The organism is Janthinobacterium salmonicoloratum (assembly GCF_051380845.1).
Taxonomy (GTDB): Bacteria; Pseudomonadota; Gammaproteobacteria; order Burkholderiales; family Burkholderiaceae_D; genus Janthinobacterium; species Janthinobacterium lividum_F.
The window spans coordinates 283,687-399,029 of the sequence record NZ_JBNYXV010000002.1; the positions used below are offsets into that span (position 1 = coordinate 283,687).

Genomic DNA, 115,343 nt, shown 5'->3' on the forward strand with positions numbered 1-115,343 from the left:
ACGGCTTCCTGGCGGAACTCCATCCGCTCCTTGATCGTTTCCTGAATCATCAGTAAAGGCAGGCCGATCAGCAGCATCAGGCCGAACACGATCAACGCTTTGACTAACAGAGTTTTTTGCATGGCGCATCCTTGAAGTAAGGATGCCAGTGTAAAAAAGCTGTATGCGCTGACGATGCAGTCTGTGTGAAGCCGGCAAATAAAGTGTGCTACGCCAGCGGCAGGCACAGGCGCGCGCAGGCGCCGCCCTGCGGATGATTGAGCACCTCGACCGTGCCGCCATGCAGGGAAGCGACCTCGCGCACAAAGGGCAGGCCCAGGCCCGTGCTCTTGCCGGCGGTCGGGCGCGGCAAGGAATAAAAGCGCTCGAATACGCGTTCCAGCGCATACGCGGGGATGCCTGCACCCCGGTCGCGCACGGCAATTTCCACGTGCGCGCCCTGGCGATCCGCCGTCAGGTCGATGCAGCTGCCGGGCGGCGCAAAGCCGGCCGCATTATCGAGCAGATTGCCCAGCGCCTGACGCAGCAGCAGGGCGTCGCCCGCCACGTTCGCCTCGCCGGCCTGCACTTGCAGGCGCACGCCGCGCGCCGCCAGGGTGGCGGCCGCGTCCTGCGCCACTTGCGCCAGCAGCGGGCCCAGCGCGATGCGCTCGGGATTGTCCAGGCGCTGCTGCTTTTCCACGCGCACCAGGGCCAGCAGCTTGTCGATCAGTTGCCGCTGACGCGCATTCTGTTCCAGGATACTGGCGAGGAACTGGCGGCGCTCGGCCGGCGCCATGTCTTCCTGCAGCAGTTCGGCCGAGGCCTGGATGGCGGCGATCGGGCTTTTCAATTCATGCGCCAGGGTGTGCATCAGTTGCTCCACATATTCCTTGCCCTCCAGGCGCGTGCGCATCGCCTCCAAGGCCCGCCCCAGGGTCCCGATCTCGTTCCTGCCCAGCGCCGGCAGCGCCACCTTGCGCCCTGCTTCCACGTCGCCGATATAATGCATCAGCTTGCCCAACGCATGGTGCAACCACCAGGCAAATGCCAGGCCGATCAGCAACGACAGCAGTAACAGGATGGCGCCACGCTGCAATATCTTGCGCTGGCTGCGCTCGACAAAGGCTTGCACGCTGGCGTTCGGCTTGGCCACCGTCAGCACGCCGATCACCTCATTGCCGTCACGAATCGGCGCGGCCACATACATCACCGTCGACATCTCGTCGTCTGGCCGGCTGCGCGTGCTGCGCGCGCCATACTTGCCCTGCAAGGTGAGATACACGTCATTCCAGCGCGAATAGTCGCGCCCCACGTCGCGCCCGCTGGAATCGAACAGCACGATGCCGTGCCGGTCCGTGATGGTGATGCGGTAATCGAGCGTGCGCTTGCGCACGCCATTGATATTGATGTCCACGCCATGGCGCGCGTAATCCTGCATGCGCTCGACCACGGGCGACTGTGCCAGCGTGCCCGCCTTCACGTCGGGCGCCACCAGGCTGGCCAGCAGTTGCGAGGTATCGACCAGCGTGTCTTCCAGGGTCGAGCGCACACCGGGCTTGACCTGCTCCATGAAGACATTCAGCAAGAACCACGCGGCCAGGCCCACGATCAGGAAGTAGCCCAGCAGGATACGCAGGCCGATCTTCATGCGCCGGCCAGGCTGTAGCCGAGGCCACGGTGGGTATGGATGGGGTCGACTTGCGCATCGATGGCACGCAGCTTGGCGCGCAGCGATTTGACGTGCGCGTCGACGGTACGCTCGAGCGTGTCGGGCGCCCCGCTCCACACGCGCTCCATCAGCTGCGCGCGCGACAGCACATGACCGGGATGCTCGAGCAGGTTTTTCAGCAACAGATATTCATAGCGGGTCAGGTCCAGCGGCTGGCCGTGAAACAGCACTTTCGCCTCCAGCGCGCGCAATTCGAAGCGCGCCGGCGCGGTTGCAGCGACAGGCGCGGCTATCGTCATGCCAGTCTCGCGCGGCACCTGAACGGCACCTGCGCGGCGCAGGATGACGCGGATGCGCGCCACCAGTTCGCGCGGCGAAAACGGTTTGGTGACGTAATCATCGGCGCCGATTTCCAGGCCGACGATACGGTCTATCTCATCGCTGCGGGCCGTCAGGAAGATCACCGGCACCTCGGAAAACTGGCGCAGCCGGCGGCACACTTCCAGCCCGCTCATGTCGGGCAAGCCCACGTCGAGCACCACCAAAACGGGCATCTGCGCGGCTTCGCCGGGCGCTGGACGTAGCGCGGCCAGGGCTTGCTCGCCCAACATCACATGGCGCGGCGTAAAGCCGTCCGTGCGCAAAGCATAGGCGATGCTGTCGGCAATCGCCTGTTCATCTTCCACGATCAGGACAGTCTTGGACATGGCGGCGGCAGGCATTAGTGAACAGACCCGGAGTATCCCTGAAGCACGCAAGCGGCGTCAATCGCGCGCCTTGCGGTGCGCGGGCAAAAAGCCACCCACCCCAAAAAACTTATAGTATATTTATCGCAGCATGACTCCACTGATACACCGTGTCCTACACCCGTCCGAGGAGACTATGAAGAACCATACCATCAGCCTGCTATGCGCTGTCAGCCTGCTGGCCGCCTGCGCGGCGCCAGCGACGCTCACCACTTCCAACGCACAACACGACGCCTGCAACGCGGCCGAGCTCAAAGGCCAGTTTGGCGAAGCGGAACTGGCTTGCGTACAGGCGCTGCGCAGCGCCGAGCAGGCCGGGGCCAGCGCGGATATCCTCTCGCAGCGCCAGTACAACCTGGGCCGCATCAAGCGCTTGCAGGGCAAGAATGCCGAAGCGGAGCAGTTGTACCGGCAAGCCCTGACCACGGAAGAAGCGGCGCAGCCACGCAGCGATGCGCGCATCGGCCGCCGCATGGTGGAGCTGGCGTCGGCGCTGGCGGCGCAAGGCAAGTGGCAGGAAGGCACGGGATACCTGGAGAAAGTGCTGCCGCTGCTGCCGAAGCTGTCGCCCGCCTCGCGCACGTTTTCGGCGGAAGTGCTGCGCCAGTACGCCAGGCAGCTGCAAGGCGGTCCGCAGGCGGCAATCGGCAATCGCTTCGACGCGGTGGCGGCCAGCTTGTAACAAGAGACTCCCGTGGCCCGGCCTACGGCTGGGCGACGTGGATGCTGGCCTTGATGTGCTTGAGGTGGGCCACGATGGTGAACGTCATCACCACCAGCAGCGACCATGAACTCCATTTGCTGACATGCACGACCGACCAGGCGCCAAGCTGGTTCGGATAGCGCCACACGCCCCAGAAGGTGCTGATGTTTTCAGCCAGCCAGATAAAGAAGCCGACCAGCACGAAACCGAGCAGCAAGGGCATGCTGCGGTCGCGGTCGAGCGGACGGAACACCACGGTGGTGCGCGCGTACAAACCCAGCGCGCAGGCGGCCAGATACCAGCGATAGTCGCCGATGTAGTGATGGGTGAAGAAGTTGGCGTAGATCAGCAGCGCGATCAGCACCGCCATCCAGTACGGCGGATGGTGGCGAATCCGCATGTCGAGCAGGCGCCAGGTCTGGATGATGTAGCTGCCGACGGCCGCGTACATGAAGCCGGAAAACAGGGGAACGCCGAACACCTTGCTGTAGGCGAAATCGGGATAGCTCCACGACTGGATCGTCCCCGATACCTTGAACACCTCCAGCGCGAAGCCGACCGCATGAAACAGGCAAATGGCTTTCAACTCATCCCACGTTTCCAGTCCGCTCCACAGCATCGCGCCCTGGATCGCCAGCGCCGCCAGCAGCAGCACGTCATAGCGCGGCAGGCCGAACAGGCCGACGCGCGGCACCAGGAACACGGTAGCAAAAAACAACCCCACGAACAGGCAGGACCTCGCCTCCTTGATGCCGAAATACAGGAATTCGGTCAGGAAGCGCGGCCAGCCGCGCAAGCGCTGACGGGGAGTCGCATTTAACAGGTGGGTATCGAGGGTATTGAGCATGCAGCAACTTTATCGGCCGCCCGCGGCACTGTAAAGCGATTTTGCACGTGCACGCAGTTGTCGCCAGTGTTGGGCATGCGCCAATGGCAATGGGGCCGGGCGCACTCACGATCGTGAGCAGGCCCGGCCCCATCATCAGGCAGCGGGACACCCCGCCGGCCTGGAACAGCTGTCAACACCTGATGCTACGGTGTTGTCAGCTGCCCTTGAAACTCTTATTGCAGTTTGATTTCAACATCAACACCAGCTGGCAGGTCCAGCTTCATCAGCGCGTCAACGGTTTTGTCCGTTGGGTCAACGATGTCCATCAGGCGTTGGTGCGTACGGATCTCGAACTGATCGCGCGAAGTTTTGTTGACGTGCGGGGAACGCAGCACATCGAAACGTTGAATACGGGTAGGCAGTGGTACTGGGCCTTTGACGACAGCGCCGGTGCGCTTCGCGGTTTCAACGATTTCCAGAGCGGACTGGTCGATCAGTTTGTAATCGAAAGCCTTCAGGCGGATACGGATTTTTTGGTTTGGTGCCGACATGATATTTCCTTAAAAGAACGAACCGCGCGGTCTGCACGGCAATGAGGTCATACGGGAATTTCTGACGCAACAACCGTCAGGGTCGACATGATAGCACCAAAATGCTTGCCAACCCCGGCAGTTGAATAAAAAGAAGGGCGCCGGGCGACGACGCGTCTTCTTTTATGCAGGCTTAAGAATTAAGCCAGGATTTTTGCAACAACACCAGCGCCGACGGTACGGCCGCCTTCGCGGATAGCGAAGCGCAGACCTTCTTCCATCGCGATCGGGTTGATCAGCTTGACGGTGATCGACACGTTATCGCCTGGCATGACCATTTCTTTGTCTGCTGGCAACTCGATCGAACCGGTTACGTCCGTCGTACGGAAGTAGAACTGTGGACGATAGTTGTTGAAGAATGGCGTATGACGGCCGCCTTCATCTTTCGACAGAACATAGATCTCGCCGGTGAAGTGAGCATGCGGCTTGATCGAGCCTGGCTTCGCCAGAACTTGACCACGTTGCACGTCTTCACGCTTGGTGCCGCGCAGCAGCAGACCAACGTTGTCGCCTGCTTGACCTTGGTCCAGCAGTTTGCGGAACATTTCCACGCCGGTGCAAGTCGTTTTGACGGTATCGGTGATGCCGACGATTTCAATCTCTTCGCCGACTTTAACAATGCCGCGCTCGATACGACCGGTCACAACGGTACCGCGACCCGAGATCGAGAACACGTCTTCTACTGGCATCAGGAATGCACCATCAACAGCGCGCTCTGGCGTTGGGATGTAAGCATCCAGCGCATCGGCCAGACGCAGCACTGCGTCAACGCCCATTTCGCCTTCTTTGCCTTCCAGCGCCATACGTGCCGAACCTTTGATGATTGGCAGGTCGTCGCCTGGGAATTCGTACTTCGACAACAGCTCGCGCACTTCCATTTCAACCAGTTCCAGCAGCTCTGCGTCGTCGACCAGGTCGCACTTGTTCAGGAACACGATGATGTATGGAACGCCAACTTGGCGGGCCAGCAGGATGTGTTCGCGGGTCTGTGGCATTGGGCCGTCAGCTGCGGAGCACACCAGGATTGCGCCGTCCATCTGGGCAGCACCGGTAATCATGTTTTTGATGTAATCGGCGTGGCCTGGGCAGTCAACGTGCGCGTAGTGACGCGTTTCCGTTTCGTACTCGACGTGGGCGGTGTTAATCGTAATACCGCGCGCTTTTTCTTCTGGCGCTGCATCGATCTGGTCGTATGCTTTAGCTTCGCCGCCGAATTTCTTCGACAGAACCGTTGCGATTGCAGCGGTCAGCGTGGTTTTACCGTGGTCGACGTGGCCGATGGTGCCGACGTTGACGTGCGGCTTGGTCCGTTCGAATTTACCTTTTGCCATTTTATTCTTCCTTAGAACAATGATTTAAATGTAGGGACCGGCATTCTCGTGAAAGCCGGCCCGGAACTTCTATTACTTAGCTTTCGAGCTTACGATTGCTTCAGTCACATGCTTAGGTGCTTCAGCATAGTGCTTGAATTCCATCGTGTAAGTCGCACGACCTTGGGTCGACGAACGCAACGATGTGGCGTAACCGAACATTTCCGACAGAGGCACTTCGGCCTTGATGATCTTGCCGCCACCGCCAGCAATTTCATCCATACCTTGCACCATGCCGCGACGCGACGACAGATCGCCCATCACGGTACCGGCGTAATCTTCCGGCGTTTCCACTTCCACGGCCATCATCGGCTCCAGGATGACTGGCGATGCTTTGCGGCAGCCATCTTTGAATGCCATCGAAGCGGCCATGCGGAATGCATTTTCGTTCGAGTCAACATCATGGTACGAACCGAAGAACAGCGTGACTTTTACGTCAACGACTGGGTAACCAGCCATCACGCCCGAAGTCAGCGTGTCGCGCACACCTTTTTCAACTGCAGGGATGTATTCGCGAGGAACGGTACCGCCCTTGATCGCGTCAACGAATTCGAAGCCCTTGCCCGGTTCTTGCGGTTCGATCTTCAGAACCACGTGACCGTATTGACCACGACCACCCGATTGCTTGACGAATTTGCCTTCCGACTCTTCGCACACTTTACGGATCGTTTCGCGGTAAGCCACTTGTGGCTTGCCGACGGTCGCTTCAACGTTGAATTCACGCTTCATACGATCGACGATGATGTCCAGATGCAACTCGCCCATACCGGCGATGATGGTCTGGCCCGATTCTTCATCGGTACGCACGCGGAACGATGGATCTTCTGCTGCCAGACGGTTCAGCGCCAGGCCCATTTTTTCCTGGTCGGCCTTGGTTTTTGGCTCGACTGCCTGCGAAATCACCGGCTCAGGGAAGACCATGCGCTCCAGAACTACGCTGGCTTTTTCGTCGCAAAGCGTATCGCCAGTGGTGGTGTCTTTCAGACCCACGACAGCGGCGATGTCGCCAGCGCGCATTTCCTTGATTTCTTCGCGTTCGTTCGCTTGCATCTGCACGATACGGCCGATACGCTCTTTCTTCTGCTTCACGGAGTTCAACACCGAGTCGCCCGAATTCAGGGTACCCGAGTAGCAACGGATGAAGCACAGCTGACCCACGAACGGATCGGTTGCGATCTTGAACGCCAATGCCGAGAATTTCTCATTGTCGTCAGCGGCGCGTTCGACTGGCTGCTCGTCCTCGTCCAGACCTGGGACAGGTGGAATGTCGATTGGCGATGGCAGGTACTCGATGACCGCGTCCAGCATTGCTTGTACGCCCTTGTTTTTAAAGGCGGTACCGCACAACATTGGAACGATTTCGCTGGCGATGGTACGCTGACGCAGAGCAGCCTTGATCTCGGCTTCCGACAGGTCGCCTTCTTCCAGGTACTTGTTCATCAGTTCTTCGGACGCTTCAGCAGCGGCCTCAACCATGTTTTCGCGCCACTTGGCAGCTTCAGCCGCCAGGTTCGCTGGAATTTCGCCGTATTCGAACTTCATGCCTTGCGAAGCGTCGTCCCAGATAACCGCTTTCATCTTGACCAGATCGATAACACCGGTGAAGACGTCTTCAGCGCCGATAGGCATCTGAATAGGTACTGGGTTGGCTTTCAGACGCGAACGCATCTGATCGTAAACCTTGAAGAAGTTGGCGCCGGTACGGTCCATCTTGTTCACGAAGGCCAGACGTGGCACTTTGTACTTGTTAGCCTGACGCCATACCGTTTCCGATTGTGGCTGCACGCCGCCGACTGCACAGTAAACCATGCAGGCGCCATCCAACACGCGCATCGAACGTTCAACTTCAATGGTGAAGTCAACGTGGCCTGGGGTGTCGATGATGTTGATGTGGTGCGCTGGGAAGTTGTTTGCCATGCCTTTCCAGAAGCACGTAACAGCAGCCGAGGTAATCGTGATGCCGCGCTCTTGCTCCTGTGCCATCCAGTCGGTGGTGGCAGCGCCATCATGGACTTCGCCCAGCTTGTGGTTCACGCCGGTGTAGAACAGGACGCGCTCGGTCGTGGTCGTCTTACCTGCATCGATGTGAGCGGAGATACCGATATTACGATAGCGCTCAATGGGGGTCTTGCGGGCCATAATTAATCCTAAATGAATGGACAAAACCGAGCAGCATTTTTTTGCAAAAATGAGCCCGGCCTCGAACAACAGATGCTTGACAGCCGCCTTGCGGTAGCTGGCTTTATATTAGAAGCGGAAATGCGAGAACGCTTTGTTCGCTTCAGCCATACGATGGACTTCGTCGCGTTTTTTCATCGCGCCGCCGCGGCTTTCAGCCGCTTCCATCAGCTCACCGCCGAGGCGTTGTGGCATCGATTTTTCGCTGCGCTTGTTAGCAGCTTCACGCAACCAACGCATGGACAGAGCCATACGACGGACTGGGCGAACTTCGACCGGCACCTGGTAGTTTGCACCACCGACGCGACGGGATTTCACCTCAACCAGCGGCTTGGCGTTGTTGATTGCGGTAGCAAAAACTTCGAGCGGATCTTTGCCCGATTTTGCTGCGATGTGCTCGAAAGCACCGTAGATGATGTTTTCTGCAACCGATTTCTTACCGGACAGCATCAGCACGTTTACAAATTTAGCGACATCAGTGTTGCCGAATTTTGGATCTGGCAAAATTTCGCGCTTGGGTACTTCACGACGACGTGGCATATCAATTCCTTTCAATCTTCAGTTGAGCGCGCGTTCTTCGCACACTCGCGGACGACCATCATAGTCTTCCACTTACTCGACCAGATGCGGTCGACTACATTCACTTAGCTAGTTGCCACTGAGCGAAACTTGGGTTTGCTGCGTACAACTTATTACTTCTTGCCTGCTTTAGCGCGCTTGGTACCGTACTTCGAACGCGATTGCTTACGGTCTTTAACGCCTTGGGTATCCAGGGCACCGCGAACCATGTGGTAACGCACACCCGGCAAATCCTTAACGCGACCGCCGCGCAGCAGCACAACACTATGCTCTTGCAGGTTATGGCCTTCACCGCCAATGTACGAAATGACTTCGAAACCATTGGTCAGACGAACTTTAGCGACTTTACGCAGAGCCGAGTTAGGCTTCTTTGGAGTCGTGGTGTAAACACGTGTGCAGACGCCACGTTTTTGCGGGCTGTTTTCCAGCGCCGGCGATTTGCTCTTCACGGTCAAAGCGACGCGTGGATTGCGAATCAATTGATTGATGGTTGGCATCGTTATAAATCCAACAAAAAACTACGATTAATAACCCGGGCAATATGCCCGGCGACTAAAACCTCGTCCCGCTTTCATCTACTGCGCACCGGAGGCGCCCGCAGCCACTCGATAAGGAGCGGCCATGAAATGCCAAGCAATACGTAAACGATGAGCAGAATAAAATCGAGAACTCGCTAGTTTAGACCTTGTGTTACAGGGGGTCAATCAGTTTACCGCTTTTTGCTATAAAAAAAGGCAAAAAAGCGGCACTTTTGTGGCATTTTGACTAATCTTTGGCCGCGGCGCGCCGACGCCGGCAGCGTGCGGCGCTTGATGATTTGGCATTCTTTCCCTGCGGCCAAGTATCGGACGCGCGCATTCTTGTATGACCGCAAGCCAACAAAAGGATTGATAATAGCGGACATTTTTCGCTGCCCTCCTTTATGCGCTCCTTGCTTCGCCCCGCCAATCTGTTCCTGCTCCTGACGTACGCCTTGCTGACGGCCGTGCCCTTCGTCCCCGCGCTGCTGGGGCGTGCGCTCGAGCATCCCTGGCAGATGCTCACCTTCGAGCTGCTGGCCTGGCTGGCCGTCTGGAGCGTGTTCAAGCGCCCCGCATACTTCCACTGGCTGCTGGTGCCCGCCTTCCTGGCCCTGCCGACGGAAATCTACCTGTTCATCTTCTATGGCCAGGGCATTTCCACGCACCACCTGGGCATCATCTTCGAAACCAGCCCCAAGGAAGCGATGGAATTCCTCGGACAAAAAGTGTGGCTGATGGGCGCCGTCATGCTGGGCGTGATCGCCTGGTGCGCGCTCGGCTGGTTTGCGGCCACGCGCACGCGCGACCTCGACTGGCGCGGCAAGTCGCGCCCGGCCGCCTTCGTGCTGCTGATCCTGCTGGGCGGCTTCTGGTGGTATGGCCACGAATTCGGTTTCGACGCCAAGGTTCTGCATAGCGCTCCCGCATCGGCCAAGGCCAGCAGCAAGGCGGGCGCTTCCGGCTTCGGCGACGCCAGCTCTGCCGACGACGAAACAGCCGAAGAAGACGAGGAAAGCAGCAAGCCGGAGAACGCCAGCATCGCCGGCGCCGATGAAACGGGTCTGGGCTGGCCCAGCCTGCCCCACTGGGCTCGCCTGCCCTACGCCTTCGACACCGTCAGCAATTCCTGGCCCTTCGGCCTGGCCGCGCGCGGCTTCGATTTCTACAAGGAACGCAAGTACCTGGCCGAGCTGGGACAGAAAAGCAGCAGCTTCCGTTTCGGCGCGCACCAGCAACATCCCGATCCCCATCCGGAAGTGGTGGTCATGGTGATCGGCGAATCGTCGCGCTACGACCGCTGGAGCCTGAACGGCTACGAACGCGACACCAATCCCCTGCTGAAACAGGAAAGCAACCTGGTGCCGCTGGCCGACGTCATCACGGCCGTTTCCGCCACGCGCCTGTCCGTGCCCGTCATCATCTCGCGCAAGCCGGCCACGCAAAGCCTCAAGGATGGCTTCTCGGAAAAATCCTTCCTGACTGCCTACAAGGAAGCGGGCTTCAAGACTTACTGGCTATCGAACCAGATTTCGTTCGGCCAGTTCGATACGCCCGTGTCCGTGTTTGCCAAGGAGGCGGACGTGGTGCAATTCCTGAACCTGGGCGGCTTTACCAACAATTCGAACTTCGACCAGATCTTGTTCGACCCGTTCAGGAACGCGCTGGCCGACCCGGCGCCGAAAAAGCTCATCGTGCTGCACACCCTGGGCAGCCACTGGAACTACAGCCAGCGCTATCCCAAGCAATTCGACAAGTGGCAACCGTCGCTGTTCGGCGTCGACAAACCCGTCTACACGGACACGGCCATCAAGCCACAGCTGAACAACAGCTACGACAGTTCCATCCTGTACACGGACTGGTTCCTGTCGAACGTGATCGGCATGCTGAAGGACGATGGCCAGCGCACCGCCCTGCGCAGCTCGCTCGTCTACGTGGCCGATCACGGCCAGACCCTGTACGACGGCACCTGCCGCCTGGCCTTCCACGGCCACAACACGCAGTTCGAATTCCACGTGCCCGCCTTCGTCTGGTATTCGCCGCAATTCCAGCAACACTATCCGGACAAGGTGACGCAGCTGCAGCGCCATCAGAAGGCGCGCCTGTCGACGGAAAACATGTTCCACACCCTGCTCGACCTGGGCGACATCCGCTTTGCCGGCGAACAGCCCGAATGGAGCATCGCCAGCCCCCGCTTCAAGCAGCACAAGCGCTACGTCGACAGCTACGGCTGGACCAACTACGACAACGCCATCATCCGCGGCGATTGCCGCGAAGTGATCGACAAGAGCACGCCGGAAAAGCAGGAAAAGTAGCGCGCGGCCATCAGGCCCGTTCGAGCACGCCGCCGCAATCGGCCGGTTGCGCCATGTGCGTGCTGAGCCAGTCGAAGACGCGCCCGGCCTTGTCCGCGATACCGGCGTCAAAACCGCGCTGCGCCAGCAGGGCGATGCCATTCGTGGCCTGCAGCACGCCAGGCGCCAGCTGCAGCGCGCCGGCGTCATCGCGGCGCACGCACCACGGCGCCAGGCAGTCTTCCAGCAGCGGCCCTAGCACCAGGTTGTGCGACGAGACGATCACCAGGTGGCGCGCGGCCAGGGAATGCAGCACGGCGGCGGCGGCCGCCACCGACTCGAGGTGGTTCGTGCCGCGGAAAATCTCGTCGATCAGGAACAGCGCCGGCGCACCGCCCTCTGCCAGCGCCAGCAATTCGCGCGCGCGCCGCAATTCGGCGATATATAAACTTTCGCCGCCATCGAGCGAGTCTTCATTCTGCATGCTCGCATACACGGCCAGGCGCGGCACATCAGCGCTGTCCGCATGACAGAAGCCAAAGGCCCGCGCGCAGACCAGGTTCAAGCCTATGCAACGCAGCAAGGTGCTCTTGCCGATACCGTTCTGGCCGGAGATGAAGCCCCCCTTGCCTTGCACGCCGAACGACAGCGGCGCGGCGTTCTCCAGCAAGGGATGCAGCATGCCCTGCAAGGCCAGGGCGCGCGGCGCCGCGGTGCCCGCCCAGCAAAACACGGGGGCCGCACGCAGCTGCCGCACCAGCGCAAGGTCCGCTTCCAGCTGGGCTACCTGGGTAAAGCTGTCACGCAGAAAGGGCAGCTGCTGCGCCACCAGCTGGCGCGTGCGGAAGTAGCGCTTGACGTTTTTCAGCAGGAGCCAGTCGCCATACTCGACCAGCAGCGTATCGATGAAGGGCACGTAATGCAGCAGCGAGCGCTCGATGGCGCGCGTCAGCTTGGCCGTTTGCGCGCCGTCGGCCGCCAATGGCAAGGCTGCCGGCACGTCGAGCCGCGCCAGCGCGGCACGGGTTTTCAGCAGGTGGCGCAAGGTATCGAGCGTACGCTCCCATAGCTTGGCGCTTTCGTAAAAACGCACCTGCACGGTCATCAGCGCAACACAGGCGGCCAGCACGCCAAGTAGCGCCGGCCAGCCCACCAGCCAGCTGGCGGCAATGGCCAGCAACAAGGCCAGCGGCACTAGCCATAGCCAGACGCTCCACCAGGGCGCCGATGCCAGCGCCGCACCGAACAGGGTCTCGCTCACTTCCGTCTCGGCCTGACGCAAGGGCAAGCAAGCGCGCTGCAGGCTGGCCGCCTGGGCCGGATCGTCCAGCAATTGCTTAACGCGCGCAATGGAGGCAGGATCGGCCTGACCACCACTCAGGCGCCGGTGCAGCTCCTGCTGGCCGAAGATGCTGGTCTCGCGCGCCAGCTGCGCCGCATACTGGTCGAGCAGCAGCTCGTTCCAGGTCTGGCCATCGAGCGATGGCGCCTCGCCCGTCAACCGCTGCAGCATCGCCACGTCGCTGCGCGCGAAAGGATAATCGAGCGCCGGCGCAAAGGCGCGGGCAGGGAAAAGCTGCTGGAGGAATGGATGCATGGCGCCTGGGGAGGGGTCAAAAAAGGAGTCGCCACAGCAGATGCAGGCGATTGCCAATTTATCAAGTGCAAGCTGCGCGGACGGACATGCTGGACGGCGCGGACACGGCGGACAGCCGGACGCAAAAAATTTTTCCCATTCAAATCAACGACTTAATAACTGGCACGGATCGTGCATTGGAAAAGGCATCCTTCACGAGACCTGACCATGATCCGCGATACCTCCTCCCAAGACGCCGTACTGTCCGCCCCGCCGGGCCAGCGCCACAAGCAACGTGCCCTGCTGCTGCTTGGCGCCGTCGTCGTCATCGGCGCCGCCATCGCTGTCGTTGCCGGCTGGCGCAACAGCGAGCATTCCGTCAACAGCAGCCGCCTGCGCATCGCCGACGTCACGCGCGGCACCCTGATCCGCGACGCGGCCGTCACTGGCCGCGTGGTCGCCTCGATCAGCCCTACCCTGTATTCCACCACGGTGGCCACCGTCACGCTGAAAGCGAAGGCAGGAGACACGGTGAAAAAGGGCGACATCCTGGCCGTGCTGGAGTCGCCTGACCTGTCCGACGCCCTCAAGCGCGAACAATCGAGCGTGCAGCAGCTGGAGGCGGAAGTGGCGCGCCAGCAGATCCTGGCCAAGAAGCAGAAACTGCTGGCGCGCCGTGAAGCCGATACGGCCGAAATCGAGCGCCTTTCCGCACAGCGCACGCTCGAACGCTATGAAAGCGTGGCGCAGGTCGGCATCATCGCCAAGATCGATTACCAGAAGGCCAAGGATGCCTTGAATTCAGCCGATATCCGCAGCAAGCACGCTTCCCAGGCGGCAGGACTGGAAGGCGAAGACGTGACCCTGGCCCTGAAAACAAAAAGCAATGAACTCGAACGCCAGCGCCTGGTACGCGACAACGCCCAGCGCAGGGTCGATGAACTGACCGTGCGCGCGCCCGTCAACGGCTTCATCGGCACCCTGTCGGTGGCCAACCGCAGCGTGGTGCAAGCCAATACGGCGCTGATGACCCTGGTCGACCTGTCGCAGCTGGAAGTCGAGCTCGAGGTGCCTGAAACCTATGTGGCCGACATGGGCCTGGGCATGCGCGCCGAGATCGAAACGGGCGCCATCCGGGCGACCGGCAAGCTGTCGGCGCTGTCGCCCGAAGTGGTGAAGAACCAAGTGCTGGCGCGCGTGCGTTTCGACGGCGAGCAGCCGGCCGGCCTGCGCCAGAACCAGCGCGTGGCGGCGCGCCTGCTGATCGATGAAAAACCGAATGTGCTGATGCTGGCGCGCGGCTCCTTCGTCGAAGCCGAAGGCGGCCGTTTCGCCTACGTCGTGCGCGACGGCGTGGCCATCCGCACGCCGATCAAACTGGGCGCGACCAGCGTGTCGGCAGTGGAAATTCTCGACGGCTTGAAGCTGGGCGACAAGGTGGTGGTCGCCGGCACGGAAAACTTCGCGAACGCAGCACGCGTCTCGCTCAACTGAATTCAACTGAATCTCCTTCATCTCACTCTAGAAGAGGCCCCTCCATGCTGCGCATGCAAAACCTGAGCAAAGTCTATCGTACCCACATGATCGAAACGCACGCGCTGCGCGGCTTCGACATCCATGTGCAACAAGGTGAATTCGTCACCGTCACGGGGCCGTCCGGCTCGGGCAAGACGAGTTTTCTGAACATCGCCGGCCTGCTCGAGGAATTCACGGACGGTGAATACATACTCGACGGCGTCAACGTCAGGGGCATGGACGACAATGCCCGCTCGCGCCTGCGCAATGAAAAACTCGGCTTCATCTTTCAGGGTTTTAATCTGATCCCCGACCTGTCGCTGTTCGACAACGTCGACGTACCACTGCGCTACCGGGGCTTCAACCGCGCCGAACGCAAGGAACGCATCGAGGAAGCGCTGGCCAAGGTCGGCCTGGCGTCACGCATGAAACACTATCCGGCCGAATTGTCGGGCGGCCAGCAGCAGCGCGTAGCGATCGCGCGCGCGCTGGCCGGCTCGCCCAAGCTGCTGCTGGCCGATGAACCGACGGGCAACCTGGACACGCAGATGGCGCGCGGCGTGATGGAGCTGCTGGAGGAAATCAATGCGCAAGGCACCACCATCCTGATGGTCACGCACGATCCGGAACTGGCGCTGCGCAGCCAGCGCAATGTGCACATCATCGACGGCCAGGTGTCGGACCTGGTGCAGCACCGCGCCTCGCTGTCGGCCATGCCGCAGCACCCCGTGACCGCGTAAGGAGAGACCATGTTCCGCTACTATTTCACGCTGGGCCTGCGCAGCCTGCGCCGCAACCGCGCCCTGACCGCGCTGATGGTACTGACCCTGGCCGTCGGCGTGGCCGCCAGCGTGTCCACCGTCACCATCCTGCACGCCATGTCGGGCGATCCGCTGCCGCACAAGAGCGACCGCATGTTTGTGCCTGTGATCGACGTCGCTCCCTTGAAAGGCTACGTGCCGGGCGAAAAGCCCAGCTTCGGCCAGGCGCAGCTCAGTTATACCGACGCGAAGAATTTCCTGGCCAGTAAGATCGGCATCCGGCGCAGCATCGTGTACGGCGTGGCCGGCCCGGTGGAACCGGCGCGCAAGGATATCGGCGCCTTCCAGGCCCAGGGCCTGGCCCCCACGCGCGATTTCTTCGCCATATTCGAAGTGCCGTTTTTGTATGGCCAACCATGGAGTGAAGCCGACGATGCCAGCGGTGCCGACGTCATCGTCCTGAGCCGCGCCCTCGCCGAAAAACTGCTGGGCGCAGTCAATCCCGTAGGCCAGCGCGTGATGGTGCTGGGACGCCCCTACCTGGTCAGCGGCGTGCTGAACAAGTGGGACCCCGTGCCGCGCGTGCACCGCATCATCGGCAGCAAGGGCGCCTTTGGGACGGAGGATGAATTCTTCATTCCCTTTGCCAGCGCCATCCGCCACGAAACGACACATGATGGCGGCATGGCTTGCAGCGGCGTCGAACGCGGCCCCGGTTTCCAGGGCACCCTGACGTCGGACTGCACCTGGCTGCAATTCTGGTTCGAGATGGACAGTGCCGGAGAGCGGGGCGACCTGCAAGCCTATCTCGATAGCTATGCGGCCGAACAGCGCAAGCTGGGACGCATGCCACGCCAGGCACCCAACACGCTGTATAACGTCAGGCAATGGCTCGACTTCCTCAACGTGGTCGACAACGACAACAAGCTGGCGGCCTGGCTGGCCTTCGGCTTCCTGCTGCTATGCCTGGTCAACACCATCGGCCTGCTGCTGGCGAAATTCTCCGTGCGTGCCGCGGAAGTGGGCATCCGCCGCGCCTTGGGCGCTACGCGGCGCGACATCTTCCGCCAGTTCCTGATCGAGACAGGCGTCATTGGCCTGGCCGGCGGCGTGCTGGGCCTGCTGCTGGCGTATGCCGCCCTGGCCGTGGTAAGCGCGCAATCGCGGGAGCTGGGCACCGTGGCGCACATGGATGTTCCGATGCTGCTGCTGACGTTTGCCGTTTCCGTGCTGGCTGCCTTGCTGGCGGGGCTGCTACCCACCTGGCGCGCCTGTCAGGTCACGCCGGCCATGCAGCTCAAATCCCAATGACATCCACCCGTCCACAATGAGGTCCCGTATGGAAATCCGTCCCATCCTGTCGGCGCTGATGCGCAACAAGACCGGCGCTGTGCTCGTCGCCGTACAAGTCGCCATCAGCCTGGCCATCCTCGCCAATGCCTTGCACATCGTGAACTTGCGTCAGGCCATCGCCGCCCGTCCCACCGGCGTGGCGGAAGAAAACGATATTTTTTATGTCAATGTGCGCAATATGGTGAAAGGCAGCCACAACCAGCAACTGGCCGACCAGAAGCGCCAGGCCGCCCTGCTGCGCGCCTTGCCCGGCGTCGTCTCTGTAGCGCAGACCACGCAGGCGGTGCTGTCGCGTTCCGGCAGTAGCACCAACGTCGCGGCCAAGCGCGGACAAGCGGCGGCCAGCGCTGGCACCTCGATGTACGTCACGCCCGATTCGCTGGTCAAGACATATGGATTAAAACTGGTGGAGGGGCGCGATTTCCATGCCGACGAGGTGCCGGAAATCGATGAAGAGGTCGATGAAAGTTTCCCCAAGGTGGTGATCGTGACGCGCGCCGCGGCGCAAAAGATCTGGCCCGGCGAAACCAACTTTGTCGGCCGCCCCCTGTTCAACGGCACCGGCAACGACGACGATGAAATGCGCGTGGTCGGCGTAGTGGAACGGCTGCAGACGCAGGTCGGCCAGGTCACCTCCCAAGGAGAATTTTCCATCATCCTCCCGGCCCGCCTGACAGGCGGGCGCGATGCGGTGCTGTATGCCGTGCGCGCCGAGCCTGGACAGCGCGACCGCCTGATGAAAGAGGCGGAGCAAACCATCCGCACCTCCAGCAGCGAGCGTCTGCTGGTACGCACCGATACCCTGGAACAGCACCGCAAATCGCGCTATCGGGCCGACCGGGGCCTGTCCTGGATGCTGATCGCCGTCAGCACCCTGCTGCTGCTGGTGACGGCCAGCGGCATCGTCGGCATCGCCAGCCTGTGGGTGACGCAGCGCAGGAAGCAAATCGGCGTGCGCCGCGCACTGGGGGCGCGCCGCGTCGACATCCTGCGCTACTTCCTGATGGAGAATTTCATGATCACCAGCATCGGCGTGGCGGCCGGCGTAGTGCTGGCCCTGGCGCTGAATCACCTGCTGGTCAGCCAGTTGGAAATGGCGCGCCTGCCGTTGCCCTACCTGCTGGCCGGCGCAAGCGTATTCTGGCTGCTGGGCGTGGGCGCAGTATATGGCCCGGCATGGCGCGCGGCCAGCATTTCGCCGGCCACTGCCACCCGCAGTACCTGAACCGGCACCTGAGTGATATGCTGCGCGCATGCCTACCGTACTGATTATTGACGACAATGCCGCCGTGGCCATCGCGCTCGACGTGCTGTTCTCCCTGCACGAGATCGACGCCGTGCGCGCCGCCTCGCCCGAGGAAGGCCTGCAGCTGCTCGAGCGCCACGCCATCGACCTGGTGGTGCAGGACATGAACTTCACGGCCGACACCACGTCGGGCGAGGAAGGCAGCGCGCTGTTCCACGCCATCCGCGCGCGCTACCCGGACCTGCCCGTCATCCTGCTGACGGCATGGACACAGCTCGACGCGGCCGTCGACCTGATCAAGTCCGGCGCGGCCGACTACCTGGCCAAGCCATGGGATGACCGGCGCCTGATCGCTTCCGTGCAGAACCTGCTGGAACTGGGGCAGGCCAACCGCGCGCTGCGCCAGCGCGTGGTGGCCGAACAGCGCCAGCGCCACGCCCTGGAACACGACTTCGACTTGCGCGGCATGGTGTGGCAAGACCCGGCCACGGAAAGAGTCGTGCACCTGGCGTGCCAGGTGGCGCGGGCCGACGTACCCGTGCTCATTTCGGGGCCGAACGGCAGCGGCAAGGAACGCATCGCCGCCATCGTACAAGCCAATTCCCAGGTCGCCAGCGGCCCCTTCGTCGTGCTCAATTGCGGCGCCGTGCCAGTCGATCTGATCGAGGCGGAACTGTTCGGCGCCGAGGCGGGCGCCTACACTGGCATCACGCGCGCGCGCGACGGAAAATTCGACGCGGCCGACGGCGGCACGCTGTTCCTCGACGAAATCGGCAACCTGCCGCTGGCCGGACAAATGAAACTGCTGCGCGTGCTGGAAACGGGACGCTTCGAGCGCCTCGGTTCGAACCGCGAACGGCAAGTGAAAGTGCGCGTCATCAGCGCCAGCAACGCCGACCTGCCGGCGATGATCAAGGCCGGCACGTTTCGCGAAGACCTGTTCTACCGCCTGAACGTGATCGAGCTGCGCCTGCCGCCGCTGACCCAGCGCCCGCTTGACATCCTGGTGCTGGCACAGCATTTCCTGGGCAGTGAAAAAACCCTGGACGCGCAGGCGCAGGCCACCCTGCTGGCCCACGGCTGGCCGGGCAATGTGCGCGAACTGAAAAATGTGATGCAACGCGCCAGCCTGCTGACGGCCGGTGCGGTGATCCGCGCGCAGGAAACGGGCCTGCCGCTGGCGGGTGTGCCATCACTGCGCGCGCCGCAAGATGCCGCCGCGACGGAGCCGGACCGCGACAGCGTCACCGCGGCGCTCGCGCGCACACACGGCGTGGTGGCGCAGGCGGCGCAGGAACTGGGGCTGTCGCGGCAGGCGCTGTACCGGCGCATGGAACGCCTGGGCATCGCGCGCGGCTGATGGCATACCGTCCCATGCGCCTTTCCCTGCTCACGCGCTGGACGGCGCTGATCGTCACCTTGCTGGTACTGGGCATAGTCATCTCCCTGCTGCTCGCGCATTTTTTACCCGGCCAGCCGCTGCTGGTGCTGGCGGGTACGCTGCTGTGCGTGCTGCCGGTGGCCATGATTACCATCCGCGCGCAGCTGCAAGCGATGCTGTCGCTGTTTCGCGCCTTGAGCGGCACGGTCGCCAGCTACCAGGATGGCGACTTCGGCTTCAGCTTGCGCTGGCCGCAGAACGATGAACTGGCCGACCTGGTAGCGGCCCACAATGCGCTCGGCGACGTGCTGCGCAGGCAGCGCCTGGACCTGGTGCAGCGCGAACTGCTGCTCGACACCATGGTGCAAAACACGCCGGTGGCCATGCTGCTGGTGGCCGAAGGCAGCGCCATCGTCTACGCCAACCTGGCCGCGCGCCAGTTGCTGCACCACGGCCGCCGGCTCGAAGGGCATCACCTGGCCGACATCGTGCAGCAGGCGGCGCCGGCCCTGGCCGAAGCGCTGGCGCGCCGCAATGACGGCCTGTTTACCAGCGGCGAGGGGGAACAGGAAGAGGTGTATCACCTGGCGCGGCGCAGCTTCAGCCTGAACGGGCGCAAGCACGAGCTGCTGCTGTTGCGCCAGCTGACCCTGGAACTGCGCCGCCAGGAAGTGCAGACCTGGAAAAAAGTCATCCGTGTCATCAGCCATGAACTCAACAACTCACTGGCGCCACTGGCCTCGCTGGCCCATTCCGGCGCCGAGCTGGTGCGCCGCGGCCAGACCGAACGCCTGCCGCAAATCCTTGCCACCATCGAGGAGCGCACGCGCCACCTGGAAACCTTCATCCTCGGCTATGCGCGCTTTGCCAAGCTGCCCACGCCGCGCCTGGCGCCGTGCGAATGGCAACCGTTCCTCGACGGCCTGGCCTCGCAAGCGGTCTTCACGCAGGACGGCCCACCACCCGCGCAGGCGGCCGTGTTCGATGCGGCGCAAATGCAGCAGGCACTGCTGAATCTGCTCAAGAATGCGCTGGAATCGGGTTCGCGGGAGGAGCATATCGGCCTGCACGTCAGCCAGGCGCAAGGGCAGGTGCGCATCGAAGTGCGCGATCGCGGGCCGGGCATGAGCGGCGCGGTGCTGGAAAACGCGCTGGTGCCGTTTTATTCCACCAAGCGCAGCGGCACGGGGCTTGGCCTGGCGCTGGCGCGCGAAATCGCCGAAGCCCATGGCGGTCGCATCACCCTGGCCAACCGCGAGGGCGGCGGATTGGCGGTGACTTTGATTCTTCCATTGCAGGACAGAAATTAGTTCCCATCGCAACCGCTTTTTTGCTCACATTCTGGCAATTATTTTTCGGTGCAATATTGATAATTAGAGTTTTAAATATTGCAATATTATAAGCACCAAGCCCGTGTGTTAGAAATAAGCTATTTAAGTTTGCATAATGATATAAAAATAGCTGATTGACAATGAAATGTCTTGACGATAATTTATCAACGCGGTACGGTTTTTTTGAAACATCAATCGTTATTTCGCGGGGATAAATATGAAACTGAAATCACTCATTGCAGCAGCGATACTGGGCGCGGCAACCATCAGCAGCGCATATGCTGCGTCGTACACCATCAACCTGACCAACACCACCGGCGACCTGTGGACGGGGGGCTTCAACGCCACCCCCAGTCCGCTAGGCGCCTTTACCGATACGTTCACCTTCACCCCGGATGCAACCTTCGGTTCGACCGCGCAAGCCTTCCTTGCCAACCTGTCGGTCACAGGCAGCGACCCAGCCTCCATCAACTTCAGCGGCGCTGACCTGAACGGCATCGCCCTGACAGGCTTTGGCGGCCCCACCGTGTTCGGCTATGCCCAGGGCGAAGTGCTGGCGCCCACCACCCTGCTGTTCAACGGTCCGATGGTCCTCACGGTCATGGGTAGCAGCAATGGCGGCAGCTATGGCGGCACCTTCAACCTGAACCTGGCTCCCGTTCCCGAGCCGGAAACCTATGCCATGATGCTGGCCGGCCTGGGGATATTGGGCTTCCTGGCTCGACGCCGCAAGCAACTTTGAGTTCGGCACCCAAAAGACGCTGCAGCGTCTTTTTTTTGGCCGGCTGCTAAACTGCTGCCATGACGACCGACTTTACCTCCACCAGCCATACCACTTTCAGCCAGCCGGGCCACCCGCCGGCCACCACCACGGAACACCGCGGCATCCGCTACCTGCACCTGGGTACCAAGTGGGTGCAGGGTGCCATGCGCCTGGACAAGCCCGACGCCATCGAACTCGAATACGTGCAGATGATGATGATGTGGATGCTGTTCAAGACGCAGCCCAAACGCATCGTGCAACTGGGCCTGGGCAGCGCCGCGCTGACCAAATTCAGCTACCGACGCTTCCCCGACGCCACGGTCACGGCCATCGAACTTAATCCGAACGTGATCGCCATCTGCGGCGCCCAGTTTGCGCTGCCGCCAAACGACGCGCGCCTCGATGTACGCGAAATGAATGCGCTCGATTTCGTGCTCGATCCGGCCAACCACGGCACGGTCGACGCGCTGCAAGTGGACCTGTACGACGAGGATGCGCGCGGCCCCGTGCTCGACACGCCCGAGTTCTACCAGGCTTGCCACGACTGCCTGACGGACGACGGCATCATGTGCACGAATGTCTTCGGCGACTTCCCCAACTACGACAAGAACTTGCAGGCGATGGAACTGGTCTTCGACGCCGTCGTCTGGGTGCCGGAAATGGAAGATGAAAACATCGTCGTGCTGGCCTTCAAAAAGTCGCCATCGCTCGACTTCAGCGACTTGTACGAACGCGCCGCCACCATCAAGAAGCAGTTCAACCTGCCCGCCAAGAACTGGGTCAACGGCTTGAAGCAGTGGATGCTGGAGCAACAGTAACCCCCATCAGGCGCGGTGCCCGTGCGATCTCATTCAAGAACCTCTTCCCATCTTCCTTCGGCGCGATAAAATCCCAGCTTCTTGTCACCCTTGAACCGTGCGGCCTTCATCAGGCCGGCAAGCTCGCTGGAAATCAACAGGTCGCCCGATTGCGCATCCCTGGCGATCTGCCTGGGTGCCATTGCATCGGCGCGGAAAAACCTGCTCGTGAAGTAGATGATATTGCCCTTGTCATCCTTTTCCGCGATTGAACGCTCGAGGTCCACCGCCTGTACATGTTGCGTCGCATTCACGATGTAAAACGGCTGCTCCACCGGCTCACCGCCCGCCATGATGCAGGCGGGGACGAGCAATTCCACGTCCTGGCCGGCGGCGCCGGCGAGGAACTCGGCCAGGCGGGCCGAGACCAGTGGCACCTCACCGAGCAGCCACAGGCAGTCATATTTCAGTAGCCGTTCCCTCGGACAGACAAAATGCACGGAGGGCTTGTCCATGCCGGGCGGGAAAAGCGCACCCTGCAGCAGGTCCAGGTAGTCGAAGTTCGATCCAGCCGTCTCATACGACCCACGTTCCTTGTCGTAGGAGCCGGTGAGTTTGTCATTGTAATAAACAGGGGCTTTCCAGCTCAGTATCATGGGCAGTCCTCTTTCTTGGCCTGGCAAAGGCCCTATTGTGCCCGCTTCACCTTTCCAGCCGCGCCTGGTTGCGCTAGCAGCGCGCCCAGGCGGCGCGCCAGCCCATCCATGTTCTCAGCCGGCACCTGCGCATAACCGAGCAGGAAACCGTTCCAGCCGGCGCCCTCGCCCCTCCTCTCGCCCGTGCCATGCGCGGATAGCGCCAGCGCCACGATGCCCTCCTGCGCAGCGCGCCGGCTCAGCGCCAGGTCATCCCATGCGCCATCGTGGAAACGCAGCGCCAGGTGCATGCCAGCCGTGCCGCCATGGATGGCCGCGCCGCCACATGCATGGCGCTGCAAGGCTTCGCTCAAGGCGTCGCGGCGCTGGCGATACAGCCTGCGCATGCGCCGCACATGGCGCGCAAACAGGCCGCTGCGCAGGAACTCGGCCAGCGCCAGCTGTTCGGCCACGCGCCCCCGTGCGGCGCCCTGCGCCTGCATCTGCGCAAAGGCCCCGGCCAGCGCCGCCGGCACGACGATAAAGGCGATGCGCAAGGCGGGAAACATGGTCTTGCTAAAGGTGCCCAGGTACACGACGGGCGCGTTCGCCACCAGCCCCTGCATGGCGGCCAGCGGTGGCCCGCCATGGCGAAATTCGCTGTCGTAATCGTCTTCGATGATCAGCGCGCCTGCGGCACGCGCGCGTTCGAGCAGCGCCATGCGGCGCGCGGGACTGAGCACGCTGCCCGTCGGATACTGGTGCGACGGCGTCGTATAGATCAGGCGCGGCGGCGTATCGCGCCAGTCGTCATCCGTCGGCGCGATGCCATCCATGTCGACGGCGATGCCCGTCACCTGCAAGCCGGCGCCACGGCCCGCCGCCAGCGCGCCGCCATAGCCGGGATGCTCGATCCATAAGGTATCGCCCTGGTCCGCAAAGGCGCGCAGGCAGACATCGAGGCTGCTTTGCGTGCCATCCGTGATGAACACCTGGCCCGCATCGCAGACGACGCCGCGCGCGGCGCGCAAATGCTCGGCGATGGCCATGCGCAGCTGCGGCTCGCCGGCGGGGTCGCCGTAATTGAGCTGGCGCGGCGTCAGCGCGCGCCACGCGCGGTCCAGCATGCGCCGCCACTGCGCCAGCGGAAATTCGTCGAGCGCCGGCACGCCAGGCGCGAACGCGCCCATGACGTCGGCGGGGAACACCACCGTCGCATTCACATCCTGTCCCGCCACGCCGCGCAAATGCCGGGCGCGGCGCGACAAGCCATCCTGGCCGCCACTCACTGGCGATGCCATCGGCTCGCCGGCGCTGCCTGCGACCACGGTGCCGCGCCGGTCCGGCAAAACAAAACCTTCGCTGGCCAATTGCTCGTAGGCGTACAGCACGGTATTGCGCGCCAGTCCCAGTTCCGCGGCCAGCACGCGCGTGGCGGCCAGCCGCGTGCCGGGCGCCAGCTGCCCGCCGCGGATCGCCGCGCGCAGACATTCATGCAGCAGGCGCTGGCGCGGCCAGCCCCGCTCGCGGTGCGTGCGCTCGAATGCATCGAGCAGCAAAGCAAAATCCATGCGCCTCCTTGTGGCTCTAAATTATTTCTCAGTTCTGGATCTTTTTTCAGGGCCAGATGCCGATTATAGTGCGGCCTGCTTCTTCAACCAACCGGACTTCCGCCATGACCACCACCGCCCTGCCTCCCAGCCCCCGTACCCGCGTGCGCCGCGTCGCCGAACTGGCCAGCTACGAGCAAGCCACCCTGTACGCCGTCCTCGACGCCGCCTATCTGTGCCATATCGCCTTCCAGGACGAGCAAGGAAACCATTGCATCCCGACCGCCTGCTGGCGCATCGGCGGCCACCTGTACATCCATGGCTCGAACGGCAGCCGCATGCTCAAGCAGCTGCTGCGCGATACGGTCGTGTGCGTGACGGTAACCCATCTCGATGGCCTGGTACTGGCGCGCTCCGCCTTCAACCACACGATGAACTACCGCTCGGCGATGGTGTACGGGCAGTTTGAAAAAGTAAGCGATATCGGCCAGCAGCATGCGGCCATGGATGCGTTGATGGAAAAGCTGGCGCCGGGACGCCTGGCGCACGTGCGCGGCGGCAGCGCCAAGGAATACGCCGCCACCACCGTGCTGCGCATCGCGCTCGACGAATGCGCCGTCAAGCAGCGCAAGGGAGGCCCGCTCGACGACGAGGGCGACATGGCGCATGCCGTCTGGACGGGCGAACTGCCGTTTACGCACGGCCGTGGCGCGGCCATCGCCGATGCGCTCAACACCAGCAAAATGCCCGCGTATGCCGCTGCATGGGGTACGGAATCCGCTTGACCGGCCGGCGTGCTTGCCCGATGATCGGCGTTGATGGCGATCGCCACCAATTTACCAACCGATCCAATCACGCATGGAGCATATGATGATGAAGCGAGTATCCCTGGCTGCGGCCCTGACGGTCATGCTGGCCTGTGGCGGCAGCGGTGCGGCACTGGCCGCCGATGCGGGCGACGCGGCCCTGAAGGCTGCCATCGCCGGCAGTGCGCGCACGCCGGCCAACGCGCTACGCGACAGCGCCCGCCACCCGTATGAAACCCTGACGTTCTTCGGCATCAAGCCCGGCATGACGGTGGTCGAACTGGCGCCTGGCGGCGGCTGGTACACGGAGATCCTGGCGCCCTACCTGCGCGACAACGGCAAGCTGATCGCCGCCGGCAACGATCCGCAATCGGCCAGCGAAGGCGCACGCCGCGGCGCGGCGCGCTTCCAGCAAAAACTCGACGCCAATCCAGCCGCTTTCGGCAAGGTGGAACTCGGCGCCTTCGCGCCGCCCACCACTTACCGCATCGCGCCCAAGGGCACGGCCGACATGGTGCTCACCTTCCGCAATATCCACAACTGGATACCCATCGGCGAAGCAGGCATGCAGACCCTGTTCAAGGAAGTGTATGACAGCCTGAAACCGGGCGGCGTGTTCGGCGTCGTCGAGCACCGCCTACCGGCGAACAAGGCGCAGGATGCCACGGCCAGCAGCGGCTACATGCACGAAGCGTATGTGATCAAGCTGGCCGAAAGCGCAGGTTTCAAACTGGCGGCCAAGTCGGACATCAACGCCAATCCGAAAGACACGGCGGACCATGAGGGCGGCGTCTGGGCGTTGCCGCCGACCTACGCCAACAAGGATGTGGAGCGGGCCAAGTACACGGCCATCGGCGAGAGCGACCGCATGACCCTGAAGTTCGTCAAGCCATAGCGTGAAAAAGGCCACCTCGCGGTGGCCTTTTGATTCCTGTTTTACTTCTTTCCCTCTTTCTGTTTCACCGGCACCAGGCTCAGATCCTGGAAATCGTAGCTGAAATCCGTCTCGGCCGACACGGGCGCCATCTTCGCCCGGTCGATGCTGCCATCGGGATTGAGCGAGAACGTCACGTAAGCGTCGGCGTTGAAATTGCGCTCTTTCCAGCGCACGATGAAGGTGTCGTGCTGCCAGTGTTCCAGCTCGCCCGTCAGGTCCGGCGTGCGCGTGAAGCTGAGGATGTGTTTTTTCCCCTCCGGCTTGATCACGACCTTGCCATACCAGGCATCTTCATACTCGCCGTCGTACGCCGCCAGCGGCAACGATGGCTGCGATTTGGCCGCGCGCGCGCTCGATGCCTTGCCCTGCTTTTTCATTTCCTCGGCATGCTGGTCCTGCTCCACCTTGGCCACCAGCGCCAGCCAGTCCGACGGCGCCGCCTGCAGGTAATGGTCGAGGATGCGCCATTGCAGCGCCGTCATGGAACCGCCATTTTCCGCATTGGTGAGAATGGCCACGCCCAGCTTTGCTTCCGGCACCATCACCACGCGCGAATAAAATCCCTGCAGCGCGCCGCCGTGCATGGCGACCTTCATTCCCTTGTAGTCGCGCAGCTGGAAGCCCAGGCCATATGCGCTGAAGTTCGGTTTCGTCGCTGCCAGCGTTGGCTTCGGCTCGGGAATCTTGATCGGCGTTTGCGCCGTCCACATTTCGCGGCCCTGCTTTTCGCTGAACAGGCGCGCTTCCTTGCCATCCTTATCCTTCACGCCGGCGATCTTGCCGCCGTCGAGAAGCACCATCATCCACTTGGCGATATCTTCCGCATTCGTGTTGATGCCGACGGCGCCCACGGCGTTCGGTACGGGCATGGATTTGACGGCGGCGATCTTGCCGTCGATCTTGCTGTGCGCACTGGCGACGTCGGGATTTCCCGCGCTCTCGGCCAGGCTGGTGGTGGTGCCCGTCATGCCCAGCGGCGCCAGGATGCGTTCGTGCATGGCCTCGCCCCAGCTTTTCCCCGCCTTGTCGGCAATGATCTTGCCGGCCACGATATACAGCAGGTTATCGTAGGCATAGCTGTTGCGAAAACTCGTGGCCGGACGGATGTAGCGCAGCTTCTCGATGATCTCGTCGGTGCTGAACGTGGTGGTCGGCCACCACAGCAAGTCGCCCGCGCCCAGGCCCAGGCCACTGCGGTGCGTCAGCAGGTCGCGCACCGTCATGGCGCCCGTCACGTAGGAATCGTGCATCTGGAAGCCGGGCAGGTGCTTGGTGACGGGGTCGTCCCAGGCCACCTTGCCATCGTCGACCAGCATGGCCAGCGCGGCGGCCGTGAAGCCTTTCGAGTTCGATGCCACTTCGAACAAGGTCTGCGCATCGACGGCCGCCGGCTCGCCCAGCTTGCGTACGCCAAAGCCCTTGGCGGTGACGACCTTGCCATCCTTGACGATGGCGATCGCCATGCCCGGCACGTCGAACACTGTCAGGGCGGTGGCGACGTCGCGATCAAGATCGAAGGCAGGCGCGGTGGCAACAACGGGAGCTGCGTCAAAGGCCAGCGCCGGTAAGGTGATGCTGGAAAACGCCAGCACGATGGCGGCGGCGAGGCGGTTCATGGTATGCATGGTCAGGATGTCCAAAGAAAGTTCAATGCGCTTGCGCGGCCATCAATTTATCGACGCTTTCCTGCGTCACCGGGTGGTAGCGCTCACGCGCCTTCGCATACACGTCCTTGGCCCAGGCATGGCCTTGCGGCGTCTTCATCAAGGCGCTGTACAGGGGCACGACGAACTTCTGGCGGCCCACGCTCATCAGGAATGCCTGCAGCGGCTGCCGCACGTCGTAGCCGGCATTCACGGATGCCAGATAGAAGCGGTAAGCGACTTCATTGTTGCCGCTCTTGCCAACGCCGTAGACCTGGTCCAGCTCACGCAATTGCGCCGCGCTGGCCTTGTTGTTGATGTCGTTCAGGAAGTGCATGGATTCGATGGCGATCCATTTGTCCATGCCCAGGTCCTTGGTGGACAGCTCGCCCTTCAGCCAGGCGTCGCGGTGCTGGTCGAGCAGCGCCAGGCGCGGAGAGACGACGCGCTGCGCACTGGCCGGCACGCCTGTGCCATACAGCCATTCATCGAGTTCCGCTTCAGGCATCACGTCCGGATGCTGCGCCAGCAGGTTCTTGCGCAGGTAGGCGATGAACTGCTCCGTCGTCACGCTCTGAAACGCGTGCTGGTCGAACCAGCCGCGCAGGAAGGGGTCGAACACGGCACGGCCGGCACGGCGCTCCATGGTGGCCAGGAACCAGGCGCCTTTCGGGTAGATGATGCCGTCGTCCGTGTACGTTTCCGCGGGCTTGGCATCCGCATCGCGCGTGATCAGCGCCGTTTTCGCCGCCGGCAATTCCTTGATCGAAGCGGCCAGTTCTTCCTGGTCGACCTGCACGCCCATCTGCGCCACTTCGCTGCCATACAACTGCTCGACGATGCGCGTGGTGACGTAGGTGGTGAAACCTTCGTTGAGCCACATATGCTTCCACGAGGCGTTGGTGACCAGGTTGCCCGACCACGAGTGGGCAAGTTCATGCGCAATCAGGTCGACCAGGCTGCGGTCACCCGCGATCATGGTCGGCGTGAGGAAGGTCAGGCGCGGGTTTTCCATGCCACCGTAGGGGAACGATGGCGGCAGCACGATCATGTCGTAGCGTCCCCAGCCATACGGACCGTACAGCGCCTCGGCTGCCTGGATCATCTTTTCCGTGTCGGCCAGCTCGTATTCGGCCGCCTTGATGCGCGGCGGTTCGGCATATACGGCGGAGCGGGGGCCGAGCTTGCGCACTTCCAGTTCGCCGATGGCGATCGCCAGCAGGTACGAGGGAATTGGCTGCGGCATCCTGAATTTCCAGCCGCCCTTACCCGTCGCCTTTTCGTCATTCTCGGCGCTCATCACGACGCGCATGCCGCTTGGCGCCTCGATGCGCGCGCTATAGGTAAAGCGCACGGCCGGCGTATCCTGCGACGGTACCCACGAGCGGGCGTTGATGCTTTGCGACTGGCTGAACATGAAAGGCAGCTTGCCCGACATGGTTTGCTGCGGCGTGAGCCACTGCAGCGCAATGGCGTTGGGGGCCGTGTGATAGTAGACGCGCACTTTGCCCGGCTGGCCGGTGGTGGTGATGCGCAGCGCCTGGCCCTTTTCCGGGTCGGCCTTGTCCAGCTGGTACGGCGCCATCTGCCATGCGCCGCGCTTGTCCTGTACCTGCACCTTCGCGATCGACAAATCGCGCGTATCGAGCACCAGGGTGCGCGCCGCCGGGTCGATCCAGTTCAAGGACAGCTCGGCATAGCCGGAGAGGGTCTTTTGCTTGAAATCGGCTTTCAGGTCCAGCTGCAGGTCGCGCGTGCGCACCTGGTCGTAGCGCGCGTAGCTGAGGGGGTCGGCGTGCGCGGCCAGGGTCACCTGGCAAAGTAGCGCACAGCCAAGCGCGCGCAGGAAGGTCAAAGTTTGCATGGTCGTCTTTTGAATGATTTGCGAAAGCCCCGGTCCGTGTGCGCCGAGGCGTCGCGCAGAATAGCACTTCCGGCGCAGGCCGGCAGAAAAAAAGCGCCGGACTGGCCGGCGCTGTTTCCCTACTTCGTCTCGGCCTTGGCCTCGGACGCCTTCAGCGGAACATTAAAATCCTTCATCAGGTTATTCTTGTCGCGGTCCAGCTTGAAAAGTTCCAGGCGCGATGGCGTGATTTTTCTCGGCCAGGCGTTGTTGCTGATGTCGATGTCGGCCGTCTCCCAGTACGGGTCCTGCACCAGCCCCACCATCGGCTCGTCGGTGACGATCACCTTGCTGATCTTGTGCGGCGCATAGCGCCACACTTCGGCCGGCACGCGCTCGATGATCTTCTTGCCGCTTTTTAGTTCGATCTCCAGGATCAGCGGCATCACCAGGCCACCGAGATTCGAAAAATCGACCAGGTACAGATGCTTGCCCATGTTGCGCTGTTCCAGCAGTTTCCGCTCCCACGGCTCCAGCGTTTCCTGCTCTTCCGCATAGCTGTTGCGGTCCTTGTTGGTGACCGTGAATTCGTCATGCTGATTATAGAAGTCCTTCAGCGCCGGATCGACGTCGACCTTCTTCGGCAGCGCCTTGTTGCGCTGGTCCGAGATCGAGATGGGCTGCGCCGCCTTCTGCGCCTTCTTCCACGCTTTCTCGATTTCCGGATTCTTCGTGCTCACGCCATATTCGCTGATGCCGTCGATGCTGATGTCGACCGCGTCGGTGGTATAAAACCAGCCGCGCCAGAACCAGTCCAGGTCCGTGCCGGAAGCGTCTTCCATGGTGCGAAAAAAGTCGGCGGGAGTCGGGCGCTTGAACTTCCAGCGCAAGGCGTACTGCTTGAAGGCGAAGTCGAACAGTTCGCGCCCGAGGATGGTCTCGCGCAGGATGTTGAGCGCCGTGGCCGGCTTGTCGTAGGCATTCGCCGTGAACTGCAGCAAGGACTCGGAATTGGTCATGATGGGCACCTGGTTCTGGCTGCGCATGTAGTCGACGATCTTGCGAGGTTCGCCGTTCCAGGACGGGAAATGCTCTTCCCATGCCTGTTCGGCCAGGTACTGCAGGAAGGAATTGAGGCCCTCGTCCATCCACGTCCACTGACGCTCGTCCGAGTTGACGATCATGGGAAAATAATTGTGGCCCACTTCGTGGATAATCACGCCGATCAGGTCATATTTGGTCGTCTTCGAATACGTGCGTTCGCCCGTTTTCTTGTCCTTCACGGGGCGCCCGCCATTGAACGAAATCATCGGATACTCCATGCCGCCCACGGCGCCATTGACGGAAATCGCGTTCGGATACGGATAGTCGAAACTGTACTTGTTGTACTGCTCGATGGCATGCACGACGGCACGCGTGCTGTACTGTTGCCACAGCGGGTTGCCCTCGTTCGGATAATACGACATGGCCATCACGCGCTTGCCGCCGCTATCGAGTCCCTGCGCATCCCAGATGAACTTGCGGCTCGACGCCCACGCCACGTCGCGCACATTGGCCGCCTTGAAGTGCCAGGTTTTCATCCCGGCCGCCCGGCCCTTTTCCGCCGCCAGCGCCTCGGCGGGCGTGATCACCAGCAGTGGCGTATTGCTGTTTTTCGCCCGCGCCAGCCGCTCGCGCTGCGCTGCGCTCAACACGCTAGCAGGATTTTGCAGCTCGCCCGTGGCGGCCACCACATGGTCGCCAGGCACCGTCAGGTAGAGCTCATAGTCGCCGAACTCCAGCGTGAATTCACCGGAGCCGAGGAACTGCTTGTGCTGCCAGCCGACGGCATCGTAATACGCGGCCATGCGCGGGAACCACTGCGCGATCTGGAAAATCGTGTTCTTATCGTCTTCAAAATACTCATAGCCGGAGCGCTCCACCAACACCTTCTGGTCATTGATCTGATACGACCAGTCGATGTTGAACGTGATGCTCTGGCCGGGCGCCAGCGCCACCGGCAAGTCGATGCGCAGCATGGTCTGGTTGACCACATACGGCAGCGGCTTGCCGCTGGCCGCTTTCACGGCGGTGAGCTTGAACCCGCCGTCAAATTCGCGGCCCGCATGGATGGCGCGCAAGTCCTCGAATTTCAGCGCCTCCTCTTCGTTGCTGCTCAACCAGGCCTGGCGCGAGGGGGCACTCAGTACGCGGCGCTGGTCGGCATCCTGGCGCAAGCCATTCTGGTCCAGTTGCAGCCATAGATACGCGAGGCTGTCGGGCGAGCGATTGTGGTAGGTGATCTGCTCGCTGGCCGTGATGGCCCGCCGTGCCTCATCGAGCGTGGCGCGGATCACGTAATCGGCGCGCTGCTGCCAGTAGGCGTGGCCCGGCGCACCCGATGCGGTGCGGTAGCTATTTGGCGTGGGCAGCAGTTCTTCGAGCTGGCGGAACTTGTCGTCGAAGGGCGCGGCGGCGCACAGGCCGGGCAAAGGAGTAAACAAGGTCAGGCACAAGGCAAGCAAGCGAACGAGGAGCGGCATGGCGCATTCCATCTGGGAGTCGTGAACAGACTGCATTCTAAGGCGAGTCTGTTTGCAAATCGATCATTGTTGTCGAAGTCCCACACACAAGGTCGCGCCGTGCGCCGGCGGTACTGGCGCCGGGGCGGGCATTGGCGTATGATGCGCCTCGAACATTGGGGAGTAGTCGTCCCGCGGTCCTGCCGCGGGAACCTGTATCAACATGATTGGCCCGCAGGCCATGGTGCAGGTGGTTGCAGAACTTGACGAGACCATTGATCCAGGGCGGCCGCATGGGCCGGAGTCGCCCGTGGATCATTGGTTAATTCGTCCGGCCCACGTACCTCTTGCAATCTCATGGAAGCATTCCTCATCTCCACCGGCATCGTCGGTCTCGCTGAAATCGGCGACAAAACCCAGCTCCTGGCCTTTCTGCTGGCCGCCAAATTCCGCAAGCCCCTGCCCATCGTGCTGGCGATTTTCGTCGCCACCATTGCCAACCACGCGTTTGCCGCCGCCGTCGGCGCCTGGATCACCAGCATGCTGGGGCCCGATGTGCTGCGCTGGGTACTGGGCGTCTCGTTTCTGGCGATGGCCGCCTGGACCCTGATTCCCGACAAGCTCGATGAAGACGAAACGAAGCTGGCCAAGTACGGCGTCTTCCTGACCACCCTGATCGCCTTCTTCATGGCGGAAATGGGCGACAAGACGCAGGTGGCCACGGTGGCGCTGGCGGCGCGCTACCACGACATTGTTTCCGTCGTGCTGGGCACCACCTTCGGCATGATGCTGGCCAACGTGCCGGCCGTCTACCTGGGCGACAAAATCGCCAACCGCGTCCCGCTGCGCCTGGTGCATGGCATCGCGGCGCTGGTCTTTGCCGTGCTGGGCGTGGCCACCCTGCTGGGTGCAGGCGCGGCTCTGGGTTTCTGACGCATCAAACTCACCCAGTCGCAGATAATTTCCCATTTACAATATTCATGCTCATAATTACAATGTCGGCGACATGAATACCGGCGCGCCGATCCCGAACGGTCAGCGCGCTTTCTTGAGGAATGTATGCATTTGAATGGAAAGGTGGCGGCACTGTGCCTGGCGGCCTGCGCAAGCCAGCTCCCGGCCGCCATGGCGGCACCCGCGAACCATCAGACGGCAACGCAGTCCGCGCCAGAAGTACGCACACGCGACGTGTTGCTGCTGGGCGCCGGCCTGATCCTGCTGCTTGGCCGGCGCCGGCCCGAACACGATACGTGGCAGGTACGTGGGTGGCAAGACTAGACCAGCAGTAGCACCGCATACTCTCGGCCCTCGTCGCGCAGGGCGATGCTGTTGCCGCCCTGTGCCACGCCATCGAGCGACAGCCCCGCAGGCCGACCCTGCGCCCGCTCCACCGTGATGGCATAGCTGCTGGCGCCGAAGCGGTACTGCAGCTTGAAGCTGTCCCATTCGACCGGCATGGTCGGCGCCACGCGCAGCACGTTCGCTTCGCGCGTCAAGCCGAGCAGGGATTCGACGATCAGGCGGTACAGCCAGCCCGACGATCCCGTGTACCAGCTCCAGCCGCCGCGCCCCACGTGCGGCGCCACGGCATACACGTCGGCCGTCACCACGTACGGTTCCACTTTGTAGCGCGCCACCGCCTGCGCGTCGACGCCATGGCGCACGGGATTGATCATGCGCAGCAATTCCCACGCCTTTTCGCCGTCGCCCATGTGGGCAAACGCCATCGCCGTCCAGATGGCCGCATGCGTGTACTGGCCGCCGTTCTCGCGCACGCCTGGCACATAGCCGCGGATGTAGCCGGGATTGAGGTCGGCTTTGTCGAACGGCGGATCGAGCAGCTGGATCACGCCTGAATCGCGCCGCACCAGGCGCGCATCGACCTGGCGCATGGCGCCGGCGACGCGCTCCTTGTTGGCCGCGCCCGACAGCACACCCCAGCTTTGCGAAATCGAATCGATCTGGCATTCCTCGTTCGTGTGCGAACCCAAGGGCGTGCCGTCGTCGAAGTAGGCGCGCCGGTACCACTCGCCATCCCATGCATGTTCCTCGACGCTGGCCGCCAGCTTCACCGCTTCGTCGCGGCAGAACTGGGCAAACGTCGCGTCGCCGCGCAGCATGGCCACCTCGGCGAAGCGCTGCAGCACCTCGTACAGGAAGAAGGCCAGCCAGACGCTCTCGCCCTTGCCGTGTTCGCCCACCTTGTCCATGCCGTCATTCCAGTCGCAGGAACCCATCAGCGGCAAGCCGTGCACGCCCCGGCGCAGACCATGGCGGATGGCGCGCACGCAGTGTTCGTACATGTCAGCCGACTCGCCTGAACGCACGGGCAAGTCATAGTAGGAATCTTCTTCCGGCTTGACGGCCCGTCCCTCGATGAAGGGCGCCACTTCCGACAGCACATTGATGTCGCCCGTGGCGATCACATAGCGGCAGGCGGCCAGCGGCAGCCACAGGTAATCATCGGAGCAATGCGTGCGCACGCCCCGGTCCGATGGCGGATGCCACCAGTGCTGCACGTCGCCTTCGACAAACTGGTGCGCCGCGCACAGCAGCAAGTGATCGCGCAGCAGCTGCGGCGCCGTGTGGATCATCGCCATCGCGTCTTGCAGCTGGTCGCGGAAACCGTAAGCGCCGCCCGACTGGTAGTAGCCGCTGCGCGCCCACAAACGGCAGGCGATGGTCTGGTACATCAACCAGCCATTGGCGATCACATCGAGCGACGGGTCTGGCGTCTCGATGCGCACGGCGCCCAGGGTGGTTTCCCAGTGTGCGCGCACGGCATCGAGTGCACTGCGGGCCGCTTCCTTGCCCGCATGGCGCTGCACCATGGTGCTGGCGTCGGCATTGCGGCGCCCGCCCACGCCAAGCAGGAAGACGATTTCGCGCTCCTGTCCCGGCTGCAGCTCGAACGGCACCTGGATGGCGGCACACTGGTCCAGCCCCGTGCCGGCCTTGCCGGACAGGCGCACGCGGCGCAAGGCGGCTGGCTGCGCAAGGCTGCCGTTGCGGCCGATGAATTCATTGCGGTCGCAGGTAATCGAACGGATGCTGGCGTCCGTATTGAAGAAGCCGACCCGGCCCGAAAACTCCGTGTTGTAGTTATTGCGCGCAAACAGCGCGCCGCTGATCGTATCGACCTCGGTGGCCACGTGCATGCCGGACTTGGCGCGCAGGTCGGCCATCACCCATTCCACGTAGCCGGTGACGGACAGGCGGCGCGGCACGCCGCTGTCGTTGCGTACCTTGATGACGGAGTATTTGACAGCCGCATCGAGCGCCACATAGGTACACAGTTCCGTGGCGATGCCGCCCTCGCTGTGTTCAAAAATGCTGTAACCGAAGCCATGGCGCGTCACGTAGTCGCCGTTGCCGCGCGCGGGCAGGGACGAGGGCGACCAGAACTGGCCGGTTTGCTCGTCGCGCACATAAAACGCTTCGCCGGACAGGTCGGACACAGGGTCGTTCTGCCATGGCGTGAGGCGGAATTCATGCGCATTCTCGCTCCACGTATACGCCTGGCCGGCTTCCGACACCACCGTACCAAATTGCGCATTGGCCAGCACGTTCGACCAGGGCGCCGGCGTCTGCTTGCCTTCTCCCGTGGTGATCACATATTCGCGGCCATCGGGCGTGAAACCACCGAGGCCGTTTTCCAGGATCAGCTCGCGCTTTGGCGCCCTGTGCGGCACGCCGCCATAGTCGCGGGCCGGGTCCTGCAGCAGCGGCGGCATGCGCAGCACGGGGCTGGGCGGACGCTTGACCTGCTCGGCCAGGGTGCCGCGCAAGTCGCTGATGATGGCGCGCGCCACCGATTGCAGCAAGATGCGGTCTTCGTTGGCGATCTGCTCGGCCAGACGCACGAAAATGCCGCCCGGGCGATCGATCGCCTGCGCATCGATGCCCGAGGCGATCAGCCCCATGATCTGGTCGTGCAGCAGCTGACGGTAGCCCGACTGGTCTTCGTACCAGATCACCAGGTCTACCACCAGCCCCTTCAGGCGCCAGTAGGCGTGCGCCTGCACCATCTGGCGCGCCAGCTCGATATTGGCCGCGTCCCGTATCTGCAGCAGCACGATGGGCAGGTCGCCCGAGATGGCATACGCCCACAGGCCGGACTGGCCGCGCTGGTTCTTGATCAGGATGCTGGCGTCCGCGCGCAGGGCCGCATTCGGATAGATCACGGCATTGGCGAGGCGCGCATACAGCTGCGCATCGGCTTCGCTGGCATTGAGCTGGCGCAGCACCACCTGGCTGTGCGTCCAGGCCAGTTCGAACACGCGGTCGGCCAGATGGCGGTCCTGGTATTTGTCGATCAGGTGCAGCGCCGCCTCGCGCTGCTCCACCATGCCGGTGACGCTATCGACCGTCACGGCCTGATCGGGTTCCAGCGTGATGACGTAGCGGATGGCCACGATGGGGTCGAGCACGGAACCGTGGCCGCCACTGAGCGGCCCGCTGTCCTGCAGCGCCTGCGGCAGCTGCGCCGTGTTGCCGCGGCCGATGAAGCGCGCGCGATCCGTCTCGAACGATACTTCGTGGCGCTCGATGTCGTGCACCGTCATCACATGCAGCAGCCACGGCATCTGCTCTTCCTTCGAGCGGGGCCGCCGCGTACATAAGATCGCATTTTCATGTGCGAGGATTTCCGTCTGCACGAACAGCTTGCTGAAGGCGGGGTGGGCCGCATCGGCCGCCGCCGGCGCCATCACCACCTCGGCAAAACTGGTGATTTCGATGCGCCGCTGGCGGTTCGAATTATTGCTGATGCGCGTACGGCGAATTTCAATATCGTCTTCGGGCGAGACGACGATTTCCGTATACAAGTCCAGGCCATGGTCGGCACGGCGGAACTCGGCCCGCCCTTCCGAAAAGATCACTTCGTATTTCTTCGGCTCGACCAACGTCGGCTGGTACATGGTGGACCAGACGGCACCGTCCTCGAGGTCGCGCAAATAGCAGAAATTGCCCCAGTTATCGCGCGTGCTGTCTTCGCGCCAGCGCGTCACGGACAGGTCTTTCCAGCGGCTGTAGCTGCCGCCCGCATTGCTCACCATGACGTGGTAGCGGCCATTCGACAGCAACTGCGTTTCCGGTACGGCGCTGTTGGCTTGCGTGAGGATGCGCATCGGCATGGCCTGCTCGGACGCGCCGCTGCGCAGCACCGCCAGTTCGGCCGTATTTGAGTAAAACGCGCCTGCCTGCGGCGTACGTTCCTGCAGCACCAGCAAGGCCGATTGCAGCAGCGGATCGGACTCGAAACGGCGCTGCATCGGGCGGTCGTGCAGCAGATAGCTGAGGGCCAAAAAGCCCATGCCCTGGTGGTGCACCATGAAGGAGCGGATGATGGCGCTGGTCTGCCCGCGCGGCAGCCGCGCGGTGGTGAAATCGATGGCCTCAAAAAAGCCGTAACGGCCCATATAGCCGGCCGCCTGCATGCGCTGCAGGTTCTGGCACGACGCTTCCGGCTGCACCATCAAGCCCATCATGCTGGCATACGGCGCCACCACCAAGTCGTCGGCCAGGCCCCGCTTCAAGCCCAGTCCCGGCACACCAAAGGCGCGGTACTGGTAATTCAGGCTGGCGTCGACCGTGTTGTAGCCGGACTCGGAAATCCCCCATGGCACGTCGCGCTGGCGGCCATAGTCGATCTGCGCCTCGATGACGGAGTGGTAGGTCTGGTCGAGCAGGGTGTTCGGGTAGTTCGGCATCACCAGCAGCGGCATCAGGTACTCGAACATCGAGCCGCTCCACGACAGCAGCACAGGCTGGCCAGCCACCATGCACAGCTGGCGGCCCAGGGCGAACCAGTGCTCCTGCGGCAGCTGGCCCTGAGCGATGGCGATGAAGCTGGCCAGGCGCACTTCGGAGGCCAGCAAATCGTAGTAGCTGGGGTCGAGGCGCCGTTCGCTGACGTTGTAGCCGATGGCCAGCAGTTTTGTGGATGGGTTGTACAGGAAGCCGTATTCGACCTGCGCGAAATCGCGCGCCTGGCCCGCCGCGTGGGCGATGTCGCGCATGTGGCGGCCTGCCTGTTCGCGGCCCTGCGCCAGCAAGGCGGCCAGCTCCGGCGGCGTATCTTCCGGCGCTTCCAGGTTGGCCAGTTCGCGCAGGGTCGGCACGCGCAGCCACGCCGCATCGACGCCCGCCTGCGCCGCCCATGGCGCCAGTTGCAGCAACTCGGCCAGCGCCGCGCGGCACTGGCGCGCCAGCGCGCCCGCCCACATGGACAGTTCGCCAGCCTCGCTTTGCATGCTCAGCGACAGTAGCGCGTCGGCCGCGCCATTCGCGGCGCTCAGGTAGGCATGCCATTCGGCCAGGCTGGCGGGCGCGGCCTGCACCTGCAGCAGGCCCATGCTGTCGCGCGTGGCCTTGCCTTCGCCTTCGGCGGCGATGAACTCCTGCAGCACTTGCGCCGTCGTGCGGATGCCCTGCACCACCTGCGCACCGATGATCGGGGCGTCATACAGTTCCACCAGTCCCGGCTGCAAGGTCAGCAGATGGCCGGCCAGGTTGCCGCTATCGACCGTCGAGATGTACATCGGTTGCAGCGCCTTCAGGGTCTGCGTGTCGTACCAGTTATAGAAGTGGCCCTGGAAACGTTCCAGCTCGCCCATGCTGTGCAGGGTGGCGCGGCTGCGCTCGATCAGTTGGCCAAGGGTGAGGTAGCCGAAATCGTAGGCCGTCAGGTTGGCCAGCAGCGCCAGGCCGATATTCGTCGGCGAGGTGCGGTGCGCCACTACCAGGTTCGGATGCTCCTGCATGTTATCGGGCGGCAGCCAGTGGTCGTCCGGCCCGACGAAGGTATCGAAATACGCCCAGGTCTTGCGCGCCACGCCATGCAAAAAACGTCCCTGCTCGGCCGACAGGCGCGCCACGGCCCGCTCGATGGGGCGGCTGATCCACCAGGCGATGGCGGGAGCGGCTAGCCACAGCAACAGCACCACGGCGGCCGCCGGCAACGCTGCGGGACGCCAGGTCAGCAAGGCGCCGAAGGTGGCCAGCGCCAGCGCGGGCGAGCACCACATGGCGCGCCAGCTATCCGCCTGCGAGCCGGAAGAACTGTGCAGGTTCGAGGCCCGCCAGTCGAGCAAATGCTTGTGCGACACGCCCAGGCGCCACAGGGTGCGCGTGATGGCGTCCAGGCTGATCCACGCTTCATACGGCAGGAAGACAAGGGTCAGCATGGCGTGCGAAAACTGCACGCCGCAGCGCCGCTCGAAGGCGGCCAGGTGCTGGCGCCACAGGGTGTCGCGTGGCTTGCGCAGCAAATCGTACAGCGCCGAAAAGACGGGCGGCAGGAAGATGATGGCCAGCACGGCCGCGCTCCAGAAGGCCACGTGCGGCAAAAAGCCCCATACCAGCAGCAGCGACAAGGTGGTGGCCGGCGCCACGACGCTGCGGCGCAGGTTGTCGAACAGCTTCCAGCGCGACAGCATCGACAGGGGATTGCGTTCGCGCTTGCCGGCGCGGCCAGGCACCCTGCCCAGCAGCCAGCCGATCAGTTGCCAGTCGCCGCGGGTCCAGCGCTGGCGGCGGCTCACGTCGGCGTCGTAGCGGGCCGGGTATTCCTCGTACAGTTGCGAGTCGCTGAGCAGGCCGGCGCGCAGGTAGCAGCCTTCGAGCAAATCGTGGCTGAGGATTTTATTGTCGGGCAGCCGCTGGCCCAGAACGCGCTCGAACATGTCGAGGTCGTAGATGCCTTTGCCGATGAAGGAGCCTTCATAAAACACGTCCTGGTACAGGTCCGACACGGTGCGCGTGTAGGGATCGATGCCCGGCTCGCCGCCGCACAGCAGCTCGTAGCGCGAGGCATTCGCGCTGGGCAGCGCCACGGCCACACGCGGCTGCAAAATGCCGTAACCGGCCACCACGCGCGTGCCGGCCGCGTCCAGCACGGGGCGGTTCAGCGGATGCATCATGGTGGCGATGAATTCGCGCGCCGCGTCGCGCGGCAGCTGCGTATCCGTGTCGAGCGTGATCACGTATTTGATCGTGCGCAAGCCGCGCAGCTCGCCTTCCACCAGCGAGAATTTGTCGCGCGCGCCACCGCGCAAAAACGCGTGCAGGTCGGACAATTTGCCGCGCTTGCGCTCCTGCCCCATCCACGCATTTTGCTGCGAATTCCACAGGCGCGGACGGTGCAGCAGCAGGAACGGCCCCACCTGGCCCAGCTCTTCAGGGTCGGCCGGGTCGCCGTTTTCCTTGACCGCGACGCCCTCCACGCGGTACTTGTCATTCAAGCTGCGAATGGTCTCCTGCGCCTGGCGCAGCAAGGCTTCGTCGCCTGGCAGGGTTTGCGCCTCCGCGTCGACAAAGTCCGTCAGCAGGCAAAAGCGCAGGTTCGGATCGCGGTTGGCGAGATAACGCACTTCCAGCGCCTCGCACAGGGCCGCCACGTTATCCTCGCTGTAGATCAGGGTCGGTACCACGACGATGCCGCGCGCATCTGACGGAATGCCGGTCTGGTAATCCATGCGCGGCAGCGGGTGCGGCGACGTCATCAGGGTCGCCAGCCAGTTCACCACGGCCACGGCCAGCTGACTGCTGCCCAGCAGCGCCAGCGCACCCAACGCCGCCAGGGGCCAGCCTTGCACGCCATGGCGCACGGCGCGCTCGAGCAGCAGTGCGCTCGTCGCCAGGGTCAGGAACGAAATGGCGCCCAAGTAGACGGCCAGTGGCGCGGCGCGCGCCGTATGCTGCAGCGCCTCAATGAAGGGCAACTTCGCGCCTGCCTGCTTTTCCAGCACCAGCACGCCGCGTCCCACCAGGTAAAAGCCGATGTGGCCACGACGCGCGTCATTGCCGTTGCCGTGCGTATGCGCCAGTTGCACCACCATCTCGGCCACGTCCACTTCGCTGCGCGCGCTGCGCTTGGCGATGCGTTCGATGGCGTGGCGGTAGCTGTCGCGCGTAGCGAAATCCATCAAGCCATAGGTACGGGCCGGATCCAGGCGCAAAGTTTGCTCGACCACGCTCATGGTCTCGACGAATTCCTGCCAATCCATGGTGCCCAGAAAACGCAGGCTGCCGATGCTGTTGGCAATCGATACCTGGTCGGCCGCCTGCTGCCCGATCTCGGACTGGATCTGCTGCTCGATGGTGAGGCCCGATTCGGCCAGCTTGTGCATCAGCCACGACAGCGCCAGGGTCAGCGACGAACTTTGTCCCTGCAGGCGGCGCGACAGTTCGGCCACGAAGGCGCTGGTCAGAGGCGGATTCGAGCGCGCCATGTCGGCCACCAGCAGTATCAAGCCGCTGGGATTGCGCTCGGCGATGTCCGTCATCTGGTCGGCCCAGGTATTGGCCAGGTCGCGCTGCATGCGGTCGTCGGCCACGCGCGCGGCGACGCGGCGCAGGTTCTCGATCAGGGCCAGGCGCAGCATGATGGGCACGGCCCACAGTTCGCCCAGGGTCAAGGTGGCCACATCCTGGTAAGCCTCGACGAAGTGGCACAGGTTTTCCAGGTCGACGCGGCCATCGCCATGCGAGATGATTTCCAGCGCAATTTTATACACGCGCGGGCAACCCGCATCCACGCCGGAGCTCAACCGTGGCAGCTCCTTGCTGTAGTTCTTCGGCAAATGGCGCCGCGTGGTACGGATCTGCTCTTCGATCAGATAAAAATTATCGAGCAGCCATTCCGAAGCGGGCGTGACCTGGCGCCCGCTTTTCACCGTGGCCGTCAATTCGTTGACGGTGGCCGTGATCAGGGCCGCATTGTCGGCCAGGCGCGCCAGCAGGCGGTCGCGGCCGTGATGCCGCCCTACCGCATGGCCGGCGGCCACGTGCTTGCCGTGGGCGGCCATCTGCATGGCGCTGAATAATTCGGAACGCAGGGGCAAGGCATCGTCGCGCGCGGCGTCGAAGGTGTCCGGTGCAAGGGAATGGTCGCGGAAGATTTCTTTGACTTTGGAAATCTGTTCCTTGATCTGCTGCGTGACAACTGCTGTGTACTCTTTCAACTTGGGCCTCGCTAGGTGCACGCAGGCAACCAGCGGCCACCGTCACGCTGGCCCAGTCTGGAAGAACACGATCGGACACTGGCGAAGACGGAAAGCGAAGCGCCGGAGCGTTGCGACGAATCTCAGGATATAGGGAGATTTTCTGAACTTCATCGTAGGTGCGCCCTGTACGCAAGACCGTGCGCTAGCGTACATACAGCGTGCTTTAGGGACGTATCGGCAAAGAAATCAAGGCGTTGAATGGCAGAAAAATGCCGTCAGGAAATGAACGGAAGAAAATGCGCTATGGGCACCGTGCCGATGATGGCACGGTGCAATATTTCAAGGAGGAATTTCAAGCCGCTCAGGCAGCGATGGCCAGCGTGTGGCGCGTCGCATCCGCCATCGCCATGCCGCCGTTGAGTTGCCATGCCGCGCCGTGGCCGAGGCGGCGCAGACAGGCAGCGGCGCGCGCGCTGCGGTTGCCACTGCGGCAGAAAAAGACCAGCGGGCGCTGCGGCTGCTGCAACCACGCGGCCACCTGTCCCGCCAGGCGGCTCAGCGGTACGCTACGCACTTCACAGCCTTCGAATACCGTGCCGGCGCAAGCCGCGTGTTCATACGCTTCGCGCACGTCGACGAGGATGGCGTCCGGATGCTGGCGCAGGAAGGTGGGCAAAGCGGCCGCATCGAGCTGCAGTTCGCTCGCAGGGGCTGTGCCTTCGCGTGCGGTGCGCACGGTGCTGCAGATGCTGCCGTCGTCACCTGCGGCGCACAGCACGGTGTCTTGCGTCACCAGCGCCGCATCCAGCAAGGGCGTCAGCGCCTCGGGCGTCAAGGTGCCGATGAAGGCGAAGCGCTGTCCCAGCAGATACACATGGATTGCGCCACACTCGACGCGTCGCAGGCGCTGCTGGCCCAGTGCCAGCTCACCGTCGATATCGACGCGGCCCACCTGTTCGATAGCGAGTTCCCGCAGCAATGCCAGGCGCGCCACGCCATGGTCGGCTGGCGGCGCCGTGTGCACGATGGCGCGCAAGGCCAGGTGCTGGCAGCGGATGAAGGCGGCCAGGCGCGGCACGAGCGCGGCGACAGGATCGATGACGACGCAACCGGCGCTGGCAGCGTCGCTGAGCAACCAGGTGCACTGGCCATCGACGCTCAGCTGGATCACGCCGTCCTGCGGCGATGGCGCCAGCGCCGACGGCAGCAAGCAACTGCTGCGCAAGGCCTCGCCGCAACGCTCGATGCGCGCGCAGGCAGCGGCAATGGTCGCCGCATCGATCAGGGGGCCGAACGACAGACGGATGGCCGAGCTGGCGCGCCATTGCGGCACGTGCATCGCTTCGAGCACATAGCTGGGGAGAGCTTTGGCGGCGGAACAGGCGCTGCCCGAGCTGACGCGCACGCGCGCCGCGTCGAACAGGTCGAGCAATTCCTTCGACGACAGGCCCGGCACGGAAAAATTGAGCGTCGTCGGCAAGGACAAGTCGAACGGCATATTGAAAACGATGCCGGGGAAAGCGTGTTCCAGGCTGGCCACCAGCTGCTCGCGGAAAGCGGCCAGATCGGCGTGGCTACGGAAGGTCTTGCCATCGTCCAGCGCGGCCAGCACGGCGCCCAGGGCGGCGATGCCGGCCATGTTTTCCGTGCCGGAACGCAGGCCCGCTTCCTGGCCACCGCCCATCATCAGGGGCGTAAATGGCGCGCCGGCGCGCACATACAGCATGCCGATGCCCTTGGGCGCATACAGCTTGTGGCCGGAAAATGGCGCGTAATCGATGCGCGTAGCGGCCAGGTTCAGCTTCAGCTTGCCCAGCGCCTGCACGCAATCGACCATCCAATACGCATCGGCACCGCGTTCCTGCAGCAGTTGCGCGATGGCGGACAAGTCGCTGACGACACCGGTTTCATTATTCGCCGCCATCGTGCACAGCATGGCCGCGTCACCGATCAGCGCATCGAGTGCCTGCAGATCGTGGCACCCCTGCGCATCGACAGGCAGTTTGCGCACTTCCAGGTTCAGGCCCAATAAACGGTTCCAGTGCGCCAGACTTTCCGGCACGGCCTTGTGCTCGGTCGCGCCATACAGCAGCAGGCTGCCGATGCGCTTGCCCGCATCGCGCCGCTCGCGCAGCGCACACAGGGCCGATAGCACGGCCGTCTGGATGCCTTCGGTGGCGCCGCTATTGAACATCAGTCGGCCATCGCCCACGCCCAACAGACGGCTGGCGCGCTGGCGCACGCCATCCATCATGGCCTTGGCCTGCAATCCCGTGGCATGGGTGCTGCTGGGATTGCCATAGCCCTGCTCCATCGCTTGCCGGGCGGCGGCAACGGCGGCGGGCAGCACGCAAGTGGTGGCATTGCTGTCGAGGTAGATTTCTTTCATGATGGCAGTCTGAGTATTCTATAAAAAGGGCGCAGCTAAAAAGGACACAGCTTAGGTGGCTGGAACATATGGATAGTCTAGCGGCCGGCCCCCGTGAAGATATGCCAAAAGACACTGCAACTACGGTACTATGCAGCATGTTCATGCCATAAAAACAGGAATAATAAAATGAATTCACCAAACGTCGCCCTCGACAAATTCGACTGCGCCATCCTGGCCGCCCTGCAGCAGGACGGCACCTTGTCGATCGCCGCCCTCAGCGAGAAGATCGGCCTGTCCAGCACACCGTGCTGGAAGAGGGTCAAGCGCCTGGAGGAAGAGGGCTATATCGAGAGCCGCGTGGCCATCGTCAACCGGCAAAAAGTGGGCTTGCCCGTGACCGTCTTCGTCAGCGTGCGCACGGGCCAGCACGATGAAAAATGGCTGCGCCGCTTCGCCGCCGCCGTCATCGTCTTGCCCGAGGTACAGGAATTTCACCGCATGAGCGGCGATATCGACTACCTGTTGAAAGTCGTGACCACCGACATCAAGGGCTATGACACCTTTTATAAAAAACTCATCAAGGCAGTCCAGCTGACGGGCGTGTCATCCGCATTTTCCATGGAGCAGATCAAGTGCAGTACGGAATTGCCGCTGGCATTAATCGCCCACGGCTTGCCTGCCTGAACATTTTTCCACCCGAGCGATGCGGGCCTGATCCGCAGGCTGGACAAGCAACAAGCCGGCGTAGCGCTCGGCGGCGGCTATCGAGGAAATCAGGGATTTGATCAGCGACTCGGCCCGCAAGGTAAAAGCGGGCAGCAAGCTGGAAGAAACAGCTCATGCGGCGGCGCACAAGCCCATGCTGCCCACGCCATCCCGCCCGAAAGCACGGGCCAGAGATGCGCGGGAAGAGTTTTAAGGGGCGTTGGAAGGAAATTAAATCGCCGGCGCTTTCACGCTCGCCGCTTGCTTGAAGAAATCATAAATGCCGCTCTCGCTCATGCGGCGCGCATTCGCCAGTTCGCCGCCCTTGGTGGCGTACAGCACCTGATTGTTGTCGCTCGAGACCAGCACGGCGGCAGGGATGCCTTTCTTGAGCGGATTGCCATAGGCTTGCGCCACATCGAGGTTATGGTCGAAGTTACCCACGTCAACCTTGACGACCTTGAACTGCTGTTGCATCAATTCCGCGTTTTTGCCTTCCTTCAAGGCCTTGTCGAGCGCGCGGCAATCCTCGCACCAGTTGGCGCCAAAGATCAGCAAGACAGGCACGTGCGCCGCCTTGGCCTCGGCCAGCGCGCGGGCCACGTCGGCCTTGGCGTCGGCCGCCGCGTTGTATGGCAAATGCGGCGTAGCGACCGGGTTGGCCGGTGTGGGGGCGGCGGCAACGGCGGTGCCGGCAAGCAGCAGGCTGGCAAGGAAAAGGGAAACGCAAAGGGAAAGGCGCATGTGGGGCTCCTGAGAGAAATCGTGAGGCCAGCTGAACAACTGCCAGCGGGCGTGATTGTCTAGAATATGCCTGCTTGTAGGAAATATCCACCATTTAATTGCACTGTGCTTATGCGAAAAACGTATAAGCGCCACCAGGTAGAAGCCGCATGAGCATGACAGATACCCTTTCCTCATTACCGCCGCCAGGAGGCTGCTAGCGCGGCACGGCTTGCAAGCCGTCTGCGCCGAGGATTAATGCCCACAGGCAGCGAAATGGAACGCATGGGATAATATGGGGCTCACACAGAGCAACGCGGCCCGAACGCGCCCTCCCCCATGACGACTTCTTTTCTGGCACGCTGGCTGCCGCAACCGAACAACGGCAGCCGCCGCGAACAATTACGCGCCTGCGCGGGCGCCATCTGCGGCTTGCTGCTGACGGGCCTGATCTGCCATTTCCTGCTGGCCCCCGACAGCGCCAGCGTCTACCTGATCGCGCCCATGGGCGCCTCGGCCGTGCTGCTGTTCTGCCTGCCGGCCAGCCCGCTGGCGCAACCGTGGTCCGTGGTGGGCGGCAACGTCGTCTCCGGCATGGTGGGCATGGCTTGCGTGAAATGGCTGGGGCCCAGCGTGGGCGTGGCGGCGCTGGCCGCCTGCCTGGCCATCGGCGCCATGTTTGCCCTGCGCTGCCTGCATCCGCCGGGCGGCGCCGTCGCCCTGACCACGGTCGTCGGCGGCGCCAGCGTGCATGCGGCCGGCTTTGAATTCGTCTTCATCACCGTGCTGTTCAATTCCGCCGTGCTGGTCGCCTGCGCCGTGCTGTACAACAACCTGACAGGGCGCCGCTACCCGCACATCCAGCAACTGGTCGCGCCGCATCCGCACGCCACCAAGGATGACGTGCCCAGCAACCGCCTGGGCTTTTCGCCGGATGACCTGGACGCCGTGCTGCGCCAGCACAGCGAAGTGCTCGACATCAGCCGCGACGATTTGCAAGCCATCTTCCTGCAAACGGAAATGCGCGCCTACCAGCGTCGCTTCGGCGTCGTCACCTGCGCCGACATCATGTCGAAGGACGTGCTCAGCGTGGAATTCGGCACGCCGCTCGATGTTGCCTGGCGCACCATGCGCGAGCACCAGGTGGGCGCCCTGCCCGTACTGAACCGGGCGCGCCGCGTCATCGGCATCATCACGCAGACGGATTTTCTGCGCCATGGCGGCCTCGACGATTATCAGGGCATGCGCCAGCGCCTGCGCGGCCTGCTGCAGCGCAGCGGCCTGTCCCACAGCGACAAGCCGGAAGTGGTGGGCCAGTTGATGACGCCGTCGCCGCACACGGCCCGCCTGGGCACGCCCATCATCGACCTCGTACCCCTGATGGCCGACGCCGGCTATCACCATATTCCCATCCTCGACGATGAAGAGCGCCTCGCTGGCATCATCAGCCAGTCCGATCTGATGGCGGCCCTGTACGAAAGCCGCTTTGCAGAGGCGGCCGCATGACGCCATTCCAGGCACTGCTGACCGGCCCCGAGGGCGGCCCGGCTGGCACCGCCGTCAACGCGCATTTTTTCGGCACGCAGTTGGCCATCGATACGCCCGGCCATCATGTCGAGCTGGCGCAGCTGGTCGTCAGCGTGGGTGGTGTCGACGGCCCCGAACTGTTCCTGAACTGGCTCGACGAACAAGGACGGCAAGCGTCGCTCAAGCCGCTGACAGCTGGCGACATCGCCATCGTCTTGCGCGAAGCGCCGGCGGCGCTGCAGCCGCAACTGCAGCGCCTGTGGGGCGAGCGCCAGCGCAACCGGCGGCAAGTGTCGGGCTGGCTGGCCGGCTTGACGGGCGCGGCCTTCGTCGCTGCCGCCCTGCTGTGGTGGCAGGGCAGCAACGTCATCGGCGCGCTGGCGGGATGGATCCCCTTGTCGACGGAAAAACAGCTGGGCGAACTGGCCCTGTCGCAAGTGCGCGCGCAGGGCGGCATCAGCGAGCACGGCGTGGCGCAGCAAACGGTGCAGGACATCGGCCGCAAGCTGACGGCCGGTTCGCGCTACCAGTACCGCTGGCTGGTCAAGCAGGACGACTCGGTCAACGCGTTTGCCATGCCGGGCGGCATCATCGTCGTGCATACGGGCTTGCTGCGCCAGGCGGGGGATCCGGAAGAGCTGGCCGGCGTGCTGGCGCATGAAGTGCAACATGTGGAGCAGCGCCATTCGCTGCGGCAAATGATCAGCAGCCTGGGCTGGGGCGCTCTGGTGGGCGTGACCATCGGCGACATCAGCGCCGTGGCCGCGATGCTGGCGCACCAGGCGGGCACACTGTATTTCAGCCGCGACATGGAAGAGGAGGCAGACCGTCTGGGTTTGCTCGCCTTGCAGCGCGCGCAGATCCGTCCCGATGGCATGCTGCGCTTTTTTCAAAAGCTCGATGACAAGGACAAGGCCAACGTACCGGGATGGATTTCCTCGCACCCGCAGACGGCGGCGCGCGCGCAACAAATCCGCAGCCGGATCGCCGCCACCCCCTGCCCTGCCTGCGTCCCATTGACCAGCCAGCACTGGCCGGCGATGAAAGCCGTTGTCGCGCCAGCGGACAAATAGCAACATTCCTGCCGCACAATTTGTCCAAACGCACTGGGCAATGGCGTATGCTTACGCCCCGGCTGTTCCTTCGCGAGCGGCCACCCCGACCTCGTTACGCCTCCGTTCATTCCTCTCCTTACAAAGGACATCGCGCATGAAGCATCGTTTTGCCGCCGGCACCCTCGGCACCCTGGCCATCTCCCTGTTGCTCGCCCATGCGCCCATGACGCAAGCGGCCCAGTCCGCAGCCAAAACCGTGGCCGTCAGTGCGCCACAAGCGAAGCAGCAGCTGCAAGTGCTGGCCGACAAATATTACGATGCGCTGGCCCGTTTCGAGCCGATCAACGCCACCGAGAGCGGCGACAACCGTTTTGACGACCAGCTCGGTTCAGCCATCGTGCCCGGCGCGCGCGCGAAACAGTTCGCCCTGTACCGCCAGTACCAGAAGACCTTGCGCGCCATTGCCCGCGCGCAGCTGTCACACCAGGACCAGATCAACTACGATATCCTCGACTATGAACTGGCCACGGCGCTGAGCTTCGAGCGCTTTCCCGAATACTTGCTGCCCTTGAACCAGATGGACAGCATGCCCGTCACCCTGGCCAATTATGCGGGCGGCGAGGCATCGCAGCCTTTGACCACGGTCAAGGAGTATGACGCTTACCTGAGCCGTATCGGCCAGTTGCCCGGCTGGATAGACCAGGCCATCGCCAACATGAAAGTCGGCATGCAAAAGGGCATCGTGCTGCCGAAGGCGCTGACGGAATCGGCCCTGCCGCAATTCAAGAAACTCGTCAGCGCCACGCCGCAGGACAGCGTCTATTACACGCCCATCAAGAACTTGCCGGCCAGCTTTTCCGACGCGGACAAGGCGCGCCTGACGCAAACCTACACCGTCATCATCCAGGCCAAGCTGATGCCCGCGCTGCAGCGCCTGTCCACCTTCATGGAACGCGATTACCTGCCGGCCGGCCGCACGAGCAGCGGCTGGAGCGCCCTGCCCGATGGCGCAGCCTGGTACCAGGCGCGCGTGGCCAGCAGCACCACCACGGACTTGAAACCGGAGCAGATCCACGCCATCGGCTTGAAAGAAGTGGCGCGCATCCAGGAACAGTACGCGATCGTGGGTCCGAAGATGGGCTACAACGGTCCGGCCGCCGGCTTGCCCGTGTGGGTCTCGGAACAGGCGAAATACCGCCCGTTCAAGACGGAGCAGGAAGTGCTCGACGTCTATCGCAAGCTGAACGTGCTGCTGGACAGCAAATTACCCGCCCTGTTCACCCTGGTGCCGAAGGCGCCGCTGGACTTGCGCCTGGAACCTGAACTGAGCCGCGACACGGCCGCCGACCACTACACGGCGCCGGCCGCCGACGGTTCGCGCCCCGGCGTGTTCTGGTCCGTCGTCACGGATCCGAAACTGTATGGCGACACGGGCATGACCACCTTGTTCCTGCACGAAGGCAAGCCTGGCCACCATTTCCACCTGGCGCTGGTGCAAGAGATGGACTTGCCGAACTTCCGCCGTTTCGGCGGCAACAATGCCTTCACGGAAGGCTGGGCGCTGTATGCGGAAACCCTGGGCAAGGAAATGGGCCTGTTCGACGATCCGGCCCAGTATTTCGGCCACTTGAACGACGAGATGCTGCGCGCCGTGCGCCTGGTGGTCGACACGGGCTTGCACACCAAGGGCTGGACGCGCGAGCAGACGATCAAGTACATGCGCGACACCCTCGGCTATGACGCCGTGGCGAAAAGCGAAACGGAACGCTATATGGCATGGCCGGGCCAGGCGTTGGGCTACAAGATCGGTTCGCTGAAGATTGTCGAACTGCGCCAGCGCGCGCAGCAAGCCTTGGGCGACAAGTTCAGCCTGCCGAAGTTCCACGAAGTCGTGCTCAGCGACGGCACCCTGCCGCTGAAACTGCTGGAAGCCAAGGTCGACCGGTGGATCGCGCAGCAGAAGTAAGACGCGGCGCCTGAAAGCAAAACGGCAGCTCCTCGATGGTGCTGCCGTTTTTTTCGCCTGATCGTTTGCTATTACACCAGCAGCGCCGCACTCATCGAGCGCACTTCCTCGGCCGATTCGGCCAGGATGCTTTGCAAGGTCTCGTTGTCGATAATGAAATCGATGACGGAATCGGAGGGGGTGAGCATTTCCACGTACGTCACCTGCAACGGCGACGGCACCGGCGACAGTTGCTTGGCCAACAATAAGGTGTCGAGCAGGGAATCAGGCGGGATCGACAGCAAGCCATCGCGCAAGCCCTCGATGGCTACGCTCACGGCCAGCGGGATCCGCAGCTTCTTCAGGACTTCGCGGGAAATGATCTCTTCGGCGGACTCCATCCAGTGATCCGCATCGTCGTCGAGCAGGCCGGGGAATTCATCGGCACGCGACAACAGGTAAAAGCCGCCCACCTCATGCACGATACCGGCAAACAGCGCCGTGTCGGCATCGACGTGCGTGACGCGGCGGGCCAGCACGTGCGCCAGCGCCGCTACGTGCGCCGTGTGCTCCCACAGCTGGGTCGCCTTCTGGCGCAGGACGGGGTCGATGATCTTGCTGCCGAACTGGCGCACCACCATGGCAGCCACCAGCGCATACAGATTGCGGTAACCCATGCGCATGACGGCGGCGCGCACGCTGGTCACGGGCGCCACATCGCCGCGGCTATACACGGCCGAGTTGGCCAGCGCAACCGTACGCGCGGCCAGCAAGGGCTCGGCCAATACCAGCTTGATCGCATGGTCGATATGGCAGTCCGGTTCAGCCAGGGCCAATTGCAATTGCAGTGCGGAATTAACACTCGTGGGAAACGTCAATTCTCCGCGCACTGCCTGGGAAACAATTAAACCGAAAGCCTGTAGTTTATTCATCATACGATCAATCTGCCTCAGATATTTTTCTAGCCAATAACTTCATGCATCATAAATTGAATGCCAGGCCCGCACTTTAAAATACAGATGGCATGTCATTCGCTTGTAATGAAGAATCAGGTAATGCCAGTGCATGTAATAGCGACTCATCACCGATGACAAACAACTTCGGCTGCTGCAATACCTGCAGCAAAAACGGCTGGCCTTCACGCAAACGCCGGCGATAATCGGCCAGCGTATATAAGTTGGGATTGATTTTACGCCTTAAGGTTCGCTCGGCCGGGGCCAATCCCGTCAACAGATCGCCATAATTAGCTTCTTCGCCCACCAGCAGCAAATCGATGGCGCTGCCAGGCATGTCCTGTCCCTTCGCCGTGGCGCCCGACACGAATGCCAGGTGCAGCTGGGCACGCAAGGGCGCCAGGGTCGCACTGAGCACGCCGACGATGCCGAAGGTTTTCTGCACCAGTCCGCTCAATTCCGGATATACGAGGCTTTCCTTGTTGGGCCAGAAGCGCCGCACATTGCCGATCCGCTCCGAAGTGATCAGGCCGGACTCATGCAGGCGGCGCAGTTCCCGCTGCGCCGACGCACTGCCCAGCCCCGTCAAGCGCATGATCTCGTTCAAATGAAAGCCTTCATTCACGCGGACAAAGAGCAATCCCAGCAGTTTCTGCTGGGCGGGAGTAAACAGGGCTTGGGCAATCATGCGCCAGATATTAGCATGAGCGCGCCGGAAATTGGCGTGGCAAGCGTGTTTTTCTACGCTCCAACAGAGTATGGCTGCGTGATGACATCGTGCATAATCGCTATGGTTTGCGCGGTGCCGGTCGATCTGAAAAACCGGCGGACCACCTCACACTCGCAGTTGTCGAACCGTACTTTCAGGGAGCACTTGTATGTCATCAGCCACCAGCTGCGTGATCGGGTTTGTCGGAGGACAGCTCGATACTGCGGCCTTTGAACAGCTTCTATATAAAGACGCAGAAACAGAACGCCTGTTGTCGGCGCAGCCGGCCCCCCGATATGCGCATGCGGGGCACACGCTGTATCACTATCTGATATCGCTCGACCTGCGCAATCCGGCAGACGCGCTGAACGCGCAAGGTGCCCTGGCAGAGTTTTTGCACGCCGCCAATATTCCGGTAGTCGTCTCAGAAAAGCCCACCCAGCTACACGAGCTTTTGCTCGCGGCGCAACCGAAATGGCTGGATGTAGATCTGGCCTATGTGGCGGCGCTGCTGGACAAGGCGCCGCGGCATGCGAAAAAAAGTGAACGGACGCAGTGGTTGCGGGCGCAACTGCTCGAGTTATTTCGCTATGCGAAGAAGCCGCCCCGTTGGCTGCAAGCGCCGAACTGGCCCATCGAAGCGCACGGTCCGCTGGTATTTCTGGGACAGCTCACGGTGGACGGCTATTTTCATGACGAGGCCGCCGTCTATGTGTTTTACGATGCAAGCAAAAACGAGTGCCGCTCGATACTGCAGACTTGCTGATGCCATGGCGCCCCCGGGCGCTGTCTTCTCTTTGCGTGTGCGCTGGAAGGTCGCCGCAACGGACATAAAAAAACGGCATCAGGAATTTCTCCCTGATGCCGTTCTGGTCAGCGAACAGCGTAGATGAATATATTCAATAAATTAAATAATTAATCAATGACCGCTGAATGGCATACGTAATAACTTTTTCCGACTACCTGGAATTTTTACAAATTAAATGATGACAAATTCCCTGACAAATAAAGCGGAAGACATCCACGCGATTGCAATTAATTACAAATTGTACGCTGCTTGATAAAGATTAAAAAAGGCACCCGAAGGTGCCTTTTTGAAATCAGCTAGCAGCGCAGATTACGCTTCGTCGCCGTGGTGTTGCTGGGTTTCGATATCCTGCAGCGCTTCGGCAGCTTCGCCAGCCATCGAGGCTTTCTCGGCCAGCAGCAGCGCTTGACGCTCTTCCACTTCCCACGCTTCTTTCTCTTTGCGTGCGCGGTGGAAGGCCAGGCCCGTACCGCCAGGAATCAGACGGCCAACGATGACGTTCTCTTTCAGGCCGCGCAAACCATCGCGCTTGCCCATGATCGCCGCTTCGGTCAGCACGCGGGTGGTTTCCTGGAACGATGCGGCCGAGATGAACGAATCGGTCGACAGCGATGCCTTGGTAATACCCAACAAGACGTTTTCGTAGGTCGCTGGAATCTTGTTCTCAACGGCCATGCGATCGTTCTCGTCCAGCAATTCCGAACGCTCTACCTGCTCGCCAACGATGTAGTTGGTGTCGCCGGCATTGACGATCTGCACACGGCGCAGCATCTGACGCACGATCACTTCGATGTGCTTGTCATTGATCTTCACGCCTTGCAGACGGTACACGTCTTGCACTTCGTCAACGATGTAACGTGCCAGCGCTTCGATACCCAGCAGGCGCAGGATGTCTTGCGGATCGGCCGGGCCGTCCACGATCATCTCGCCCTTGTTCACGACTTGGCCGTCATGCACCAGCACTTGTTTGTCCTTGGTGATCAAGAACTCATGCTTGTTGCCGTCCATGTCCGTGATTTCCAGACGCTGCTTGCCCTTGGTTTCTTTACCGAACGCAACCGTACCCGTGACTTCCGCCAGCATACCGGCATCTTTCGGCGAGCGCGCTTCGAACAGTTCAGCAACGCGTGGCAGACCACCGGTAATATCGCGCGTTTTTTGCGATTCGGTCGGGATACGTGCCAGCACTTCACCCACCGATACCTGTTGACCGTCCTTGACCATGATCAGCGCGCCGACCTGGAAGCCGATCGCCACCGAGTGTTCGGTGCCGGCGATCTTGACTTCTTCGTTCGCGTCGTTGATCAGCTTGACTTGCGGACGCAACGTTTTCGTCAACGAACCGCGACGTTTCGCATCGATCGCCACCAGGGTGGACAGACCGGTCACTTCGTCGACCTGACGGGCTACGGTGACGCCTTCTTCGACGTTCTCGAAACGCACTTGACCGGCGTATTCGGTAATGATCGGACGGGTCAGCGGATCCCACGTTGCCAGGGCCGTACCGGCCTTGATGACCATGCCGTCCTTGACGATCAGGGTCGCACCGTACGGTACTTTATGACGCTCACGCTCACGGCCATGGTCGTCGGTAATCAGCACTTCGCCGGAACGGGAAATGACGATTTGCGCGCCCTTGCCGTTCGTCACGTAACGCATGGTTGCCGTGAAGCGGATGGTACCGTTCGACTTGGCTTCCACCGACGATGCCACTGCTGCACGCGAAGCCGCACCACCAATGTGGAACGTACGCATGGTCAGCTGGGTACCAGGCTCACCAATCGACTGCGCTGCCACCACACCGACGGCTTCGCCGGCGTTGACCAGCATGCCGCGGCCCAGGTCGCGGCCATAGCACTTGGCGCACAGGCCGAAGCGCGTGTCGCAAGTCAGTGGCGTGCGGACCTTGACTTCATCGATGGACAGACGCTCGATCTCTTCGACCATGTCTTCATCCATCAGGGTGCCGGCTTCGTACAGCGTTTCCTGGGTTTCAGGATTGACGACGTCATGCACCACAACGCGGCCGAGGATACGGTCACGCAACGGTTCGATGACTTCACCACCTTCGACCAGTGCCTTCATGACGGCGCCGTTCATGGTGCCGCAATCGTCCTCGATCACCACCAAGTCTTGCGTCACGTCAACCAGACGACGCGTCAGGTAACCGGAGTTAGCCGTTTTCAGCGCCGTATCGGCCAGACCTTTACGCGCACCGTGGGTCGAAATGAAGTACTGCAAAACGTTCAGACCTTCGCGGAAGTTCGCGGTAATCGGCGTTTCGATAATCGAGCCATCCGGTTTGGCCATCAGACCACGCATACCGGCCAACTGACGAATCTGGGCTGCGGAACCGCGCGCGCCGGAGTCGGCCATCATGTAAATGGCGTTGAACGATTCTTGCGTCGACTTGGTGCCGTCGCGGCGGATCACGTCTTCGACTTTGAGCTGGTCCATCATGGCCTTGCCGACTTCATCCGAGGTCTTGCCCCAGATATCGACTACCTTGTTGTAACGCTCGCCGGCGGTCACGAGACCCGAGGCGTATTGCTGTTCGATCTGCTTGACTTCCGATTCGGCCGTCGCGATCAGGGTAACTTTTTGAGGCGGTACCAGCATGTCGTCGACGCAGATCGAGATACCGGCGCGTGTCGCCAGGCGGAAACCCGATTGCATCAGTTTGTCTGCGAACACCACGGTGGCGCGCAGGCCGCATTTGCGGAACGACGTGTTGATCAGCTTGGAAATTTCTTTCTTTTTCAGCGCGCGGTTCAGGACGGAGAACGGCAAGCCTTTAGGCAGAATTTCCGACAGGATCGCACGGCCGATCGTCGTTTCGTAACGCGTTACCGTTTTCTCGAATTCGCCCGTTTCGGCGTTTTTCGGGTATTCGGTAATACGCACGGTAACGCGGGTCGTCAGTTCGACTTCCTTGTTGTCGTAGGCGCGGATCACTTCCGATACGTCAGGGAACATCATCCCTTCGTTCTTCGCATTGATTGCTTCGCGGGTCGCGTAGTACAGACCCAACACGATATCCTGGGAAGGAACGATCGACGGTTCGCCGTTCGATGGGAACAGGATGTTGTTCGATGCCAGCATCAAAGTGCGTGCTTCCATCTGCGCTTCGATCGACAGAGGAACGTGGACCGCCATTTGGTCACCGTCAAAGTCGGCGTTGAATGCGGCGCAGACGAGTGGGTGCAACTGGATGGCCTTGCCTTCAATCAGGACTGGCTCGAAAGCCTGGATACCCAGACGGTGCAGCGTAGGTGCGCGGTTCAACATGATCGGATGTTCACGGATCACGTCTTCCAGGATGTCCCACACGACCGGCTCTTGAATCTCGACCAGCTTTTTCGCTGCCTTGATCGTGGTAGCCAGACCCATCAGTTCCAGTTTATTGAAAATGAATGGTTTGAACAGTTCCAGCGCCATCAGTTTCGGCAAGCCGCACTGATGCAGTTTCAATTGCGGGCCCACGACGATGACCGAACGACCGGAGTAATCGACGCGTTTGCCCAGCAAGTTTTGACGGAAACGACCGCCCTTGCCCTTGATCATCTCTGCCAGCGATTTCAGCGGACGCTTGTTGGCGCCGGTCATCGCTTTGCCGCGACGGCCGTTGTCCAGCAGCGAATCGACTGCTTCTTGCAGCATGCGCTTTTCGTTGCGCGTGATGATCTCTGGAGCGCGCAGCTCCATCAGGCGTTTCAGACGGTTGTTACGGTTGATGACGCGGCGATACAGATCGTTCAGATCCGAGGTCGCGAAACGGCCACCATCCAGCGGTACCAGCGGACGCAGTTCCGGCGGCAGCACTGGCAGCACTTCCATGATCATCCAGTCAGGCTTGATGCCCGAACGTTGGAACGCTTCCAGCACTTTCAGGCGCTTCGCGTATTTCTTGATCTTGGCTTCGGATTTCGATTCCTTCAGTTCCACGCGCAGGGTTTCGGCATCGCGGTGGATGTCGATCGAGCGCAGCAGTTCACGGATACCTTCGGCGCCCATGAAGGCGGTGAAGTCGTCGCCGTACTCTTCGTACTTGGCGGCGTAGTCGTCTTCCGACATGATCTGGCACTTCTTCAGCGGAGTCATGCCTGGATCGGTCACGACGTATGCTTCAAAGTACAGCACGCGTTCGATGTCCCGCAGGGTCATGTCCAGGACCATGCCCAGACGCGACGGCAGCGACTTCAGGAACCAGATGTGCGCGGTAGGCGAAGCCAGCTCGATGTGGCCCATGCGCTCGCGGCGCACTTTGGCCAGCGTAACTTCGACGCCGCACTTTTCGCAGATCACGCCGCGGTGTTTCAGGCGCTTGTACTTGCCGCACAGGCATTCGTAATCCTTGATCGGGCCAAAGATCTTGGCGCAGAACAGGCCATCGCGCTCAGGTTTGAAGGTACGGTAGTTGATGGTTTCCGGCTTCTTGACTTCGCCGTAGGACCACGAACGGATTTTCTCAGGCGAAGCGAGACCGATCTTGATTGCATCGAAGGTCTCGTTGGTCTGTACTTGCTTGAATAGATCGAGCAGTGCTTTCATGTATCACTCCAGAGGTGATTAAATTTCTATATTCCTGAGACTACATTGCCCGGCGTGGTTTCCCAGCCGGGCTTTGTGTTTCCCAAACCAAATGACAGGTCCTGTCGTTTAGTTGCGTTCGAGGTCGATATCGATACCCAGCGAACGGATTTCCTTGACCAGCACGTTGAACGATTCCGGCATGCCGGCGTCGATCACGTGGTCGCCCTTGACGAGGTTCTCGTACACTTTGGTACGGCCATTCACGTCATCGGACTTGACGGTCAACATCTCTTGCAAGACATACGACGCGCCATACGCTTCCAGTGCCCAGACTTCCATCTCACCGAAACGCTGACCACCGAACTGGGCTTTACCGCCCAGTGGCTGTTGCGTCACCAGCGAGTAAGGACCGGTCGAACGCGCATGCATCTTGTCATCCACCAAGTGATGCAGTTTCAGCATGTGCATGACGCCGACAGTGACCTTGCGTTCGAACGCTTCACCGGTGCGACCGTCATACATGGTCACCTGGTTTTTCGAAGCGGTCATGCCCAGGTTCTTGGCGATGTCGTCCGGATACGCCAGGTCCAGCATGCGGCGGATCTCTTCTTCATTGGCGCCGTCGAACACTGGCGTGGCGAATGGAACACCTTTTTTCAGGTTTTCCGCCAGCTTCATGATCTCTTCGTCGTCGAAGTTATCCAGATCTTCCGCGCGGCCGTTGTCGTTGTAGATCGTCGTCAGGTACTTGCGCACTTGCTCGACCTTGGTTTGCGCCTTCAGCATTTCGCCGATGCGGATACCCAGACCCTTGGCAGCCCAGCCCAAGTGAGTCTCGAGAATCTGACCAACGTTCATCCGCGAAGGAACGCCCAGCGGGTTCAGCACAACGTCGGCTGGCGTGCCGTCGGCCATGTATGGCATGTCTTCCACAGGAACAATACGGGAAACCACACCCTTGTTACCGTGGCGACCTGCCATCTTGTCGCCCGACTGCAGGCGGCGTTTCACGGCCAGGTACACCTTGACCATTTTTTGCACGCCTGGTTGCAGCTCATCGCCTTGCGTCAGTTTCTTGCGCTTCTCTTCGAAGGCCAGATCGAACTGGTGACGCTTCTCGTTGATCGATTCCTTGATCGCTTCCAGCGCTACCGCTGCATCGTCGTCCGCAGGGCGGATGTCGAACCAGTGGTATTTGTCCAGATCGGCCAGGTAATCCTTGGTGATCTTGGCGCCTTTGGCCAGCTTTTTAGGGCCGCCGTTGACAACTTTGCCGATCAGCATTTTTTCCAGACGCTGGAAGGCATCGCCTTCCACGATACGCATCTGGTCGTTCAGATCCAGACGGAAGCGTTTCAGTTCGTCATCGATAATTTGCTGGGCGCGTTTGTCGCGCACGATGCCTTCACGGGTGAAGACTTGCACGTCGATCACGGTACCGATCATGCCCGAAGGCACGCGCAGCGACGTATCTTTCACGTCCGAAGCTTTTTCGCCGAAAATCGCGCGCAGCAGCTTCTCTTCCGGGGTCAGCTGGGTTTCGCCTTTTGGCGTCACTTTACCGACCAGGGTGTCGCCGGCCTGGACTTCAGCGCCGATGTAGACGATACCGGACTCATCCAGACGTGCCAGCTGATTTTCAGCCAGGTTCGAGATGTCGCGCGTAATTTCTTCCGCGCCCAGTTTCGTATCACGGGCAACCACCGACAACTCTTCGATGTGAATCGAGGTGTAGCGGTCGTCCTTGACGACGTTTTCCGAGATCAGGATCGAATCTTCGAAGTTCAGACCATTCCATGGCATGAAAGCCACGGTCATGTTCTGGCCCAGCGCCAATTCACCCAGGTCGGTCGATGCGCCGTCGGCGATCACGTCGCGCTTGGCAACACGGTCGCCCACTTGCACGATAGGACGCTGGTTGATGTTGGTGTTCTGGTTCGAACGGGTGTACTTGATCAGGTTGTAGATGTCGACGCCCACTTCACCAGCGGTAGCTTCGTCATCGTTAACGCGAATCACGACACGGCCCGCATCGATGTAATCGACGATACCGCCACGCAAGGCTTGCACGGTGGTGCCCGAGTCGACCGCAACGGTGCGTTCGATACCGGTACCGACCAGCGCTTTTTCAGGACGCAAGCAAGGCACAGCCTGGCGTTGCATGTTGGCGCCCATCAATGCACGGTTTGCATCATCGTGTTCGAGGAACGGAATCAGCGAGGCAGCGACGGAAACGATCTGGCCTGGCGCCACGTCCATGTACTGGATGCGCTCCGGGGAGACCAGGATGGTTTCGCCAGCTTCACGGGCCGAGACCAGTTCATCGGACAGCATGCCGGCGTCATTGATGGTCGCATTCGCCTGAGCGATGATGTAGCGGCCTTCTTCGATGGCGGACAGGTAGTCGATCTGATCGGTAATCTTGGAGCCTTCGACCTTGCGGTACGGGGTTTCCAGGAAGCCGTATTCATTCAGGCGGGCATACAGAGCCAGCGAGTTGATCAGACCAATGTTCGGACCTTCCGGTGTCTCGATCGGGCAGACGCGGCCGTAGTGGGTCGGATGCACGTCGCGCACTTCAAAGCCAGCGCGTTCGCGTGTCAGACCGCCGGGTCCCAGAGCCGATACGCGGCGCTTGTGGGTAATTTCCGACAGAGGATTGGTTTGGTCCATAAACTGCGACAGCTGGGACGAACCGAAGAACTCGCGAATCGCGGCCGAAATCGGCTTCGAGTTGATCAGGTCGTGCGGCATCAGGTTGTCCGCTTCGGCTTGGCCGAGGCGTTCCTTGACGGCGCGCTCAACACGCACCAGGCCGGCGCGGAATTGATTCTCGGCCAGTTCGCCCACGCAACGTACGCGACGGTTACCCAGGTGATCGATATCGTCGACTTCGCCGCGGCCATTGCGCAGTTCCACCAGGATCTTGATCACGGCCAGCACGTCTTCGTTCGACAGGGTCATGGCGCCGGTCAGTTCATCGCGGCCAATGCGGCGGTTGAACTTCATGCGGCCCACGGCCGACAGGTCGTAGCGGTCCGAGTTGTAGAACAGGCCATTGAACAGCGCTTCAACGGAATCTTCCGTTGGCGGTTCGCCTGGACGCATCATGCGGTAGATCGCCACTTTCGCAGCCATCTGGTCGGCGGTGTCGTCGATGCGCAGGGTTTGCGAGATGTAGGCGCCCTGATCCAGGTCGTTGGTGTACAAGGTCTGGATTTCGGAAATGTTGGCATCGCGCAAACGGCCCAACAGGTCTTCGGTCAGCTCATCGTTCGCGCTTGCGACGACTTCGCCGGTGTCGCCATCGACGATGTTCTTCGCCAATACGCGGCCCAGCAGGTAGTCTTCCGGTACGGAAATGTGCTTGATGCCGGCAGCTTCGATATCACGCACGTGTTTCGCGTTGATACGCTTGTCTTTCAGCACCAGGGTCTTGCCCGACTTGTCGACGATGTCGAAACGCGCCACTTCGCCGCGCAGACGCTCGGAGACGAATTCCATTTCCGCGCCTTCGGAGCGCAGGTTGAAATTGTCGAAGACGAAGAAGTTCGCCAGGATTTGCTCGTGCGACATGCCGATGGCTTTGAGCAAGATCGTGACTGGCATCTTGCGGCGGCGGTCGACGCGGAAGAACAGGATGTCTTTCGGGTCGAACTCGAAGTCCAGCCACGAACCGCGGTAAGGAATGATACGCGCGGAGAACAGCAGTTTACCGGACGAGTGGGTCTTGCCGCGGTCGTGCTCGAAGAACACGCCAGGCGAACGGTGCAGCTGGGAAACGATAACCCGCTCCGTGCCGTTGATCACAAACGAACCGGTAGTCGTCATGAGCGGCAATTCGCCCATGTAGACTTCCTGTTCCTTCATCTCTTTGACGACGGGCTTGGTTGGCGATTCCTTGTCCAGGATCACCAGGCGCACTTTCGCGCGCAGCGGCGACGCGAACGTCAGGCCACGTTGTTGACATTCTTTGACGTCAAAGGCAGGATCGCCCAGAACGTACGACAAGAATTCGAGACGCGCAAAACCATTGTGCGACACGATAGGGAAAATCGAAGTGAAAGCCGACTGCAGGCCATCATTCTTGCGGCCAGACGGTGCTATGTCCTCTTGCAAGAAGCTATGATAAGACTCGAGCTGGGTCGCCAGCAGGAACGGAACGTGGTGAACGTTGGCGCGCTTCGCGAATGATTTGCGAATGCGTTTCTTCTCAGTAAATGAGTAGTGCATGGACACTCCGTGAGTGACAGAAAGGATAGAAAATTCAGGTTTTGCAAGTGTTCGTTTGCACCGCTGCGTGTGACACAGACGAAACCTCAAGGCTCTGCTTTCCGGCTTGAATCGAATAAAAACTGCTGCTACAACTACATGACAAATACGATGCAGACGACAAAGGAGCCAAAGTCGGATTTCCCCCCTTGCGAGGGGAAACCTCAGACTTTGACTCGGGCGCTAACTGCCGCCGGTACAGATATTACTTGATCGAAGCGGTTGCGCCGGCTTCTACCAGTTTCTTCTGTGCTGCTTCAGCGTCAGCTTTCGACACTGCTTCTTTCACAGTTTTTGGTGCGCCATCGACCAGGTCTTTAGCTTCTTTCAAGCCCAGGCCGGTGATTTCGCGAACTGCTTTAATGACGCCAACTTTGTTTGCGCCGAAGCTGTCCAGGATGACGTTGAATTCGGTTTGCTCTTCAGCAGCTGCTGCTGGGCCTGCTGCAGGACCGGCCGAAGCCATTGCTGCTGCGGACACGCCGAATTTTTCTTCGAATGCTTTAACCAGGTCGTTCAGGTCCATTACGGACATGGCGCTAACTGCTTCCAGGATATCGTCTTTGCTAATTGCCATTTTGAAACTCCTAAATTTATTACGTTAGTTACATCAGATTGGTACTGAGAGAAAAAAGCGCGCGCAATTAAGCGGCTGCTGGGGCTTCTTCTGCTGCTGCTTCTGCAGGAGCTTCGGCGCCTTCGCCTTTTTTCGCTGCCAGGGCAGCCAGACCACGTGCAAAGCCCGAAACCGGAGCCAGCATAACGCCCAACAACTGCGAAATGAGGACTTCACGGCTAGGAATGCTCGCCAACGCGGTGACAGCAGCTGTATCCAGCGGCTTGCCTGCGTAGTTACCTGCTTTGATGACCAGTTTGTCGTTGGTTTTAGCGAAGTCAGCGATGACTTTAGCTGCTGCAACGGCATCGGCCGAGATCGAGTAGATCAACGGGCCGGTCATGGCATCTGCCAGGCTGGCGAATGCGGTACCTTCAACGGAGCGACGAGCCAGAGTGTTTTTCAACACACGCAGGTACACGCCTTGGGCACGCGCTTTAGCACGCAGTTGCGTCAAGTGACCAACCTGGATGCCACGATATTCGGCCACGACGATCGTTTGCGCATTTGCTACTTGTGCGGAAACTTCGGCGACGACGGCCTTTTTGTCATTCAGATTGAGACTCACGGTCAACCTCCTTAAATGATGTTCGGCAATCACAACCGAGTGGTTGAGCGCCTTGCATCGGTTCGAACACGGCGTCCGAAGTCAAGAAGTACTAAACTGAGCGGATGGATTCACGCAGCATGAGGACTACAAAACTTGTTCGGGTACACCATCTGCGTTGGGCACTTGCCGTTGCCGGCAAGCCTATTAACCTTCTGCATGTGCGATCACAGTCGGCCCAACGGTCTTTGATTGTCTGCCGGCCTGGTGCGAACACCGGGCCGACAGCCCAAAGATGCGCCCACAGCGCCCGAAGGCGCGTGGGACTTGATTCTGTTACTTAAGCTGCCAGGCTAGCCTGGTCAACACGGACGCCAGCGCCCATGGTCGACGACAGCGAAACTTTGCGCAGGTACACGCCTTTGCTCGATGCTGGCTTGGCTTTGTTCAGTGCGTCGATCAGTGCGACCAGATTCGACTTCAGATCTGCGTCAGCGAACGATTTACGGCCGATGGTAGCGTGGATGATACCGGATTTGTCGGTACGGTACTGAACTTGACCGGCTTTCGCGTTTTTCACGGCGGTAGCGACGTCAGGAGTAACAGTGCCAACTTTCGGGTTAGGCATCATGCCGCGTGGGCCCAGGATCTGACCCAGGGTACCAACGATACGCATGGTATCTGGCGAAGCGATAACGATGTCGAAAGGCATGTCGCCGGCTTTGATCTGCTCAGCCAGGTCTTCCATACCAACGATGTCGGCGCCAGCTGCTTTAGCAGCTTCCGCTTTTTCGCCCGACGCGAATACTGCCACGCGTACGGTTTTGCCGGTACCAGCTGGCAGCACGACGGAGCCGCGCACCACTTGGTCGGATTTCTTAGGATCAACACCCAGTTGTACCGATACGTCGATCGATTCATTGAACTTGGCCGTTGCGCACTCTTTGATCAGAGCGACAGCGTTGTCGAAAGCGTACACTTTGGTACGGTCGACTTTGGCTTTCAAAGCCTTGATACGTTTGGATAACTTAGCCATTATACAACACCTTCCACCGTGATACCAATCGAACGAGCGGAACCAGCGATGGTGCGTACAGCAGCATCCATGTCGGCAGCGGTCAGATCAGGGGTTTTCAATTTAGCGATTTCTTCAGCTTGTGCGCGGGTCAGCGTACCGACTTTGTCGGTATGTGGCTTCGGCGAACCTTTGGTGATCGCAGCAGCTTTTTTGATCAGGTAGGTTGCTGGAGGCGTCTTCATCACGAACGTGAAGGACTTGTCCGCAAACGCGGTGATCACGACTGGAATCGGCATGCCTGGCTCCAGACCTTGGGTCTGTGCATTGAAGGCCTTGCAGAATTCCATGATGTTCAGACCACGTTGACCCAGAGCTGGACCGATTGGTGGGGACGGGTTTGCTTTACCAGCTGGCACTTGCAGCTTGATAAAACCAATGATTTTCTTTGCCATGATGGCTCCTATCTTGGATTGAGTAGTAGCGCCCCGCCGATCCTACCCTGGCGGGGCTCCTCTGACCGGATTTTGCTGAGACTGCCGCAACGCTCCTGGTGGCGCTTGCTAATGCTTAAACTTTTTCGACCTGGCCGAATTCGAGCTCTACCGGAGTAGCGCGGCCGAAAATCGTGACCGAGACGCGTACTTTGGATTTCTCGTAGTTGACTTCTTCGACATTGCCGTTGAAGTCGGTGAACGGACCATCCTTGATGCGTACTTGCTCGCCCACCTCGTACAAGGTTTTTGGACGGGGCTTTTCAACACCCTCTTGCATCTGCTTCATGATGCCGTCGATTTCGCGCGCGGAGATCGGCGTCGGCTTGTTCGACTTGCCACCAATGAAACCGGTAACCTTGCTGGTGTTCTTGACCAAGTGCCAGCTCTCGTCCGTCATTTCCATTTCAACCAGCACATAGCCAGGATAGAAACGACGTTCGGTGACGGACTTCACACCATTCTTGACTTCAACCACTTCTTCGATCGGCACCAGGATCTGGCCGAACTGGTCTTGCATGCCCGCGCGCTCGATGCGCTCGGTCAGTGCGCGCATGACGCTTTTTTCCATGCCGGAATAAGCATGCACGACATACCAGCGCTTGCTGCTTACTGGCACGCTCAGCGCTGCACCAGCATCCGCTACCGGAGCGTCGCCCGGAACGGACTCGTCCGCCGCTTCATCATGCACATTTTCGCTCATTATTTTTTCCAACCCAGAATTACGTCATACAACAAAAACTCGAGCAATTTATCCGTACCCCACAGGAAAATCGCCATGACCAGCACAAAGGCAAACACGATCGCAGTAATCTGCGTGGCTTCTTTGCGGGTAGGCCAAACGACTTTCTTGGTTTCGCGCACAGCTTCTTTGGCGAAATTGAGAAATTCACGGCCGGTCGTCGAGACATACAAGAGCGCAACAGCAATAACCAAACCAGCCACAAGCGCGCTTGCACGCACCAGAGCTGGTTGGCCTGCCAGGTAATAAAACCCGACTACTCCTGCAATCGCAGCCACTATTGCCAGCGCGACTTTTATCTTGTCACTCGACGTGCTAACGGTTTGCACGGATTGATTTGACATTTTTCTACTTTCGGTGCCCTGCACCTTGACGGTGGCAGGGACGGAGGGCATCGAACCCCCAACCTTCGGTTTTGGAGACCGACGCTCTGCCAATTGAGCTACGTCCCTACGTAAAACTTTCGAGGAGTGCTATTCTACCACCCAGGACGCCCCGGGTGGAAGCATAACATTTCCTTATGCGAGGATTTTTGCAACCACGCCGGCGCCGACGGTACGGCCGCCTTCACGGATAGCGAAGCGCAGACCTTCTTCCATCGCGATCGGGTTGATCAGCTTGACGGTGATCGACACGTTATCGCCTGGCATGACCATTTCTTTATCTGCTGGCAACTCGATCGAACCGGTTACGTCCGTCGTACGGAAGTAGAACTGTGGACGATAGTTGTTGAAGAATGGCGTATGACGGCCGCCTTCGTCTTTCGACAGAACATAGATCTCGCCGGTGAAGTGAGCATGCGGCTTGATCGAGCCTGGCTTCGCCAGAACTTGACCACGTTGCACGTCTTCACGCTTGGTGCCGCGCAGCAGCAGACCAACGTTGTCGCCTGCTTGACCTTGGTCCAGCAGTTTGCGGAACATTTCCACGCCGGTGCAAGTCGTTTTGACGGTATCGGTGATACCGACGATTTCAATCTCTTCGCCGACTTTAACAATGCCGCGCTCGATACGACCGGTCACAACGGTACCGCGACCCGAGATCGAGAACACGTCTTCTACTGGCATCAGGAATGCACCATCAACAGCGCGCTCTGGCGTTGGGATGTAAGCATCCAGCGCATCGGCCAGACGCAGCACTGCGTCAACGCCCATTTCGCCTTCTTTGCCTTCCAGCGCCATACGTGCCGAACCTTTGATGATTGGCAGGTCGTCGCCTGGGAATTCGTACTTCGACAACAGCTCGCGCACTTCCATTTCAACCAGTTCCAGCAGCTCTGCATCGTCGACCAGGTCGCACTTGTTCAGGAACACGATGATGTATGGAACGCCAACTTGACGGGCCAGCAGGATGTGTTCGCGGGTCTGTGGCATTGGGCCGTCAGCTGCGGAGCACACCAGGATCGCGCCGTCCATCTGGGCAGCACCGGTAATCATGTTTTTGATGTAATCGGCGTGGCCTGGGCAGTCAACGTGCGCGTAGTGACGCGTTTCCGTTTCGTACTCGACGTGGGCGGTGTTAATCGTAATACCGCGCGCTTTTTCTTCTGGTGCTGCATCGATCTGGTCGTATGCTTTAGCTTCGCCGCCGAATTTCTTCGACAGAACCGTTGCGATTGCAGCGGTCAGCGTGGTTTTACCGTGGTCGACGTGGCCGATGGTGCCGACGTTGACGTGCGGCTTGGTCCGTTCGAATTTACCTTTTGCCATTTTGAACTCCTAATGATTTGATTAGATTGCTCAGGCACACGCCCGACGGTCTGGTTTGAATTGCTTCTGTGCTGCCTGCTGCGAATTCTGGTGCCCTTGACGTGGATCGAACACGTGGCCTCTCCCTTACCAAGGGAGTGCTCTACCACTGAGCTACAAGGGCTGTAATTTGTTGCATGCGATGCATCAAGCATCTGAACGGAAACTGGAGCGGGTGAAGGGAATCGAACCCTCGTCGTAAGCTTGGAAGGCTTCTGCTCTACCATTGAGCTACACCCGCGAGGTATCGTTCACTTTATCTTCACTTACTTTTGCTACTACCCAGTTTTCCTTGCAAAAACTTGGTGGAGGGGGCTGGATTCGAACCAGCGTACTCATAGAGAACAGATTTACAGTCTGTCGCCTTTAACCACTCGGCCACCCCTCCGCGGGAACCGCAGAGTATGAAGCATCTACTCACAACTGTCAACCTTATTTACTGATGCCTGACTGCTGCATTTGCGTATAAAGAAGAAGTTGGCTGCTTCGGGGCGTGATTATAAGCTCCCGATTTGAGAATGTGCAAGGGTTGGCGCGAAAAAGTCGACTTTTTTTCGCATTTTTTTATGCACCCTGCCTGTAAGCCGCATTTTCCCGTCATTCGCCCCGCATTTCTCCCTTTTACCGGGCGTCAGGCGGATGCATCCAGGAGTTGCCCAGAGGCTTATATTTACGCAATAACTGCTGATGCAGGCCCGACAGCACGGGCAATTTGGGGTTGCGCGGGTCCAGACGGCGCACGCCGGCAATAAAAGTCAGTGCCTGCTGCCCCATGCGCTCATCCCAGCCTTCGTGTTCCAGGCATTTCAGTACGGCCACGGCCGCATTGAAGACCACTTGCGGATTGTCGGGCAGGCGCGTGACGGCTTCCCCCATCAGATCGACGGCGCCGCGGAAATCGCCTTCTCCCGCCTTGGCCGCACCAGCCGCCACCATGTCGGCCACTTCCTGGCGGCTTTGCCGCGCCAGCGCCTTGGCCAGCTCTTCGCGCCCAGCCAGCTCGAACACGGCCATGGCGCGCGTCATGGCCGCACTGTCGGGCGCATTGCGCATGACTTCACGCATCACCTCGGCCGCGCCATCCTCGCGTCCATGCGCCAGGCAGTGGCGCGCCAGTTCGGTTTTCAGCATGTTCGAGCCGCCCACGCTGTGGCGGTTGGCGGCCAGGGCCGCGTCCAGCGATTGCTGCAGGCGCTCCTCGTTGCCCGTATGCGCATGCAGCATGGCGCTGCACAGGGCACTGCACAGTTCCGCGTTCTTTTGCCCGCCCATCGACTTGTCGAGGTCGCGGATCACGGCGCCCACCTGCAGTGGATCGCCCTTGCGCACCAGCGTCTGCACCAGGCGCACATGGTCTTCCGGATCGCGGAATTCCGAATACTTGGCCTTGCTGACGACCAACTTGAGGGATTTTTCCGCCATCTCGATATCGTCTGCCGCCAGGGCCGCCTCGCCCAGGCGGCGCAAGCGGCGCACGGCGTGCGGTGACAGGGCCACCGCTTCGCTCAGGGCCGCCTGCGCCAGTTCAGGCTTGCCTTGCGCCAAGTGCGTGCGCGCCAGCCAGTCATACGCGTCGAGAAAGCGCTTGTTGTTTTCCAGCAGCCCTTCCAGGGTGCCCTGCGCCGCTTCGTACTCGCCCAGCAGAAATTGCGTCTTGGCCTGCCCCAGGCGCGCCCAGCCGATGGACTTGGCTTCGTACAGGGCGGCGTAGATCGGCTCGGCGTCGGCCGCCTCGCCCAGCAGCAGGTGCAGTTCCGCGCGCAGGCGCAGAAAATCGGTGGCGTAGCGGGGATACAGGCTGGCGCCCTCGGCGCAGGCGGCAATCGCCGCGCGCTCATTGCCCACGTCGATCAACTCATACACGGGCACGAAGGCATTGCGCTTGTCCAGCGCGCGGCCAATACGCTCGAGCATGTTGTCAGCAGTGAACGGTTTGAGGATGTAATCGGTGGGCAGCAGTTCGACAGCGCTGACCACCTTGGCGAAGCTGCCTTCGCCCGTCACCATGAAAAACATGGTCGACGCGTGCATCAATTTGTGGTGACGCAAGTCTTCCAGCATCTGCTGGCCATCCTGCCCGCCATCGAGATCGTATTCGCACAGGATCAAATCATACGATTTGCTGCCCAGCATGCGGATCGCCTGGCCCGAGCTGGCCGCGTCATCGATCTTCGCCAGGCCGCACAGGTTGAGCATATTGTGCAGGCTGGCACGCATGCCCGGATGCGGCTCGATGATCAGTGCGCTAAGGCCCTTGAGTTCTTTCATGTCGTGATGTCCGAAAACTCCGCGGCGCGCCACACTGGTGCGTGGCGCCAGCCAGCATGAGGCTGCCGAGTATATGACGGCGCCGCGCACAAGGGAATGGCGGCGCACCGAAAAATGCCAACGCAGTTGCTACTCAAGCGACGGCGTGCTCCGGATGCCACAGTTGCGGCTCGTGGTCGATCAGCTCCAGCAGCGTCGTCACCACTTCCGGATCGAACTGGCTGCCGCTGCGCTGTTCGATGTATTCGCGCACTTGCGGATACGGCCACGGTTCCTTGTAGGGCCGCTCGTGCAGCAAGGCATCGAAGACGTCGACCACGGCGACGATGCGCGCGGCCACGGGAATGTCGTGCCCCTTGAGGCCATTCGGATAGCCGGCGCCATCGAAATGCTCGTGGTGGCCGCCGGCGATCTGCGCGCCATATGTCAGGTAGCTGACGCCGTCGACCATGTTGGCGGCCCGCTCGAGGATGGTGCGCCCGACGCTGGCATGCAGCTGCATCTGCGCCCGCTCCTCGTCCGTATGCTTGCCCGGCTTGAGCAGCACGGCATCCGGCGTGGCCACCTTGCCCACGTCGTGCAGGATGCTGGCCAGGCCGATCATGTCGAGCAATTGCGGCGTCAGCTCGTCCGGGTACACGCCGCGCTGCTGCATGCGCCGGGCGATGGCGTCGGACAATTGTTGCACCCGCCGCACGTGGCCGCCCGTGTCGCTGTCGCGGAATTCGGCCAGGTCGGCCAGCGCCACCACGGTCGCTTCCTGCGCCTTGCGCAGCTGGCCGAACATGTACAGGTTGTCAAAGGCGGCGGCGATGCGCTGGCAAAACACTTCCAGCAAGTCGCGCTGGATCTGCGCCAGCGGCCACGGTGGCGTGACGGAGATGGCCAGCTCGCGGTTGCCTTCCGTATGGATGAACAGCACATTGGCCGGATGCTCGAACTGGCTGCGCTTTTCCGCAAACGCCTTGTCGATGGTGGGGGTGAGCGCATGGTCGGCCGGCAGGGCTTCCGACTCGGCCAGCACGGCATACGTGCCCGTGGCGGCGACCACCTCGGGACGCCCGGCGCCGCCCTGCATCAGGCACAGCACGCCGTCGGCGCCCACGTCGAGGATGGCGCTGACCTGGTTGAGCACGCCGGAAGCGAATTCGCGCAAGGAATGGATCTGGTACAGATTAGTGGCACCGGCGAGTATCTTGCCCAGGCCGATGCGGCTGCGCTCAAGCATCATCAGGCTCTCGTAGGCGCGCAGGGCCGAGATGACGGTGGTAAACAGCTTTTGCGTCGTCAGTTCCGTCTTGGCCTTGTAATCGTTGATGTCGTATTCGATGATGACGCGCTGCTCGGGCGCCTGGCCCGGCTGGCCCGTGCGCAGCACGACGCGCACGATGGAGTTGTTCAGGTCGGCGCGGATGCGCTTGGCCAGGATCAGTCCGGCGTCATCCGTTTCCATCACTACGTCGAGCAGCACCAGCGCGATATCGGGCGTGTCGCGCAGGATGTCATACGCTTCGCGGCCGCTGTAGGCGGAGAACAGTTCCAGTTCGCGCCCCTTGAAACTGACATTGCGCAGCGCCAGCCGCGTGACCGCATGCACATCCACATCATCGTCGACGATCAAGACACGCCACAGGCGCTGGTCGGGCGCGGCCAGCCCGGCAGGACTGGCCACCGGCTCATCCTCGTCGAGCAGCCAGTTATCATCTGCATCGGCTTTGAGGTCGGTCATGAATACTCCTAATGGATAAGTTCGATGTGGACGCTGCGTTGACGCATATCAAGCATAATCAGATTAGATGCTGCTTACAACAGGATTCTGCGTACCACCGTCGCCAACGACCGGCGCCGGCGCTGGTGCCGATGCACCGCCGCGCGTGGTGCCGCCACACTTGTCCTGGCCCGGCCCGACGGCCTGGTAGCGCACTTCATACTTGCCTGCGCTGAGCTGTTCCACCAGCAGCTTGTCGTTAGCGAGGATGTACAGGTAGCGCACGTTCGAGCGCCGCTCCGTGTCATACAGTTTGACGAACACGGGCGCGGCATTGCTGCTGTTGTCGATGCTGACGGCCAGCTCCTCGCCCTTGTTACCGATCGGGAATCCATCGACATAGCCGGAATGGTCCGGCCAGGGTTCGCCATTCGGCGCCACCAGCGATGCGGACTCGGCCTTGTCTGCCCCATCGCAGGCGGGCTGGATGGCTTTCAGGCTCAGCTGGGTCACGGCCAGCACGCGGATCTCGGGCGTCTTCGCTTGCGGGAGTTCGGGCGCATACGGCTTGCCCACCGCCCAGCTATCGACTGCCACGGCCTCGCCTTTCGATGGCGCCGGCGCGGCACTGGCCGCTGACGTGGCCGTTTCTGCATGGAGTTTGGCGCCATCGCGGGCCAGCCCGCTCCAGGCCGATGCCAGCGCGGCAGGCATGGGTTGGGAAGTATCGAGCATCAGCAAGGCACCCAGCCAGCCCAGCAGCAGGCAGACAAGCAAACTCAGCCACCAGCGCCAGTTGCGCCAGACGGGCTGCAGGCCGCGCCGCGGCTTGCCCTTCGGCGGCGGCACATCCTGCGCCCAGTTGTGTTCATGCGGCTGGCCATGGCCTTTCGCGCGGCCATCGCGGGTCTTGCCTTCTTCGTGGTGGGTGCTTTCCAGCCATTCGATTTCCCACTCCTCGGCAGCGATCCACTCATCGTGCTCCTTGCGGCGTTGTGGATCGGACAAGGTGCCATAGGCGCTGTTGAGGATCGCCATGATGCGGGCGGCCTTTTCGTCGCCGGGATTCTTGTCCGGGTGGTATTTCTGGCTGAGGGCTTTGTACGCGGCACGTATGACTTCCTGCGGCGCCAGGCGCGCCACTTTCAGGTTGTCATAGTGTGTATGTATCTTTCCCATCGTTCTATCTTGAAATCGGTGCGCGGCGACGGGTTCTTGCAGGATGGAACCGTGCTGTGTCGGTCATCATATACGATATGACAAGATAATAACCACCGGCGGACAGGAAATTGCAGGGCGACACCGCCCTGCCTTGATATTGCAGGCGCTTACAAGCGGTGACTGCGGTCGCTGGACAACAGGACTTCCGGCAACGCCACCTGGTGCCCCACCACCAGCACCTTGAACAATTCCCCCATCTCGGCCGGCGACACCAGCTTTTGCACGGCGCTGGCCTGCGGCAGGTAAGTCTTGACGTGCTCCGGATCGGTGCGCAGCAGCAAGTCGCCGATGCCCGCGCCCAGCAGGAAGGACGCCTGGTTCATGTAGGCGAGCACATCGAGACCCGCATCCTGCGCCGCCACCGCCATGGCTGTGAAATCGACGTGGGCCGTGATGTCCTGCAAGCCGGGCAGGTAAAACGGTTCCGCATGGGCGTGATGTCGGTAATGGCACATCAGGGTGCCCGTGGCGCGCAAGTCCAGATAATACTCATGCGCAGGGAAACCATAGTCGAACAGCACGGCCGCGCCGCCCTTGCCATTGGTCAGCATGCGCGCCAGCGAGCGCATGAAGCCGCAGGCCACGCCGTGGATCTCGCTGACATAGCCGACCGGCAAGGCATCGGCATCCGGCACCTGGGCGGCGATCTGCGCGGCGACGTCGGCGCCGGCCGGGCGTTCGACAAACACGAACTGGCCGTCGGCGATGCTGACATCGAGTTCGCACCAGCCGGCGGGCGTCTTGCTGATCAGGTTGACGGGCATGGCGTCGAGCACTTCATTGCCGAACACGGCGCCCTCGAAACTGTCGGGGAAGCCGTCGAGCCACACCACTTGCGGGAAGGCGGCCAGCGCCAGCTCCTGGCGCGCGCGCAATTCGCCGGACAATTCGACGATCGCATATTGTTCCACAGCGATGCCAGCATGCGCCGCTTCCGTCAGGATATCAAAGGCCAGCTTGCCCGTGCCGGCGCCGAATTCGAGGATGCGCGGAGCCGTTTGCGCCATAATAGCGGCTGCCACATGGGCCAAGGTGGCGCCGAACAGGGGCGAAATCTCCGGCGCGGTTGTAAAATCGCCATCTTTGCCCAGCTTGGCGGCGCCGCCGCTGTAATAGCCGAGATCAGGCGCATACAGCGCCAGCTCCATGAAGCGGACAAAGGGAATGGCGCCGTCATTGCGCGCGATTTCGGCGGCAATCAGGTGCTGCAAGGCATGGGACGCGGCCAGCGCGTCGCTATCGGGTGCGGGAAGAGACATACCCGCATTGTAGCGAATCGGCGGGCCGCGGCGCCAGTGTCGGCTATGAGGGCCATGGCGGCCAGGCGCACTTCACACACAAGCACAGTATAAATAAAGACATGACTCCAGCATCGACAATGCCACACAGCACACCCCGGGTCGCCCTCGTCACGGGCGCGGCGCGCCGCATCGGCCGCGCCATCGCGCTGGGCCTGGCACGCGACGGCTGGGATATCGCCGTCCATTACCGCGACTCGCACGAGGAAGCGCTCAGCCTGGTGGCGGAAATCGCCGCACTGGGCCGCCGCGCGCAAGCGTTCCCCTGCGACCTGGCGCAGGAAGACGCCGTGCGCCAGTTGTTGCCGCAGGCGCAGGCGGCGCTGGGGCCCGTCACTTGCGTCATCAACAACGCATCGTTGTTTGAATACGACAATGCGGGCGATTTTTCCGTCGCCGCGCTCGACGCCCACATGCACGCCAACCTGGCCGCCCCCATCCTGCTGGCGCAAGCCTTGTACCAGGCCACCCCGGCAGGCGGGCAAGCCGTGGTCATCAACTTGCTGGACCAAAAACTGTACAATCTCAATCCTGATTTTTTGTCGTACACCCTGTCCAAGGCGGCGCTGCTGTCGGCGACCACCATGCTGGCCCAGGCGCTGGCGCCGAAAGTGCGCGTGGTAGGCATTGCCCCCGGCATCACCATGGTCTCCGGCGAGCAGACGGAAGCGAACTTTGCCAAGGCGCATGAAAACACGCCGCTGGGCCGCTCCAGCACGCCCGAGGATGTGGCCGACAGCGTCTGTTACGTGGCCGGCGCGCGCGCGCTGACGGGCACGACCCTGCTGGTCGATGGCGGCCAGCATTTGATCGGCTTGCCGCGCGACGTCATGTTTTTGACCAAATAATCAGCAGCCCTACCAAACAACCAGCATTCCAGCATCCCCTAAAAGGTAAAACTATGTCGTCCGCCCTGTCCCACCCTCGCCTGGCCGATTGCCGCCGCCTGTTCCTGCGCAATTACGAAGTCCTCATCAACATCGGCGTCTACGATTTCGAGAAAAAGGGCGAGCAGCGCGTCCTCATCAACGTCGACCTGTACATTCCCCTGGCCCTGTCGACGCCGAAGGATGACCAGCTGGAAGAAGTGGTCGACTACGACTTCATGCGCGAAACCATCGCCAAGCGCATGGCGCAAGGTCACGTGCAACTGCAGGAAAGCCTGGTCGACGACGTGCTCGCTGCCATGCTGGAGCACCCGCGCGTGCGCGCCGCGCGCGTGTCGAGCATGAAACCGGACGTGTATCCCGACTGCGAAGGCGTGGGCGTGGAAGTATTCAAGATCAAGGATGAAGTATGAGCAACATGAACAACCCCGCTGTGATGGAAACGACGACAACGGCCGTGGAATTCCCGGCCAACGTGGAAGCGCAGAAACTGGCGCGCAAGAAGGCGGAAAAGATCGCCCTGGAAAACAACAAGCTGCACAAGCGCTTGTGCCGCCTGGTGGGGCAAGCCATCGGCGATTTTAATATGATCGAAGACGGCGACAAGGTGATGGTATGCCTGTCCGGCGGCAAGGATAGCTACGCGCTGCTGGACATCCTGATGACCTTGCGCGAACGCGCACCGATTCACTTCGACATCGTCGCCGTCAACCTGGACCAGAAACAGCCGAACTTCCCGCCGGAAATCCTGCCCGCCTACCTGACGGAACTGGGCGTGGCCTTCCACATCGAAAACCAGGATACCTACAGCATCGTCAAGCGCCTGATCCCGGAAGGCAAGACGACTTGCTCGCTGTGCTCGCGCCTGCGCCGCGGCATCCTGTACCGCGTGGCTGACGAGCTGGGCGCCAACAAGATCGCCCTGGGTCACCACCGCGACGACATCCTGGAAACGTTCTTCCTGAATATGTTCTTCGGTGGAAAACTGAAAGGCATGCCGGCCAAGCTGCAATCGGACGATGGCAAGCACATCGTCATCCGCCCGATGGCGTATGTCAAAGAAGAAGACACGCAGCGCTATGCGGAAGTCAAGGGTTTCCCCATCATTCCATGCGACCTGTGCGGTTCGCAGGAAAACCTGCAGCGCAAGCAGATCAAGGGCCTGATGCGCGAATGGGACAAGAAATTCCCCGGCCGCGTGGAAAGCATCTTCTCTGCCCTGTCGAACGTGGCGCCATCGCATTTGATGGATCCGAAACTGTTCGGCTTCAAGGATTTGAAGGCGGACGGCGTGGCCAACCCCATGGGCGACATCGCCTTCGATGAAGAGCCGTGCTCGACGCCGACCACTTTCGGCACCATTCCACTGCAGCAAGCCTGAGTGTGAAGCGAGGCGCCATCAGCATGATGGCGCCGTTTGCTTTACCGCCTTAAAACTCTTCCCAATCGTCACTCTTCGCCGTCTTGGCCGGTGCGATTTTCTTCGCCGGCGCGGCAGGGCGGGCGGCAACGCGCGCCACCGGCGCCGCCGCGACGATACGCACCGCAGTGGCCGGGCGGCGCGCTGCGCCATCCTGCTCGCGCAACTTGAATACGCTGACCACTTGCGCCAGGCCGTTCGCCTGCTCTTGCAGCGAACCGGCCGCTGCCGCCGCCTCCTCCACCAGCGCCGCATTCTGCTGGGTCACCTGGTCCATCTGGGTAATCGCCTGGTTGACTTGCCCAATACCGTGCGTCTGCTCCTGGCTGGCACTGGAAATCTCACCGATGATGTCGGTCACGCGCTTGACGCTGGAGACCACTTCATCCATCGTCGCGCCGGCCTGGTCGACCAGCTTGGCGCCCACGCCCACCTTGCTGACGGAATCGTCGATCAAGCCCTTGATTTCCTTGGCCGCCGCCGCCGAGCGCTGCGCCAGGTTGCGCACTTCGCCGGCGACAACTGCAAAACCGCGCCCCTGTTCGCCCGCCCGCGCCGCTTCCACGGCCGCATTGAGCGCCAGGATATTCGTCTGGAAGGCGATGCCGTCGATCACGCTGATGATGTCGACGATCTTGCGCGACGACTCATTGATCGAGCCCATGGTCGCCACCACTTCGGCCACCACCGAGCCGCCGCGGCTGGCGATACCCGCCGCCGTGATGGCCAGCTGGTTGGCCTGGCGCGCATTGTCCGCGTTCTGCCTGACGGTGCTGGTCAGTTCTTCCATCGACGAAGCCGTTTCTTCCAGCGAACCGGCCTGCTGTTCCGTGCGCGATGACAGATCCAGGTTGCCGGCGGCGATTTCCGACGAGGCCGTGGCGATGCTGTCCGTGCCGCTGCGCACCTGGCTGACGATGCTGACCAGGTTGTTGTTCATATTGCCCAGGGCCGTGAGCAGCGCCCCCGTTTCATCCTTCGCCGTCGTGGCGACGGTCTGCGTCAGGTCGCCGGCGGCCACCGTTTCGGCCAGCACCAGCGCCTGGCGCAGCGGACGCGTGATGCCCGTCGTCAGCAGCCACGCGCACAACACGCCGAACGCCACGGCGAACAGGGTCAGCAGGCTGATGACGGTGGTGTCATGCATGGCGGAGGCGTCGATCTGCTTGGCCGTCGCATCAATGCTTTCGCGCTGCAAAGTCACCAGCTCCTGCAGCAAATCCTGGTAGACCTTGGCGGCCGGGGTGAACGCGGTGTCGAGGATTTTCGCCGCGCCTTCCACGTCGCCATCGGCCTTGGCCTTGACGGCGCCATCGCGCGAGGCGCTGTAGACCTTGCGCTGCTCGAGGATCTTGGCGAACAGGGCTTTTTCCTTGTCGCCCGCGACCAGCGGTTCGATCTGCTTGAGCAATTCGGCCGCCTTCTTCACGGACGCGGCCGAGTCTTCCTTGAAATACGGTCCCAGCGCCGGGTCGCTGCTCTTGACGATGGCGGCCGTGCGGCGGATCGAGGCAAAGTTCAAGCCATACCAGTCGGTAATCAGGCGTTCCTTGGTCAGCGGTTCGGCCATCATGGCGCGCGTGGACGTCGCCACCTCATTGAGGCGCCACACGCCCACTGTAGCGATCAGAACGGTCATTGCCAGGATCAGGACAAAGCCGATACTCAGGCGCTTGCCGATCTTGATATTTGCGATAAAGCCCATGGTGTCTTTTCTCTAAGTAAGTGCATCGAAGATATATTTAATTCCATATGGAATTTAATATATTGCAGATTATACATTGTTGAAATATATGTAGCTGATTTATTGATTTTGAGAAATGTTTCTGTTAAGTTAAAAGTCTCCTCCGCAACTATAGGCGAGCCCTGTGTGTTCGCTCGTCTGTCTCTCAAAGAAATCTATGAAATTTTCCGCCTTGCCCCTGAAACAAATCACCCTCGCCGCCGCCCTCGCCTGTGCCGGCAGCGCCCACGGCGCGGCCCTGCCGCCCGCCATCGCGGCCCAGCTCGCGGCCAATTACCCGGCCGTCGAAAGCCTGTACCTGGACCTGCACCGCCACCCGGAACTGGCGTTCCAGGAAGTCGAGACGGCAAAGAAGCTGGCTGCAAAGGTCAAGGCGCTCGGTTTTGACGTGACCACCGGCGTCGGCGGCACGGGCGTCGTCGCCATCTTGCGCAATGGCCCCGGCCCCGTCGTCATGCTGCGCACGGAAATCGACGCCCTGCCCGTGCTGGAAAAAACCGGCCTGCCGTTTGCCAGCAGCGCGGTGACGAAAAACGCGGCCGGCGAAAGCGTGCCGGTGATGCATGCCTGCGGCCACGACGTGCACATGTCGGCCTGGTATGGCAGCGCCAAGCTGATGGCCGACAATCGCCAGCACTGGAGCGGCACCCTGATGCTGGTGGGCCAACCGGCCGAAGAGCCACTGCTGGGCGCGGCGGCCATGCTGAAGGACGGCCTGTTTACGCGCTTCCCGAAACCCGACTACGCGCTGTCCTTCCACGATGAAGCGACGCTGCCATCGGGCACGGTGGGCTACCACGCCGGCTACTTCCGCGCCGCCGCCGACACCATCAGCATCACCGTGTACGGCCAGGGGGGCCACGGCGCCGCACCGCACGACACGCGCGACCCCGTCGTGATGGCCGCGCGCATCGTGCTGGCATTGCAAACCCTGGTCTCGCGCGAAAACAATCCGATGGACCCCGTCGTCATCACGGTGGGCAGCATCCATGGCGGCACCCAGGCCAACATCGTGCCCGACCAGGTCACCATGCAGCTGACGGTGCGCACCTTCAAGGATGCCGTGCGCAAGCGCGTGCTGGCCAGCATCGCGCGTGAAGTCAAGGGCGAGGCGTTTGCCGCCGGCGCGCCGAAAGAGCCGCTGGTGGAAATTCGTCCCGGCACGGACGCCGTCTACAACGACCCTGACCTGACCCTGCGCATGGTGTCTACCCTGCAAAAATCGCTGGGTGCGGCCAACGTGACGGAAATGCCGGCCAAGATGACGTCGGAAGACTTCGCCAACTACGGCCAGGCCGGCGTAAAAGCCGTGCTGCTGCATATCGGCGCGGTGGAGCCGGCCAAGCTGGCCGCGGCCAAGGCCAGCGGTAAACCGCTGGCCGGCCCGCACTCGCCGCAATGGGCGCCCGAGTACCAGCCGACCATCAAGGCGGCGATCACGGCGGAAACGTCGATCCTGCTCGATTTGCTGAGCAAGAAGCAGTAATCATGTAGTACGCGGGGAAGCCGGCCTTCCCCGCTCTCCCCTCCTTGCCGAAAGGCTTTCCTTCATCCCCCTGCTGCAGTAAGCTCGGTGTCTGCCGCCACGCCCGTGCCGGCGCCCCTTGCAACCAGACCATGAACGGACACTGTATGCCGACAACCGCGCTCAACCGCCCCGTACTGACCCTGCTGGCCCTCGGCTTTGCCCTCTCCACCGCCTTCGCTGCGCCTGCCGACCGGCAAGCCGACCGCTGGGATTTGACGGCGCTGTATCAAAACGACGCCGCGTTCGACGCGGACGCGAAAAAGCTGTCGTCCCAGCTGCAGCAACTGGGCGCCTGCAAAGGGCAGTTGAAAGCGTCGTCTGCCCGCCTGAAAAGCTGCCTGGACCTGGTCGCCGAGGCGCGCAAGCGCGTCAACACGCTCACCACCTATGCGGCGCAGTATTACGACCAGGATACGGGCGACAGCAAGGGGAACCAGCTGAACCAGCGCGCCGCCCTGCTGGGCAACGACTTCACCCAGGCGAGCACTTTCTTGCAGCCGGAAATCCTCGCCCTGGGCGCCAAACGCATCGATGCCATGCTGGCGAAAGACCAGGGCTTGCAGCTGTACCGCTTTCAATTGAGCAACATGCTGCGCAGCGCGCCGCATACGCTCGACGCTGCCGGCGAACAGCTGGTGGCGCAGTTCGGCCTGGCGACGGGCTCGGCCGCCAGCGTCTACCGCACCCTGGCCAATGCGGAAATCCCATGGCCGACCGTTAAATTATCGGATGGCAAGGAAGTGCGGCTCGACCAGGCGGCCTACACGAAATACCGGGGCGACGACAACCGCGCCGACCGCAAGCTGGTGTTCGACGCCTTCTTCGGCAAGTGGAAAGAATATGAACGCACGTTCGGCGAAACCCTGTACGGCCAGCTGAAGACGGATGCCGCGTATGCGAAAGTACGCAGCTATGCCGACTCGCAAAGCGCGGCGCTCGACGCCGACCATTTGCCGCCGGCCGTCTACCAGACCCTGATCGCGCAAACCAATGCCAACCTGCCCACCTTGCACCGCTACTTCAAGCTGCGCGCGCGCATGCTGGGCGTCAAGGACCTCGCGTACTACGACATCTATGCGCCGCTGCTGAAAAGCGACCGCACGTTCCCGCTGGCCGAGGGCAAGCAAATGATGCTAGCCTCCGTCGCGCCGCTGGGCCCCGACTACGTCAAGGCGCTCACTGCGGCCGTGGACGCGCGCTGGATGGATGTCTACCCGCGCCCGCGCAAGGTGGCGGGCGCCTACATGAATGGCGACGCGTACGACGTGCACCCATTCGTGCTGCTCAACTACACGGACAATTACGAAGCCGTCAGCACCCTGACGCACGAATGGGGCCACGCCATGCACTCGGTGCTGGCCAACAAGGCGCAGCCGTCGATCTATGCGCCGTACAGCATTTTTGTCGCGGAAATCGCCTCGACGACGAACGAGGCGCTGCTGCTCGACGCGCGCCTGAAGCAGGCCAAGGATGACGACGAGCGCCTGCTGTACTTGGGCGCGGCGCTGGAAAACCTGCGCGGCACCTACTTCCGCCAAGCCATGTTCGCCGAATTCGAGGCGGCCATCCACGGCAAGGTGGATAAAGGAGAGTCGCTGACAGGCGAAGAGATCACGGCCATCTATGCAGGCATCCTCAAGCGCTACCACGGCGAAGCGCAGGGCGTCATGACCATCGACCCCGCCTACGCGCTGGAATGGGCGTATGTGCCGCATTTTTATCACGGCTTCTATGTCTTCCAATACGCCACCTCGATCGCGGCGGCGCAGGATTTCGCGCAGCGCATCCTCGACAAGGAACCGGGCGCCCTGGCCGCCTACCTGAAAATGCTCGGCGCGGGCGGCTCGGCCTACCCGTATGAGCTGGTGAAGGCGGCCGGCGTCGACCTGGCCTCGCCGAAACCGTACCAGGCGCTGACGGCGCGCATGAATGGCATCATGGACCAGATCGAGGCGATCGAAGCGAAGCGGGGGAAGTAAGTGCCTGCGCAGGACGGCATCAGGCGAGGTGGTCTGATGCCGGCTTGTCCTCCCCTGCCGCCGCAAATGCCGCCGCATCGCTCTCGAACATGTCTTCCAGTTCCTCGCGCGCCTGGCGCGTGAGCGACATAACTTTTTGCTGGTCCTGGAAATGCGGCGCAACTTCCAGCAGGGTTTTCAGGTTATGCCGGCCAAAGATACCGGCCGCGCGCTGCGCCCGCTCCGCGCTGTAGCCCACCTGCTGCAAGGTCTGCTCGCCCAGCAGCAGCGCTGCGGCGAAGGTCTCGCGTTCGATCAGGGTCACGCCCCGCTTCATCAACTCATAGTAATGCGTGACGTTGCGCGCGCGTGCCAGGATCGTCAGTTCGGGCAGGCGCAGGCGCACGGCGTCGACCAGGGCCAGGCTGTCGTCCACGTTGTCGATGGCGATCACCAGCGCCTTCGCCTTTTCGATACCGGCAGCCACCAGCAGGTCCACGCGCGTGGCGTCGCCATAAAACACCTTGAAGCCGAACTTGCGCAGCAGCTCGATCTGGTCCGGATCGTGGTCGAGCACCGTCACGCCGATTTTATTGGCCGCCAGCAGGCGACCGATGATCTGGCCGAAGCGGCCAAAGCCAGCGATGACGATGGGGTTGTCCTGCGCCTCGATATGGTCGTCGGGGCGGCGCTTCTTTTCGCCTTGCAGCCGCGGCGCGACAAATTTATCGTGCGCCAGCAGCAGCAAGGGCGTGGCCACCATCGACAGGGTCACCACCACGACCAGCAGCGCGGCCGTTTCCGGCACAAACACGTGCGCGGCCTCGGCGGCGGCAAACACGACGAAGGCGAATTCCCCCCCTTGCGACAGCAGCAGCGCAAAAAACAGCTGCTGCCCGCGGGGAATGTCGACAAACTTCGACAGCAGGTACAGCAAGGCGATCTTGACCACCAGCAGACCGGCCACCAGGGCCACTATCAGCAGCGGCTGGGCGCGCAGCACGCCGAAATCGACGGACATGCCCACGGCGATGAAGAACAGGCCCAATAACAGTCCCTTGAACGGCTCCAGGTCACTGATCAGCTCATGCCGGTATTCGGAGTCGGCCAGCAGCACGCCCGCCATGAAGGTGCCCAGCGCCATCGACAGGCCCACCGATTCCATCAGCACGCAGATGGCGATCACCAGCAGCAGGGCAAAGGCCGTGAAGATTTCGCGCAAGTCCGTCCTGGCGATGAAGCGCAGGATGGGGTTGACGAGGAAGCGCCCGCCGATCACCAGCGCCGCCAGCACGGCGGCCAGCTTGGCCACGCGCAGCCAGCCCGGCTCACCGCTGTGCGTGACCAGGCCGCCCAGGAGCGGCACCAGCGCGATCATGGGAATGGCGGCGATATCCTGGAACAGCAAAATCGAAAAGCCGGCGGAACCGGCCGGTGTGCTCATCAGCTTGCGTTCGCCCAGGGTGGCCAGCACGATGGCCGTCGACGACAGCGACAGCCCCAGCGCGCCGACCAACGCCGTGCGCCAGTCCACGCCAAAGGCCATGGCCACGGCGCACAAGCCCGCGCTGACGATACCCACCTGCGCCCCACCCCAGCCGAAAATCGGACGGCGCAGCAGCCACAATCGTTTAGGTTCCAACTCCAGGCCGATCAGGAACAGCAGCAGCACCACGCCGAATTCGGAAAAGCTGAGGATCACCTCGACGTTCTTGATCAGGCCCAGTCCCCACGGTCCGATGACGACGCCGGCCACCAAGTAACCCAGCACGGCGCCCATGCCCAGGCGCTTGGCCAGCGGCACCATGATGATGGCGGCGACCAGGTAAAACAATATATTGATGAGAAAGCTGTGGTGTTCCATGCGGATTCCGGGCAGATGTGTGGATGAAACGACATCATGCCTGAAGTGGCGCGCCAGCGGGGTATCAGGGCTGCGGCGCGTCGATGCGCGCGCGTAGTTCGTCGACATTCACGCGCGACAGATAGCGTTCGATGTTTTTCCACACGGCGTGGTAGCCGTAACCGCCATTTTTCAGCTCGTCGATCGCCTTCTCGCGCGGCCAGCCCTGGTACAGCATGCGGTACATGGCGGCCATCATGCCCGTGCGATCGGCGCCATGCAGGCAGTGCAGCAGCACGGGCCCCTGCTGCTCCGCGCTGCGGATGCTGCGCATGGTCTCGATCACATGCCGGTCGCGGATGGCCCAGGTATTGATGGGGATGCGGATGGCGCGGATGCCGCTGCCATCGAGCACCTGCGTATCGGAGTGGAAAGAGCGCAGGCTGATCACCGTCTTCACGCCCAGCGCCTGCAACTGGGCCACGTCGGCGCTGTCGAGCCTGGCGCTGCGGTACAGGCCCGGCGTGACCTGGTGCAGGTTGGACACGAGCGGCAGCGGCGTCGCCCAGTCCGGGTGGCGTGGCGGCGATGGTTGTGTCCCGGCCGGCGCGGCGGCCAGTCCCAGGACGAGGGTCAAAAGTACGACATGCAACATCATGGCTTCCTTGTTATTGAAGAACGGCGCCAGCGCACAGCACCTGGGCCAGCACATCCAGGGCGGCGCGCGGGCGGCCCAGCGCCAGCGCCTTTGCGCGCATCGATTGCAACTGTTCAGGATGCTCGAGCAACAGGCGCACGCGGTATTCCAGGGTCACGGCGTCCAACGCCTTCAATGCCACGCCCTGCTCCAGCAGATAGTCGGCATTGCGCTCTTCCTGCCCGGGAATCGGCGAGTTGACGATCATGGGCAAGCCCAGCGCCAGGCATTCCGACGTGGTCAGCCCGCCCGGCTTGGTGATCACCAGGTCGGCGCACGCCATCAGGCGCTCGACTTCGCTGGTAAAGCCTTGCGCCAGCAGGCGGCCCGGATACTGGCCGGCCAGTGCTTGCAGCGCCGCCAGCGCCGCGGCGTTTTTCCCCGCCAGCACGATCAGCTGGAAGTCGCCGGGCAGCGCCAGCAGGCGCGCGGCGACCGTTTCAAGGCTGCCCAGACCAGCCCCGCCGCCCATCAGCAGGATCGTCGTGCGCCGCGGGTCGAGGCCAAACGCCTGCGCGCTCTGCACGCGCCCGGGCGCCTGCGCGAAGGCGGGCATGATGGGGATGCCCGTCACGTGGATACGGTCGGCGGGGATGCCTTCGTGGCGCATGCGGAACGCCACTTCGTCGGTGGCGGCGAAATAGCCTTGCATCTGTTCGTGTACCCACATGCGGTGCAGGTCGAAATCCGTGACCTGTACCCACACGGGGCAGGCCAGCTGCTGCTGGCGCAGTGCGCGCGACAGCAGTTCGGCCGGCAGGAAATGCGTGCAGATGATGGCGTCGGGCTGGAAGGCGGCGATCTGCGCCATCAGCGCGCGCGTGTTGAGGCGCTCGACGGCGCGGCGCAGGCGCTGCATCGAGCTGTCGCGCGGCGCATCGTGGGTGGCATGGTACAGATAGCCCCACAGCGCGGGCGCCTTGTTGACCAGCTTGATATAGAAATCCGTGTACAGCTTGCGAAATGCGGGCGTGACGAAATCCATCACATCGAGATGCAGGGCTTGCGCCGCAGGGCCGGCGCCGCCATCGCCCGCCGCATACGCCTCGATGGCTTGCGCCGCGCGCATGTGGCCGGCGCCGGCCGAGACGCTCAGCAGAAGTATTTTTTTTGTCATGAAAAAACGATGCATGAAACAGGTTAGCGCGGACGCGAAAGATGCATAGGCAGGATAACATTCCCGCAAGCCGGCCGCCTTGATCTGGCCATGCGCGCGTACCGGCGCTAGCGAATAACGGGGACGGGCAAGGCCGACACTTTCCAGCTGCCTTTGAGCTTGCGTTCCATCAAGGCCGGCAAGGCACTGGCGTCGGGCGCGCCTTGCCTGGTGAATTTCACCGGCACCAGCAGGTAGATGGTGACCTTGTCATCGTCGGCCACGTCTTCTTCCTCCGGCGCCGGATTCCAGCGCTTGTCGATGGCAAGCAGCGCATCGACGCCGTCCGGCCAGGCCAGGTCCGCCAACTGCGGATCGTCGCGCCGCAGCAGCTCGCCCGCGGCCAGGCTGGCCTGATCGAGCGTGCGCCGTCCCAGGCGCGCCAGCAGCGCCACCGGAAAGCGCCATGGGCTGTGCTCCGTGAAGCCGTGCACGGTCAGCGGCCAGCGGGCCGGCAGGCAGATGGCCAGTTCGCTCATCGGCAATTGCTGGAACAGGCCGACCGTAAACAGCAGCTTGAAATCGCTCTTGCCGGCGATGCAGCTGATCCCCAGCGAAAAGCGCACGTCGCCGCTGTCCGGGCTGAACACGGCCGGCAATACCCAGCCGGCGCTGTTGTGCATGAAGGTGCGGATCACCTCCTGCGGCGAGGCGGCCGCTTGCTGCGGCACGTCAAGTATGCTGACGCCGCCGGCGGCAGCGAGCAATTGGGCGATAGCGGGAAAGCCCCAGCCGGTGGCGATATCGACCGGCGCCTGGTTCCAGCGCGTATGCAGGCGGTTCGGATTGGCGCCCCGCTGCAGCAGCAACGCGGCCACGTCCTGGTGGCCGCCAACGCAGGCGCTGTCCAGCGGCGACAGGATATTGTCCGGCAGGCCATCGACGGCAGCGCCATGTTCGAGCAGCCAGCGGCACGTATCGAGATGGCCATGGCTTGCCGCCGCGTCCAGCGGCGTATGATTGCGGTAACCGGGCAAGGGCAGGTCGATGTCCATGCCCAGCGACACGAGCAGGGCGCAGACCTCGCGGCTGCCGCCGGCCGCAGCCAAATGCAGCAGCGATTCGCCGTCATCCATGTTGTAGCGGCGCAAGGTCAACAGCAGCGGTGTGGCCTGGAGCAGGCTGCGCACCTGTTCCACCTGATTCTCGCCCACGGTGTCGCAGAGGCGGAAAAACGTCTCGCGGTGCTGGTTATACAGTGTGTTATTACCCATTCCGCGTCTCTGCTCGTGCTGGCGGCGCCATCATCGAGCGGAGAATAGCATTTTCTTTCGATTAATCTGCGCGATTTGACAACTCCGGTGTGCACCGTCCGGCGACGCGCATATCGGGCGTCATAAATCCATGAAACTGACAGGCGCCACGTCGACGCGCATGACCGGATACAGGTTCAGCCGCTCATCCCACGAGGCGTGGCGGCGGGCGAAAAATTCCAGGCGCGCGTGTGGATTCTTTGCAAACTCGGGCTCGTCGGCCAGCTTCTGCCGGAACTGCGCCGCCAGCGCCGGGTCGGCCGCCAGCTGCGCGCGCGCCACATCCTCGGCCACATAGTCCTCCATGTATTCCTTGCGCTCGAACGCCGTGTTGAAGCTGCCCCAGGCCAGCAGCGAGTCGGGTGCGCGCGGCTCGAGCAGCGCCATCACCACGCGCGCCTTCGGCTGGTTGACGGGCACGTACAGCGCGCCGGCATCGACGAGGCGCTCCTCTTTCTGCCACCCGCCCTGTACCGCCGCCGTCTGGCGTCCTTCGAACGACTGCGCGCCAAACTTGACGGCAGTGGCGCGGAAGACTTCCACATTCTGCCTGGCGAGGATGCTGCGCATTTCCTTGTAGGCGATGCCGTGCTGGCGCAACTTGGCGCCCACCATGGCCGCCTGCGCGCGCGGCACCAGGTAGCCGGCCTTCGGTGCGGCCAGCTGCAGGTCAGGCACGATCTCGTCACGCAGCGGCACGTTCCAGATTTGCGGTGACTTTTCGTCATAGCGCGTCATCAGGGCGCCCGACACCTCGGACGGCGTGCGCGTATAGGCATAGCCGCGAAACGCGATCATGCGGCTTTTCTCCGTGGTCCTGTAGCTGAGGGGCAGCACACTGCCGGCCAGCTGAGTCGCGCGCAGGTCCGCTTCCATGGCGGTTTGCCGCCATTCGGCGCCGTGCTGCGCCATCTGCGACAGCAGGGAAATGATGGTGTTGCGCGTAATGCGCACGCGGGTCGGGTAGTCCTTCCACGAGTGGGTTTCCACCAGCACGCCGAAACGGTTACGCAACAGGAAATAGCCGTGCGAAAAGCGCGGGTTCGGCGTCGAATCGACAAAACCCGACTGCGGATTGTCTTCTTCGGCAAATGACATGTAGAACGGCTTCGGATCGGAACCCTGCTTAGCCAGGTCGGCCAGCACGCCGTCGCGCAGCGCCGTTCCCGCCGCGCGCAAGGCCGCATCGCCCGCATGCACGGGTTCGACCTGGATCGAGATATCGGGTTCGAACTGCGCGCCGTCCGTCACGTGCAGGTCGACATACGCCAGCGGATCCCAGGCATTGACCAGCGCCAGCATGTGCTGCATCTCGGGCGTATCGGCCTTCATGTATTCGCGGTTCAGATTGTAGTTTTGCGCCGTACTGCGCCAGCCCATTTCCTGCGGCCCCCGCTGGTTAGGGCGGTTCCACGCACCAAAGCGCTCATGGCCATCGACATTAAACACGGGCACGAACAGCAGCACCTGCTTGTCCAGCGTGCCGGCGGCTACCTTGCCTTCCAATACTTCGCGCAGGGCCAGGAAACCCGCATCCTTGCCGTCGATTTCCCCCGCATGGATACCTCCCTGTACCAGCAGTACCGGTATCTTGCGCAGCTTGGCCGCGTCCGGCGTCAGCGCGCCCGTGTTGGAAACGGCCAGCGCCAGCATGGGGCGGTTTTCCGGCGTGCGGCCAAATTCAAAGCAGCGCACCTGTTTCGGATGGTGGTCCTCGAAGCGCCGGCACAAGGCTTCCACTTCCTCGTAGCGGCCCGTATTCTTGAAACCCGAGTACTCGGCCTCCGTTTTCAGGGAAAACAGCCGCATATCGCGCGCGGCATGTGCGTTGACGGCAAACAGGGAAAACACGGCGGCGGACAGCAGGGCGTGGCGTAGCATCGGGTTAGCTCCATCAAGAGGGACAAGCGGGCAATTATAGAGTGGCGGTCAGGTAAAAACGCAGTGGCAAATAAAAAAGCCGGAACAGCGTCAGCTGCTCCGGCCTTGCTCTGGCAAACGTGAATTACGAGCCAAAATGGTAGTTGAACTCGATCCACCCCTGGCGGCCTTGCGGGCTGTAGTTGCCGATCGGGTAGTACGGCCAGCCGCCGCTATTGTCGCGCTTGATCTTGTCGAACACGTTGTTGACGATCAGCGACAGCGTGGCGCGGTCGTTGATGCGGTACACGGTGCTGATATTGGCCAGCGCCGTCGGCGTCAGGTAGCCCGTGCCGGCGGCATTCGGCACCTTGCCGTAGCGGCTGACAAGCAAGGTATTCGACCAGTCGCCCGCGCCCCAATTGACGCTCAGGTTCAGCTTGTCGGGCCAATCCATGTTGGTCATCGATTTGGTTTCGTCGATCTCTTCATCACCGGCAAATTGCTGCGATTTCTTGCTCAGCACCCTGGCGTAGTTGGCCTTGAAGGCGAAGCGGCCATAATCCGTCGTGCGCAGCAAATACTTCAAACTCACGTCGATGCCGCTGCTGCTTTGCTTGGCCGCGTTGATCGGGTTGACGGTGATGGTCTTGATCTCGCCCGCCTTGTTCAAGGCGTTGGCCGCGTAGCGCTCGATACGGCCCAGGGTATCGATGCAGGTAGGCGAGCTGATGTCCGTCTTGCCCAGGCGGCAATCGGCTTCATCGCGCAGCAGTTTGTCGTCGCTCAGGTTCGTCACCAGGTCGTCAATCTTGATATTCCAGTAGTCGACGGAGACGTCGAAATTGGAACTCGGCGACCAGACGGCGCCCACGCCGAAGGACTTGCCTTTTTCCGACTGCAGGTCGCGGCTGCCGTTCTGCACATAATCGGCACCGGGCGACTTGCTGGCGTACTCGCAGTTTTCGATGGCCTGTCCGGCGGCGCCGCAACGGTAGTAATCGGTGGTGCTCGAATAATAGCCGGTGCCACGCGCCTGGTAAATATAGTTCATGTCCGGCGCACGGAAGCTGGTGGCATAGTTGGCGCGGAACAGCAGCTCCGGCGCCGGGCGCAGTTCCAGTCCGCCGTTGTAGGTGAACTTGCCTTCCTTGCGGCCGGCAAAGCTGTAGCGGTCATAGCGGCCAGCCAAGGTGCCCGTCAGCTTTTCATGCAGGGGCAGATTGACCTCCGCCCCCAGCGCCGAGCGCGAACGCGTGCCGGCCGTGATGCCCGAACCGGTGGCGATATTGAAGTAGCCTTCGTTGATGCGCGCATCGGGCGCGTTACGGAAGCCCTGCTTGCTCGCTTCCGCAATCGTGGCGATCTTCACCATACCGGCCGGCAGCTGGAACAGGTCGCCGTTCGTGGCCAGGCTCAGGGTATTCGTCCACGCCTTGTCGTCGCTGTTGGTGTAGTCGGTGATGCCGTTGAATTCTTCCGGCGTCAGGCGGCGCGACAGGCGCGCGGGATCCGGCGCGTAGATCGCCACGCCATTCGAATCCGTGCCCAGCTTGGGGCCCAGGAAGAAGCTGTCGATGTTCGAGCGCATGCGCGGCGTATGGCCTTCGCTCTTGTAGATCGAGGCGTTGTAGTTGGCTTCATACTGCCATGCGGTGCCAGGAATGCGGCCCTTGGCACCCAGCGAGATGGCCGTGGCCAGGTCGTTCCAGCTGCGGTTGTAGCGCTGTACGCCGCCGATTTCCTCGGGCGAGATAAAGCGCGTCCACTCTTCGTAGGCGCCGCTGTTCCGGTTCAGGAAGGAATTGCCGTTCAGCGCAGCCGAGGCCCACGACGGGCCGCGCGTATTGTTGACGGTCTTGTTCTTGCCAAGCAGGATATCGGCAAACAGGGTTGTCTCCGCATCGAGCTCGTAATTGGCGCTGCCGAACACGTTCTGGCTCTGGTTCTTCGTCTGCGTGGTCCAGAAGGTCGGGCGGGCTTTTGAGCTGGCGCAATAGCTGCCGTTTGCCGCCGTGTACTTGCTGACGCTGCCGCCGAACATGTCGCCGAACTTGCCGCAGGTGTCGCCCAGGTCGACATAGTTGTCTTTCCCCAAGGTGCGGCGCGCGGCGATCGTCGTCGGCGCGCCGGAGCGGCTGCTCATGAAGTCGCGGTCCATGCTCCACAGCGGGTCGCGCTGGCTCAGTTCCACGCTGAACAGGGTATGCAGCTTGTCGAAATTGCCACCGCCCGTCAGCTGCACGCGCTGGTTGCCGGCGCCGCCGCGCGAGGTGCCGCCCAGCTTGACGTTGATATCGTAGCCTTCCGTCTGTTTTTTCAGGATCACGTTGACCACGCCGGCGATCGCGTCCGAGCCATAGATGGCCGAGGCGCCGCCATTGAGAATCTCGATGCGGTCGACAATGCTCGACGGGATGTTCGCCAGGTTGGTGAAGTTGACGGCCCCGTCGTAGGCGATGGGGAAATCGGCCAGGCGGCGGCCGTTCAGCAGGATCAAGGTATGGTTCGGCCCCAGGCCGCGCAAGCTGATGGTGTTGGCCGATGGCGTGAAGGTATTGCCGTAATCTTCGCCTTGCGTAAAGCCGCTGTTCTGCACCTGATTGGTCAGCGCGTCGAAGACATTCTTGTAGCCCTGCTTGGTGATTTCATCGCCGGTCAGGATGGTGACGGACGACGGGCCTTCCAGGCTGGCGCGGGGAATGCGCGAACCGGTGACCACGACGGCAGGCGGGGTGGCCGCCGGCTGCTGATCCGCTGCGGGCGCTTGCGTTTGCGCGTGCGCCTGCCATGCGGTGCCGCCCAGAATGGCCAGTACGCCAAGGCTGAGCGGTGTTAACTTGAACTGTTTCGACATCGTTGCGCTTCTCAAGGTGGGAGAAAAGCGGCAAGATAGCAAAATGCCAGTCATTCCAGAACGAATCGATTCATCTTTCTATATATCAAAATTGTTATATAGAAAGATTTATGAGCAGAAAAACGCAAGGGGCCAAGTTAGAGCATGGCAGAAACATGCGCCTTAACGACGGATGATGGCAATTTCCTTGTAGGCCGGGCGCAGCAGGCGCGTGGCCGTGTCGGTCGGACTCTCGATTGAACCCAACAGTCTGAGCGCGCCCGTGGCCGGCGTGCAACTGCCACTGCTGCGGTAGCGCAGCGCCGCCGCCAGCATGCCTTCCGCCGCGTCCCCCAGCGGATGCTGGTAATCGTCCGCCACGTCGCAGGTCGGCGCCATGCCATCGGCAAAGTCGCCAAAGCCCTTGGCGTTGACGCCCTGGAACTGCACGGCAAAATACGTGGTGCCGCAATTGGGCGTGGGATAGAAACCGTAGGGCTTGCCGCACGTCGTGCCGCCGATCAGGTTGACCTGCACGTCGACGCCACGCAAGCCGTTGATGATGGCTTCGCTGGCCGAGCAGGTATTGCCGGTCGTCAGCAAGGTCACCCGCTTGAGCCCCAGCGAGGGCAGCGGCGTCCCCTTGGGCAGAGGATTGGGCGCGGGAAAGCCCTGGCTTTGCGCATGGAACGGCACGGACGCTTCCGGACGCGTCTTGTCGTTGAAGAGCGTCTGCTCGAAAGTCTTGCCGGCGGTAACTTGCGGGCCGGCAATCATGTAAGCGAGCTCGCTGGCGACATCCAGATAACCGCCGCCGTTGTAGCGCACATCGAGCACCAGGTCGCTGATGCCGGCCGCCTGGAAGCGGCCCATGGTCTCGACCAGCTGGCGTTCGGCCACGTTGTTATGCGTATTGAAGGTCAGGTAGCCCACCTTGCCCGTGGGCGTGTCGATGATGCGCTCGTTCTGCACGGCGCTGGTGCTCACGTCCACCGCCGTCAGGCTCTTGGACAGGGGCGCGCCGTTGCGGCTGAATCCCAGCGTGTGCGTGCCTTGCGCCTTGGGGAACAGGCCGGCGTTGAGGATATTCACGCTGGCCGTGTCGGGGGCATTGACGAAATCGACGCCATCGACGGTTTGCAGCACGTCGCCACGCCGCAAGCCCGCCAGGTCGGCCGGCGAGCCTGGCTCGATGATCGAGATCACCGCCTTGCGCGGCGGCGTGGTACGCGTCAGCGCCAGCAGCATGCCGTAGCCCAGTTCCACGCCATTGAGCGAGGCTTCCCATTCGGCCGTCGTATACGTGAAATGGAACTGGTCCTTGGGCTTGCCCGACGCCGTCGTGGCAGTTGTTTTCAGCACATCGAAATATGCCTTGGCCGTGCTGAAGCTTTGCGGCTGGTACGTGGTCGGCACTTCGCGGTACCACAGATACGTTTCATCGATCCAGCTGCGCACCCACGTCTGTTCATCGAGCAAGGTGCCCGGCTTGTCGATGCTGCTGCCGCTGCGCGGCGCCTCGCAGCGGTTCGCCACCGTGGAGGAAGCGACCAGCGCCGTGGCTCCCGGCGTCACGGGCGGCACGACGGCCGCGCTGTCGCTGCCGCCGCCACCACCGCAGGCACTCAACAACAATACGAGAGGAACCGCCAGGGCGGAAAAGCGCAGGGAAGGCATGGCAAACTTTCCGAAAAGAAATTATCGAAAAATTATAAGGCGTTTTACAAACAGCCGTTGTTTTCTTTGATACAAAAAAATGGCGCCCGCAGGCGCCATTGCTACAGCGTGAAGTTCACCCCATCACGCCACGGTGGCCGCCACAGGTGCTGCCACGACGGGCGGCAGCGGCGTCGGCGCGTTGAAGGCGATCAGCAAGCTGGCTTCCTTCTCTTTCGCCGCCTTCAAATGACGCTCCTTCACGTGACCATAGCCGCGGATGTCTTCCGGGATGCTGGCAATTGCCACGGCTTGCGCCAGCTTGGCCGTCGTCAGTTTCGGCAACAAGCCGCCCACCGTCGCGCGGTACTCAAGAATCAGCGCGCGCTCCATCTTGCGCTCGGCCGTATGGCCGAACACGTCGAAGGCCGTGCCGCGCAGGCCCTTGAACTTGGCCATCACGCCGAACGCCTTCAGCATCCACGGGCCATATTCCTTCTTGATCAAATGGCCCTGAGCATCCGTTTTCGCCATGATCGGTGGCGCCAGGTGGAACTTGAGCTTGATGTCCCCTTCAAACATGGCGGCGATCTTCGCCTGGAAGGCGCCGTCCGTGTACAGGCGCGCCACCTCGTATTCGTCCTTGTAGGCCATCAGCTTGTAGAAGTAGCGGGCCACGGCTTCCGTCAGGCGCAGATGCGGGCCATTCAGGGCGCTTTCGGCTGCGCGCACCTGGCCGACGAAGTCCAGGTACTGCTGCGCATACGCGCGGTCCTGGTAAGCCGTCAGCAGAGCCACCCGTTTTTCGATGATGTCGTCGAGCGTGTCGATCCGCTTGAATTCCACCACCTTGGCTGGCGTCGTCATGCGCACCAGGCTGGCCGTATCGTGGGCGCCGGCGCGGCCCCAGTTGAAGGCGGCCTTGTTGAACGCCACCGAGACGTTGTTCAAGTCGATGGCCTTCATGATGGACGCTTCGGTGAGCGGCACTTTGCCCTTTTGCCAGGCGTAGCCGAGCATGAACATATTCGTGGCGATCGAGTCGCCCATCAGCGCCGTGGCGATCTGGCCCGCGTCGATGAAGTCGACGTGGTCGCTGCCGCAGGCCTTTTCGATTTCCATGCGCGCGGAAGCGCCGGGGAATTGCCAGTCCGGGTTTTTCACGAAGGCGGCCGTCGACGAGCTGGTCGAATTGATCATGGCCCAGCTGCGCCCTTCACCCATGCGCGACAGGGCGTCGCGGCTGGCCGTGACGATCAAGTCGCAGCCGATGACGAGATCGGCCGCACCAGTGCCGACGCGCGTCGAGTGGATATCTTCCTGGCGGTCCGCCAGGCGCACGTGCGACATCACGGGGCCGCCTTTTTGCGCCAGGCCGCTCATGTCCAGCACGGAACAGCCCTTGCCTTCCACGTGCGCCGCCATGGCCAGGATCTGGCCGACAGTGACGACGCCCGTGCCGCCGATGCCGGTGACCAGGATGCCGAACGGCTCCGCCGTCGAGGGAATCTGCGGCGTCGGCAAGGCCGGCACGGCTGGCGCGTCCTTGTCGGCGCTAGCGGCCTTCTTCGGCTTTTTCAAGCCGCCGCCTTCCACCGTCACGAAACTGGGGCAGAAGCCCGTCGTGCACGAGAAATCCTTGTTGCAGGACGACTGGTTGATCTGGCGCTTGCGCCCCAGTTCCGTTTCCAGCGGTTCCACCGACAGGCAGTTCGATTGCACGGAACAGTCGCCGCAGCCTTCGCAGACGGCTTCGTTGATGACGGCGCGCTTGGCCGGGTCCGGGTATTCATTGCGTTTCCGGCGGCGGCGTTTTTCCGAGGCACAGGTCTGGTCGTAGATCATGGCCGACACGCCGGGCATGTCGCGCAGTTCGCGCTGCACGTCCATCAGTTCCGAACGGTGGCGCACGGTGACGCCTTCGGCCCAGGCGTAATCGTCCGGATACTTTTCCGGTTCGTCCGTGACGACGATGATGGGACCGACGCCTTCGGCGGCAATCTGGCGCGAAATGATGGCCGGCGACAGGGGACCGTCGAATTCCTGGCCGCCCGTCATGGCCACCGCATCGTTGAACAGAATCTTGTAGGTGATGTTTACCTTGGCCGAGACGGCGGCGCGGATGGCCAGGATGCCCGAGTGGAAGTACGTACCGTCACCGAGGTTGGTAAACACGTGCTTTTCATTCGTGAACGGCGCCTGCCCTACCCATGTGACGCCTTCGGCGCCCATATGGGTAAACGTCGACGTTTCGCGGTCCATCCATAGCACCATGTAGTGGCAGCCGATGCCGGCCAGCGCGCGCGAGCCTTCCGGCACCTTGGTCGAGGTATTGTGCGGGCAGCCGGAGCAGAAGAACGGCGTGCGGTCCTTTTGCGGATCGGGTTTCACGCTGATCGCTTTCAGCACATTCTCTTTGGCTTCCAGGTAGGCGATGCGTTCCTTCACGCGCTGCTCGACCGGATGGCCCGCGTAGTAGCGCGAAATGCGGCTGGCAATCGCGCGCGCGATCATGGCCGGGTTCAGCTCATACGTGGCTGGCAACAGCCAGTCGCCGTGACCGGTGCCCTTCTGGTTGCTCCATTCGCCCGTGTCGTCGAACTTGCCGACCACGCGCGGACGCTCGCCATCCTTCAGGTTATAGAGCTCTTCCTTCAGCGCGTATTCGAGGATCTGGCGCTTTTCTTCCACCACGAGGATCTCGTCGAGGCCCTTGGCGAATTCATGCACGCCGTCCGCTTCCAGCGGCCAGGTCATGCCGATCTTGTACAGGCGAATGCCGATATCGGACGCCGTTTGCTCGTCGATGCCCAGATCGGCCAGCGCCTGGCGCGTGTCCAGATAGGATTTGCCGGCCGTGATGATGCCGATGCGCGCCTTCGGGCTGTCCCAGATGATTTTATTGAGCTTGTTGGCACGCGCATAGGCCAGCGCCGCATACCATTTGTAGCTGTTCATGCGAACTTCTTGTTCCAGCACCGTGTCGGGCCAGCGGATATTCAAGCCACCGGCCGGCATCTCGAAGTCGGTGGGCAGCACGATCTGCACGCGGTCCGGGTCGAAATCGACGGCGGCGCCCGACTCGATGATGTCGGTTACGCATTTCATCGAGACCCACAGGCCCGTGTAGCGGCTCATGGCCCAGGCATGCAAGCCGTAATCGATGTATTCCTGCACCGACGACGGGTACAGCACGGGGATGCCGCAGGCGTTCAGGATATGGTCGGACTGGTGCGCCGTGGACGAGGATTTCGCCGCATGGTCGTCGCCGGCCAGCACCAGCACGCCGCCGTGCTTGGCGGAACCGGCGTTATTCGCGTGCTTGAAGACGTCGCCGCAGCGGTCGACGCCGGGGCCTTTGCCGTACCACATGCCGAACACGCCATCGTATTTCGCGTCTTCGAACAGATTCGTTTGCTGCGTGCCCCAGACGGCCGTGGCGGCCAGGTCTTCGTTCAGGCCAGGGTGGAATTTGACGTGGTGTTCATCGAGGTATTTCTTGGCCTTGATCGCCGTCATGTCGACGGACGTCACAGGCGAACCGCGGTAACCGGTGATGTAACCGGCCGTATTCAGGCCAGCCTTCAGATCGCGCTCGCGCTGCAACATGGGCAGGCGGATCAGCGCTTGTGTGCCCGTCATGAAGGCGCGGCCACGCTCGAGCGTGTATTTGTCGTTCAGGGAAATCTCGGACGCGTGCGCGCCCGGCTCAAGACTCGAGCCCTTGATTGGTGCATTCATTACTTGTCTCCATTATTCTCTGTGCTACGCGTGCAAAGTCGGTTGAACTCACACGTACCGGTGGCGCTTTGTAAGCATGCCGGTGCGGAAAAATGACTTGTTTGTCGTAGACTACCACAGGAATGCGCACAGTTCTTTGCTGCGCTGCACTCCCGCGTTTTTACCTTTTTGGTGCTCTTTTAACTACCGTTTGTTACAAAGCAACATTATGCCGCATTCGTATCTTTCAGCACGCCGCGCTTGATCTGGTCCAGCTCGATCGATTCGAACAGCGCGCGGAAATTGCCTTCGCCGAAGCCCTGGTCGCCCTTGCGCTGGATGATCTCGAAGAAGATCGGACCGATCACCGTCTGCGTGAAGATCTGCAGCAGCAGTTCGCGTTCCGTTTCCGTGCTGTGGCCATCGATCAGGATGCGCAGGCGGCGCAGTTCTTCCAGCTGCTCACCGTGGTTCAGCAGGCGGCGGTTGACCAGCTCATAGTAAGTTTCAATCGTGTCCTGGAAATCGATACCCGTATCGCGCATGCCTTGCACGGACGCGTAGATATTGTCCGTACCCAGCGCGATGTGCTGGATGCCTTCGCCATGGTACTGGTCCAGGTATTCGGCGATCTGCGACTTGTCGTCCGACGATTCATTGATCGGGATGCGGATCTTGCCGCACGGCGAAGTCATGGCCTTTGATTTGAGGCCCGTCAGCTTGCCTTCGATGTCGAAGTAACGCACTTCGCGGAAGTTGAACAGGCTTTCATAGAACGTCGCCCATTCCTTCATGCGGCCACGGTGCACATTGTGCGTCAGGTGGTCGATATAGGTCAGGCCATGGCCGACGGGGTTGGCGACGGCGCCGGGAATGGCGACGAAGTCGACGTCATAGATGCTGATGTCGCCGATGCCGCCTGGAGCGGCCGCATCCGGCTTGTCGGCGCCCTTGCCGCGCCAGCGGTCGACGAAGTACAACAGCGAATCGCCCACGCCCTTGATGGCGGGAATATTCAGCTCCATCGGGCCCGTTTTATTATCGAAACCCCAGGCGCCCAGTTCCAGCGCGCGGCGGTACACGAAGGCCGCGTCGTCGACACGGATGGCGATGGCGCACACGGACGGGCCGTGGTGGCGGGCAAAACGCTGCGCGAACGAATCTTGTTCGGCATTGATGATGAAATTGATGTCGCCCTGACGGTACAGGGTCACATCCTTGTGGCGGTGGCGCGCGATGGCCGTGAAGCCCATGTTCTCGAACAGCTTGCCCAATGCTTTTGGGTCTGGTGCTGCATACTCGACGAACTCGAAACCATCGGTACCCATCGGGTTATCCCAAGGCTGAAATTGCATGATGTCTCCTCCAAGAAGTAGCGCACAGTATAGGCGTGGGTCACGGGCATTAAATGCCAAAGATCTCCCGAACAATCATGATTTGCGCAATAATATTGCGTGAAACGAGAACCACCGGAGGAAGCATGAGCAAAATTACGCTGGATAAAACGGACCGCAAGATCCTTGCCGTCCTGCAGGCCGATGGCCGCCTGTCGAATCAGGACGTGGCCGAACAGGTCAGCCTGTCGCCGTCGCCATGCTTGCGCCGCGTCAAACGGCTGGAAGAAGCGGGCGTCATCCGCCAGTACGTAGCCCTGCTGGACCCGGAAAAGATCGGCCTGGGCTTGCTCGCTTACGTGAACGTGCGGCTGGAAAAGCACAGCGACGCCACCGCACACAGCACGGCGCGCGTGCTGGCGCCCAATCTGGTGACGAATACCTCGCCGCGCGCCGACTTTGCCGTGGCCGTGGCGCAATGGCCGGAAGTGGTGGCGTGCTATGCGATGACGGGTGAAATGGATTATTTATTGCGTGTGCACGTGGAAGACATGGAGCACTTTTCGCGCTTCATGATGGCGACCCTGCTGCGCCACCCGGCCGTGCTGGACGTCAAATCGAGCTTTGCCCTGCAGCGTATCAAGGATACGACGGCCCTGCCCCTGCTGTAATTACTCTGCTGGCGGGGATGGCGGGGGCGGCGCGGGCTTTTTGCGCCCCGGCAAGCGCTCGAACAGTTTATACGCGGCGCGCGCGTTCGCCTTGAACGTGTAGTCGAACATGGCGAACTGTTCCTGCACGGCTTCCTGCAGCATGCTGGTCGGATTCGGCGGCAACAGTTTCAGATAAGCATCAGCCTCGCCATAGTCGCGCTGGATTTCCATGCCCGCCTTCTTGGCGATATGCATCATCGTCTTGTTCGACGACAAACAATGCATGTACAGGGTATCGACATCGTTGTTGCGGCAGTGAATCGCCGCCCGCTCGAACAGTTTCGAACCCACACCCATGCCGCGCATGGATTTCGACACCGACACGCCAAACTCGGCCACCTGCTCCTTGTCCGTGACGACACTTTTCGCCGGCGACTTGTCCTTCGGCGCGAACGCCAGATGCCCCACGCCCACCAGCTTGAACAAGCTGTTGTAGACGCCGTAAATCATGTCGCGCGAGAAATCCATCTTCTGCACGTACTGGGCCACCAGTTCATCGGGCAAGGCGCTGCCGAAGCGCAGCAAACGGTCGCTTTTCTCGAGCGACAGGAAATGCTTCATCATGCGGCGCCGGTCGCGCTCGTGCAACTGCTTGACGAGCACGGTCGGACGCCCGCCGCCGCTACGGCTGAGCCAGCGGCGAAACGGGTTTTGAAACAGCTTGGGTAAGGTCACGACGACTCCTGGGGGCGGTGCTGCGGCACGTCAGGCCGGTATTGTGCAGTGCAACATTGTGACGCCATTGTAGCCTATTCCCGCCATTCAAGCCTGGGCCAGGAATGCTTGCACGGCAGCCACCCGCGCCGCATGGATGACTTCGGGGATGCGTTTCGGCTCCGCGCAGCCTTGCGCCAGTGCCCCCGCGTTGACGGCGCGCGCCGCGTCCAACCCGCCCTGCAGCCGTACCGCTTGGGGAAAGTCGCCCGCGACCAGCCCGTCACAGGCCACAGCCTGCAACAGTTGCGCAAAGCGCTGCGGCTTGCGCAAGCCGTCGCAGCGTTCGCACAAGGCGACGATGGCTTCGGCGCCCAACTCCAGCGCGCCATTGATCTGGTCCAGCTCGCGCGACGCCATGACGGCCAGCTCGCGGCACTCGTTGGGCACGCGCAGGCGCTCGCTCAATTGCTCGATGGCATCCTTGCTCATATGTAGCATCAAGGCGGCGAAGCGCACGGGCAAGTCATGACCTTGCGCGGCGGCATGGTCGATGACCTGCAGCAAGCGCTCGCTGACGCTGATTTCACCCATGATGCGCGCCAGCGCACCACAGTCCTGCAGCACCGTCAGCATGCGCGACGGTCGCGCTTCCATCAATCCTTTCGCCACTTCCTGCCATACGCGCTCGGCCACCAGGGCGTCGACTTCGCCGTCCTGCACCATCCGGCGCATCAGTTCCATGGTGGCGGGTGCAACGGTAAAAGCGTCGAAGCGGGCGGCAAAGCGGGCCAGGCGCAAGATGCGCACGGGGTCTTCGCCAAACGCGTCGGAGACGTGGCGGAAGATTTTATTCCGGATATCCTCGATGCCGCCGAACGGGTCCGTCAGGCTGCCATCCTCAGCTTGCGCGATGGCGTTGATGGTGAGATCGCGCCGCACCAGGTCGTCTTCCAGGGTGATATCGGGCGCCGTGTGGAAGACAAAGCCCCGGTAGCCGGGCGCCGTCTTGCGTTCCGTGCGGGCCAGCGCGTATTCTTCCTGCGTCTTCGGGTGCAGGAAAACGGGGAAATCCTTGCCGACGGGCCGGAATCCCTGGCGCAGCATGTCTTCCGGCGTGGCGCCGACGACGACGTGGTCGTGGTCTTTCACGGGCAAGCCCAGCAGTTGGTCGCGCACCGCGCCACCGACCGTGTAAATCTTCATGTTGCTCTTTTCTTAATCAGGTAATTCCGCGTCGTGCTTGGCAGCGACTTCCGTCTCCGCCAGCGCTTCCGTGATCCAGCGGGCCACGGCCGGGTGTGCCTGCACGCGCTCGCAATACGCGTTCAGCGCCGGCGCCAGGCTCACGCCATAGGTGCGGAAACGCATGACGACGGGGGCGAAATACGCATCAGCGATGGAAAAGTCGCCAAACAGGAACTGGTGGTGGCCAAAGCGCGACAGACACTCTTCCCAGATTTCGCTGATGCGGCCAATGTCCGCCTGCGCGGCGGCCGTGCGGCCACGTCCCGGCAACTTGGCCTTGATATTCATCGACATATCCGTGCGCAAGCCGGTGAAACCGGAATGCATTTCCGCGCAGACACAGCGCGCCATGGCGCGTGCGGCCACGTCTTGCGGCCACATGTGTTTGTCAGGAAACTGCTCGGCCAGGTATTCGCAGATGGCCAGGCTGTCCCAGATCGTGATCTCGCCCGCCAGCAGCACGGGGACCCGGCCGCAGGCGGAATACTCGGCGATTTTAGTGGCCGTGTCGCTCTGGTCGAGCAGCACGCGCACTTCCTGGAACGGGATGCCGAAGGCCGTCATGGCCACCCACGGGCGCATCGACCACGATGAGTAATTCTTGTTGCCGATGATGAGGGTCAGGCCCGGTTCGCGCGCGGCGGCCAGGGTTTGCGTCAGGCTGGGATCAAGGATGGTCGTTTGCATGGTCGGCGTGCTTTAGTTGGATGATGGCAAATCGGCAGAAACGGCGCTGTTTTTCGGCCCCACGGTACCCAGGCGCGCTTTCAGCGACTGCGGGCTCTTCTCGAACAGGGCCGCATAATACGTGGCGTTGGCCATCACGTTTTTCACGTAACCGCGCGTTTCCGTATAGGGAATGATCTCGGCGAAGATGGCGCCTTCCAGCGGACGCGTCATCGTGGCGCGCCAGATGCGCAAGCGCCCCGGTCCCGCGTTGTAGGCGGCGCTGGCCAGCACTTGCGAACCGTCGAGACCGCCAAGCACCATGTTCAGGTAATTCGTGCCCAGCAAGACGTTGGTGCGCACATCGCTCAACGTTTCCGTGACGAAATCGGTCAAGCCGATCTTCTTGGCGACGTAACGGGCCGTCGACGGCATCACCTGCATCAGGCCGGACGCGCCCACATGCGACTGCGCATCCATGATGAAGCGCGATTCCTGGCGGATCAAGCCATACACCCAGGCTTTATCCAGGCCCAGGGTTTGCGTGGCCGGATGCATGACGTCGTCATGTGGCGTCGGATAACGCTGCGTATAGTCCACTTCCAATCGCGTGCGGTCCGAGGTGTTGACCATGCGGTCGAGCACATTGTTCTGGCGCGCAAATTCCGCGGCCGCCAGATGCTGGCGATCCGTCATGGAACGCAATTCCCAGTTCCACTCGCGCGTGCCTTCGAAGCGCAAGCGCATATTGAAGAATTTCAAGGCGCGCTGCAGCCCCGGGTTGGCGGCCATGGCGGCGATTTCAGGCGGCGTGACGGGCTGACCCGGCGGCGGCAGCACCAGGTGGTTGCCCAGCTCTTCATTGGCCAACAAGCCGTAAAAATTCGACTGGTCAGAAATCGTGCGATACAGGGTGTCCGCCTGCGCGTTCGGGCGGCCCGGCGTTTCCGCCTGCTGCGCGCGCGCCAGCCAGTAGACCCAGGTGGGATCCGCGCGCAGGGAGGCCGGCATGGCCTGGATGGCGGCCTTCACCAGCGGCCAGTTGCCTTCACGCAAGGCGATACGCGCCTTCCACTGCATCTGCTCCTGGGTCAACGGCGCGCCATTGGTTTTTTGCCAATACTCAAACGCTTCCGGTGCCAGCGCATACGATGCTTGCAGGGCCAGGCTGGCCCAACCAATCGCCTGCTCCTGCGCCGTCAGCTGCGAACTCGCCTTTTGCAGGGCCACGACACCCAGCTTCAGGGTACTTTTCGCCATGCGGCCGACGGCCACCAGGTACATCTCGTGGTCGGCGCGACTTGGCCCCGGTCCCTTGGCCAGCATCAGCGCCGGCAAATCGATGGCTTGCGCCATCTTCGCGTCGGACGCGCCCAGCAGCAGCGCGATGCGGCGCGCCGGGCCAGTGGCATTGGTCTGGCCCGCCAGGCGGATCTGCGCCCACAGCTCATTCGTGTCGAACTGGCCATTTTGCGCCAATGCCGCGATCAGGCTGCCGCATGCTTCGCCATAGCCAGGCGGCGAGACGAGCAGGTTGCGCGCCTCGGACGCCACGTTCTGGCCCTTGGCCGCGCGCGACATCAGCGCGTAGCACTTGAGCTGTGTGTCATCATCGAGGGCGAATTGCGGATACTGCTCATCAAACACGACCCAATCGCGCTTGCGGCCCAGCTCCAGCAGCCAGTCGTTGCGGAAACGGTCGGCGATGGCGCTGCCCTTGTAGCGGTTCAGGTAATCGCGAAATTGCGCCTCGCTCAACTGTTTGATGCGCGGTTTCAGCCGATAATAGTCAACATACGAGGGAATCTGGTAATTCGTCAGGCGCCCCGCATAAAAGTCGGCTTTTTCGACGTCATCCTTGCGCGCGGCGTCGCGCAGCAGCAGGAAGGCATCGTCCTCGCTGCGCGTGTCGGGGGCGGCTGGGGATACGGTGGTGGATACCTGGGCCAGGGCGGCCAGGGGAGACAGGGCAGATGCAACACACAGCATCGTGCCGGCAATCCATTTCAGTGGGGAAATCAATGTACGACTCTCAATCTTAACTTGATGGTGATATGAATAGCGACCCTAGAATAACATGCGATCCGGCTACACGGCCACCCATTGCGCTACCGGAAAAAGCCGGCTTGCGCAAAGCCTTGCTGGCGGCCCGGCGCGCCCTGCCCGACGCCACGCGCGCAGGGTGGGATGCCGCCATCGCGCAGCGCCTGCTGGACTGGTGCGCGCAGGAAAACGTCGAGGAACTGGGCGTGTACTGGCCCCTGCATGGCGAGCCGGACTTGCACGGCGCGTATGCGCAGCTGGCCGCGCGCGGCGTGCAATTAAGCCTGCCGGTGGTGCTGGAAAAGCATGCGCCGCTGGCCTTTTCTGCCTGGACGCCGGGTGAAGCCATGGCCAAGGATGGCATGGGCGTGGCCGTGCCGGCCCAATTGCGCCTGCGCCCGGCGCCCGCCACCCTGCTGGTGCCCTGCCTGGGATTCAATGGGGAAAGGTATCGCCTCGGCTATGGCGGCGGCTATTACGACCGTACCCTGGCGCAAGCCCCCCGCCCGCGCACGCTCGGTATCGCCTATGCCTGCCTGGCGGCAAGCTTTCCCAACGGCGAATACGACATCGCCCTCGATCACATCGTGACCGAGGGCGATCTGTTCTGACGCATCAGCAAGGGATTACTTGATCAGGCGCTGCCACAGTGCAGTAGTGGGCGCCGCCTGGTTCATGCTATAGAAATGCAAGCCAGGCGCGCCGCCTTCCAGCAGGCGTTCGCACAAGCCCGTCACCACGTCCAGGCCAAAGGCCTTGATGGATGCGCTGTCGTCGCCAAAGCTGGCCAGTTTCAGACGCACCCAGCGTGGAATTTCCGCGCCGCACATGTCCGAAAAGCGCATCAGCTGCGTGTAGTTCGTGATCGGCATGATACCGGCCACGATGGGCACGTTGATGCCCATCTTCTGCGTCTGCTCGACAAACTGGAAATACGCGTCGGCATTGTAGAAGTACTGGGTGATGGCCGCATCGGCGCCGGCCTGCACCTTGCGCGCGAACGCGTTCAAGTCGTCCTGCGGCGACCGCGCTTGCGGATGCACTTCCGGATAGGCGGCCACTTCGATATGAAAATGGTCGCCCGTCTCGGCGCGGATGAATTCCACCAGCTCGTTGGCGTAGCGGAATTCGCCTGAAGCGCCGTAGCCGCTCGGCAAGTCGCCGCGCAAGGCCACGATGCGGTTCACGCCAGCCGCCTTGAAGTCGGCCAGCACGGCGCGGATCGATTCGCGCGAGCCGCCGACGCAAGACAGATGGGGCGCGGCCTGTTCGCCGGCCGCCAGGATCTCGCGCACGGTATCGAGCGTGCCTTGCTGCGTGGTACCGCCGGCGCCAAAGGTCACCGAAAAATACTTTGGATGCAACTCAGACAACTTGACACGCGTGGCGCGCAGCTTTTCCGCCCCTTCCGGGGTTTTCGGCGGGAAAAACTCAATACTGAAATTATGCTTTTCCATCGTCGTTACTCAAAAGTAAAGTCGACAGGGCCCAGGAAATGACGCTGTACAGCAATGCACCACCCACGGCCGACCAGAAACTGGCGACATGGAAACCAGCTATCATCTGCGCCACCAGCCAGAACATGAAGCCGTTGATGATCAGGATGAACAGGCCCAGCGACAAAAACGTCACGGGCAGGGTCAGCAAGATCAGCAAGGGACGGATCAGCGCATTGACCAGTCCCAGCACGGCAGCGGCCAGCAGCGCGGTCCAGCCGCTGCTCATCGTCACCGAGTGCATCAAATAAGGGACGGCAAACAGGGCTGCCGCATTGATAAACCAAATCAGTAGCAAGCGCATTTCTCTAGCCTGTCAAAAGTAGGGTCAGGCCGGCTGCAGGCGCCGGCCCTCAGAGGGTGAGTTACGGCCCCGGACTACCGATTAATAGCGGTAGTGCTCTGGCTTGTAGGGGCCTTCTTGACGCACGCCGATGTAGTCGGCTTGCTCCTGCGTCAGTTCCGTCAGCTGCGCATTCAACTTTTTGAGTTGCAAACGGGCGACTTTTTCATCGAGGTGTTTCGGCAAGGTGTACACGCCGACCGGGTAGTTGGCCGTGTTCGCGTACAGCTCGATCTGGGCGATCGTCTGGTTGGCGAACGACGAGCTCATCACGTACGACGGGTGGCCCGTACCGCAACCGAGGTTGACCAGACGGCCTTCGGCCAGCAGGATGATACGGCGGCCCGACGGGAAGATGATGTGGTCGACTTGCGGCTTGATGTTTTCCCACTCGTATTGCTTCAACGAGGCAACATCGATTTCATTGTCAAAGTGACCAATGTTGCAGACGATAGCCTGGTCTTTCATGCGCGTCAGGTGATCGTGCGTCAGGATATGGTAGTTGCCCGTGCAGGTAACGAAGATGTCGCCGTGTTCGCAGGCGTAATCCATCGTGACCACGCGGTAGCCTTCCATCGCCGCCTGCAGTGCGCAGATCGGATCGACTTCCGTCACCCATACTTGCGCCGACAGGGCGCGCATGGCTTGGGCCGAACCTTTGCCGACGTCACCGTAACCGGCGATGACGGCCACTTTACCGGCGATCATCACGTCGGTGGCGCGCTTGATGCCGTCGACCAGCGACTCACGGCAGCCGTACAGGTTGTCGAACTTCGATTTCGTGACGGAATCGTTCACGTTGATCGCAGGGAAAGCCAGCTTGCCTTCCTTGTGCATTTGATACAAACGGTGCACGCCGGTGGTGGTTTCTTCCGTCACGCCCAGGATTTCCGGCAGACGCTTCGAGTACCAGGTCGGGTCGACCAGCAGATGCCGCTTGATCGAGTTGAACATGCAGATTTCTTCTTCCGAACCCGGGTTGGCCAGCACCGACAGATCGGTTTCCGCGCGCACGCCCAGGTGCAGCAGCAGGGTGGCGTCGCCGCCATCGTCGAGGATCATGTTCGAGTAGACAGCCTTGCCATCCACGTTCGGCCATTCGAAGATGCGGTGCGTGTATTCCCAGTAGTCGTCCAGCGACTCGCCCTTGACGGCGAACACCGGCGTGCCGGCGGCAGCGATGGCGGCGGCAGCGTGATCTTGCGTGGAGTAAATGTTGCACGATGCCCAACGCACTTGCGCGCCCAGTGCTTCCAGGGTCTGGATCAGCACTGCGGTCTGGATGGTCATGTGGATGGAACCGGTGATGCGCGCACCTTTCAAAGGCTGCGCTGCCGCGAATTCTTCGCGGATGGCCATCAGGCCAGGCATTTCCGTTTCAGCAATCTTGATTTCTTTGTCGCCCCATGCGGCCAGAGTGATATCGGCGATGGTGTAGTCGTGTTGCGATTTGAGTACGGCGTTCATCACGCCCTCCTTTCAGTTGAAAAAGGTACGTGAGCGCAGTTGCAGGATATTCCGAGCCTGGCGAATTTCTTCGTCGCAACGCTCCTCGGACCACGCATCATAACATTGGCCATGCGCCGGCGGCAACCATTAGTCATGCGGGCCGGCCGCCTGGCAAGCCCGCGACGCGCGCTGGCGCCCTACGGTTTGCGCGGCCAGTTCTTGCCCTGGTTGATACAGCTGGCGCGCTCGTCAGCGTTCAGGCGTCGCGCTATTTCATCGGCCAAGTCGCGCAGGATGGGCACCATGTCTTTATCAGCCTTGCTGCCGTCGGTCGGGTAATTCGCGGCGCGCATGGCCCATTTGCAGGTGAGTACGGCATCGGGCTTGATATTAGACCGCCATGCATCGGGATCCGTGGCGAGAAAACCACTGTCGGCATAGATGGTGAGCACATGCAAGGCCTGGCGTGCCGACATTTGCCCCATCAGCTCGGTGAGTTCAGGCCTGATCTGCACCGGCGTTGCCAGCGAGCCATCGGGGAAAACAAATTTGCCGGCCGCCGCCAGAGTCAGCACGGCATACCCATCGCCCCCTTCCGCCTTGTCCAGCCATTGTCCCACCGTCAGCGTGGCCGGCGCCGTGACTGGCGCGGCCGCGACAGCGGACAGGCCCCATGTGGCCAGCAGGACCACAGCCAACGAGCGTGCGCGCAACAAAGTCATGGAATTCTCCAGTTAGTTTATTTGCAATAAATTGTAGCGTATCCCTACGGCGACGCCGTTCGGTACGCGCCGTCGCGCGCGCGCCCATAAAAAAAGCGCCCGCGGCCAGCTGGCCGGGGCGCTTTTCTTGCAAGCAGGCTAGATTACTTCAGGCCGGCGGCGTCGCGCAGCAGGGCGACCTTGTCGGTGCGCTCCCACGTGAATTCCGGCTCTTCGCGGCCGAAATGGCCGTAGGCGGCGCTCTTCTGGTAGATCGGGCGCAGCAGGTCGAGCATTTGCACGATGCCTTTTGGACGCAGATCAAAGTGCGCCAGCACCAGCTTGGCGATTTCCGCATCGGGAATCACGCCCGTGCCTTCCGTGTAGACGGTGATGTTGATTGGCTTGGCCACGCCGATGGCGTAGCTGACCTGCACCTGGCATTGGCGCGCCAGGCCGGCCGCGACGATATTTTTCGCCACGTAACGGGCCGCATACGCTGCCGAACGGTCGACTTTCGAAGGGTCCTTGCCCGAAAACGCGCCGCCGCCGTGCGGGGCTGCGCCACCGTAGGTGTCAACGATGATCTTGCGGCCGGTCAAGCCGCAATCGCCTTGCGGACCGCCGATGACGAAACGGCCCGTCGGGTTGACGAGGAATTTCGTCTCGGTCAGCCATTCGCGCGGCAGGATCGGCTTGATGATTTCTTCGATGACGGCTTCTTCGATCTGCGAATGCGAGATTTCCGGCGCATGCTGGGTCGACAGCACGACGGTGTGCACGCCAACCGGGCGGCCATCGACGTAGCGCAGGGTCACTTGCGATTTCGCATCAGGACGCAGCCATGGCAGACGGCCATCCTTGCGCAGCTGCGACTGGCGCTCGACCAGGCGGTGCGCGTAGTGGATGGCGGCAGGCATCAGCTCGGCCGTTTCATCGCAGGCGTAACCGAACATCAGGCCCTGATCGCCAGCGCCTTGATCCAGGTCAATGCCCGCACCTTCATCTACGCCTTGCGCGATGTCCGGCGACTGCTTGTCGTAGGCCACCAGCACGGCGCAACCCTTGTAGTCGATGCCGTATTCCGTGTTGTCGTAGCCAATGCGTTTGATGGTTTCGCGCGCAACTTGAATATAATCCACATTGGCGTGCGTGGTAATCTCGCCAGCCAGCACCACCAGACCGGTGTTGCACAGGGTTTCGGCAGCCACGCGGGCGGCGGGATCCTGGGTCAGGATGGCGTCAAGGATGGCGTCGGAAATTTGATCGGCAACCTTGTCGGGATGGCCTTCCGAAACGGATTCGGAAGTGAAGAGATAGTCGTTTGACATTGCAAGCTCCTGTTTACTATGTGAATGTTCTGTCGCAGTAAAGAGGATTTTGCCTGCGACGCTTTAGCGATATTTATATTCCGCTTCGCAAGTTGTCTATTAACTCAGCGGTTACTGCATACGTGGTATTTTACGCTTCTTAAAAAATTTTGGCACAGCAACCCGCCATTACTGGAAACAGCTTATACATGTTAGTCCCAATTTTCCGCTTCTTATCGATCTTTCCCCTGCCCGTCCTGCATGCCCTGGGCGCTGCGCTCGGCTGGGTGATTTACGCCATTTCCCCGTCCTACCGTCGCCGCATGCGCGAGAATATGCAGGGTGCGGGGTTTTCGCAACACTTGCACACGGCCGTGGCCGAAGCGGGCAAGAGCGTGCTGGAATTGCCTTTCATCTGGTGCGCGCCAGCCGGGCGCGTGGCGCGCCATGCGACGGTGGAAAACTGGGAACTGGTGGAAAAGGCGCTGCAACACGGCCGCGGCATCGTCTTCCTGACGCCGCACCTGGGCTGCTTTGAAATCGTCGCGCAACAGATCGCGCTGCGCACGCCGCTCACCGTGATGTACCGCCCGCCCAAGCGCGCTGCCTTGAAACCGCTGATCGAAGGGGCCCGCGCGCGCGAAAACCTGATGCTGGCGCCGGCCAATATGTCGGGCGTGCGCATCTTTGCCAAATGCCTGAAAAAAGGCCAGCCCATCGGCCTGCTGCCCGACCAGGTGCCGCAGGAAGGCGAAGGCGTGTGGGCCGATTTCTTCGGCCGTCCCGCCTACACCATGACCCTGCCGGCCAAGCTGGCGCAGATGGGCGGCGCCGAAGTCATCATCACCTACGCCGAACGCCTGCCGGGCGGACGCGGCTATGTCGTGCATTTCGTGCCCTTCACCGAGTCGCTGGACAGCACCTCGGCCGAACAGGCGCGCACCATCAATGCGGCCATGGAAGAATTGATCGCGCGCAGCCCGGCGCAATACCTGTGGAGCTACAACCGCTATAAAGTGCCGCGCGGCGCGCCGCCGCCCACACCAGCGCCGCCCGATGCCGCCGGGGAGCAGGCATGAGACTGCTGATCGCCTTCATGTGGCTGCTGCACTGGCTGCCCTTGCCCATCCTCGGCCGCTTCGGCGTGGCCGTCGGCAGCGTGCTGTTCATCGCCATGCCCACGCGGCGCAGGATCGCCCTGACGAATCTGCGCCTGTGCATGCCGGAACTGACGGAACAGCAGCGCGTGGCGCTGGCGCGCCAGCATTTCCAGGCCTATTCGCGCAGCGTGTGGGAGCGCAGCATCCTGTGGTGGTCGTCGGAAGAACGTCTGAACCGCCTGATCAAAAAGGTGCCCGCCTTCCCGGGCCAGCAGATCGCGGCCAAGCCCACCATCTTGCTGTGCCCGCACTTCGTCTGCCTCGACGTCGCCGGCGCCGCCACGGCCATGGAAATTTCCGCCTCGTCGATGTATGTGCAGCAAAAGAATGCCGCCTTCGACCAGGCCTTGCGCAACGGCCGTTCGCGCTTCAAGCCGCCCAAGCTGTTTACGCGCCAGGACGGCATCAAGACGATTCTGCGCGCGCTGCGCGACGGCTTGCCGTATTTCATGCTGCCGGACATGGATTTCGGCGAAAAGGATGCGGAATTCGTGCCCTTCTTCGGCGTGCCCGCCGCCACCCTGACGGCCACGGCGCGCTTGGCGCTGGCCGCCAAGGCGCAAGTCATTCCCGTCATCGCCACCTTCCTGCCCAATTACCAGGGCTGGAAAGTGACCTATTACCCGGCGTGGGATGATTATCCGGGCGACGACATCACGGCCGCCACGCGCCGCATGAACGAATTCATCGAAGAGCGCGTGCGCGAAGCGCCAGCCGAGTATTTCTGGACGCACAAGCGCTTCAAGACGCGTCCGGAAGGCGAAGCGTCGTTCTATAACCAGCACAAGTGATACGGCAGACCATGAAACTCCAATTTACCAAGATGCACGGCGCCGGCAATGACTTCATCGTCATCGACGCCATCCATCAAGACATAGCCTTCACGCCGGCCCAGTGGCAGCGCCTGGCCGACCGCCGTTTCGGCATCGGCGCCGACCAGATCCTCGTGGTGGAAAAGCCGCGCCTGCCCGGCTGCGACTTCCGCTACCGCATCTATAACAACGATGGCGGCGAAGTCGAGCAATGCGGCAATGGCGCGCGCGCCTTCGTCAAGTTCGTCAGCGAAAAAGGCTTGTCAAGCAAGGACAGCATCCGCGTGGAAACCATGGCCGGCATCATCGCGCCACGCCTGGAACGCGACGGCAGCATCACGGTCGACATGGGCGCACCCGTGCTGGAGCCAACGCTGGTGCCCTTCGATGCAAACGGCCTGGACGGTGTAACGCAAGGCAACGACACCTTGTGGCCGCTGGATCTGGCGCTGCCGGGCAACGCTACAACCGTGCTGGTGTCCGTCGTCTCGATGGGCAACCCGCACGCCGTGCAAGTGGTCGACGATGTCGATGCGCAAGACCTGGAACAATCGGGCCCGTGCATCGAGCATCACGCGCGCTTCCCCCGCAGGGTCAACGCCGGCTACATGCAGATCGTCGACCGCCATCACGTGAAACTGCGCGTGTTTGAACGGGGCGCGGGCGAAACCTTGGCGTGCGGCACGGGCGCCTGCGCCGCAGCCGTGGCCGGCATCCTGCGCGGCTTGCTTGATTCCCCCGTGCGCATCAGCGCGCGCGGCGGGGAACTGTCGATCGCCTGGCAAGGCCCCGGCCAGCCCGTCCTGATGACGGGCCCGGCCGTGACCGTGTTCGAAGGCACGATCGAGCTGTAAACAGGTAAAAATCAGGCATAAAAGTCAGGCGGCCTGGAACTGCTGTTCCTGCGTGACATCGAGTTCGGCCAGGTAGCACTTCAGGCGGTACAGGCGCTGCCGGTAATTGCCTTCCGGCCCCGCCACACCGCAATCGACGCGCTCGAACAGGCGCACCACCTGATCGAGCAGCTGGCGCTCCTGCGCCGTGCGGATCAGCACCAGGCGCCGCTTGCCGCGCCCATGCGTGGCGCTGATATCGATCAACAGACAATGCCCCTGGTCGGCCGCGTGGATATCGAGCAGCAGCGCCTCGGCACGCGACAGATGAAAGCAGCGCGCCAGCGCCAGCCGCGCCGCCAGCAGGGGGTGGCTCTGGCCCAATAGCCGCAAGTGCCCATCGGCCTGCATGGCGGCGTCCTGGCCCCAGTCGCCGGATTCGCCTTGCGGCGCGATCTTCGCCAGCGCCGCCTCCGCTTCACGGCTGCCTTGCGCCTGCGCCTGCAGCAGCCAGTACGCGGCCCGCACATCGTTGTTGACGCCATCGCGGCGATTACGCCAGGCATACATGCCGCACTCAAGCTGGGCCGGGCCATGCCCCAGGTCGGCGGCACGCTCCAGGCAGGAATGGGCTTCGACCACATTGCGCTGGGAAAATTCCGGTTTCGTGTAGATGCGCGACAGCACGAACCAGGCGACAGCCAGTCCCTGCTCGCCAGCCTGCGTCAGCCAGCGCACGGCCCGCTTGAAATTGGCCGCGCCGTTGCGCGTGGCCAGCCGCTGGCCATGCGCATCCATGCGCGCATAGCCTAGCCCCAGTTCCAGCTGCGCCGTGCGGTCGCCGCCATGCGCGGCCAGCTCGCAACACTGCCAGCCTTCGGCATCGCCGCCAGGCGCCAATGCCTGGGCGCAACGCGACAGCAATAGCAGCTGCGGCGCCTCGAGGGCGATCGTGCGCGCCCCGGCCGCCGCCTGGCGCTGCAGCAACTCGCGCGCCAGCGGCAAGCCTTGCGACAGGAAGCCGGCATGGTTGCCCTGGCTCCATGCCTGCTCCAGCCAGGCATGCAGCGGCGCGTCGTCATCGAGAACGTGCTCGCCAGCAAGGCTGGTGTCCGGCCCGGAAGGTGCAGCCGATCCCTCTTGCATGGACAACAACCATTGTGCATCGGGCAAGCCGGCCCGTACGGCGGCATCCAGCGCCACGCGCGCCTTGGCGCGCAAGGCGTCACAGTGGCTGGCCGCATTGCCCAGCACCAGTTGCGCCAGCACCAGGCCCGCCTGCACCAGGCCCGCATCGAACGCCTGCGCGTAATAGGGAATCAGCGCCTTGGCTGCCGGTTGCGCCACTTCGAACGGCACATGCGTGCCAATCAGCAAGCACGCTTCCTCGCTATCCTCCTGGGCCGCCCGCGCCAGCCAGTGCAAGGCGGTCGGCAAGCTTTGCGGCACACCCTGTCCAAACAGATACACCCGTCCCAATGCCAACTGGCAAGCGACATCGCCCGCGCGTGCGCCCTTGATCAATCCTAATGTTTCGCGATTTGCCATCGATTCTCGATATTGAGTCAATGATTCTAATAATAGTGAGTCGTCTCCAGGCCCATCAGTGCAGGCCGTCCCTTAGTGTAACGTCCTTGTGTCATAAATCCGCCAAAGCCCACTTAAGAACTTGATTCAACGCAACAATGTCCTGGCCCGAACACGCCAATATGGCGAGGCGCCGCTACCGTGGCGATGGGAGAACGGGTGCCATCGGCGCAGGATCGGCAGAAACCGCGCGTTACAAAAATACAACAGGGGCATGCAGTTATGCCGCTTTTCACCAATTTTTTCACGCATATTTGACCAATCCCGCACGTCTTGCGCGCCGACGAATTAAGGTTCACTCATCGAAACGCGACAGTTGGCGCATTTCAATCTGCTCGGATCTCGGACGGAACTCACTTTTAATAGGGAATAAGACATGAAAAAATCACTCGTTGCCCTCGCACTCTTCGGCGCCTTTGCCGCAACCGCACAAGCGCAGTCGTCCGTCCAAATCTACGGCACGATCGATGCAGGCCTGGGTAAAGCGACTGGTTCGACTACCGCAGTCACCAAACGCGACAACAACAAACTGGGTTTCAAGGGCACGGAAGATCTGGGCAATGGTTTGAAAGCTATTTTCCAACTGGAAATTCGCTATGAATCCGACACCGGCACCGTAGAAAACACCTCGGGCGCCAATTCGCGTCCGCTGTTCCAGGGTCAAAGCCGCGTCGGCCTGCAAGGCGACTTCGGTACCGTACGCCTGGGCCGTGGCCTGACCGCCTTCCAGGAAACGAGCACCGGTTTCGAACCATGGTCGGGCATGCCTACGCCAGCCGGTTTCCAGACCGACCTGACCGTGGCCGGCTACACCAGCGATCCGCTGAGCGCGCCAGGCAACTCACGTAACCGCTTCTCGAACGCCGTGTTCTACAACTCGCCTGTCATCAGCGGCTTCCAGTTCAACGCCACCGTGGCCGCCAAGGAAGCGAACAACAACGTCGCCGTCGCTGCCACCGTACGCAACCTGACGACGAATGCCACCGGCAATTTCGCCGTGCCAGCCAATGTGGCGCCAGCATCGAACCCTTACTCGGTGTCGGCAACGTACAACTACGCGCAGTTCGCGGCCATGGCTGCCTACGAGCGTAACGGCCTGCAAGCCAAACTGTGGTCGGTCGGTGCATCGTTCAATCCAATCGCGGAATTGAAACTGATGGCAACGTACCAGCATCAGGATGACGGCGATTTCAAAATCGTCAATACCGACACCAAATCGTGGGTGCTGGGCGCCAACTATGACGTCGGCCCAGGCAAGATCCGCGCTGGCTACGGTCAGAAAACGCCAGACGGCGTCGCCAAGACCAAGCAAGCATCGCTGGGCTATGACTACAATCTGTCGAAACGTACCTACCTGTACGCAGATATTTCGAACAAGAAATCGGCCAGCGCCGCAAACTACAACAACACCACCTCGGTCAGCTACATCGGCCTGGGCGTACATCACAACTTCTAATGCCCCGCACGTCACCCTCCGCGGGTGATTGCTGAGCAAGGAATACAAGGCGGCATGGGCAACCATGCCGCTTTTTTCATGCGCGCGCGGAAAATGCACCGGCGCCACGCCCTTTGCGCCTAAGGCGCCGCACTCTCGGTTAGAATGAAGTGTTCAACTTTCACTGACAGACCTTATCAATGACCGCCACACTCGATTCCAGCACCGTCGCCCAGTACCTGAGCGAGCACCCGACTTTCTTCGAAGAGCATACCGCCCTGCTCGGTGAGGTCAAGCTGAGCAGCCCGCTGACGGGACGCACCATCTCGCTGCAGGAACGGCAGATGGAAGTGATGCGCGACAAGTACAAGGCGCTGGAACTGCGCATGTCCAAGCTGAGCCGCCTGGCCGAGGAAAATGGCGATATCGCCAGCAAATTCCACGGCTGGAACCAGGCCATGCTGCAAGTGCGCAACGATGCGGACATGCCGCGTGTGCTGGTCGACGCCTTGCAAAGCAATTTCGACGTGCCCTATGTCAGCCTGCGCCTGTGGCAAGTGCTGCCGGAACACGCCAATGGCTGGTTCACGGAAGATGTCACGGCCGACGTGCGCATGTTTGCCAACAGCCTGCAAGCGCCGTATTGCGGCAGCAACCGCGATTTCGAAGCCGTGCACTGGTTGCAGGCGGATAAAATCGAATCGACCGTCATGATCGCCCTGCGCGCCCCCGGCACGACCGGCACCTTCGGCTTGCTGGTGCTCGGTTCGCCCGACAGCGAACGTTTCACCTCGAGCATGGGCACCGACTTCCTCGTGCATATCGGCGCCACGGCCAGTGCCGCCCTGGCCGCGCTGCGCGCCGGCTCCCCTGCCTGAGTCGGCCATGGGCGAGGCGCGCGGCAAGGCCGAGTGGCTCGACGCCTACCTGGCGCAGCTGGCCACGCAGCGCAAGCTGTCGCCGCATACGCTCGACGCCTACGGGCGCGACCTGCGCGCCTTGCTGGAACTGAGCGGCAATACACCCTGGACGGCGCTGGCGCACAACGAAGTGCGCCGCTACACGGCCAAGCTGCATGCCGGCGGCCTCGACCCGCGCTCGATCGCCCGCAAGCTGTCGTCGTGGCGGGGCTTTTTCAATTGGCTCAGCGGCGAGACTAAGCTCGACGCCAATCCCGTCGACGGCATCCGCGCCCCCAAACGTGCCAAAACGTTACCAAAAGCCCTGTCGGTGGACGATGCCGTGCGCCTCGTGGCGCCCGCGCAACACCAGCAAGGCGCCGCCGAACCGGAGCAGCTGTGCAACCGCGCCATGTTCGAGCTGCTGTATTCGAGCGGCTTGCGCGTGTCCGAACTGACCAGCCTCGATACCCATTACTGCAAGGCCGAGGATGGCCAGCCCGCCTCGCTGGGCTGGCTCGACATGGCCAGCTTCGAAGTCATCGTCACGGGCAAGGGCAGCAAGATGCGCAAGGTACCCGTCGGCAAGGCGGCCCTTGTGGCCTTGACTGCCTGGCTGGCCGTGCGCCCGCCTGCCAAGGATGGCAGCGCTGCCTTGTTTTTAAGCACGCGCGGCACGCGCATCTCGCCCCGCGTGCTGCAGCTGCGCTTGAAGGCGCACGCGCTGGCGACGGAAATTCCCGCGAATGTGCACCCGCACGTACTGCGCCACTCGTTCGCCTCGCACGTGCTGCAATCGTC

At 61.9% G+C, this 115,343-nt stretch carries 86 protein-coding genes, 4 tRNA genes and 2 riboswitches (2 of these 92 only partly in view); of the genes, 32 read left to right on the forward strand and 58 right to left on the reverse strand.

Annotated elements, in window-relative coordinates:
- From creD to creB, 3 genes are all read right to left on the reverse strand, one after another.
- Positions 1-122, reverse strand: the 5' end (the start) of a protein-coding gene (gene creD, locus ACQ4WY_RS14490) for a cell envelope integrity protein CreD (protein WP_436504688.1). The gene continues 1,270 nt to the left of window position 1, outside the view; the window shows 122 of its 1,392 coding nt (coding positions 1-122); it begins with the start codon at positions 120-122; the stop codon falls past the left edge of the window.
- An 86-nt stretch (positions 123-208) separates the two neighbouring features.
- Positions 209-1,630, reverse strand: a complete 1,422-nt coding sequence (gene creC, locus ACQ4WY_RS14495; RefSeq protein WP_436504689.1) for a two-component system sensor histidine kinase CreC — start codon at positions 1,628-1,630, stop codon at positions 209-211.
- Positions 1,627-2,358 (reverse strand): two-component system response regulator CreB, encoded by a 732-nt coding sequence (gene creB / locus ACQ4WY_RS14500; protein WP_353659155.1) that lies wholly within the window; start codon positions 2,356-2,358, stop codon positions 1,627-1,629. The genes creC and creB overlap by 4 nt, the downstream gene beginning before the upstream one ends.
- 175 nt (positions 2,359-2,533) lie before the next feature.
- On the opposite strand from creB, the gene ACQ4WY_RS14505 reads away from it, so the two are divergent.
- Positions 2,534-3,079 (forward strand): tetratricopeptide repeat protein, encoded by a 546-nt coding sequence (locus ACQ4WY_RS14505; protein ID WP_436504690.1) that lies wholly within the window; start codon positions 2,534-2,536, stop codon positions 3,077-3,079.
- 22 nt (positions 3,080-3,101) lie between these two features.
- Here the strand turns inward: ACQ4WY_RS14505 and ACQ4WY_RS14510 are convergent, their stop codons facing one another.
- The 7 genes from ACQ4WY_RS14510 to ACQ4WY_RS14540 form a co-directional block, all read right to left on the reverse strand.
- Positions 3,102-3,947 carry a DUF817 domain-containing protein gene (locus tag ACQ4WY_RS14510; RefSeq protein WP_436504691.1) on the reverse strand — a complete coding sequence of 282 codons (846 nt, stop codon included), beginning with the start codon at positions 3,945-3,947 and terminating at the stop codon, positions 3,102-3,104.
- 215 nt (positions 3,948-4,162) lie between these two features.
- Positions 4,163-4,480: a 30S ribosomal protein S10 gene (gene rpsJ, locus ACQ4WY_RS14515; RefSeq protein WP_010394389.1), complete on the reverse strand. Its 318-nt coding sequence runs from the start codon at positions 4,478-4,480 to the stop codon at positions 4,163-4,165.
- A 179-nt stretch (positions 4,481-4,659) separates the two neighbouring features.
- Positions 4,660-5,850: an elongation factor Tu gene (gene tuf / locus ACQ4WY_RS14520; protein WP_034753125.1), complete on the reverse strand. Its 1,191-nt coding sequence runs from the start codon at positions 5,848-5,850 to the stop codon at positions 4,660-4,662.
- A 72-nt stretch (positions 5,851-5,922) separates the two neighbouring features.
- Entirely contained in the window at positions 5,923-8,028 is a 2,106-nt protein-coding gene (gene fusA / locus ACQ4WY_RS14525; RefSeq protein WP_101483577.1) for an elongation factor G, read from the reverse strand.
- 108 nt (positions 8,029-8,136) lie between these two features.
- A complete protein-coding gene (gene rpsG / locus ACQ4WY_RS14530) occupies positions 8,137-8,607 on the reverse strand; it encodes a 30S ribosomal protein S7 (protein ID WP_010394377.1) in 471 nt (156 codons plus the stop codon).
- 152 nt (positions 8,608-8,759) lie between these two features.
- Complete coding sequence (rpsL, locus tag ACQ4WY_RS14535; protein ID WP_010394376.1) at positions 8,760-9,143, reverse strand: 30S ribosomal protein S12; 384 nt, start codon at positions 9,141-9,143, stop codon at positions 8,760-8,762.
- Positions 9,144-9,355: 212 nt separating this feature from the next.
- Positions 9,356-9,550, reverse strand: a complete 195-nt coding sequence (locus tag ACQ4WY_RS14540; protein ID WP_436504692.1) for a hypothetical protein — start codon at positions 9,548-9,550, stop codon at positions 9,356-9,358.
- A gap of 18 nt (positions 9,551-9,568) precedes the next feature.
- Here ACQ4WY_RS14540 and ACQ4WY_RS14545 point away from each other — a divergent pair, with 18 nt between their 5' ends.
- On the forward strand, positions 9,569-11,479 hold the full coding sequence (locus ACQ4WY_RS14545; protein WP_436504693.1) for a phosphoethanolamine transferase: 1,911 nt from the start codon (positions 9,569-9,571) through the stop codon (positions 11,477-11,479).
- Positions 11,480-11,489: 10 nt separating this feature from the next.
- On the opposite strand, the gene ACQ4WY_RS14550 is transcribed toward ACQ4WY_RS14545, so the two are convergent.
- Positions 11,490-13,055: a MutS-related protein gene (locus ACQ4WY_RS14550; protein WP_436504694.1), complete on the reverse strand. Its 1,566-nt coding sequence runs from the start codon at positions 13,053-13,055 to the stop codon at positions 11,490-11,492.
- A gap of 207 nt (positions 13,056-13,262) precedes the next feature.
- Here ACQ4WY_RS14550 and ACQ4WY_RS14555 point away from each other — a divergent pair, with 207 nt between their 5' ends.
- The 8 genes from ACQ4WY_RS14555 (at position 13,263) to ACQ4WY_RS14590 (ending at position 22,202) form a co-directional block, all read left to right on the forward strand.
- On the forward strand, positions 13,263-14,528 hold the full coding sequence (locus tag ACQ4WY_RS14555; protein WP_436504695.1) for an efflux RND transporter periplasmic adaptor subunit: 1,266 nt from the start codon (positions 13,263-13,265) through the stop codon (positions 14,526-14,528).
- Positions 14,529-14,572: 44 nt separating this feature from the next.
- On the forward strand, positions 14,573-15,289 hold the full coding sequence (locus tag ACQ4WY_RS14560) for an ABC transporter ATP-binding protein (protein ID WP_436504696.1): 717 nt from the start codon (positions 14,573-14,575) through the stop codon (positions 15,287-15,289).
- Positions 15,290-15,298: 9 nt separating this feature from the next.
- On the forward strand, positions 15,299-16,621 hold the full coding sequence (locus ACQ4WY_RS14565; RefSeq protein WP_436504697.1) for an ABC transporter permease: 1,323 nt from the start codon (positions 15,299-15,301) through the stop codon (positions 16,619-16,621).
- A 28-nt stretch (positions 16,622-16,649) separates the two neighbouring features.
- Entirely contained in the window at positions 16,650-17,888 is a 1,239-nt protein-coding gene (locus tag ACQ4WY_RS14570; protein WP_436504698.1) for an ABC transporter permease, read from the forward strand.
- 28 nt (positions 17,889-17,916) lie between these two features.
- Positions 17,917-19,269 carry a sigma-54-dependent transcriptional regulator gene (locus ACQ4WY_RS14575; protein ID WP_436504699.1) on the forward strand — a complete coding sequence of 451 codons (1,353 nt, stop codon included), beginning with the start codon at positions 17,917-17,919 and terminating at the stop codon, positions 19,267-19,269.
- Positions 19,270-19,283: 14 nt separating this feature from the next.
- Complete coding sequence (locus tag ACQ4WY_RS14580) at positions 19,284-20,600, forward strand: sensor histidine kinase (protein WP_436504700.1); 1,317 nt, start codon at positions 19,284-19,286, stop codon at positions 20,598-20,600.
- Between the two features lie 238 nt (positions 20,601-20,838).
- Complete coding sequence (locus tag ACQ4WY_RS14585; protein ID WP_436504701.1) at positions 20,839-21,363, forward strand: FxDxF family PEP-CTERM protein; 525 nt, start codon at positions 20,839-20,841, stop codon at positions 21,361-21,363.
- A gap of 59 nt (positions 21,364-21,422) precedes the next feature.
- The gene (locus ACQ4WY_RS14590; RefSeq protein ID WP_436504702.1) at positions 21,423-22,202 is read left to right on the forward strand and encodes a spermine/spermidine synthase domain-containing protein; all 780 of its coding nucleotides are present in this window, start codon (positions 21,423-21,425) and stop codon (positions 22,200-22,202) included.
- Positions 22,203-22,231: 29 nt separating this feature from the next.
- On the opposite strand, the gene ACQ4WY_RS14595 is transcribed toward ACQ4WY_RS14590, so the two are convergent.
- On the reverse strand, positions 22,232-22,837 hold the full coding sequence (locus tag ACQ4WY_RS14595; RefSeq protein WP_436504703.1) for an imm11 family protein: 606 nt from the start codon (positions 22,835-22,837) through the stop codon (positions 22,232-22,234).
- A 32-nt stretch (positions 22,838-22,869) separates the two neighbouring features.
- A complete protein-coding gene (gene pdxR / locus ACQ4WY_RS14600) occupies positions 22,870-24,387 on the reverse strand; it encodes a MocR-like pyridoxine biosynthesis transcription factor PdxR (protein ID WP_436504704.1) in 1,518 nt (505 codons plus the stop codon).
- A gap of 104 nt (positions 24,388-24,491) precedes the next feature.
- Between pdxR and ACQ4WY_RS14605 the strand changes: the two genes are divergently transcribed.
- Positions 24,492-25,151 (forward strand): pyridoxamine 5'-phosphate oxidase family protein, encoded by a 660-nt coding sequence (locus ACQ4WY_RS14605; protein WP_436504705.1) that lies wholly within the window; start codon positions 24,492-24,494, stop codon positions 25,149-25,151.
- An 85-nt stretch (positions 25,152-25,236) separates the two neighbouring features.
- The gene (locus ACQ4WY_RS14610; protein ID WP_436504706.1) at positions 25,237-26,067 is read left to right on the forward strand and encodes a class I SAM-dependent methyltransferase; all 831 of its coding nucleotides are present in this window, start codon (positions 25,237-25,239) and stop codon (positions 26,065-26,067) included.
- Between the two features lie 41 nt (positions 26,068-26,108).
- On the opposite strand, the gene ACQ4WY_RS14615 is transcribed toward ACQ4WY_RS14610, so the two are convergent.
- The 3 genes from ACQ4WY_RS14615 to ACQ4WY_RS14625 form a co-directional block, all read right to left on the reverse strand.
- Entirely contained in the window at positions 26,109-27,734 is a 1,626-nt protein-coding gene (locus ACQ4WY_RS14615; RefSeq protein ID WP_436504707.1) for a serine hydrolase, read from the reverse strand.
- A gap of 22 nt (positions 27,735-27,756) precedes the next feature.
- Positions 27,757-29,616: a M1 family metallopeptidase gene (locus tag ACQ4WY_RS14620; protein ID WP_436504708.1), complete on the reverse strand. Its 1,860-nt coding sequence runs from the start codon at positions 29,614-29,616 to the stop codon at positions 27,757-27,759.
- 119 nt (positions 29,617-29,735) lie between these two features.
- Complete coding sequence (locus tag ACQ4WY_RS14625) at positions 29,736-32,117, reverse strand: M1 family aminopeptidase (RefSeq protein ID WP_436504709.1); 2,382 nt, start codon at positions 32,115-32,117, stop codon at positions 29,736-29,738.
- A 145-nt stretch (positions 32,118-32,262) separates the two neighbouring features.
- Positions 32,263-32,432: riboswitch (yybP-ykoY riboswitch) on the forward strand.
- Positions 32,433-32,453: 21 nt separating this feature from the next.
- Here ACQ4WY_RS14625 and ACQ4WY_RS14630 point away from each other — a divergent pair.
- Both ACQ4WY_RS14630 and ACQ4WY_RS14635 read left to right on the forward strand, forming a co-directional pair.
- Complete coding sequence (locus ACQ4WY_RS14630; RefSeq protein ID WP_099665756.1) at positions 32,454-33,029, forward strand: TMEM165/GDT1 family protein; 576 nt, start codon at positions 32,454-32,456, stop codon at positions 33,027-33,029.
- Between the two features lie 126 nt (positions 33,030-33,155).
- Positions 33,156-33,374 (forward strand): hypothetical protein, encoded by a 219-nt coding sequence (locus ACQ4WY_RS14635; RefSeq protein ID WP_436504710.1) that lies wholly within the window; start codon positions 33,156-33,158, stop codon positions 33,372-33,374.
- Here the strand turns inward: ACQ4WY_RS14635 and ACQ4WY_RS14640 are convergent.
- Positions 33,371-41,998: a glycoside hydrolase family 94 protein gene (locus tag ACQ4WY_RS14640; protein ID WP_436504992.1), complete on the reverse strand. Its 8,628-nt coding sequence runs from the start codon at positions 41,996-41,998 to the stop codon at positions 33,371-33,373. The two genes, ACQ4WY_RS14635 and ACQ4WY_RS14640, sit on opposite strands and share 4 nt — an antisense overlap.
- 406 nt (positions 41,999-42,404) lie before the next feature.
- Positions 42,405-44,432 carry an aminotransferase class V-fold PLP-dependent enzyme gene (locus ACQ4WY_RS14645; RefSeq protein WP_436504711.1) on the reverse strand — a complete coding sequence of 676 codons (2,028 nt, stop codon included), beginning with the start codon at positions 44,430-44,432 and terminating at the stop codon, positions 42,405-42,407.
- Between the two features lie 168 nt (positions 44,433-44,600).
- Here ACQ4WY_RS14645 and ACQ4WY_RS14650 point away from each other — a divergent pair, with 168 nt between their 5' ends.
- Positions 44,601-45,098: an Lrp/AsnC family transcriptional regulator gene (locus ACQ4WY_RS14650; protein WP_353659178.1), complete on the forward strand. Its 498-nt coding sequence runs from the start codon at positions 44,601-44,603 to the stop codon at positions 45,096-45,098.
- A 252-nt stretch (positions 45,099-45,350) separates the two neighbouring features.
- Here the strand turns inward: ACQ4WY_RS14650 and ACQ4WY_RS14655 are convergent, their stop codons facing one another.
- Positions 45,351-45,863, reverse strand: coding sequence for a thioredoxin family protein (locus tag ACQ4WY_RS14655; protein WP_353659179.1), 513 nt, complete (start codon positions 45,861-45,863; stop codon positions 45,351-45,353).
- 318 nt (positions 45,864-46,181) lie between these two features.
- Between ACQ4WY_RS14655 and ACQ4WY_RS14660 the strand changes: the two genes are divergently transcribed.
- The 3 genes from ACQ4WY_RS14660 to ACQ4WY_RS14670 all read left to right on the forward strand — a co-directional run bounded on the left by ACQ4WY_RS14660 (position 46,182) and on the right by ACQ4WY_RS14670 (position 50,390).
- Complete coding sequence (locus ACQ4WY_RS14660; protein WP_436504712.1) at positions 46,182-47,348, forward strand: HPP family protein; 1,167 nt, start codon at positions 46,182-46,184, stop codon at positions 47,346-47,348.
- Positions 47,345-48,442 (forward strand): M48 family metallopeptidase, encoded by a 1,098-nt coding sequence (locus ACQ4WY_RS14665; protein ID WP_436504713.1) that lies wholly within the window; start codon positions 47,345-47,347, stop codon positions 48,440-48,442. Before ACQ4WY_RS14660 ends, ACQ4WY_RS14665 begins: the two co-directional genes overlap by 4 nt.
- Positions 48,443-48,578: 136 nt before the next feature.
- Positions 48,579-50,390: a DUF885 domain-containing protein gene (locus ACQ4WY_RS14670; protein ID WP_436504714.1), complete on the forward strand. Its 1,812-nt coding sequence runs from the start codon at positions 48,579-48,581 to the stop codon at positions 50,388-50,390.
- A gap of 71 nt (positions 50,391-50,461) precedes the next feature.
- On the opposite strand, the gene ACQ4WY_RS14675 is transcribed toward ACQ4WY_RS14670, so the two are convergent.
- Both ACQ4WY_RS14675 and ACQ4WY_RS14680 read right to left on the reverse strand, forming a co-directional pair.
- Positions 50,462-51,301, reverse strand: a complete 840-nt coding sequence (locus ACQ4WY_RS14675) for an HDOD domain-containing protein (RefSeq protein ID WP_353660906.1) — start codon at positions 51,299-51,301, stop codon at positions 50,462-50,464.
- A gap of 76 nt (positions 51,302-51,377) precedes the next feature.
- Positions 51,378-52,010 (reverse strand): ArsR family transcriptional regulator, encoded by a 633-nt coding sequence (locus ACQ4WY_RS14680; RefSeq protein ID WP_353659184.1) that lies wholly within the window; start codon positions 52,008-52,010, stop codon positions 51,378-51,380.
- Positions 52,011-52,200: 190 nt separating this feature from the next.
- Here ACQ4WY_RS14680 and ACQ4WY_RS14685 point away from each other — a divergent pair, with 190 nt between their 5' ends.
- Entirely contained in the window at positions 52,201-52,797 is a 597-nt protein-coding gene (locus ACQ4WY_RS14685; RefSeq protein ID WP_436504715.1) for a hypothetical protein, read from the forward strand.
- Between the two features lie 351 nt (positions 52,798-53,148).
- Here the strand turns inward: ACQ4WY_RS14685 and rpoC are convergent, their stop codons facing one another.
- The 17 genes from rpoC to ACQ4WY_RS14770 all read right to left on the reverse strand — a co-directional run bounded on the left by rpoC (position 53,149) and on the right by ACQ4WY_RS14770 (position 73,262).
- A complete protein-coding gene (gene rpoC / locus ACQ4WY_RS14690; RefSeq protein WP_034753138.1) occupies positions 53,149-57,390 on the reverse strand; it encodes a DNA-directed RNA polymerase subunit beta' in 4,242 nt (1,413 codons plus the stop codon).
- A 108-nt stretch (positions 57,391-57,498) separates the two neighbouring features.
- Positions 57,499-61,605: a DNA-directed RNA polymerase subunit beta gene (rpoB, locus tag ACQ4WY_RS14695; protein WP_353659186.1), complete on the reverse strand. Its 4,107-nt coding sequence runs from the start codon at positions 61,603-61,605 to the stop codon at positions 57,499-57,501.
- 244 nt (positions 61,606-61,849) lie between these two features.
- The gene (gene rplL, locus ACQ4WY_RS14700; RefSeq protein ID WP_010394320.1) at positions 61,850-62,221 is read right to left on the reverse strand and encodes a 50S ribosomal protein L7/L12; all 372 of its coding nucleotides are present in this window, start codon (positions 62,219-62,221) and stop codon (positions 61,850-61,852) included.
- A 67-nt stretch (positions 62,222-62,288) separates the two neighbouring features.
- Positions 62,289-62,828: a 50S ribosomal protein L10 gene (gene rplJ, locus ACQ4WY_RS14705; protein WP_034753621.1), complete on the reverse strand. Its 540-nt coding sequence runs from the start codon at positions 62,826-62,828 to the stop codon at positions 62,289-62,291.
- Positions 62,829-63,147: 319 nt separating this feature from the next.
- On the reverse strand, positions 63,148-63,843 hold the full coding sequence (gene rplA, locus ACQ4WY_RS14710) for a 50S ribosomal protein L1 (protein ID WP_034753134.1): 696 nt from the start codon (positions 63,841-63,843) through the stop codon (positions 63,148-63,150).
- The gene (gene rplK, locus ACQ4WY_RS14715) at positions 63,843-64,277 is read right to left on the reverse strand and encodes a 50S ribosomal protein L11 (RefSeq protein WP_034753131.1); all 435 of its coding nucleotides are present in this window, start codon (positions 64,275-64,277) and stop codon (positions 63,843-63,845) included. The genes rplA and rplK overlap by 1 nt, the downstream gene beginning before the upstream one ends.
- 115 nt (positions 64,278-64,392) lie before the next feature.
- On the reverse strand, positions 64,393-65,019 hold the full coding sequence (gene nusG / locus ACQ4WY_RS14720) for a transcription termination/antitermination protein NusG (protein WP_307779525.1): 627 nt from the start codon (positions 65,017-65,019) through the stop codon (positions 64,393-64,395).
- Positions 65,019-65,402, reverse strand: a complete 384-nt coding sequence (gene secE, locus ACQ4WY_RS14725) for a preprotein translocase subunit SecE (protein ID WP_010394308.1) — start codon at positions 65,400-65,402, stop codon at positions 65,019-65,021. Before secE ends, nusG begins: the two co-directional genes overlap by 1 nt.
- Positions 65,403-65,434: 32 nt before the next feature.
- A tRNA-Trp gene (locus tag ACQ4WY_RS14730) sits at positions 65,435-65,510 on the reverse strand.
- Between the two features lie 66 nt (positions 65,511-65,576).
- On the reverse strand, positions 65,577-66,767 hold the full coding sequence (gene tuf, locus ACQ4WY_RS14735; protein WP_034753125.1) for an elongation factor Tu: 1,191 nt from the start codon (positions 66,765-66,767) through the stop codon (positions 65,577-65,579).
- Positions 66,768-66,855: 88 nt separating this feature from the next.
- A tRNA-Thr gene (locus ACQ4WY_RS14740) sits at positions 66,856-66,930 on the reverse strand.
- Between the two features lie 43 nt (positions 66,931-66,973).
- Positions 66,974-67,047, reverse strand: a tRNA-Gly gene (locus ACQ4WY_RS14745).
- A 62-nt stretch (positions 67,048-67,109) separates the two neighbouring features.
- Positions 67,110-67,194, reverse strand: a tRNA-Tyr gene (locus ACQ4WY_RS14750).
- A 233-nt stretch (positions 67,195-67,427) separates the two neighbouring features.
- Positions 67,428-69,074: a tetratricopeptide repeat-containing response regulator gene (locus tag ACQ4WY_RS14755; protein ID WP_353659187.1), complete on the reverse strand. Its 1,647-nt coding sequence runs from the start codon at positions 69,072-69,074 to the stop codon at positions 67,428-67,430.
- A gap of 133 nt (positions 69,075-69,207) precedes the next feature.
- Positions 69,208-70,803 carry a DUF3369 domain-containing protein gene (locus ACQ4WY_RS14760; protein ID WP_436504716.1) on the reverse strand — a complete coding sequence of 532 codons (1,596 nt, stop codon included), beginning with the start codon at positions 70,801-70,803 and terminating at the stop codon, positions 69,208-69,210.
- A 63-nt stretch (positions 70,804-70,866) separates the two neighbouring features.
- Positions 70,867-71,961, reverse strand: a complete 1,095-nt coding sequence (locus ACQ4WY_RS14765; protein ID WP_436504717.1) for a J domain-containing protein — start codon at positions 71,959-71,961, stop codon at positions 70,867-70,869.
- A gap of 149 nt (positions 71,962-72,110) precedes the next feature.
- Positions 72,111-73,262: a class I SAM-dependent methyltransferase gene (locus ACQ4WY_RS14770; protein WP_436504718.1), complete on the reverse strand. Its 1,152-nt coding sequence runs from the start codon at positions 73,260-73,262 to the stop codon at positions 72,111-72,113.
- 119 nt (positions 73,263-73,381) lie between these two features.
- On the opposite strand from ACQ4WY_RS14770, the gene ACQ4WY_RS14775 reads away from it, so the two are divergent.
- The 3 genes from ACQ4WY_RS14775 to ttcA are packed head-to-tail and all read left to right on the forward strand — an operon-like array spanning position 73,382 to position 75,569.
- Positions 73,382-74,149 carry an SDR family oxidoreductase gene (locus ACQ4WY_RS14775; protein ID WP_436504719.1) on the forward strand — a complete coding sequence of 256 codons (768 nt, stop codon included), beginning with the start codon at positions 73,382-73,384 and terminating at the stop codon, positions 74,147-74,149.
- Between the two features lie 53 nt (positions 74,150-74,202).
- Positions 74,203-74,601: a dihydroneopterin aldolase gene (locus tag ACQ4WY_RS14780; RefSeq protein ID WP_436504720.1), complete on the forward strand. Its 399-nt coding sequence runs from the start codon at positions 74,203-74,205 to the stop codon at positions 74,599-74,601.
- 5 nt (positions 74,602-74,606) lie between these two features.
- Positions 74,607-75,569: a tRNA 2-thiocytidine(32) synthetase TtcA gene (gene ttcA, locus ACQ4WY_RS14785; RefSeq protein WP_353660907.1), complete on the forward strand. Its 963-nt coding sequence runs from the start codon at positions 74,607-74,609 to the stop codon at positions 75,567-75,569.
- A 49-nt stretch (positions 75,570-75,618) separates the two neighbouring features.
- Here the strand turns inward: ttcA and ACQ4WY_RS14790 are convergent, their stop codons facing one another.
- Positions 75,619-77,313 (reverse strand): methyl-accepting chemotaxis protein, encoded by a 1,695-nt coding sequence (locus tag ACQ4WY_RS14790; RefSeq protein ID WP_436504721.1) that lies wholly within the window; start codon positions 77,311-77,313, stop codon positions 75,619-75,621.
- A gap of 196 nt (positions 77,314-77,509) precedes the next feature.
- Between ACQ4WY_RS14790 and ACQ4WY_RS14795 the strand changes: the two genes are divergently transcribed.
- A complete protein-coding gene (locus ACQ4WY_RS14795; RefSeq protein ID WP_436504722.1) occupies positions 77,510-78,838 on the forward strand; it encodes an amidohydrolase in 1,329 nt (442 codons plus the stop codon).
- Positions 78,839-78,984: 146 nt separating this feature from the next.
- The gene (gene pepF / locus ACQ4WY_RS14800) at positions 78,985-80,859 is read left to right on the forward strand and encodes an oligoendopeptidase F (protein ID WP_436504723.1); all 1,875 of its coding nucleotides are present in this window, start codon (positions 78,985-78,987) and stop codon (positions 80,857-80,859) included.
- A gap of 19 nt (positions 80,860-80,878) precedes the next feature.
- Here pepF and kefC read toward each other — a convergent pair whose 3' ends face one another.
- From kefC to hppD, 9 genes are all read right to left on the reverse strand, one after another.
- A complete protein-coding gene (gene kefC / locus ACQ4WY_RS14805; RefSeq protein ID WP_436504724.1) occupies positions 80,879-82,702 on the reverse strand; it encodes a glutathione-regulated potassium-efflux system protein KefC in 1,824 nt (607 codons plus the stop codon).
- A gap of 64 nt (positions 82,703-82,766) precedes the next feature.
- Entirely contained in the window at positions 82,767-83,339 is a 573-nt protein-coding gene (locus ACQ4WY_RS14810) for a dual specificity protein phosphatase family protein (RefSeq protein WP_436504725.1), read from the reverse strand.
- A 10-nt stretch (positions 83,340-83,349) separates the two neighbouring features.
- Positions 83,350-84,495: an MGDG synthase family glycosyltransferase gene (locus ACQ4WY_RS14815; protein WP_436504726.1), complete on the reverse strand. Its 1,146-nt coding sequence runs from the start codon at positions 84,493-84,495 to the stop codon at positions 83,350-83,352.
- A gap of 107 nt (positions 84,496-84,602) precedes the next feature.
- Positions 84,603-85,748: an ankyrin repeat domain-containing protein gene (locus ACQ4WY_RS14820; RefSeq protein ID WP_436504727.1), complete on the reverse strand. Its 1,146-nt coding sequence runs from the start codon at positions 85,746-85,748 to the stop codon at positions 84,603-84,605.
- Between the two features lie 120 nt (positions 85,749-85,868).
- Entirely contained in the window at positions 85,869-87,668 is a 1,800-nt protein-coding gene (locus ACQ4WY_RS14825; protein WP_436504728.1) for a M14 family metallopeptidase, read from the reverse strand.
- 124 nt (positions 87,669-87,792) lie between these two features.
- Complete coding sequence (locus ACQ4WY_RS14830; RefSeq protein WP_436504729.1) at positions 87,793-90,504, reverse strand: TonB-dependent receptor plug domain-containing protein; 2,712 nt, start codon at positions 90,502-90,504, stop codon at positions 87,793-87,795.
- A gap of 162 nt (positions 90,505-90,666) precedes the next feature.
- The gene (locus tag ACQ4WY_RS14835) at positions 90,667-92,160 is read right to left on the reverse strand and encodes a S41 family peptidase (RefSeq protein ID WP_436504730.1); all 1,494 of its coding nucleotides are present in this window, start codon (positions 92,158-92,160) and stop codon (positions 90,667-90,669) included.
- 123 nt (positions 92,161-92,283) lie between these two features.
- On the reverse strand, positions 92,284-95,880 hold the full coding sequence (locus tag ACQ4WY_RS14840) for an indolepyruvate ferredoxin oxidoreductase family protein (protein WP_436504731.1): 3,597 nt from the start codon (positions 95,878-95,880) through the stop codon (positions 92,284-92,286).
- A gap of 206 nt (positions 95,881-96,086) precedes the next feature.
- Positions 96,087-97,214, reverse strand: a complete 1,128-nt coding sequence (gene hppD / locus ACQ4WY_RS14845; RefSeq protein WP_436504732.1) for a 4-hydroxyphenylpyruvate dioxygenase — start codon at positions 97,212-97,214, stop codon at positions 96,087-96,089.
- A gap of 125 nt (positions 97,215-97,339) precedes the next feature.
- On the opposite strand from hppD, the gene ACQ4WY_RS14850 reads away from it, so the two are divergent.
- Positions 97,340-97,864 (forward strand): Lrp/AsnC family transcriptional regulator, encoded by a 525-nt coding sequence (locus ACQ4WY_RS14850; protein ID WP_034753092.1) that lies wholly within the window; start codon positions 97,340-97,342, stop codon positions 97,862-97,864.
- Here ACQ4WY_RS14850 and ACQ4WY_RS14855 read toward each other — a convergent pair whose 3' ends face one another.
- The 4 genes from ACQ4WY_RS14855 to ACQ4WY_RS14870 all read right to left on the reverse strand — a co-directional run bounded on the left by ACQ4WY_RS14855 (position 97,865) and on the right by ACQ4WY_RS14870 (position 102,496).
- Positions 97,865-98,581: a GNAT family N-acetyltransferase gene (locus tag ACQ4WY_RS14855; protein WP_353659202.1), complete on the reverse strand. Its 717-nt coding sequence runs from the start codon at positions 98,579-98,581 to the stop codon at positions 97,865-97,867.
- An 87-nt stretch (positions 98,582-98,668) separates the two neighbouring features.
- Positions 98,669-99,766: a tRNA nucleotidyltransferase/poly(A) polymerase-related protein gene (locus ACQ4WY_RS14860; RefSeq protein WP_436504733.1), complete on the reverse strand. Its 1,098-nt coding sequence runs from the start codon at positions 99,764-99,766 to the stop codon at positions 98,669-98,671.
- A gap of 12 nt (positions 99,767-99,778) precedes the next feature.
- Positions 99,779-100,495, reverse strand: coding sequence for a glutathione S-transferase family protein (locus tag ACQ4WY_RS14865; RefSeq protein WP_219310332.1), 717 nt, complete (start codon positions 100,493-100,495; stop codon positions 99,779-99,781).
- Positions 100,496-100,507: 12 nt separating this feature from the next.
- Complete coding sequence (locus tag ACQ4WY_RS14870) at positions 100,508-102,496, reverse strand: lytic transglycosylase domain-containing protein (RefSeq protein ID WP_436504734.1); 1,989 nt, start codon at positions 102,494-102,496, stop codon at positions 100,508-100,510.
- Positions 102,497-102,600: 104 nt separating this feature from the next.
- Here ACQ4WY_RS14870 and ACQ4WY_RS14875 point away from each other — a divergent pair, with 104 nt between their 5' ends.
- Entirely contained in the window at positions 102,601-103,128 is a 528-nt protein-coding gene (locus tag ACQ4WY_RS14875; RefSeq protein WP_436504735.1) for a 5-formyltetrahydrofolate cyclo-ligase, read from the forward strand.
- A 15-nt stretch (positions 103,129-103,143) separates the two neighbouring features.
- Here ACQ4WY_RS14875 and metF read toward each other — a convergent pair whose 3' ends face one another.
- The 5 genes from metF to metK all read right to left on the reverse strand — a co-directional run bounded on the left by metF (position 103,144) and on the right by metK (position 107,837).
- A complete protein-coding gene (gene metF / locus ACQ4WY_RS14880; protein WP_436504736.1) occupies positions 103,144-103,974 on the reverse strand; it encodes a methylenetetrahydrofolate reductase [NAD(P)H] in 831 nt (276 codons plus the stop codon).
- Positions 103,961-104,317, reverse strand: a complete 357-nt coding sequence (locus ACQ4WY_RS14885) for a phage holin family protein (protein ID WP_436504737.1) — start codon at positions 104,315-104,317, stop codon at positions 103,961-103,963. Before ACQ4WY_RS14885 ends, metF begins: the two co-directional genes overlap by 14 nt.
- Positions 104,318-104,398: 81 nt before the next feature.
- Positions 104,399-105,823: an adenosylhomocysteinase gene (gene ahcY / locus ACQ4WY_RS14890; RefSeq protein ID WP_436504738.1), complete on the reverse strand. Its 1,425-nt coding sequence runs from the start codon at positions 105,821-105,823 to the stop codon at positions 104,399-104,401.
- A gap of 24 nt (positions 105,824-105,847) precedes the next feature.
- Positions 105,848-105,916, reverse strand: a riboswitch (S-adenosyl-L-homocysteine riboswitch).
- Positions 105,917-106,002: 86 nt separating this feature from the next.
- Positions 106,003-106,527, reverse strand: a complete 525-nt coding sequence (locus ACQ4WY_RS14895) for a hypothetical protein (protein ID WP_436504739.1) — start codon at positions 106,525-106,527, stop codon at positions 106,003-106,005.
- 143 nt (positions 106,528-106,670) lie between these two features.
- Positions 106,671-107,837 (reverse strand): methionine adenosyltransferase, encoded by a 1,167-nt coding sequence (gene metK / locus ACQ4WY_RS14900; protein ID WP_071325721.1) that lies wholly within the window; start codon positions 107,835-107,837, stop codon positions 106,671-106,673.
- Between the two features lie 188 nt (positions 107,838-108,025).
- Here metK and ACQ4WY_RS14905 point away from each other — a divergent pair, with 188 nt between their 5' ends.
- The 3 genes from ACQ4WY_RS14905 to dapF are packed head-to-tail and all read left to right on the forward strand — an operon-like array spanning position 108,026 to position 110,642.
- A complete protein-coding gene (locus ACQ4WY_RS14905; protein WP_436504740.1) occupies positions 108,026-108,895 on the forward strand; it encodes a lysophospholipid acyltransferase family protein in 870 nt (289 codons plus the stop codon).
- Positions 108,892-109,767 carry an LpxL/LpxP family acyltransferase gene (locus ACQ4WY_RS14910; protein ID WP_436504741.1) on the forward strand — a complete coding sequence of 292 codons (876 nt, stop codon included), beginning with the start codon at positions 108,892-108,894 and terminating at the stop codon, positions 109,765-109,767. Before ACQ4WY_RS14905 ends, ACQ4WY_RS14910 begins: the two co-directional genes overlap by 4 nt.
- Positions 109,768-109,778: 11 nt before the next feature.
- Positions 109,779-110,642: a diaminopimelate epimerase gene (gene dapF, locus ACQ4WY_RS14915; protein ID WP_436504742.1), complete on the forward strand. Its 864-nt coding sequence runs from the start codon at positions 109,779-109,781 to the stop codon at positions 110,640-110,642.
- Positions 110,643-110,666: 24 nt separating this feature from the next.
- Here dapF and ACQ4WY_RS14920 read toward each other — a convergent pair whose 3' ends face one another.
- Positions 110,667-112,169, reverse strand: a complete 1,503-nt coding sequence (locus ACQ4WY_RS14920) for a tetratricopeptide repeat protein (RefSeq protein WP_436504743.1) — start codon at positions 112,167-112,169, stop codon at positions 110,667-110,669.
- Positions 112,170-112,584: 415 nt separating this feature from the next.
- On the opposite strand from ACQ4WY_RS14920, the gene ACQ4WY_RS14925 reads away from it, so the two are divergent.
- The 3 genes from ACQ4WY_RS14925 to ACQ4WY_RS14935 all read left to right on the forward strand — a co-directional run.
- Positions 112,585-113,664 (forward strand): porin, encoded by a 1,080-nt coding sequence (locus tag ACQ4WY_RS14925; protein WP_436504744.1) that lies wholly within the window; start codon positions 112,585-112,587, stop codon positions 113,662-113,664.
- Between the two features lie 179 nt (positions 113,665-113,843).
- On the forward strand, positions 113,844-114,521 hold the full coding sequence (locus ACQ4WY_RS14930; protein ID WP_436504745.1) for a DUF484 family protein: 678 nt from the start codon (positions 113,844-113,846) through the stop codon (positions 114,519-114,521).
- A 7-nt stretch (positions 114,522-114,528) separates the two neighbouring features.
- A protein-coding gene (locus ACQ4WY_RS14935) for a tyrosine recombinase XerC (RefSeq protein ID WP_436504746.1) crosses the window boundary here: on the forward strand, positions 114,529-115,343 show its 5' portion. 133 nt of this gene lie beyond the right edge of the window; the window shows 815 of its 948 coding nt (coding positions 1-815); the start codon lies at positions 114,529-114,531; its stop codon lies off the right edge, out of view.

Coding starts and splice junctions, on each gene's coding strand:
- creC (WP_436504689.1), bottom strand. CDS start 1,630: ATGAAGATCGGCCTGCGTATCCTGCTGGGCTACTTCCTGATCGTGGGC.
- creB (WP_353659155.1), bottom strand. CDS start 2,358: ATGTCCAAGACTGTCCTGATCGTGGAAGATGAACAGGCGATTGCCGAC.
- ACQ4WY_RS14505 (WP_436504690.1), top strand. CDS start 2,534: ATGAAGAACCATACCATCAGCCTGCTATGCGCTGTCAGCCTGCTGGCC.
- ACQ4WY_RS14510 (WP_436504691.1), bottom strand. CDS start 3,947: ATGCTCAATACCCTCGATACCCACCTGTTAAATGCGACTCCCCGTCAG.
- rpsJ (WP_010394389.1), bottom strand. CDS start 4,480: ATGTCGGCACCAAACCAAAAAATCCGTATCCGCCTGAAGGCTTTCGAT.
- tuf (WP_034753125.1), bottom strand. CDS start 5,850: ATGGCAAAAGGTAAATTCGAACGGACCAAGCCGCACGTCAACGTCGGC.
- fusA (WP_101483577.1), bottom strand. CDS start 8,028: ATGGCCCGCAAGACCCCCATTGAGCGCTATCGTAATATCGGTATCTCC.
- rpsG (WP_010394377.1), bottom strand. CDS start 8,607: ATGCCACGTCGTCGTGAAGTACCCAAGCGCGAAATTTTGCCAGATCCA.
- rpsL (WP_010394376.1), bottom strand. CDS start 9,143: ATGCCAACCATCAATCAATTGATTCGCAATCCACGCGTCGCTTTGACC.
- ACQ4WY_RS14540 (WP_436504692.1), bottom strand. CDS start 9,550: ATGTCCGCTATTATCAATCCTTTTGTTGGCTTGCGGTCATACAAGAAT.
- ACQ4WY_RS14545 (WP_436504693.1), top strand. CDS start 9,569: ATGCGCTCCTTGCTTCGCCCCGCCAATCTGTTCCTGCTCCTGACGTAC.
- ACQ4WY_RS14550 (WP_436504694.1), bottom strand. CDS start 13,055: ATGCATCCATTCCTCCAGCAGCTTTTCCCTGCCCGCGCCTTTGCGCCG.
- ACQ4WY_RS14555 (WP_436504695.1), top strand. CDS start 13,263: ATGATCCGCGATACCTCCTCCCAAGACGCCGTACTGTCCGCCCCGCCG.
- ACQ4WY_RS14560 (WP_436504696.1), top strand. CDS start 14,573: ATGCTGCGCATGCAAAACCTGAGCAAAGTCTATCGTACCCACATGATC.
- ACQ4WY_RS14565 (WP_436504697.1), top strand. CDS start 15,299: ATGTTCCGCTACTATTTCACGCTGGGCCTGCGCAGCCTGCGCCGCAAC.
- ACQ4WY_RS14570 (WP_436504698.1), top strand. CDS start 16,650: ATGGAAATCCGTCCCATCCTGTCGGCGCTGATGCGCAACAAGACCGGC.
- ACQ4WY_RS14575 (WP_436504699.1), top strand. CDS start 17,917: ATGCCTACCGTACTGATTATTGACGACAATGCCGCCGTGGCCATCGCG.
- ACQ4WY_RS14580 (WP_436504700.1), top strand. CDS start 19,284: ATGCGCCTTTCCCTGCTCACGCGCTGGACGGCGCTGATCGTCACCTTG.
- ACQ4WY_RS14585 (WP_436504701.1), top strand. CDS start 20,839: ATGAAACTGAAATCACTCATTGCAGCAGCGATACTGGGCGCGGCAACC.
- ACQ4WY_RS14590 (WP_436504702.1), top strand. CDS start 21,423: ATGACGACCGACTTTACCTCCACCAGCCATACCACTTTCAGCCAGCCG.
- ACQ4WY_RS14595 (WP_436504703.1), bottom strand. CDS start 22,837: ATGATACTGAGCTGGAAAGCCCCTGTTTATTACAATGACAAACTCACC.
- pdxR (WP_436504704.1), bottom strand. CDS start 24,387: ATGGATTTTGCTTTGCTGCTCGATGCATTCGAGCGCACGCACCGCGAG.
- ACQ4WY_RS14605 (WP_436504705.1), top strand. CDS start 24,492: ATGACCACCACCGCCCTGCCTCCCAGCCCCCGTACCCGCGTGCGCCGC.
- ACQ4WY_RS14610 (WP_436504706.1), top strand. CDS start 25,237: ATGATGAAGCGAGTATCCCTGGCTGCGGCCCTGACGGTCATGCTGGCC.
- ACQ4WY_RS14615 (WP_436504707.1), bottom strand. CDS start 27,734: ATGCATACCATGAACCGCCTCGCCGCCGCCATCGTGCTGGCGTTTTCC.
- ACQ4WY_RS14620 (WP_436504708.1), bottom strand. CDS start 29,616: ATGCAAACTTTGACCTTCCTGCGCGCGCTTGGCTGTGCGCTACTTTGC.
- ACQ4WY_RS14625 (WP_436504709.1), bottom strand. CDS start 32,117: ATGCCGCTCCTCGTTCGCTTGCTTGCCTTGTGCCTGACCTTGTTTACT.
- ACQ4WY_RS14630 (WP_099665756.1), top strand. CDS start 32,454: ATGGAAGCATTCCTCATCTCCACCGGCATCGTCGGTCTCGCTGAAATC.
- ACQ4WY_RS14635 (WP_436504710.1), top strand. CDS start 33,156: ATGCATTTGAATGGAAAGGTGGCGGCACTGTGCCTGGCGGCCTGCGCA.
- ACQ4WY_RS14645 (WP_436504711.1), bottom strand. CDS start 44,432: ATGAAAGAAATCTACCTCGACAGCAATGCCACCACTTGCGTGCTGCCC.
- ACQ4WY_RS14650 (WP_353659178.1), top strand. CDS start 44,601: ATGAATTCACCAAACGTCGCCCTCGACAAATTCGACTGCGCCATCCTG.
- ACQ4WY_RS14655 (WP_353659179.1), bottom strand. CDS start 45,863: ATGCGCCTTTCCCTTTGCGTTTCCCTTTTCCTTGCCAGCCTGCTGCTT.
- ACQ4WY_RS14660 (WP_436504712.1), top strand. CDS start 46,182: ATGACGACTTCTTTTCTGGCACGCTGGCTGCCGCAACCGAACAACGGC.
- ACQ4WY_RS14665 (WP_436504713.1), top strand. CDS start 47,345: ATGACGCCATTCCAGGCACTGCTGACCGGCCCCGAGGGCGGCCCGGCT.
- ACQ4WY_RS14670 (WP_436504714.1), top strand. CDS start 48,579: ATGAAGCATCGTTTTGCCGCCGGCACCCTCGGCACCCTGGCCATCTCC.
- ACQ4WY_RS14675 (WP_353660906.1), bottom strand. CDS start 51,301: ATGAATAAACTACAGGCTTTCGGTTTAATTGTTTCCCAGGCAGTGCGC.
- ACQ4WY_RS14680 (WP_353659184.1), bottom strand. CDS start 52,010: ATGATTGCCCAAGCCCTGTTTACTCCCGCCCAGCAGAAACTGCTGGGA.
- ACQ4WY_RS14685 (WP_436504715.1), top strand. CDS start 52,201: ATGTCATCAGCCACCAGCTGCGTGATCGGGTTTGTCGGAGGACAGCTC.
- rpoC (WP_034753138.1), bottom strand. CDS start 57,390: ATGAAAGCACTGCTCGATCTATTCAAGCAAGTACAGACCAACGAGACC.
- rpoB (WP_353659186.1), bottom strand. CDS start 61,605: ATGCACTACTCATTTACTGAGAAGAAACGCATTCGCAAATCATTCGCG.
- rplL (WP_010394320.1), bottom strand. CDS start 62,221: ATGGCAATTAGCAAAGACGATATCCTGGAAGCAGTTAGCGCCATGTCC.
- rplA (WP_034753134.1), bottom strand. CDS start 63,843: ATGGCTAAGTTATCCAAACGTATCAAGGCTTTGAAAGCCAAAGTCGAC.
- rplK (WP_034753131.1), bottom strand. CDS start 64,277: ATGGCAAAGAAAATCATTGGTTTTATCAAGCTGCAAGTGCCAGCTGGT.
- nusG (WP_307779525.1), bottom strand. CDS start 65,019: ATGAGCGAAAATGTGCATGATGAAGCGGCGGACGAGTCCGTTCCGGGC.
- secE (WP_010394308.1), bottom strand. CDS start 65,402: ATGTCAAATCAATCCGTGCAAACCGTTAGCACGTCGAGTGACAAGATA.
- tuf (WP_034753125.1), bottom strand. CDS start 66,767: ATGGCAAAAGGTAAATTCGAACGGACCAAGCCGCACGTCAACGTCGGC.
- ACQ4WY_RS14755 (WP_353659187.1), bottom strand. CDS start 69,074: ATGAAAGAACTCAAGGGCCTTAGCGCACTGATCATCGAGCCGCATCCG.
- ACQ4WY_RS14760 (WP_436504716.1), bottom strand. CDS start 70,803: ATGACCGACCTCAAAGCCGATGCAGATGATAACTGGCTGCTCGACGAG.
- ACQ4WY_RS14765 (WP_436504717.1), bottom strand. CDS start 71,961: ATGGGAAAGATACATACACACTATGACAACCTGAAAGTGGCGCGCCTG.
- ACQ4WY_RS14770 (WP_436504718.1), bottom strand. CDS start 73,262: ATGTCTCTTCCCGCACCCGATAGCGACGCGCTGGCCGCGTCCCATGCC.
- ACQ4WY_RS14775 (WP_436504719.1), top strand. CDS start 73,382: ATGCCACACAGCACACCCCGGGTCGCCCTCGTCACGGGCGCGGCGCGC.
- ACQ4WY_RS14780 (WP_436504720.1), top strand. CDS start 74,203: ATGTCGTCCGCCCTGTCCCACCCTCGCCTGGCCGATTGCCGCCGCCTG.
- ttcA (WP_353660907.1), top strand. CDS start 74,607: ATGAACAACCCCGCTGTGATGGAAACGACGACAACGGCCGTGGAATTC.
- ACQ4WY_RS14790 (WP_436504721.1), bottom strand. CDS start 77,313: ATGGGCTTTATCGCAAATATCAAGATCGGCAAGCGCCTGAGTATCGGC.
- ACQ4WY_RS14795 (WP_436504722.1), top strand. CDS start 77,510: ATGAAATTTTCCGCCTTGCCCCTGAAACAAATCACCCTCGCCGCCGCC.
- pepF (WP_436504723.1), top strand. CDS start 78,985: ATGCCGACAACCGCGCTCAACCGCCCCGTACTGACCCTGCTGGCCCTC.
- kefC (WP_436504724.1), bottom strand. CDS start 82,702: ATGGAACACCACAGCTTTCTCATCAATATATTGTTTTACCTGGTCGCC.
- ACQ4WY_RS14810 (WP_436504725.1), bottom strand. CDS start 83,339: ATGATGTTGCATGTCGTACTTTTGACCCTCGTCCTGGGACTGGCCGCC.
- ACQ4WY_RS14815 (WP_436504726.1), bottom strand. CDS start 84,495: ATGACAAAAAAAATACTTCTGCTGAGCGTCTCGGCCGGCGCCGGCCAC.
- ACQ4WY_RS14820 (WP_436504727.1), bottom strand. CDS start 85,748: ATGGGTAATAACACACTGTATAACCAGCACCGCGAGACGTTTTTCCGC.
- ACQ4WY_RS14825 (WP_436504728.1), bottom strand. CDS start 87,668: ATGCTACGCCACGCCCTGCTGTCCGCCGCCGTGTTTTCCCTGTTTGCC.
- ACQ4WY_RS14830 (WP_436504729.1), bottom strand. CDS start 90,504: ATGTCGAAACAGTTCAAGTTAACACCGCTCAGCCTTGGCGTACTGGCC.
- ACQ4WY_RS14835 (WP_436504730.1), bottom strand. CDS start 92,160: ATGCCTTCCCTGCGCTTTTCCGCCCTGGCGGTTCCTCTCGTATTGTTG.
- ACQ4WY_RS14840 (WP_436504731.1), bottom strand. CDS start 95,880: ATGAATGCACCAATCAAGGGCTCGAGTCTTGAGCCGGGCGCGCACGCG.
- hppD (WP_436504732.1), bottom strand. CDS start 97,214: ATGCAATTTCAGCCTTGGGATAACCCGATGGGTACCGATGGTTTCGAG.
- ACQ4WY_RS14850 (WP_034753092.1), top strand. CDS start 97,340: ATGAGCAAAATTACGCTGGATAAAACGGACCGCAAGATCCTTGCCGTC.
- ACQ4WY_RS14860 (WP_436504733.1), bottom strand. CDS start 99,766: ATGAAGATTTACACGGTCGGTGGCGCGGTGCGCGACCAACTGCTGGGC.
- ACQ4WY_RS14865 (WP_219310332.1), bottom strand. CDS start 100,495: ATGCAAACGACCATCCTTGATCCCAGCCTGACGCAAACCCTGGCCGCC.
- metF (WP_436504736.1), bottom strand. CDS start 103,974: ATGGAAAAGCATAATTTCAGTATTGAGTTTTTCCCGCCGAAAACCCCG.
- ACQ4WY_RS14885 (WP_436504737.1), bottom strand. CDS start 104,317: ATGCGCTTGCTACTGATTTGGTTTATCAATGCGGCAGCCCTGTTTGCC.
- ahcY (WP_436504738.1), bottom strand. CDS start 105,823: ATGAACGCCGTACTCAAATCGCAACACGACTACACCATCGCCGATATC.
- ACQ4WY_RS14895 (WP_436504739.1), bottom strand. CDS start 106,527: ATGACTTTGTTGCGCGCACGCTCGTTGGCTGTGGTCCTGCTGGCCACA.
- metK (WP_071325721.1), bottom strand. CDS start 107,837: ATGTCAAACGACTATCTCTTCACTTCCGAATCCGTTTCGGAAGGCCAT.
- ACQ4WY_RS14905 (WP_436504740.1), top strand. CDS start 108,026: ATGTTAGTCCCAATTTTCCGCTTCTTATCGATCTTTCCCCTGCCCGTC.
- ACQ4WY_RS14910 (WP_436504741.1), top strand. CDS start 108,892: ATGAGACTGCTGATCGCCTTCATGTGGCTGCTGCACTGGCTGCCCTTG.
- dapF (WP_436504742.1), top strand. CDS start 109,779: ATGAAACTCCAATTTACCAAGATGCACGGCGCCGGCAATGACTTCATC.
- ACQ4WY_RS14920 (WP_436504743.1), bottom strand. CDS start 112,169: ATGGCAAATCGCGAAACATTAGGATTGATCAAGGGCGCACGCGCGGGC.
- ACQ4WY_RS14925 (WP_436504744.1), top strand. CDS start 112,585: ATGAAAAAATCACTCGTTGCCCTCGCACTCTTCGGCGCCTTTGCCGCA.
- ACQ4WY_RS14930 (WP_436504745.1), top strand. CDS start 113,844: ATGACCGCCACACTCGATTCCAGCACCGTCGCCCAGTACCTGAGCGAG.